Source organism: Acinetobacter brisouii, assembly GCF_008993995.1.
GTDB classification, from domain to species: Bacteria; Pseudomonadota; Gammaproteobacteria; order Pseudomonadales; family Moraxellaceae; genus Acinetobacter; species Acinetobacter brisouii_A.
Genome location: NZ_BKNN01000002.1, coordinates 1 through 115343, shown reverse-complemented (window position 1 = coordinate 115343; position 115343 = coordinate 1). Strand labels below are relative to the sequence as shown.

At 41.7% G+C, this 115343-nt stretch carries 106 protein-coding genes, 1 tRNA gene and 3 pseudogenes (1 of these 110 running past the window's edge); 51 read left to right on the top strand and 59 right to left on the bottom strand.

Annotated features, from left to right (window positions below):
• Positions 1 to 1912, bottom strand: the 5' portion of a protein-coding gene (gene ppsA / locus GBN19_RS01480; RefSeq protein WP_151709523.1) for a phosphoenolpyruvate synthase. 467 nt of this gene lie to the left of the window's left edge; only the first 1912 of its 2379 coding nucleotides appear in the window; it begins with the start codon at positions 1910 to 1912; its stop codon lies off the left edge, out of view.
• A 154-nt stretch (positions 1913 to 2066) separates the two neighbouring features.
• On the opposite strand from ppsA, the gene ppsR reads away from it, so the two are divergent.
• Positions 2067 to 2903, top strand: coding sequence for a posphoenolpyruvate synthetase regulatory kinase/phosphorylase PpsR (gene ppsR, locus GBN19_RS01475; protein ID WP_151776897.1), 837 nt, complete (start codon positions 2067 to 2069; stop codon positions 2901 to 2903).
• A gap of 72 nt (positions 2904 to 2975) precedes the next feature.
• Here ppsR and GBN19_RS01470 read toward each other — a convergent pair whose 3' ends face one another.
• Positions 2976 to 4229 (bottom strand): D-amino acid dehydrogenase, encoded by a 1254-nt coding sequence (locus tag GBN19_RS01470; RefSeq protein ID WP_151776896.1) that lies wholly within the window; start codon positions 4227 to 4229, stop codon positions 2976 to 2978.
• 142 nt (positions 4230 to 4371) lie between these two features.
• Here GBN19_RS01470 and GBN19_RS01465 point away from each other — a divergent pair, with 142 nt between their 5' ends.
• Positions 4372 to 4836: an Lrp/AsnC ligand binding domain-containing protein gene (locus tag GBN19_RS01465; protein WP_151776895.1), complete on the top strand. Its 465-nt coding sequence runs from the start codon at positions 4372 to 4374 to the stop codon at positions 4834 to 4836.
• A gap of 31 nt (positions 4837 to 4867) precedes the next feature.
• On the opposite strand, the pseudogene GBN19_RS01460 reads toward GBN19_RS01465, so the two are convergent.
• Positions 4868 to 5668 (bottom strand): annotated as a pseudogene (locus GBN19_RS01460) (GTP-binding protein); the annotation flags it as partial.
• A gap of 185 nt (positions 5669 to 5853) precedes the next feature.
• Here GBN19_RS01460 and cybC point away from each other — a divergent pair.
• A complete protein-coding gene (cybC, locus tag GBN19_RS01455) occupies positions 5854 to 6234 on the top strand; it encodes a cytochrome b562 (RefSeq protein WP_375707845.1) in 381 nt (126 codons plus the stop codon).
• A 34-nt stretch (positions 6235 to 6268) separates the two neighbouring features.
• Here the strand turns inward: cybC and GBN19_RS01450 are convergent, their stop codons facing one another.
• The 3 genes from GBN19_RS01450 to GBN19_RS01440 all read right to left on the bottom strand — a co-directional run bounded on the left by GBN19_RS01450 (position 6269) and on the right by GBN19_RS01440 (position 8587).
• The gene (locus GBN19_RS01450; RefSeq protein ID WP_151776893.1) at positions 6269 to 6979 is read right to left on the bottom strand and encodes a D-Ala-D-Ala carboxypeptidase family metallohydrolase; all 711 of its coding nucleotides are present in this window, start codon (positions 6977 to 6979) and stop codon (positions 6269 to 6271) included.
• Positions 6980 to 7077: 98 nt separating this feature from the next.
• Positions 7078 to 8082, bottom strand: a complete 1005-nt coding sequence (locus GBN19_RS01445; protein WP_151709516.1) for an LLM class flavin-dependent oxidoreductase — start codon at positions 8080 to 8082, stop codon at positions 7078 to 7080.
• Positions 8083 to 8146: 64 nt separating this feature from the next.
• Positions 8147 to 8587 carry a glycine zipper domain-containing protein gene (locus GBN19_RS01440; protein WP_151709515.1) on the bottom strand — a complete coding sequence of 147 codons (441 nt, stop codon included), beginning with the start codon at positions 8585 to 8587 and terminating at the stop codon, positions 8147 to 8149.
• Between the two features lie 379 nt (positions 8588 to 8966).
• Here GBN19_RS01440 and prfA point away from each other — a divergent pair, with 379 nt between their 5' ends.
• The 4 genes from prfA (at position 8967) to GBN19_RS01420 (ending at position 13528) form a co-directional block, all read left to right on the top strand.
• Entirely contained in the window at positions 8967 to 10055 is a 1089-nt protein-coding gene (gene prfA, locus GBN19_RS01435; protein ID WP_151776892.1) for a peptide chain release factor 1, read from the top strand.
• Positions 10055 to 10876 (top strand): peptide chain release factor N(5)-glutamine methyltransferase, encoded by an 822-nt coding sequence (gene prmC, locus GBN19_RS01430; RefSeq protein WP_151776891.1) that lies wholly within the window; start codon positions 10055 to 10057, stop codon positions 10874 to 10876. The genes prfA and prmC overlap by 1 nt, the downstream gene beginning before the upstream one ends.
• Before the next feature lie 271 nt (positions 10877 to 11147).
• Complete coding sequence (locus GBN19_RS01425; RefSeq protein ID WP_151776890.1) at positions 11148 to 12467, top strand: NCS2 family permease; 1320 nt, start codon at positions 11148 to 11150, stop codon at positions 12465 to 12467.
• Positions 12468 to 12529: 62 nt separating this feature from the next.
• The gene (locus tag GBN19_RS01420) at positions 12530 to 13528 is read left to right on the top strand and encodes an adenosine deaminase (protein ID WP_151709511.1); all 999 of its coding nucleotides are present in this window, start codon (positions 12530 to 12532) and stop codon (positions 13526 to 13528) included.
• Between the two features lie 63 nt (positions 13529 to 13591).
• Here the strand turns inward: GBN19_RS01420 and GBN19_RS01415 are convergent, their stop codons facing one another.
• On the bottom strand, positions 13592 to 14146 hold the full coding sequence (locus tag GBN19_RS01415) for a cytochrome b (RefSeq protein ID WP_151776889.1): 555 nt from the start codon (positions 14144 to 14146) through the stop codon (positions 13592 to 13594).
• 219 nt (positions 14147 to 14365) lie between these two features.
• Between GBN19_RS01415 and GBN19_RS01410 the strand changes: the two genes are divergently transcribed.
• Both GBN19_RS01410 and rnhB read left to right on the top strand, forming a co-directional pair.
• Positions 14366 to 14755, top strand: coding sequence for a hypothetical protein (locus tag GBN19_RS01410; RefSeq protein WP_151776888.1), 390 nt, complete (start codon positions 14366 to 14368; stop codon positions 14753 to 14755).
• A 12-nt stretch (positions 14756 to 14767) separates the two neighbouring features.
• Entirely contained in the window at positions 14768 to 15337 is a 570-nt protein-coding gene (gene rnhB, locus GBN19_RS01405; protein WP_151776887.1) for a ribonuclease HII, read from the top strand.
• Between the two features lie 78 nt (positions 15338 to 15415).
• Here the strand turns inward: rnhB and csrA are convergent, their stop codons facing one another.
• From csrA to alaS, 3 genes are all read right to left on the bottom strand, one after another.
• The gene (csrA, locus tag GBN19_RS01400; protein ID WP_004753025.1) at positions 15416 to 15670 is read right to left on the bottom strand and encodes a carbon storage regulator CsrA; all 255 of its coding nucleotides are present in this window, start codon (positions 15668 to 15670) and stop codon (positions 15416 to 15418) included.
• 238 nt (positions 15671 to 15908) lie between these two features.
• The gene (locus GBN19_RS01395; protein WP_151776886.1) at positions 15909 to 17189 is read right to left on the bottom strand and encodes an aspartate kinase; all 1281 of its coding nucleotides are present in this window, start codon (positions 17187 to 17189) and stop codon (positions 15909 to 15911) included.
• A gap of 60 nt (positions 17190 to 17249) precedes the next feature.
• Positions 17250 to 19886, bottom strand: coding sequence for an alanine--tRNA ligase (gene alaS / locus GBN19_RS01390; protein ID WP_151776906.1), 2637 nt, complete (start codon positions 19884 to 19886; stop codon positions 17250 to 17252).
• Positions 19887 to 20300: 414 nt separating this feature from the next.
• On the opposite strand from alaS, the gene GBN19_RS01385 reads away from it, so the two are divergent.
• Together GBN19_RS01385 and GBN19_RS01380 are read left to right on the top strand one after the other, a co-directional pair.
• Positions 20301 to 21329, top strand: a complete 1029-nt coding sequence (locus GBN19_RS01385; protein WP_151776885.1) for a type I glyceraldehyde-3-phosphate dehydrogenase — start codon at positions 20301 to 20303, stop codon at positions 21327 to 21329.
• Between the two features lie 15 nt (positions 21330 to 21344).
• On the top strand, positions 21345 to 21650 hold the full coding sequence (locus GBN19_RS01380) for a hypothetical protein (protein ID WP_151776905.1): 306 nt from the start codon (positions 21345 to 21347) through the stop codon (positions 21648 to 21650).
• 24 nt (positions 21651 to 21674) lie between these two features.
• Here the strand turns inward: GBN19_RS01380 and GBN19_RS01375 are convergent, their stop codons facing one another.
• Positions 21675 to 21974 (bottom strand): AzlD family protein, encoded by a 300-nt coding sequence (locus GBN19_RS01375; RefSeq protein ID WP_151776884.1) that lies wholly within the window; start codon positions 21972 to 21974, stop codon positions 21675 to 21677.
• Positions 21971 to 22717 (bottom strand): AzlC family ABC transporter permease, encoded by a 747-nt coding sequence (locus tag GBN19_RS01370; RefSeq protein ID WP_151776883.1) that lies wholly within the window; start codon positions 22715 to 22717, stop codon positions 21971 to 21973. The genes GBN19_RS01375 and GBN19_RS01370 overlap by 4 nt, the downstream gene beginning before the upstream one ends.
• A 154-nt stretch (positions 22718 to 22871) precedes the next feature.
• Between GBN19_RS01370 and GBN19_RS01365 the strand changes: the two genes are divergently transcribed.
• Positions 22872 to 23327 carry an Lrp/AsnC family transcriptional regulator gene (locus GBN19_RS01365; RefSeq protein WP_151776882.1) on the top strand — a complete coding sequence of 152 codons (456 nt, stop codon included), beginning with the start codon at positions 22872 to 22874 and terminating at the stop codon, positions 23325 to 23327.
• A 2-nt stretch (positions 23328 to 23329) separates the two neighbouring features.
• Here GBN19_RS01365 and GBN19_RS01360 read toward each other — a convergent pair whose 3' ends face one another.
• On the bottom strand, positions 23330 to 23728 hold the full coding sequence (locus GBN19_RS01360; RefSeq protein WP_151776881.1) for an Lrp/AsnC family transcriptional regulator: 399 nt from the start codon (positions 23726 to 23728) through the stop codon (positions 23330 to 23332).
• Positions 23729 to 23843: 115 nt separating this feature from the next.
• Here GBN19_RS01360 and GBN19_RS01355 point away from each other — a divergent pair, with 115 nt between their 5' ends.
• From GBN19_RS01355 to GBN19_RS01335, 5 genes are all read left to right on the top strand, one after another.
• The gene (locus GBN19_RS01355; RefSeq protein WP_215903475.1) at positions 23844 to 24401 is read left to right on the top strand and encodes a cysteine hydrolase family protein; all 558 of its coding nucleotides are present in this window, start codon (positions 23844 to 23846) and stop codon (positions 24399 to 24401) included.
• 129 nt (positions 24402 to 24530) lie between these two features.
• A complete protein-coding gene (locus GBN19_RS01350; RefSeq protein ID WP_151710712.1) occupies positions 24531 to 25697 on the top strand; it encodes an ATP phosphoribosyltransferase regulatory subunit in 1167 nt (388 codons plus the stop codon).
• A gap of 70 nt (positions 25698 to 25767) precedes the next feature.
• Positions 25768 to 27087, top strand: a complete 1320-nt coding sequence (locus GBN19_RS01345; RefSeq protein ID WP_151710713.1) for an adenylosuccinate synthase — start codon at positions 25768 to 25770, stop codon at positions 27085 to 27087.
• 129 nt (positions 27088 to 27216) lie between these two features.
• Positions 27217 to 27534, top strand: coding sequence for a hypothetical protein (locus GBN19_RS01340; protein WP_151710717.1), 318 nt, complete (start codon positions 27217 to 27219; stop codon positions 27532 to 27534).
• A gap of 214 nt (positions 27535 to 27748) precedes the next feature.
• On the top strand, positions 27749 to 28528 hold the full coding sequence (locus GBN19_RS01335; RefSeq protein ID WP_151776879.1) for a M48 family metallopeptidase: 780 nt from the start codon (positions 27749 to 27751) through the stop codon (positions 28526 to 28528).
• A gap of 40 nt (positions 28529 to 28568) precedes the next feature.
• Here GBN19_RS01335 and GBN19_RS01330 read toward each other — a convergent pair whose 3' ends face one another.
• Positions 28569 to 29621, bottom strand: coding sequence for an NADP(H)-dependent aldo-keto reductase (locus GBN19_RS01330; RefSeq protein ID WP_151776878.1), 1053 nt, complete (start codon positions 29619 to 29621; stop codon positions 28569 to 28571).
• 80 nt (positions 29622 to 29701) lie between these two features.
• Complete coding sequence (crp, locus tag GBN19_RS01325) at positions 29702 to 30397, bottom strand: cAMP-activated global transcriptional regulator CRP (protein WP_151776877.1); 696 nt, start codon at positions 30395 to 30397, stop codon at positions 29702 to 29704.
• Between the two features lie 138 nt (positions 30398 to 30535).
• Between crp and GBN19_RS01320 the strand changes: the two genes are divergently transcribed.
• The 3 genes from GBN19_RS01320 (at position 30536) to GBN19_RS01310 (ending at position 35226) form a co-directional block, all read left to right on the top strand.
• Positions 30536 to 30958 carry an OsmC family protein gene (locus GBN19_RS01320; RefSeq protein ID WP_151776876.1) on the top strand — a complete coding sequence of 141 codons (423 nt, stop codon included), beginning with the start codon at positions 30536 to 30538 and terminating at the stop codon, positions 30956 to 30958.
• Between the two features lie 229 nt (positions 30959 to 31187).
• Positions 31188 to 33770, top strand: a complete 2583-nt coding sequence (gene clpB, locus GBN19_RS01315) for an ATP-dependent chaperone ClpB (protein ID WP_151776875.1) — start codon at positions 31188 to 31190, stop codon at positions 33768 to 33770.
• A gap of 160 nt (positions 33771 to 33930) precedes the next feature.
• Positions 33931 to 35226, top strand: a complete 1296-nt coding sequence (locus GBN19_RS01310) for a DUF945 family protein (RefSeq protein WP_151776874.1) — start codon at positions 33931 to 33933, stop codon at positions 35224 to 35226.
• Between the two features lie 62 nt (positions 35227 to 35288).
• Here GBN19_RS01310 and rlmKL read toward each other — a convergent pair whose 3' ends face one another.
• Positions 35289 to 37490 carry a bifunctional 23S rRNA (guanine(2069)-N(7))-methyltransferase RlmK/23S rRNA (guanine(2445)-N(2))-methyltransferase RlmL gene (gene rlmKL, locus GBN19_RS01305; protein WP_151776873.1) on the bottom strand — a complete coding sequence of 734 codons (2202 nt, stop codon included), beginning with the start codon at positions 37488 to 37490 and terminating at the stop codon, positions 35289 to 35291.
• 318 nt (positions 37491 to 37808) lie between these two features.
• Between rlmKL and GBN19_RS01300 the strand changes: the two genes are divergently transcribed.
• Positions 37809 to 38825: an aspartate carbamoyltransferase catalytic subunit gene (locus GBN19_RS01300; RefSeq protein ID WP_151709866.1), complete on the top strand. Its 1017-nt coding sequence runs from the start codon at positions 37809 to 37811 to the stop codon at positions 38823 to 38825.
• A gap of 11 nt (positions 38826 to 38836) precedes the next feature.
• Positions 38837 to 40075, top strand: coding sequence for a dihydroorotase (locus GBN19_RS01295; protein WP_151776872.1), 1239 nt, complete (start codon positions 38837 to 38839; stop codon positions 40073 to 40075).
• 96 nt (positions 40076 to 40171) lie between these two features.
• Here the strand turns inward: GBN19_RS01295 and GBN19_RS01290 are convergent, their stop codons facing one another.
• Together GBN19_RS01290 and GBN19_RS01285 are read right to left on the bottom strand one after the other, a co-directional pair.
• Positions 40172 to 41704 carry a hypothetical protein gene (locus tag GBN19_RS01290; protein ID WP_151776871.1) on the bottom strand — a complete coding sequence of 511 codons (1533 nt, stop codon included), beginning with the start codon at positions 41702 to 41704 and terminating at the stop codon, positions 40172 to 40174.
• A 104-nt stretch (positions 41705 to 41808) separates the two neighbouring features.
• On the bottom strand, positions 41809 to 42429 hold the full coding sequence (locus GBN19_RS01285; RefSeq protein ID WP_151776870.1) for a rhomboid family intramembrane serine protease: 621 nt from the start codon (positions 42427 to 42429) through the stop codon (positions 41809 to 41811).
• Between the two features lie 138 nt (positions 42430 to 42567).
• Here GBN19_RS01285 and nfuA point away from each other — a divergent pair, with 138 nt between their 5' ends.
• Entirely contained in the window at positions 42568 to 43212 is a 645-nt protein-coding gene (gene nfuA, locus GBN19_RS01280; protein ID WP_151776869.1) for a Fe-S biogenesis protein NfuA, read from the top strand.
• A 92-nt stretch (positions 43213 to 43304) separates the two neighbouring features.
• On the opposite strand, the gene GBN19_RS01275 is transcribed toward nfuA, so the two are convergent.
• On the bottom strand, positions 43305 to 44324 hold the full coding sequence (locus GBN19_RS01275; protein WP_151776868.1) for a hypothetical protein: 1020 nt from the start codon (positions 44322 to 44324) through the stop codon (positions 43305 to 43307).
• A gap of 225 nt (positions 44325 to 44549) precedes the next feature.
• Here GBN19_RS01275 and GBN19_RS01270 point away from each other — a divergent pair, with 225 nt between their 5' ends.
• Positions 44550 to 45164, top strand: a complete 615-nt coding sequence (locus GBN19_RS01270; RefSeq protein WP_151776867.1) for a carbonic anhydrase — start codon at positions 44550 to 44552, stop codon at positions 45162 to 45164.
• Positions 45165 to 45206: 42 nt separating this feature from the next.
• Here the strand turns inward: GBN19_RS01270 and GBN19_RS01265 are convergent, their stop codons facing one another.
• Positions 45207 to 45806, bottom strand: coding sequence for an arylesterase (locus GBN19_RS01265; protein WP_228271185.1), 600 nt, complete (start codon positions 45804 to 45806; stop codon positions 45207 to 45209).
• Positions 45807 to 45877: 71 nt separating this feature from the next.
• Here GBN19_RS01265 and GBN19_RS01260 point away from each other — a divergent pair, with 71 nt between their 5' ends.
• Both GBN19_RS01260 and GBN19_RS01255 read left to right on the top strand, forming a co-directional pair.
• The gene (locus GBN19_RS01260) at positions 45878 to 46567 is read left to right on the top strand and encodes an ABC transporter ATP-binding protein (protein WP_151776865.1); all 690 of its coding nucleotides are present in this window, start codon (positions 45878 to 45880) and stop codon (positions 46565 to 46567) included.
• Positions 46568 to 46569: 2 nt separating this feature from the next.
• The gene (locus GBN19_RS01255; protein WP_151776904.1) at positions 46570 to 49044 is read left to right on the top strand and encodes an ABC transporter permease; all 2475 of its coding nucleotides are present in this window, start codon (positions 46570 to 46572) and stop codon (positions 49042 to 49044) included.
• A 5-nt stretch (positions 49045 to 49049) separates the two neighbouring features.
• Here the strand turns inward: GBN19_RS01255 and GBN19_RS01250 are convergent, their stop codons facing one another.
• Positions 49050 to 49850, bottom strand: a complete 801-nt coding sequence (locus tag GBN19_RS01250) for a rhomboid family intramembrane serine protease (RefSeq protein ID WP_151776864.1) — start codon at positions 49848 to 49850, stop codon at positions 49050 to 49052.
• A gap of 67 nt (positions 49851 to 49917) precedes the next feature.
• On the opposite strand from GBN19_RS01250, the gene mtgA reads away from it, so the two are divergent.
• The 4 genes from mtgA (at position 49918) to serC (ending at position 54313) form a co-directional block, all read left to right on the top strand.
• Positions 49918 to 50595 carry a monofunctional biosynthetic peptidoglycan transglycosylase gene (gene mtgA / locus GBN19_RS01245; RefSeq protein ID WP_151776863.1) on the top strand — a complete coding sequence of 226 codons (678 nt, stop codon included), beginning with the start codon at positions 49918 to 49920 and terminating at the stop codon, positions 50593 to 50595.
• Between the two features lie 100 nt (positions 50596 to 50695).
• Entirely contained in the window at positions 50696 to 52804 is a 2109-nt protein-coding gene (ppk1, locus tag GBN19_RS01240; RefSeq protein ID WP_151709878.1) for a polyphosphate kinase 1, read from the top strand.
• 143 nt (positions 52805 to 52947) lie between these two features.
• Positions 52948 to 53023 (top strand) — tRNA-Asn (locus tag GBN19_RS01235).
• Positions 53024 to 53233: 210 nt separating this feature from the next.
• Positions 53234 to 54313, top strand: a complete 1080-nt coding sequence (gene serC / locus GBN19_RS01230; protein WP_151776862.1) for a 3-phosphoserine/phosphohydroxythreonine transaminase — start codon at positions 53234 to 53236, stop codon at positions 54311 to 54313.
• A 69-nt stretch (positions 54314 to 54382) separates the two neighbouring features.
• Here serC and GBN19_RS15710 read toward each other — a convergent pair whose 3' ends face one another.
• Both GBN19_RS15710 and GBN19_RS01225 read right to left on the bottom strand, forming a co-directional pair.
• Complete coding sequence (locus tag GBN19_RS15710; RefSeq protein ID WP_171494409.1) at positions 54383 to 54520, bottom strand: hypothetical protein; 138 nt, start codon at positions 54518 to 54520, stop codon at positions 54383 to 54385.
• A gap of 40 nt (positions 54521 to 54560) precedes the next feature.
• Entirely contained in the window at positions 54561 to 55493 is a 933-nt protein-coding gene (locus GBN19_RS01225) for a hypothetical protein (protein ID WP_151709888.1), read from the bottom strand.
• A 212-nt stretch (positions 55494 to 55705) separates the two neighbouring features.
• On the opposite strand from GBN19_RS01225, the gene GBN19_RS01220 reads away from it, so the two are divergent.
• Both GBN19_RS01220 and GBN19_RS01215 read left to right on the top strand, forming a co-directional pair.
• On the top strand, positions 55706 to 56179 hold the full coding sequence (locus tag GBN19_RS01220) for a YaiI/YqxD family protein (RefSeq protein WP_151776861.1): 474 nt from the start codon (positions 55706 to 55708) through the stop codon (positions 56177 to 56179).
• A 2-nt stretch (positions 56180 to 56181) separates the two neighbouring features.
• Positions 56182 to 57093, top strand: a complete 912-nt coding sequence (locus GBN19_RS01215; RefSeq protein WP_151776860.1) for a DMT family transporter — start codon at positions 56182 to 56184, stop codon at positions 57091 to 57093.
• Positions 57094 to 57097: 4 nt separating this feature from the next.
• Here the strand turns inward: GBN19_RS01215 and GBN19_RS01210 are convergent, their stop codons facing one another.
• Positions 57098 to 57661: a PilZ domain-containing protein gene (locus GBN19_RS01210; RefSeq protein WP_151776859.1), complete on the bottom strand. Its 564-nt coding sequence runs from the start codon at positions 57659 to 57661 to the stop codon at positions 57098 to 57100.
• Between the two features lie 23 nt (positions 57662 to 57684).
• Between GBN19_RS01210 and GBN19_RS01205 the strand changes: the two genes are divergently transcribed.
• The 3 genes from GBN19_RS01205 to GBN19_RS01195 all read left to right on the top strand — a co-directional run bounded on the left by GBN19_RS01205 (position 57685) and on the right by GBN19_RS01195 (position 62097).
• A complete protein-coding gene (locus GBN19_RS01205; RefSeq protein WP_151709883.1) occupies positions 57685 to 58920 on the top strand; it encodes a lipoprotein-releasing ABC transporter permease subunit in 1236 nt (411 codons plus the stop codon).
• Positions 58913 to 59596, top strand: coding sequence for a lipoprotein-releasing ABC transporter ATP-binding protein LolD (lolD, locus tag GBN19_RS01200; protein WP_151709884.1), 684 nt, complete (start codon positions 58913 to 58915; stop codon positions 59594 to 59596). Before GBN19_RS01205 ends, lolD begins: the two co-directional genes overlap by 8 nt.
• An 83-nt stretch (positions 59597 to 59679) precedes the next feature.
• Positions 59680 to 62097 carry a DNA internalization-related competence protein ComEC/Rec2 gene (locus GBN19_RS01195; protein WP_228271183.1) on the top strand — a complete coding sequence of 806 codons (2418 nt, stop codon included), beginning with the start codon at positions 59680 to 59682 and terminating at the stop codon, positions 62095 to 62097.
• Here the strand turns inward: GBN19_RS01195 and GBN19_RS01190 are convergent.
• On the bottom strand, positions 62030 to 63040 hold the full coding sequence (locus GBN19_RS01190) for a lysophospholipid acyltransferase family protein (protein ID WP_151776858.1): 1011 nt from the start codon (positions 63038 to 63040) through the stop codon (positions 62030 to 62032). The genes GBN19_RS01195 and GBN19_RS01190 overlap by 68 nt on opposite strands.
• Before the next feature lie 129 nt (positions 63041 to 63169).
• On the opposite strand from GBN19_RS01190, the gene sppA reads away from it, so the two are divergent.
• Both sppA and GBN19_RS01180 read left to right on the top strand, forming a co-directional pair.
• On the top strand, positions 63170 to 64204 hold the full coding sequence (gene sppA / locus GBN19_RS01185; protein ID WP_151776857.1) for a signal peptide peptidase SppA: 1035 nt from the start codon (positions 63170 to 63172) through the stop codon (positions 64202 to 64204).
• Between the two features lie 28 nt (positions 64205 to 64232).
• Entirely contained in the window at positions 64233 to 65045 is an 813-nt protein-coding gene (locus GBN19_RS01180) for an alpha/beta fold hydrolase (protein ID WP_151776856.1), read from the top strand.
• 18 nt (positions 65046 to 65063) lie between these two features.
• Here the strand turns inward: GBN19_RS01180 and purN are convergent, their stop codons facing one another.
• On the bottom strand, positions 65064 to 65696 hold the full coding sequence (purN, locus tag GBN19_RS01175) for a phosphoribosylglycinamide formyltransferase (protein WP_151709744.1): 633 nt from the start codon (positions 65694 to 65696) through the stop codon (positions 65064 to 65066).
• 9 nt (positions 65697 to 65705) lie between these two features.
• Entirely contained in the window at positions 65706 to 66776 is a 1071-nt protein-coding gene (purM, locus tag GBN19_RS01170; RefSeq protein ID WP_151776855.1) for a phosphoribosylformylglycinamidine cyclo-ligase, read from the bottom strand.
• Positions 66777 to 66909: 133 nt separating this feature from the next.
• Between purM and cxpE the strand changes: the two genes are divergently transcribed.
• Together cxpE and hda are read left to right on the top strand one after the other, a co-directional pair.
• Entirely contained in the window at positions 66910 to 68103 is a 1194-nt protein-coding gene (gene cxpE, locus GBN19_RS01165; RefSeq protein ID WP_151776854.1) for a chloramphenicol efflux transporter CxpE, read from the top strand.
• A gap of 21 nt (positions 68104 to 68124) precedes the next feature.
• Positions 68125 to 68847 carry a DnaA regulatory inactivator Hda gene (gene hda, locus GBN19_RS01160; RefSeq protein ID WP_151709741.1) on the top strand — a complete coding sequence of 241 codons (723 nt, stop codon included), beginning with the start codon at positions 68125 to 68127 and terminating at the stop codon, positions 68845 to 68847.
• Here the strand turns inward: hda and GBN19_RS01155 are convergent.
• The 5 genes from GBN19_RS01155 to GBN19_RS01135 all read right to left on the bottom strand — a co-directional run bounded on the left by GBN19_RS01155 (position 68844) and on the right by GBN19_RS01135 (position 72165).
• Positions 68844 to 69269, bottom strand: a complete 426-nt coding sequence (locus GBN19_RS01155) for a DUF3106 domain-containing protein (protein WP_151709740.1) — start codon at positions 69267 to 69269, stop codon at positions 68844 to 68846. The genes hda and GBN19_RS01155 overlap by 4 nt on opposite strands.
• Complete coding sequence (locus GBN19_RS01150; RefSeq protein ID WP_151709739.1) at positions 69259 to 69591, bottom strand: hypothetical protein; 333 nt, start codon at positions 69589 to 69591, stop codon at positions 69259 to 69261. Before GBN19_RS01150 ends, GBN19_RS01155 begins: the two co-directional genes overlap by 11 nt.
• The gene (locus GBN19_RS01145; RefSeq protein ID WP_151709748.1) at positions 69581 to 70195 is read right to left on the bottom strand and encodes an RNA polymerase sigma factor; all 615 of its coding nucleotides are present in this window, start codon (positions 70193 to 70195) and stop codon (positions 69581 to 69583) included. The genes GBN19_RS01150 and GBN19_RS01145 overlap by 11 nt, the downstream gene beginning before the upstream one ends.
• 159 nt (positions 70196 to 70354) lie before the next feature.
• The gene (locus GBN19_RS01140; protein WP_151709738.1) at positions 70355 to 71131 is read right to left on the bottom strand and encodes a TrmH family RNA methyltransferase; all 777 of its coding nucleotides are present in this window, start codon (positions 71129 to 71131) and stop codon (positions 70355 to 70357) included.
• A 62-nt stretch (positions 71132 to 71193) separates the two neighbouring features.
• The gene (locus GBN19_RS01135; protein WP_151776853.1) at positions 71194 to 72165 is read right to left on the bottom strand and encodes a class 1 fructose-bisphosphatase; all 972 of its coding nucleotides are present in this window, start codon (positions 72163 to 72165) and stop codon (positions 71194 to 71196) included.
• Between the two features lie 178 nt (positions 72166 to 72343).
• Between GBN19_RS01135 and GBN19_RS01130 the strand changes: the two genes are divergently transcribed.
• Positions 72344 to 72544 carry an NF038105 family protein gene (locus GBN19_RS01130; protein WP_151776852.1) on the top strand — a complete coding sequence of 67 codons (201 nt, stop codon included), beginning with the start codon at positions 72344 to 72346 and terminating at the stop codon, positions 72542 to 72544.
• Between the two features lie 40 nt (positions 72545 to 72584).
• On the opposite strand, the gene pal is transcribed toward GBN19_RS01130, so the two are convergent.
• The 10 genes and pseudogenes from pal to GBN19_RS01080 form a co-directional block, all read right to left on the bottom strand.
• The gene (gene pal, locus GBN19_RS01125) at positions 72585 to 73154 is read right to left on the bottom strand and encodes a peptidoglycan-associated lipoprotein Pal (protein ID WP_151776851.1); all 570 of its coding nucleotides are present in this window, start codon (positions 73152 to 73154) and stop codon (positions 72585 to 72587) included.
• Positions 73155 to 73193: 39 nt separating this feature from the next.
• Positions 73194 to 74477, bottom strand: coding sequence for a Tol-Pal system beta propeller repeat protein TolB (tolB, locus tag GBN19_RS01120; RefSeq protein ID WP_151776903.1), 1284 nt, complete (start codon positions 74475 to 74477; stop codon positions 73194 to 73196).
• A gap of 66 nt (positions 74478 to 74543) precedes the next feature.
• A pseudogene (locus tag GBN19_RS16330) lies at positions 74544 to 74705 on the bottom strand (TonB C-terminal domain-containing protein); the annotation flags it as partial.
• A gap of 362 nt (positions 74706 to 75067) precedes the next feature.
• Entirely contained in the window at positions 75068 to 76615 is a 1548-nt protein-coding gene (tolA, locus tag GBN19_RS01110) for a cell envelope integrity protein TolA (RefSeq protein ID WP_151776850.1), read from the bottom strand.
• A 3-nt stretch (positions 76616 to 76618) separates the two neighbouring features.
• On the bottom strand, positions 76619 to 77074 hold the full coding sequence (gene tolR / locus GBN19_RS01105; RefSeq protein ID WP_151776849.1) for a protein TolR: 456 nt from the start codon (positions 77072 to 77074) through the stop codon (positions 76619 to 76621).
• Positions 77074 to 77772, bottom strand: a complete 699-nt coding sequence (gene tolQ, locus GBN19_RS01100; protein ID WP_151709732.1) for a protein TolQ — start codon at positions 77770 to 77772, stop codon at positions 77074 to 77076. Before tolQ ends, tolR begins: the two co-directional genes overlap by 1 nt.
• 15 nt (positions 77773 to 77787) lie before the next feature.
• Entirely contained in the window at positions 77788 to 78201 is a 414-nt protein-coding gene (gene ybgC, locus GBN19_RS01095) for a tol-pal system-associated acyl-CoA thioesterase (protein WP_151709731.1), read from the bottom strand.
• A gap of 15 nt (positions 78202 to 78216) precedes the next feature.
• The gene (ruvB, locus tag GBN19_RS01090; protein WP_151776848.1) at positions 78217 to 79215 is read right to left on the bottom strand and encodes a Holliday junction branch migration DNA helicase RuvB; all 999 of its coding nucleotides are present in this window, start codon (positions 79213 to 79215) and stop codon (positions 78217 to 78219) included.
• A gap of 8 nt (positions 79216 to 79223) precedes the next feature.
• Positions 79224 to 79826: a Holliday junction branch migration protein RuvA gene (gene ruvA, locus GBN19_RS01085; RefSeq protein ID WP_151709729.1), complete on the bottom strand. Its 603-nt coding sequence runs from the start codon at positions 79824 to 79826 to the stop codon at positions 79224 to 79226.
• A 17-nt stretch (positions 79827 to 79843) separates the two neighbouring features.
• Positions 79844 to 81187, bottom strand: coding sequence for a deoxyguanosinetriphosphate triphosphohydrolase (locus GBN19_RS01080; protein WP_151776847.1), 1344 nt, complete (start codon positions 81185 to 81187; stop codon positions 79844 to 79846).
• 187 nt (positions 81188 to 81374) lie between these two features.
• Between GBN19_RS01080 and GBN19_RS01075 the strand changes: the two genes are divergently transcribed.
• From GBN19_RS01075 to GBN19_RS01035, 9 genes and pseudogenes are all read left to right on the top strand, one after another.
• Positions 81375 to 82079: a VIT1/CCC1 transporter family protein gene (locus GBN19_RS01075; protein ID WP_151776846.1), complete on the top strand. Its 705-nt coding sequence runs from the start codon at positions 81375 to 81377 to the stop codon at positions 82077 to 82079.
• Between the two features lie 143 nt (positions 82080 to 82222).
• The gene (locus tag GBN19_RS01070; protein WP_171494408.1) at positions 82223 to 85990 is read left to right on the top strand and encodes a DUF4132 domain-containing protein; all 3768 of its coding nucleotides are present in this window, start codon (positions 82223 to 82225) and stop codon (positions 85988 to 85990) included.
• 377 nt (positions 85991 to 86367) lie between these two features.
• Positions 86368 to 87462 carry an ATP-binding protein gene (locus GBN19_RS01065; RefSeq protein ID WP_151776844.1) on the top strand — a complete coding sequence of 365 codons (1095 nt, stop codon included), beginning with the start codon at positions 86368 to 86370 and terminating at the stop codon, positions 87460 to 87462.
• Positions 87463 to 87594: 132 nt separating this feature from the next.
• Positions 87595 to 90117 (top strand): annotated as a pseudogene (locus GBN19_RS01060) (DUF5682 family protein).
• Positions 90114 to 91244 carry a VWA domain-containing protein gene (locus GBN19_RS01055; RefSeq protein WP_151776843.1) on the top strand — a complete coding sequence of 377 codons (1131 nt, stop codon included), beginning with the start codon at positions 90114 to 90116 and terminating at the stop codon, positions 91242 to 91244. The pseudogene GBN19_RS01060 and the gene GBN19_RS01055 overlap by 4 nt, the downstream one beginning before the upstream one ends.
• Positions 91241 to 93349, top strand: coding sequence for a hypothetical protein (locus tag GBN19_RS01050; RefSeq protein ID WP_151776842.1), 2109 nt, complete (start codon positions 91241 to 91243; stop codon positions 93347 to 93349). Before GBN19_RS01055 ends, GBN19_RS01050 begins: the two co-directional genes overlap by 4 nt.
• Positions 93350 to 93607: 258 nt before the next feature.
• The gene (purL, locus tag GBN19_RS01045) at positions 93608 to 97444 is read left to right on the top strand and encodes a phosphoribosylformylglycinamidine synthase (protein WP_151776841.1); all 3837 of its coding nucleotides are present in this window, start codon (positions 93608 to 93610) and stop codon (positions 97442 to 97444) included.
• A 103-nt stretch (positions 97445 to 97547) separates the two neighbouring features.
• Entirely contained in the window at positions 97548 to 98138 is a 591-nt protein-coding gene (locus GBN19_RS01040; RefSeq protein ID WP_151776840.1) for a hypothetical protein, read from the top strand.
• Positions 98139 to 98140: 2 nt separating this feature from the next.
• Positions 98141 to 98452, top strand: a complete 312-nt coding sequence (locus GBN19_RS01035; protein ID WP_151709719.1) for an NGG1p interacting factor NIF3 — start codon at positions 98141 to 98143, stop codon at positions 98450 to 98452.
• Positions 98453 to 98694: 242 nt separating this feature from the next.
• On the opposite strand, the gene GBN19_RS01030 is transcribed toward GBN19_RS01035, so the two are convergent.
• Entirely contained in the window at positions 98695 to 99450 is a 756-nt protein-coding gene (locus tag GBN19_RS01030) for a nitroreductase family protein (RefSeq protein ID WP_151776839.1), read from the bottom strand.
• Positions 99451 to 99565: 115 nt separating this feature from the next.
• A complete protein-coding gene (locus tag GBN19_RS01025) occupies positions 99566 to 100417 on the bottom strand; it encodes an enoyl-CoA hydratase-related protein (protein ID WP_151776838.1) in 852 nt (283 codons plus the stop codon).
• Between the two features lie 117 nt (positions 100418 to 100534).
• Here GBN19_RS01025 and GBN19_RS01020 point away from each other — a divergent pair, with 117 nt between their 5' ends.
• Positions 100535 to 101098, top strand: a complete 564-nt coding sequence (locus GBN19_RS01020) for a nicotinate-nicotinamide nucleotide adenylyltransferase (RefSeq protein WP_171494410.1) — start codon at positions 100535 to 100537, stop codon at positions 101096 to 101098.
• Positions 101099 to 101131: 33 nt separating this feature from the next.
• Here GBN19_RS01020 and GBN19_RS01015 read toward each other — a convergent pair whose 3' ends face one another.
• The 6 genes from GBN19_RS01015 to dapD form a co-directional block, all read right to left on the bottom strand.
• Positions 101132 to 101593, bottom strand: coding sequence for a peroxiredoxin (locus tag GBN19_RS01015; RefSeq protein ID WP_151776837.1), 462 nt, complete (start codon positions 101591 to 101593; stop codon positions 101132 to 101134).
• A 9-nt stretch (positions 101594 to 101602) separates the two neighbouring features.
• A complete protein-coding gene (locus tag GBN19_RS01010; protein ID WP_375707844.1) occupies positions 101603 to 102322 on the bottom strand; it encodes a Dph6-related ATP pyrophosphatase in 720 nt (239 codons plus the stop codon).
• 65 nt (positions 102323 to 102387) lie between these two features.
• Positions 102388 to 102792 (bottom strand): hypothetical protein, encoded by a 405-nt coding sequence (locus GBN19_RS01005; protein WP_151709714.1) that lies wholly within the window; start codon positions 102790 to 102792, stop codon positions 102388 to 102390.
• Between the two features lie 12 nt (positions 102793 to 102804).
• On the bottom strand, positions 102805 to 103476 hold the full coding sequence (queC, locus tag GBN19_RS01000) for a 7-cyano-7-deazaguanine synthase QueC (protein WP_151776836.1): 672 nt from the start codon (positions 103474 to 103476) through the stop codon (positions 102805 to 102807).
• A gap of 22 nt (positions 103477 to 103498) precedes the next feature.
• Positions 103499 to 104209 carry a 7-carboxy-7-deazaguanine synthase QueE gene (queE, locus tag GBN19_RS00995; protein ID WP_151709712.1) on the bottom strand — a complete coding sequence of 237 codons (711 nt, stop codon included), beginning with the start codon at positions 104207 to 104209 and terminating at the stop codon, positions 103499 to 103501.
• 114 nt (positions 104210 to 104323) lie between these two features.
• Entirely contained in the window at positions 104324 to 105145 is an 822-nt protein-coding gene (gene dapD, locus GBN19_RS00990) for a 2,3,4,5-tetrahydropyridine-2,6-dicarboxylate N-succinyltransferase (RefSeq protein WP_111892061.1), read from the bottom strand.
• A 357-nt stretch (positions 105146 to 105502) separates the two neighbouring features.
• On the opposite strand from dapD, the gene carO reads away from it, so the two are divergent.
• Positions 105503 to 106237 carry an ornithine uptake porin CarO gene (carO, locus tag GBN19_RS00985; protein WP_151776835.1) on the top strand — a complete coding sequence of 245 codons (735 nt, stop codon included), beginning with the start codon at positions 105503 to 105505 and terminating at the stop codon, positions 106235 to 106237.
• A gap of 56 nt (positions 106238 to 106293) precedes the next feature.
• Here carO and GBN19_RS00980 read toward each other — a convergent pair whose 3' ends face one another.
• From GBN19_RS00980 to GBN19_RS00940, 9 genes are all read right to left on the bottom strand, one after another.
• Entirely contained in the window at positions 106294 to 106989 is a 696-nt protein-coding gene (locus GBN19_RS00980) for a methionine ABC transporter permease (protein ID WP_151776834.1), read from the bottom strand.
• Complete coding sequence (locus GBN19_RS00975) at positions 106986 to 108011, bottom strand: methionine ABC transporter ATP-binding protein (protein WP_151776833.1); 1026 nt, start codon at positions 108009 to 108011, stop codon at positions 106986 to 106988. Before GBN19_RS00975 ends, GBN19_RS00980 begins: the two co-directional genes overlap by 4 nt.
• A gap of 70 nt (positions 108012 to 108081) precedes the next feature.
• Entirely contained in the window at positions 108082 to 108960 is an 879-nt protein-coding gene (locus tag GBN19_RS00970) for a MetQ/NlpA family ABC transporter substrate-binding protein (RefSeq protein ID WP_151776832.1), read from the bottom strand.
• 444 nt (positions 108961 to 109404) lie between these two features.
• Positions 109405 to 110688 (bottom strand): phosphoribosylamine--glycine ligase, encoded by a 1284-nt coding sequence (gene purD / locus GBN19_RS00965; RefSeq protein ID WP_151776831.1) that lies wholly within the window; start codon positions 110686 to 110688, stop codon positions 109405 to 109407.
• A 92-nt stretch (positions 110689 to 110780) separates the two neighbouring features.
• Complete coding sequence (gene purH, locus GBN19_RS00960) at positions 110781 to 112355, bottom strand: bifunctional phosphoribosylaminoimidazolecarboxamide formyltransferase/IMP cyclohydrolase (protein WP_151776830.1); 1575 nt, start codon at positions 112353 to 112355, stop codon at positions 110781 to 110783.
• Positions 112356 to 112424: 69 nt separating this feature from the next.
• Positions 112425 to 112694, bottom strand: a complete 270-nt coding sequence (fis, locus tag GBN19_RS00955) for a DNA-binding transcriptional regulator Fis (RefSeq protein ID WP_004751481.1) — start codon at positions 112692 to 112694, stop codon at positions 112425 to 112427.
• A 511-nt stretch (positions 112695 to 113205) separates the two neighbouring features.
• Positions 113206 to 114033, bottom strand: coding sequence for an MJ0042-type zinc finger domain-containing protein (locus tag GBN19_RS00950; protein WP_151776829.1), 828 nt, complete (start codon positions 114031 to 114033; stop codon positions 113206 to 113208).
• A gap of 19 nt (positions 114034 to 114052) precedes the next feature.
• Positions 114053 to 114952 (bottom strand): 50S ribosomal protein L11 methyltransferase, encoded by a 900-nt coding sequence (gene prmA / locus GBN19_RS00945; RefSeq protein WP_151776828.1) that lies wholly within the window; start codon positions 114950 to 114952, stop codon positions 114053 to 114055.
• 131 nt (positions 114953 to 115083) lie between these two features.
• On the bottom strand, positions 115084 to 115308 hold the full coding sequence (locus GBN19_RS00940; protein WP_151710543.1) for a hypothetical protein: 225 nt from the start codon (positions 115306 to 115308) through the stop codon (positions 115084 to 115086).
• Positions 115309 to 115343 lie beyond the last annotated feature (35 nt).

Sequence of the window (115343 nt, the reverse complement as noted above, 5' to 3'; positions counted from 1 at the left end):
TGTTGGTCAGACCCATTTCATCACGTGCCTTTTTCAGTGCACGGCATTCAAGCTCAAAACAGTCGCGGAAGTTTTCTGAAACGTAACGGCTTGCACCACGGAAGCCCAACATTGGGTTTTCTTCTTCAGGTTCGTAAAGTTTACCGCCGATCAGGTTTGCATATTCATTTGATTTAAAGTCTGACATACGCACGATGACAGGCTTTGTTGCAAATGCGGCAGCAAGTGTTGAAATACCTTCAACCAGTTTTTCAACATAAAACTCTACAGGAGATGCATAGCCTGCAGTACGTGTCATGACTGCTGCACGTGTTTCGCGTGGTAAGCTGTCAATGTTGAGTAATGCTTTTGGATGCACACCAATCATACGGTTAATGATGAATTCAAGACGTGCTAAACCAATGCCTTCATTTGGAATTTGAGCAAAGTCAAATGCGCGGTCTGGGTTACCCACGTTCATCATGATTTTAAACGGAAGTTTTGGCATAGACTCAATTGAGTTACGCTGTACTTCAAAGTCTAAAGCACCTTCATAGATGAAACCTGTGTCACCTTCAGCACAAGAAACAGTTACATCTTGTCCATCAGTGAGGACTTCAGTTGCATTGCCACAACCAACGATTGCAGGAACACCAAGTTCACGGGCAATAATTGCTGCGTGACAAGTACGACCACCACGGTTAGTCACAATTGCGGCAGCACGTTTCATTACAGGTTCCCAGTCAGGGTCTGTCATGTCTGAAACTAATACATCACCATCCTGAACTTTATCCATTTCTTTAATTGAAGAAACGATGCGTACTTTACCAGAGCCGATACGTTGACCAATTGAGCGGCCTTCAGCAAGAACAGTACCTTTTTGTTTAAGCAGGTAACGTTCCATCGTGCCCACGTTTTGACGGCTTTTTACGGTTTCAGGACGTGCCTGAACGATGTAAAGTAAACCATCATCCCCATCTTTAGCCCACTCGATGTCCATTGGTGCACCGTAGTGTTGTTCGATGATGAGTGCTTGTTTTGCAAGTTCATGTAATTCATGATCATTTAATGCAAATTGTTGACGGTCTTGCTTTTCAACATCAACCACAACAACAGATTTACCTGCCGCACCTTCTTCGCCATAAATCATTTTTTGGTGTTTTGCGCCCAAGTTGCGGCGGATAACAGCATGTTTACCATCATTTAGTAATGGTTTAGATAAATAGAATTCGTCAGGGTTAACTGCACCTTGTACCACCATTTCACCTAAGCCATAAGATGCTGTCACAAAAACAACATCACGGAAGCCAGATTCAGTGTCAAGGGTAAACATTACACCCGCTGCACCCGTTTCTGAGCGTACCATACGTTGGATACCCGCAGAAAGTGCAACCAATTTATGATCAAAACCTTGGTGTACACGATAAGCAATTGCACGGTCATTAAATAATGATGCAAAAACTTCTTTGATTGCGATCAGAACGTTATCAATACCACGGATATTGAGGAAAGTTTCCTGTTGACCTGCAAAAGATGCATCTGGAAGGTCTTCAGCAGTCGCAGAAGAACGAACGGCAACCGCAATATCAGGGTTGCCGTTTGAAAGTTCTGCAAATGCTTCACGCACTTCTTTTTCTAATTCTTTAGTGAGTGGAGTTTCCACAATCCATTGGCGAATTTTTGCGCCTGTGATGGCTAAGGTATTTACATCATCAACATTTAAATGTTCAAGTTCAGCTTGGATTTTTGCATTTAAACCACTTTGCTCAAGAAATTCACGATAAGCAGCGGCTGTGGTTGCAAAACCACCTGGAACAGATACTCCTGCATTAGAAAGGTGGCTGATCATCTCGCCTAAAGATGAGTTTTTGCCGCCAACGAGTTCAACATCATGTTTCCCTAATTTTTCTAGACCTATTACGCGCGCTTCCAAAGTAGTTTCTCCACTTTTGCAATATGTGATTTATTCGATCATGTCAAAAACACTAAACACTTAGTTTTTTGGTATTAACTAAGCGACAGTTCTGTAAGATGGGGTTACTATAAAGAATATACGCCACGAAGACAAACATTTGAGGAGATTTTTAATGCCTGAAGGCAAACAAATTAAAAGAACGGTATTTTTCATTTCTGATGGAACAGCAATTACTGCGGAAACCTTGGGGCATTCACTATTGGCGCAGTTTCCGAATGTCAATTTTGATATTCATATTATCCCGTATATCACGACAGAAGAAGCAGCCATGAAGGTGGTTGAAGAGATCAATAATTGCCAGCATGAAGAGGGTAAATTACCTCTAGTGTTTGATACTTTGGTCGATCCAAATGTGCGTGAAATTATTAATACAGCCAATGCAGTCAATCTGGATGTATTTGAAGGTTTGATTAGTAAACTTGAACAAGAGTTGGGAACCCCACCAACGACTTTGATTGGTCAGACCCATGCGGTAACTGACTCTGAGTATTATAAAGCCCGTATTGATGCGGTACATTTTGCTTTAGACAATGATGATGGTGCGCGTACCCGTCATTATGACAAAGCCGATATTATTCTGATTGGTGTGTCGCGCTCAGGAAAAACCCCAACGTCGATTTATCTTTCTTTGCAATTTGGTATTCGTGTTGCGAACTATCCGCTCACTGAAGAAGACTTAGATGATAACCGCTTGCCAGCAGTACTCAAGCAGCATAAAAGTAAGCTGTTTGGTTTAATGATTGATGCTGAGCGTCTTGTGGCGATTCGTACAGAACGTAAAGCAGGTAGTCGCTATGCCAGCTTTAACCAATGCCAAATGGAACTGCGTGCAGTAGAAGGCATTTATATTTCTGAAGGCATTCCGTATTTGAATGTTTCTGAGATGTCGATTGAAGAAATTTCTACACGTATTTTGCAAATGACAGGTCTTAAACGTCGTATCGGTTAAAATGTTTTGGATAAAAAAAGAGCTGACCGAGGTCAGCTCTTTTAGTTGGGAGAGAGTGGGAGAGCAGGAAACTTAATGTCCGTAACGGCTAATTGCCAAGCCTTCAGTACTAATTTCTGTTTTGTTATTAAAAATAATGTCGCTGAGTAATTTCCCTGAACCACAAGACATTGTCCAACCCAGTGTACCGTGACCTGTGTTCATGAATAAGTTTTTGTATTTTGTTGCACCAATGATCGGTGTGCTGTCTGGCGTCATTGGACGTAAGCCTGTCCAGAAAGTTGCTTGAGACACGTCACCACCTGGGAACAAGTCATTTACAACCATTTCCAAAGTTGCACGACGATTTGGGTTGAGACGTAAATCAAAGCCACCAAGCTCAGCCATACCGCCAACACGAATACGGTTGTCAAAACGGGTGACAGCAATCTTATAAGTTTCATCTAGTACCGTTGATTGCGGAGCAAGGTCAGCATTCACAATAGGTACTGTAATGGAGTAGCCTTTTACTGGGTAAACTGGAACATCTAAGCCAAGTGGTGCAATAAAATCACGACTATAGCTACCAAAAGCTAAAACGAATTGATCAGCTTTTAAGACTTCATTGCCAACTTTAACACCTGTAATTTTGTCACCTTCCCAAAGCAAAGATTCAACATTTTGGTTAAAGCGGAACTCAACGCCCATGTCTTCTGCAATTTTGGCAAGACGATTGGTAAATAAGTAACAGTCGCCAGTCTCATCGTTTGGTAAACGTAGACCACCCGTCAAACGATCTTTAGCACCTGCTAAAGCAGGTTCAACACTCGATAATTGATCAGGTGTAAGCAATTCATGAGGTACGCCACACTCTTCAAGCACTTTAATGTCACGTTGTACTGCTTCGATTTGAGCTTGATTACGGAAGAGTTGTAATGTGCCGCCTGAACGGTGTTCATAGCGAATACCCGTATCTTTACGAAGATCACGTAAACAGTCACGGCTATATTCAGCAACACGGGTCATACGTTCTTTGTTGATGGCATAGCGCTCAGCATTACAGTTACCTAGCATTTGTGACATCCATTTGAGTTGCCACAAAGAACCATCTAAACGAATTGCCAATGGTGCATGACGTTGGAACATCCATTTAATGGCTTTTAATGGAATGCCTGGCGCAGCCCAAGGTGTTGAATAGCCAGGAGAAATCTGTCCCGCATTGCCGAAACTTGTTTCTTCAGCAGGGTTTGGCTGGCGGTCAAGCACAGTCACTTTAGCCCCTTGTTTTGCGAGATAATAAGCACTGGTTACCCCAATAACGCCACTGCCTAGAATGATGACATGCATCACAAACCCTCTGTGTAAATCCTTAGTTGATTTTGCTAGTATAGAGATAGATAATCAGTTTTTTTCACTATTTTTAAGGCTAAAATATAGTGAATTCTATGAGTTTTCGCTGACAAATGACTTCTAGGGAAGGAAAAAATCTATGCGACCATTAGACCGTACAGATCGCCTCATTTTGGATATTTTGCAAAGAGATGGGCGTATTGCCATCAGTGAACTTGCGACTCGGGTAAACTTATCCACTACGCCCTGTTCTGAGCGTGTGAAACGCTTGGAGCGAGACGGGATCATTACAGGTTATTATGCGCGTATTAACCCTGCATTAGTAGATAAAAATTTGTTGGTTTTCCTTGAGATTAAGCTTTCGGCAAAATCTGGAGATGTCTTCGATCGGGTCGCGCATGATCTAGCACAAATTCCTGAAGTTTTGGAATGTCATCTCATTTCAGGCGAGTTTGATTATTTGGTGAAAGCTCGCCTGAAAGAGATGAGTGCATACCGTCGTTTGCTTGGGGATTTACTGAAAAAATTACCCGCTTCAGCGTCTTCACACAGCTATGTAGTCATGGAAGAAGTGAAAGAAACTTTATATTTAGATGTTAGTTAACTGATCCTAGCCAAAATAATGTCTAGGATCAGCGAGCGCGATAGACAAAACTGTGAATGCCATATTCTTCAGTTTCGGGCGTATGTTCACCACGTAACTCTTTTAACCAACCTGGTGCCTGCGCAGCTTGTTCGAAGTCAAACAAGTGTGTATTTAAAATGCTGTCTAGGGGTACTTTGGAAAACTCAGCAATTTGAATTTTTGCGCGTGGATTTAGACGGTGCAGAATCGCTAATAGTTGTTGCTGTTCTTCGGCATTAATTAAGTCTATCTTATTAATAATCAGGACATCACAAAATTCAATTTGGTCAATCAGAAGATCAACCACGCAACGTTCATCTTCTTCACCGAGTGATTCTCCACGTTCATACAGCATATCCATAGATGCATAATCTTTGAGGAAATTAAATGCATCAATGACTGTAACCATCGTATCGAGTTGTGCAAACTGATTGAGAGAAACGCCGTGTTCATCTTCAAAAGTAAAAGTTTCAGCAACAGGCAAAGGCTCGGAAATACCTGTAGATTCAATCACAATCTGATCAAATTTATTTTCTAAGGCTAAGCGTTTTACTTCAACTAATAAATCTTCTCGCAAAGTACAGCAAATACAGCCATTGCTCATCTCGACCAGTTGTTCATCTGTACGGGAGAGTTCGGCTCCTCCTTGCTTGACCAATGCTGCGTCGATATTCACTTCAGACATGTCATTGACAATCACAGCGATTCGACGGCCTTCTCGGTTATTTAAAATATGATTAAGTAAAGTGGTTTTGCCTGCACCTAAAAAACCTGAGAGAACAGTCACAGGAAGTTTTTTTGGGGTCAGCATAGCGAATGTCCTAAACACAATGAATGCATTAATGTTATGTTATAATGTAACATTAATGCAAGTACTTAACATCAGTTTACTTAAATTCAACATGATCATGGACTTTCTACTTCTCTTCTATTTCAAAGGTATGGCATGCTTGCCAAGTCAAGACAACTTACCCAATAACCAATAGGGACGTGATGATGAAAAAAAGGGTATTAAGTGGTGTACTCGCAGTATCAAGCTTACTTGTGAGCCAGTGGAGTGTTGCAGCAACTTTAGAAGATGATATGCATACGCTTGCAATTGGTTATAAAAATTTTAATGGAAGTAGCAATCCACAACAAGCAAGCGCTGCACTCAATCAGATGCGTACAGCTGCATTGGATTCTAAGAAACTAGCACCAACCAAAGTGAAAAAAGACCCACAGCAGCTTAAAGCGTATGAAGCAGGCTTTGATCAGTTGGTTGTAGAAATTGATAAAACCAATGCTTTGGTGAAAGCAGGGCAGTTAGCACAGGCTAAGCAAGAAGGTAAAAAACTGCTAGATATTCGGGATGTCAATCATAAAAAATTTCGTTAATTGAGATTTTATCCGCCAATTGGCGGATATTTTTTTAATCGGGAATAATTTCCCCACATAATGAACTTCGCCAAGAGTGATCAGGTCCCCATGTCCGATAACCTTGAGTATCAATATGAATTTGCCCTGTATTGTAGATGCCTAAGCCCATATTGAGTGCTTGACCACGTTGCTGCCAAAATTTACACAATTTTAGTTTTTGTGTATGAATTTTTAGCTGTTCTTGCTCATCTGGTTGAATCGAACCAATACGAAAATCAATCGCTGAATTACGTAAGTGGCTTGAGGATTTTGCACCGCCCGCACAGTGGTTGAGATACGGTGAACAGTAGCTTGATGTGACTTCAATATCATGAACTAACCCTTCATCCACGAGTTGTTTGAGTAAGCGTAAAGTGGGTACAGCATTTTGCCAAACGGATGGATCAGGAACATCGTATTCATCATAATTGCATTGTTGCCAGTCACGGGCTGAACGAAACATTTCAAAATCTGGTACTACGAATTGAACGTGTTGTTGTGCTAAAAAGTTTTTATAGGCTTGTACTTTATATTGATGATCCCCTTGTAGTCGCCAGATTTGATAAGAATTTGGTGGTAGCATATAGTCATAATGTTGAAATGACGCTGAGGAAGTCGGTGTTATTGGAAGTTGAAAGGTTGTAGGTGTTTGTCGGGGAGCTTGACTACAACCAATCAAACTATAAGAAATTGTGAGTAATACAGCTATCCGCTTTAACAGCATAAAAACAACTCAATATTTTTTTATGTTATATCATAACAGCGGTGTGTGCAAACAATGTAGCTTTAGAGATAAAAAAACGTAGAAATCTGTTATACACATTAAACACTTTGTTTGATTTGCATCAAATATTTAAAGTTGTTTAAGTTTTTCTGTACATCATAAATATCACAGGTAAAAATAAATTCATTAATAGGGTATCGTTCAGCTAACTCAATTAAACCTTGTTGTACACTATTGATTGAGCCGATTTGGGCAATACCATAAAAATTTTTAACAGCTTGCTCTTCGCCAGCAGACCATAAACCCTGCATGGATGAAATAGGCGGTTTGAGCTTTAGACTATGCCCTCGCAGTAAAGCCAAAATACGCTGATAGGCTGTTGTTGCCAAATACTCAGCTTCTTCATCGGTTTCTGCAACCACAGTTGGAACCCCAATCGAGATGTAAGGCTGATCTAGATATTCTGAAGGTTGGAAATTTTCTCGATAAATTTTAATGGCTTCTTCTAAAAAACGCGGTGCAAAGTGTGAGGCAAAAGCATAAGGTAAGCCCAATTGGGCCGCTAATTGCGCGCTAAATAAACTTGAACCTAGTAGCAGAACAGGAACATGGGTATTTTGTCCGGGTGTGGCAATAATTTGCTGATTGGGACGTGGTTTTTTGAAATATTGCAAGATTTCTAAAACATCTTGAGGAAATTGATCTTCAGAACCTTGATTACCACGACGTAATGCACGCATCGTCATGGGGTCAGTACCGGGAGCACGCCCTAGACCTAGCACTACTCGATTTGGAAATAAAGTGGCAAGAGTACCAAATTGTTCTGCAACCACTAGGGGGGAATGGTTTGGCAGCATAATACCGCCTGAGCCCAAAACAAGATTTGAAGTATTTGAAAGTAAATAAGAAAGTAGAACGGAAGTTGCAGAACTCGCAATTCCATTCATATTGTGATGCTCAGCCAGTAGCATACGAGAGTAGCCTAGCTCCTCAGCATATTGTGCCAGTTGCAGGCTGTGATGTAGCGTGGCTTGTATGCTTTGTCCTTCACGTACTGCTGCAAGCTCTAAAATAGAAAATGCAGTATTGGCGAAATTAGTCATAGTAAAATGAAGTTATTGGAATGAACATTCAATCATACTCCATTTTTACCTGATTGAAAGCGGATTAGCGGTAGTAATGGTGGCGATGTTTATGATGGCGCTGCTTGCTAGAGTAGTAGTTACGGTCAGCACGTTTATCGTTGGCAATTTTATTACCGAGTACAGAACCACCTGCCGCACCTAAGCCTGCGCCAACCAGTCCACCACGAGAGCCACCGACATTTTTACCGACAGAATAGCCTGCTGCACCACCGACTGCGCCACCAATTGCGGCAGAGGTACGGTTATGTCGGTTACTTGAAACAGCAGCACCAGCACCACCACCAATCGCAGAGCCAACAAGTGCGCCACTGTTACCACCAATATGACGACCGACTGATGTGCCGACAACACTACCAAGCGCACTGGTGAGCGCTACATTGGTTGAGTTTCCTGCATGTGCTACACCAGTCAATGCTGACGTTGCCAAAGTGGCACTCATTAAGATCATTGCAAATTTTTTCATTGTTGATACTCCATGTCTGACGACATTCTTCATTGCTGACAAAGGTAACAAGATAATTCAGAGTAATCATGAAGAATTCACACAGCCTTACGATGTTTTAGTTAATGTTTGTATGTTTTATATTAAAATAATTCATTAAATGATCAGTTGTGCGACTTGAGCGGTGAAAGTGCAGCCTTATCGCAATTTTCCGTAGCACTCACCATGAAACCGAGTATTTATTCTCGATTCTAGGTTGAAGCAGGCATTCAACACATCTAATGCTTCATCGATTTTACATATAAAAAGGCTGAGGTTTATTTCTGATAAGAATGCGTTAAACTATGTGCAGTTCAAATTCTGCTAGTTTTAGCACTGTTATTATTGAGATATTTTTACAATGAAAGAATCGTTGCGTTTACGATTAGACCAACTCTCTGACCGTCATGAAGAGTTAACCGCATTATTGGCGGATGCAGAAGTGATTTCTGATAATAAGCGATTCCGCAAATTATCCCGTGAACACAGTGATTTGTCTGAAATTACTGAAGTATGGCAAAAATATCGCCAAGCTGAAGAAGATATTGCAACCGCAGAAAGTATGCTCAGTGATCCTGATTTTAAGGATATGGCTCAAGAAGAAATCAAAGAAAATAAAGCCTTAATTGAGCAACTTGAAGCTGATCTAAACATTCTCATGATTCCGAAAGATCCAAATGATGCCAACTCGGCATATTTGGAAATTCGAGCAGGAACAGGGGGCGATGAAGCCGCGATTTTCTCAGGTGACTTATTCCGTATGTATAGCAAATACGCTGAAACGCAAGGTTGGCGTATTGAAATCCTGTCTGAAAATGAAGGTGAGCATGGCGGTTATAAAGAAGTCATTTGTTTGGTGAATGGTGATGGCGTTTATGGCCGCTTAAAATTTGAAAGTGGTGCACACCGTGTACAACGCGTACCTGCAACCGAATCGCAAGGTCGTGTACATACGTCGGCATGTACGGTTGCGATTTTACCTGAGGTTGATGTGGATACGACGGTTGAAATTAACCCTGCTGATTTACGTATCGATACCTATCGTGCATCGGGTGCGGGTGGTCAGCATATTAACAAAACCGATTCAGCTGTGCGTATTACTCATATTCCAACAGGTGTAGTTGTAGAATGTCAGGACGAGCGTTCACAGCATAAAAACAAAGCCAAAGCGATGGCGCTCTTGGTGTCGCGTTTGGAAAATGCAAAACGTGCAGCGCAAGAAACAGCAACCTCTGAAATGCGCCGTGATTTGGTCGGTTCTGGTGACCGTTCGGAACGTATTCGTACCTATAACTATCCGCAAGGTCGTATGACTGATCACCGTATTAACCTGACTTTATATAAGTTGGATGCGATTATGGAAGGTGATTTGACTGAATTGTTAGATAGCTTGCATCGTGAATATCAGGCAGATCAGTTAGCCATGCTTGCACAGGAAAATGGCGGCTAATGAAGATTGCAGAAGCTTTAAATCTGCGAGGTGACGCCGATAGTTACGAGCGTCAGGAAGCCATCTGGCTGCTTGAGTATATTGTCGGCATGAGCGCCTTAGAGCTTAAATATCGTGGTGAACAAGATCTGACCGAAGATCAACTTCAGCAATATAGGTCAGGGTTACAGCGTTTAGAGCAAGGTGAACCTTTGGCATACGTGATAGGTTCGCAGCCATTTTGGACGCTAGATTTGAAAGTGACTGCGGATACCTTAGTGCCACGACCTGATACCGAAATTTTGGTTGAAACTGTACTCAATCTAACTTTGCCCGAACAGTGTTCAATGGTGGATTTGGGAACGGGGACAGGTGCAATTGCTTTGGCTCTCGCCAGTGAACGTCCGCATTGGCAAGTTTTGGCCACCGATATTTATTTGCCGACTTTGCAAGTGGCGCAGGAAAATGCGCAGCGCCATCATTTACAGCAAGTGAAGTTTGCCTGCGGCGCATGGTTTGACGCAATTCCAGTGCAAAAGTTTGATTTGATTGTGTCAAATCCACCTTATATTGATCCTGAAGATGAGCATATGGCACAACTGGGTGCAGAGCCTTTACGTGCATTGGTTGCCGATGAACATGGATTGGCAGATTTGCAGATCATCGTGCGGCACTCGGTAGACTGGTTGAATCCCAAAGCGTGGGTAGTTCTAGAACATGGCTATGATCAGAGCACTGCAGTGTGCGAAATTTTTGCAAAAGCAGGTTTTGATCAGATTCGTACTGTACAAGACTATGGGCAAAATGATCGTGTGACACTCGCTCAGTGGTTGGGTGAATGATAGAACTGACAAGATCATCACAAAATGCAACATTTTGCAGACTTATGTTATACTAAAGCATGGTTTTTTGGGCTGAACGTTAACTGAGTCGGCTACATTTAAAAAAGCTGCATCAAGAAATGCAGCTTTTTTAATTCGCTTTGGAACAGTTAAGGTGATTTACATAGATTGAGCATTGAGTTTTGCGCTGCTCAATCTATGTTGGTTTACGAATTTTTGTGAATGTTGATGTCTATCTGCACACCATCGACATTTTTTTCAAGGGCTGTATATGGCGACTCCTCAATCTTCATCAGGTGTACTTGAGCGTTTATTTAAGTTAAGTGAAAACAAGACAACGTTTAGAACAGAAGTGCTTGCTGGTGTAACGACATTTATCACCATGTGTTACATCATTATTGTTAACCCCATGATTCTTTCAACGACTGGAATGGATCATGGGGCAGTATTCGTTGCGACCTGTCTGGCTGCTGCCATTGGTTGCTTGGTGATGGGATTAATTGCAAATTATCCGATTGCACTTGCACCCGGTATGGGGCTCAATGCATATTTTACCTATTCAGTGTGCTTAGGTATGCATGTGCATTGGCAAACTGCTTTGGCTGCGGTGTTTGTTTCAGGTTTTATCTTTGTTTTAATTAGCTTTTTAAAAGTCCGTGAAGCGATTGTCAATGCAATTCCAATGTCACTTAAATTTGCGATTGGTGGGGGGATTGGTCTGTTCTTGGCACTGATTGCATTAAAAAATGCGGGCATTATTGTTCATAATGACGCAACTTTAGTGGGTCTAGGTGATATTAAGCAACCCACTGTTTTGCTGACTTTACTAGGCTTTTTAATGATTGTGATTCTGCATCACTTCCGTGTACGTGGCGCAATTATTATTAGTATTTTGGCAATTACTGCGATTTCAACCCTAATGGGCTTAAACAAATTCCAAGGTGTTGTCGGTGAAGTACCATCATTGGCACCAACATTGTTGCAAATGGACTTTAAAGGTCTGTTCACTGCCAGTATGGTTGGGGTTATTTTTGTCTTCTTCTTAGTGGATTTATTTGATTCGACCGGAACTTTGGTGGGTGTTGCACACCGCGCTGGTTTGTTACAAGACGGTAAGTTGCCCCGTTTGAAAAAAGCCTTGTTTGCAGACTCAAGTGCCATTATTGCAGGTGCTGCACTGGGTACATCTTCAACAACACCGTATATTGAGTCGGCATCGGGCGTTGCAGCAGGTGGGCGTACAGGTTTAACGGCAGTTGTGGTTGCGATCCTATTTTTAGGATGTCTGTTCTTTGCTCCATTGGCGCAATCAGTTCCTGGTTTTGCAACAGCACCAGCATTGTTGTTTATCGGTGTATTGATGATTCAGGGGATCACCCATATTGAATGGGATGATATTACTGAAGCTGTTCCAGCCTTTTTGACTTTGGTGTTCATGCCATTTGCCTATTCAATTGCCGATGGTATTGCAATGGGCTTTATCAGCTACGCATTAATCAAACTGTTCACAGGAAAAGCACGCAGTGTGCCTTATATGGTGTGGATTGTGGCAGTGCTTTGGGTGATTAAGTTTATTGCCTTTGGCGGTTAATTTTTCATTAAAATTTGGGGTGTAAACTCGGTTTGCACCCTTTTTTGTTTTTAGGAGATAACATGAGTCAACTTGATCTCATTCGTGCTTTGCCAAAGGCAGAGCTGCATGTACATATTGAAGGTACGTTTGAGCCTGAGCTCATGTTTGCGATTGCGAAACGCAATCAAGTTGCGATCCCTTATCAAACGATTGAGGAAGTGAAGCAAGCCTATAATTTTCATAATCTGCAATCATTTTTAGATATTTATTATGCAGGTGCCAATGTCCTGATTCATGAGCAAGATTTTTATGATCTAGCTTGGGCATATTTTGAAAAATGCCAACAGGACAATGTCGTCCATACGGAAATGTTCTTTGATCCGCAAACCCACACGGTACGTGGAATTGCATTTGAAACAGTATTGAATGGTTTAGTGCGTGCATGTGATGATGCGAAAACCAAATTGGGCATTAGTTCAGAACTGATTATGTGCTTCCTGCGTCATTTAAGCGAAGAAGATGCCATTGAAACACTTCAGCAAGCTTTGCCATTTAAAGACAAAATTATTGGTGTAGGACTCGACTCAAGTGAAGTGGGACACCCACCAGAAAAATTTGAACGTGTTTTTGCACAGGCACGTGAAGCAGGTTTCTTAATTGTTGCGCATGCGGGTGAAGAAGGCCCAGCAGAATACGTGTGGCAAGCATTGGATTTGCTCAAAGTCAACCGTATTGACCACGGAGTTCGCTCAGAAGAAGATCCTGTTTTAATGCAACGTTTGGCAAAAGAACGTATGCCATTGACTGTATGTCCGCTCAGTAACTTAAAACTGTGTGTGGTTGATGATATGCGTGATCACAATATTAAACGCCTGCTTGAGCAGGGTTTATGCGTGACAGTCAATTCAGATGATCCAGCTTATTTTGGTGGCTATATGAATGACAACTTTGTTGCGATTGCAGATGCATTGAATCTGACGGAAGATGAATTGAAAAAATTGGCGATTCATTCATTTGAAGCATCTTTCTTGAATGATGCTGAAAAAGAAAAATGGATAAATCAAATCCATGCATTGTAAATTTTAGATGATTTAAATTCTGAAAAAAGGAACGTCAATGCGTTCCTTTTTTATTTGAAATCATTACTTTGGTTGGCGAGTCATACTGAGTAGAACAGTGTCTTTATCAACAAAATGATGTTTAAGTGCTGCCAAAATGTGCCCGACCAGCAATAAACCTGCCGCCCAAGACAAATAGATATGAACAGGTTTCACAATCGCCATAATATCTGGATTTTCATTAATCAGCTGCGGAATATTGAATAGATATAAAACAGGTGCAGGATGTCCCGCACTCCAGCTAAATAAACAGCCCGTAATGGGTAATGCCAGCAATATGAAATACAAAGCTAAATGCCCTAAATGTGCTAAGGTTTTCATACCTGCAGACATGGTATCTGGAAGCTGCGGTGCAGGGTGGGTGTAGCGCCAAAAAATACGAATCACCACTAAAAATAAAATCGTGGTTGCGATGTTCTTATGCAGAGTGATAATAGTGCCTTTGAATTCGCCATCGATTTCATAGCTAAGGAAGTTGCCACTATAAAAACCGATGACCCATGCACTAATAAAAATAATTGCCATCAGCCAATGTAAGAACTGGGCTGTACGCGTGTAATAAGTTGATTGTCTATTCATAGAGCTTTCTCAATGGGAAGCTGTTTAAAGATTTTTGTATTATAAAAAGTGAAGATGTTAGCTTAAAATGCAATATGCTTAACAGTGTTGTATGAAATATAGAACAATCTCAATCAATTCGATGTAATTTTGTACAGGTACTCGTATTGATGGTAAAAAATTCCTCATTTACAGAAGACTTAAGGCAAAATATTCTGATCAATCTAAGGTGAAATAATCATGAAAAAACAACTGGGCATACTTACTGTGATTTCATTACTGTGTAGTGCTTGTGCTACCGATGGAACATTGGCAACTGGGGGGAATACTCAAGCTACGACTGCGCAACAGCTTGGTGTGACTGCAATCAAAATTGCAATTAATGCCAAATGTACGACAGAAATTAATAATCAACCAGCTTGGCAAATCGTAAGCCGTACCATGACCGCAGAACAGCAGCAGACGGTGCAAAGTAATGTCTGTGGTTGTGTGAGTGATAAAGCACTTGAAAATATTACGGCAGTTGATTTGGCAACTGCTGCAATTGATCCTACTGCACGCGCAACAATTGTTAGTCATGCTGTGACACGTACCTTAAATCAGTGTGTTGCTGAAACATTAAAACGATAATAGGTTAAATACATGAACATTGCTGGAGTAGATGAGGCAGGACGTGGGCCACTAGTGGGTTCAGTCGTCGCTGCTGCTGTAATTTTGGATCCAAATCATCCGATTGAAGGTTTAAATGATTCAAAAAAACTGACCGAAAAGAAGCGTGAGAAATTATTTGCTGAAATTCAGGAAAAGGCTTTGGCATGGTCAATTGCTGAAGCAAGCCATGAAGAAATTGATCAGTTGAATATTTTACAGGCGACTTTTTTGGCAATGCGACGCGCGGTAGAGGGCTTATCTGTCCAACCTGAAAAGGTGTTGGTCGATGGTAATCAGGTTCCGAAAGGTTTGACTATAGATTGCGAAGCAATCGTTGGGGGAGATGCAACGCACGCTGAAATTAGTGCGGCCAGTATTTTAGCGAAAGTAACACGCGATCGGCAAATGCTGGAACTTGACCAACACTATCCGCAATATGCTTTTGCAAAACATAAAGGTTATCCAACCAAAGCACACTTTGAGGCTATAGCCAAATTTGGTGTCATTGAACAACATCGCCGTAGCTATAAGCCTGTGAGAAAGGCTTTAGGCTTGGAATAATCATTTAAAATATTAAAAGCGACCAACAGATCGCTTTTAATATTTTTACAGACCACATAGCAATACGCCATCTGTAAATTAACGGTTAAACTTATTTTGATTAAACTCATCATCGTAGAATGATGGTTGATAGTCTTGATCAATGTTTTGAAGATGTTCGTGCATAGCGCGTTCATGTTGAATGCGTTGATAAATTTCTTCACGATGCACTGATACTTCTTTGGGAGCGTTCACACCAATGCGAACTTGGTTGCCTTTAACACCAAGTACTGTCACACTGACTTGATCCCCAATCATTAAAGTTTCTCCGACACGACGAGTCAGAATCAGCATGTTTGTCTCCTTGCTAAGCGCTAAACCTGCATTGCTGTTATGCAAAAATTAAACCACAACCTCAGAAAAAATATTTTAACAGCACGTAGTAACTACTAAGAAACAGTATGATACCGTGATTGTTAAATATTTTCTAAATATTCTTTGCTAATATAGCAGAGCCGCTCTAGTTTCCATAGAGCGGCTCTGATTTTTTTCTCACTCATCTTCTTAAAAACTTGAAGATGGTGAATAGGCTTTAAGCACGCGCGCTACTTTCACCATGTTCACGGTCTAAACCGAAAGCAGTGTGTAAGCTACGAACAGCAAGCTCTAAGTAGTTCTCTTCAATTAACACAGAGATTTTGATTTCAGATGTTGAAATCATCAAAATGTTAATGTTTTCTTCAGCAAGTGCGGTAAACATTTTGCTTGCAACGCCTGCATGAGAGCGCATACCTACACCCACGATAGACACTTTCACGATATCATCGCGCGCAGTCACTTCACGGGCATTAATTTCTTTTGCAATTGTATCCAAAATTGCTTTTGTTTTTGCAAAATCAGTGCGGTTGACAGTGAATGTGAAGTCAGTCGTACCATCTTCTTCAATGTTTTGTACAATCATATCCACTTCAATGTTTGCAGCACTGATCGGAGATAAGATTTTTGAAGCGATACCTGGTTCATCAGGCACACCTAAAATAGTCAATTTAGCTTCATCGCGGTTGAATGCGATACCAGAGATAATAGGCTGTTCCATAGTGTCTTCCGCTTCAGTTGTAATGAGTGTACCTACGTTTTGTTTGAATTCATCATCAAATACGCCATCGTTGTCGTTGTCAAAACTTGACAAGACACGAAGCGGAACCTGATATTTTCCTGCGAATTCAACTGAACGAATTTGTAAAACTTTTGAGCCTAAAGATGCCATTTCAAGCATTTCTTCAAAAGAGATACGATCAATTTTCTTCGCTTTTGGTGCAACACGTGGATCGGTGGTATATACACCATCAACGTCTGTGTAAATTTGGCATTCATCTGCACGTAGCGCAGCAGCAAGTGCAACACCTGTCGTATCTGAACCACCACGACCAAGCGTTGTGGTATTGCCAAGTGCATCTACACCTTGGAAGCCAGCAACCACAATTACACGACCTTCATCTAGATCGGCAGTCATGACATCGGTATCGATTGCTTCAATACGGGCTTTGGTAAAGGCGCTGTCGGTCTTAATACCCACTTGACGACCTGTGTAAGATTTAGCTTCAACACCAATTGAATTGAGTGCCATCGCTAACATGGAAATAGTAACCTGTTCACCCGTCGATACCATTTGGTCAAGTTCACGAGGATCAGGTGTCTCGGTAATGGCTTTCGCGAGAGACAACAAGCGGTTGGTTTCACCACTCATTGCAGACACCACCACAACCACCTTGTGACCATGATCATGCCAGCGCTTCACGCGACGAGCTACATTTAAAATGCGCTCGGGTGTTCCCATTGAGGTACCACCATATTTTTGTACGATTAATGCCATAGTTTTTCCATACAAGCCGTGACCCTGCTTGAAACAGGGTCAGTTACACAAAAAGTGAGATTATTTTTGCTCAAGCCAAGCAGGGAGTGCTGCCATAACCTGATCAAACTTGTCATTGAGTGGTGCCCCGCCTTGTGCTAGATCTGGTTTCCCACCGCCTTTGCCACCAAGCTCTTGGCTTAAGTGCTTGATGATATCACCCGCTTTCAAGGTTGCTGTGAATTCTTTTGCAACTGATGCCAATAAGCTCACTTTGTCAGCTTCAACACCCGCTAAAACAATCACAGCATTGTCGAATTTGGACTTGATACTGTCGTGTAAGTGACGTAATGCTTTCGCATCGACGTTTTGAACGCTGCTAATCAAAGTAGTTCGACCAGCAATCGTTTGCATTTGGTTGATCAATTCACTTGCTTGGAAATTTGCAAGTTTTTGATTCAACTGTTCAATCTGTTTTTGCAAGCTAGATGCATGCTCAACAGTTGCCTGAACTTTTTCTAGGGTTTGGTCTTTTTGAGCTTTCAATAGACCGTTGATGTGTTGAATGGTTGCATCGGTTTTTTGTACAACTTCAAGTGCTTTAGTGCCTGTAACCGCTTCAATACGACGAACACCTGCGGCAACACCACCTTCAGAGGTGATTTTGAACAGACCAATGTCACCTGTACGCTGAACGTGAATACCGCCACAAAGCTCGATAGAGAAGTTTTTCTCATCAATGATTGAACCCATTGATAATACGCGAACTTCATCACCATACTTTTCACCAAATAGCATCATTGCGCCTTTGGCTTTTGCAGATTCGATGTCTAGTACTTCAGTTGTTACCGCAGTGTTGGCAATTACTTCACGATTGACCAAACGTTCAACTTGTTGAAGTTGCTCGAAGCTCACAGGTTGGTCATTGGCAAAGTCAAAACGTAAAATGTCAGAAGCGACCAAAGAACCTTTTTGTTGAACGTGAGCACCTAAAACTTGACGCAGTGCAGCATGTAACAAGTGAGTTGCAGAGTGGTTGCGTGCAGTTGCTTCACGCAAGTCAGCTTTGACCGTTGCTTCCACATTTTGAGCAGCTTTTAGGCTACCCATGGTGACGATACCTTGGTGAACAAATGCCGCACCTGATTTTTTGGTGTCTTGAACTTCAAAAATACCTGTTTCATTTTTGAAGATACCCGTATCACCAATCTGACCACCGCTTTCTGCATAGAAAGGTGTTTGGTTTAGTACGATGAGGGCTTCATCACCTTCAACCACTTCGTCAACCTGTTCGCCATCTTTATAGATTGCAACGATTTGACCTTGACCTTGAGTCGCTGTGTAGCCTTCAAATTGAGTTTCACTGTCCACTTTGACAATGCTGTTATAGTCAACATTGAATTTGCCTGCATCGCGCGCGCGTTGACGTTGAGCAGCCATTTCAGTTTCAAAACCAGCTTCATCAATGGTCAGTTCGCGTTCACGAGCAATATCCGCAGTCAAGTCAGCAGGGAAGCCGTAAGTGTCATACAGTTTGAACACGACTTCACCAGGAATGACATTGCCTTTTAACTGGCTGAGTTCGCCTTCAAGAACTTTCAAACCTTGTTCAAGGGTTTTGGCAAACTGTTCTTCTTCTTTAATCAATGCTGCTTCGATGCGTTCACGGTTTTCGATCAATTGTGGATAAGCTTCGCCCATCACGTCAATTAAAGGTTGCAACATTTTGTAGAAGAAAGTGCCCGTTGCGCCAAGTTTGTTACCGTGACGAATCGCACGACGGATAATACGGCGTAACACATAACCACGACCTTCATTTGATGGGTTAACACCATCAGCAATCAGGAAGCAGCAAGAACGTGCATGGTCAGCAACGACGCGTAAAGACGGTTGTCCTTGATCTTCTGTTCCAATAATTTCAGCCGCCGCTTTAATGAGGTGTTGGAATAAGTCGATGTCGTAGTTCGAGTTTACGTGTTGTAAAACGGCAGAAATACGCTCTAAGCCCATACCTGTATCAACAGAAGGGGCAGGCAGTGCATGTAATACGCCATCAGCAGTACGGTTAAACTGCATGAAGACGTTGTTCCAAATTTCGATATAGCGGTCGCCATCTTCTTCGGCAGAACCTGGTAAACCGCCCCAGATATGATCGCCATGATCGTAGAAAATTTCAGAACAAGGACCGCAAGGGCCTGTATCGCCCATTGCCCAGAAGTTGTCTGATGCGTATTTTTCGCCTTTATTGTCACCAATACGGATAATGCGTTCAGCAGCTAGACCAACTTCTTTGTTCCAGATGTCATAAGCTTCATCGTCAGTATGATAAACAGTGACATAAAGTTTGCTTTTGTCTAAACCGAGCCATTGCTCTGAGGTTAAGAATTCCCATGCATAGGTAATCGCATCACGTTTGAAGTAATCACCAAACGAGAAGTTACCCAACATTTCAAAGAAAGTATGGTGACGTGCAGTATAACCCACGTTATCTAAGTCGTTGTGTTTTCCGCCTGCACGAACACATTTTTGTGAAGTTGTCGCACGGACATAATCACGTTTTTCTAAACCCAAGAAGCAGTCTTTGAACTGGTTCATACCCGCATTGGTAAATAGTAATGTTGGGTCATTCGCGGGAACGAGAGAACTCGATGCGACACGTGTATGACCTTTTGTTTCAAAGAAATGCAAAAAGGCTTCACGAATTTCAGCGGACGTCATAAAACGTGTACTCACAACAAGTCACTCCATCTAATCATTTTGGCTAAACGCATTAAATCAAATCTTTTAGAATAGTAAAACTGATTAATACGAGGCTGATAATTTAAAAACGCCAAATTATAACGAAAAATCAGGGTATGACCAACGATTTTAGCTATAAATCACGACAAATCTATGAAAATAAGTCTATGTTTGTTATATGCTTTCGGTGAGTAAATTGTAAGAATTTTCTTTAGTTTACAAAGTGGTGTAAAGCCTTGGATAGAATAGAAATTTCGGATCATCATTATTTTTATCGGCATGTAGCTAATTGTTTTTGAATTATATTTGAAAAATAGGTTGTTCAGCTATCATCACCATCTTGAATGTTTTAAGATAACGGACTCAATTTGGGGTTATTAGGAAATCAAGATCATGCAACGAATCGCAATTAACGGATTTGGGCGAATAGGACGCAATGTTATTCGGGCATGGTTTGAAAATCCAAAACAATTTCATTTCGATATTGTTGCCATCAATGATATTGCCGATATTGAAACCTTGCTGCATTTGTTCAAATACGATTCAACACACGGGCGTTTTAAAGGCAAAGCGGAAATTATCACTGAGCAGGGTGATCATTTTTTAGCAGTACAGAGCGCAGGGCAATCCTTAAAAATTCAGGTCTTCCGTGGTTCACAGCCAGAACAATTACCATGGGATCAACTCAATATTGATGTTGTACTGGAATGTACAGGTTTGTTCCGTTCCCGTGAGGCAGCAACTCGACATTTAAACGCAGGTGCAAAGCGCGTGATTATTGGCGCTGCACCGTTTGATAGTGTTGATATTGCGGTGGTGTATGGTGTGAACCATTTAGATGTCAAAGCCAGTGATCAGATTATTTCGAGTGTGTCGTGTACCACACAGGCTTTAGTGCCATTAGTCAAAATTCTGGATGATCATTTTGGGATTGAAACTGCGTTGATGACCGAAATTCATGCAGTGACAGCCGATCAGTCGGTACTGGATCACGCTCACCGCGATTTGCGCCGTGCACGCGCAGCAGGACACAATATTATTCCAACCACATCGAGTGCTTTGGGTGCTTTAAAACGGGTGATGCCAAAAATGGCTGATCGAATTGATGGTTATTCAATTCGTGTACCGACCATTAATGTGGCTGCGATTGATTTAAGTTTTGTCGCTCAAAAAGCGGTGAGCATTGAGCAGCTTCACCATGTTTTAAAACATGCTGCCGATACCTATTATGCTGAGATTATGTCGGTTACTGATGAAGTCTTGGTGTCGAGCGATTTTAATCATTCACCTGAGTCATTAATTGTTGATTTTAATCAAACTATGGTGGTTGGACGTCAGGCAAAAGTCTTTGCATGGTATGATAATGAATGGGGTTATGCAAATCGCTTACTGGATTTGTGTGAGTCATTTACTGAACAATAAATAGGATATTGAATGATGATGTGGCTTTGGGGATTAACCATTCTATTAATGGTTGTGGTCATGGTGCTGGTTTGGTTGCAAGTCAAAAATCAGCGTCAGGATTTAAGTGATTTGAGTGAAAATCATCAGTTACAACAGCAAGTGGCACATTTGGAAGATCATTTGAAAAAGACGTTGGAGATTATGCAGGATCTTGCCAAGAAAATGCATGTACAGCAAGAAGCGCTCGATCATACCAATGCTAAGCTTCAGAAATTAGAGAAACAGCAAGTTGAAATGGTGAATATTTTAAGCAAAATGGTACAGCCTACTCAAAAATGAGTAGGTGTTTTTTGATTCTCATCGCTATAACAAAACCATACGCAATGCTGCAGCAGAAAGCATGCTCACAATAACGGTGGGCAGTAGTGAGAAACGCGATGCTGCCAATAGCGTAATCGCCATCGCAATCACATCCACAATATTGTCTCGAACAAAATAAGGGGCGATGACCGAAATCAGTACGCAGCCCGGAACAACTTCTAAAATTCGTTTTTGACGGGCGCTTAGCGTTTTGTTTTTAAGTAAGATGTAGCCAAGCACACGTGTGGAATAAGTGGTTAATGCGACACAAATAATGGCTAATAACGTCATACCGTGAATCATTCTGCATCATCTCCTACAAAAAAGAATGCTGAAGCAATCCCGAAAATTGCGCCAATTGGCACATACCAGCCTTCTGGCAAATACAGATAAGCAATGACGGCTGCAATTAAACTGACTAACCATGGTCGAGCTGCTGCAACGCCTTGCCACATGCCACGAATGAGCACTAAAAACACCGCAGGAAATGCCATATCAAAGCCCCAGCGCGTAATATCTCCAATGACAGGGCCAACTGCGCCACCAAGTGCTGTACAGGAAATCCACATCGCATATAAGGCAAAACAGATTCCTGAGTAAAAAGCCATATTGAATCGTTGGCCGAGTGGGTATTGTGAGTTTTGCTGAGCATTGGCCATGCCCATCGCCCAACTTTCATCGCACATGAAAAATAAAGCAGGTAAGACTTTTTTATTAGGTAAATGCTTTAGGTAAGGAACAAGGCTCGCCCCCATCAGTAGATGACGGCTGTTCACTAAAAAGGTGACAAACATCAGCATGAGAATTTGCGGTGGATTGGTCCACATTTCCAAAATAGTGAACTCTGAACCTCCCGCGAAATTCAAGCCTGTGAGTAATGGAATTTCGAGCAGGCTCAGACCTTTCTGAGTGGCTTGTGTACCGAGAACCATGGCAAAGGGAACCATGCCAATTAGAATGGGAATTGATGCTTTTAAGCCACGTTTAAAGTCAACAAACTCACTCGAATCATTCAAGCTTTGCGCGGTATTTTTAAGCGTCAACATGTCCATATACCTAATTGGGTGATCATAAAATCAGAAAAATAGTTTATGGCAATGCTGGCAGCATTTGGAGCTAAATTTAGCGTTGATTTTATCTAATTTAGTAGATTATGCTAATAAAATAATAAATTTTGGTATTAAAATGCTGAGGATTGTGATGGATCAAATTGATAGACGAATTTTGCAAGCACTACAACATGATGGAAAACTCCAAAATAACGAATTGGCTCAGCGGGTCGGTTTGTCCGCATCACCATGTTTGAGACGTGTGAAACAACTTGAAGATGATGGTGTGATTGAAAAATATGTGGCGTTGATTGATCCAGCCAAAGTCAATTTGGGCTTAACTGTATTTGCACGTATTTGGTTAAAAGAACAGTCGGCCTATACAGTCAATCATTTTGTTGAATCTATTAAGGATTTACCTGAGGTGGTGGAATGTCAGCTCATGGCGGGAGATTGTGATTTTTTCTTGAGAATTGTGGTATCTGATTTGGAAGCTTACCGTCAATTTCAGATTCAACAGCTCAATAAAATTACAGGCATTCAAAATGTGAAAACCGAGATTCCATTACAAAAAGTGAAATTAACGACTGAGTTGCCGATTTACTAAAGTTACTCGATTTGACGAACCACACTATCCACAGAATACTGCCCCCAGTCTGAAAGCTGTTCAATAAAATGATTGAGTGCTGAATGCTCGAAATGTGCAACTAGCATATAACATGCTGAGCCTGAAACTTTAAAACAGCTTTCAATCTGTTCAAATTGCTGAGTAAAAGCTTCAAATTCAGCAAATCGATTATTTTGCATCATCACACGGATAAACTGGGTTGCATGGTGTTGAATCACAATACTGTATTTTTGAATCAAACCTTCATCTTGCATTTTGGCTATGCGTTGCCCAACGGCTTGTCCTGTGCGGTGCACCATTTCTCCAATCTCTTTATGTGACAGGCGAGAGTCATTTTTTAAAATGGTCAAGATTTTTGCATCAATTGGATCTAAAGACATGTGAAAGCCTGATAATTTTCAAGATGAAAGAAATGAATCATACATTCTTTCATGCGGATCTGCGTTTCGCTAGCGCATTTCCTTAATCTACAGGTAGATTCAACAGATTGAGGAAATGAATGTGAAAAAGACTGCATTATTGGTGATTGATGTTCAAAATGATTATTTCCCAGCAGGTAAAATGGCACTTTTTGCGCCTGAACACGCCTTGGAAAATATTCAGCATTTAGAAAAAGTATTTCATCAGGCACAAGCGCCGATTATTTATATTCAACATATTGCGGCTTCTCCTGAAGCTCCATTTTTTGTTGCAGGAACTCATGGTGTCAAATTGCATGCAGATTTAGCAATCAACTCAGCATCTATCATTGTTGAAAAGCAGTTTCCAAATAGCTTTTTTCAGACGGATTTAAAAGAAATCTTGGATCAATTAGGCGTTGAACAGGTGATCATTACAGGTATGATGACGCATATGTGTGTTGATGCGACCTCGCGTGCTGCGGCTGAATATGGTTATCAGCCGATTGTAATTGCCGATGCAACGGCGACAAAAGATTTGCAATATGCAGGGCGAACGGTGATTGCCGATGATGTGCAAACTGCATATTTGTCATCTTTTCAAATGTTTGCAAAAATTGAAACGACACAGAAATATTTGAGTCACACAGTGTGATTAAAATAATCAAAAGATAAAAATCTCAGTGCATGTGTGTATCTTACGTGCTAGACTAGGAGAAATCGGGTGTGTTCCCGATTTTTTTATGTGGATCATTTCCGCGCAGACAAAATTTAGGTTTACAACATGCCCATTTCAGAGACATGGTTATTACCTGATGGTGTAGCTGATGTATTACCGGAACAAGCGCAAGTCGTAGAAGCTTTGCGTCGTAAAGCATTAGATTTCCTCGCATCGCGTGGTTATCAGCTGGTGTACACGCCATTTATCGAATACATCGAATCTTTATCTTCCCTTTCCGAATCGAATCAAGATTTAGACTTAGCCACATTTAAAGTGATTGATCAGCTTTCTGGTCGATTACTGGGTGTTCGTGCCGATATGACACCACAAGTGGCACGTATCGATGCGCATGTGCGTCCAGTTCAAGGTGTAGCGCGCTATTGCTACGCAGGTACGGTATTACATACAAAACCACAAGGGTTTAATACCTCCCGCGCACCTTTACAGCTAGGTGCAGAATTGTTTGGACATGACAGTATCGATGCCGATGTAGAAATGGTTGATGTCATGTTGAGTTTGATCGAAACTGCTGGACTGATTGAAAGCGTGCATCTAGATTTAGGGCATGTTGGATTATTCCGTAGTTTGGTGAAACTTGCTGGATTGAATAAAGAAACAGAACGACATTTGTCTGATCTTTATCAGCGTAAAGCACTGCCTGAGTTGGCAGAATTTACCCAGTCAATCAGCTTTGGCTCAGATTTTTATGCACTTGGACGTTATTCAAGTGATTTAGATGCATTGCAAGCGAATTTAAGCCCTGCAATCTTGGCTGATGCAGCGTTTAAACAGGCGCTAGAAGCTGTCATTACCACGCATGCACAAATTCGTGCACGCTGGAAAAACCTGAATATTGGTATCGATGTCGTTGAGTTACGTTCGTATCATTATCATACAGGTTTAATGTATGCAGTTTATGCACCAAACCGTGCTGCACCACTGGCTCAAGGTGGACGTTATGACGGGATTGGTGAGCACTTCGGTCGTGCGCGTCCTGCAACTGGTTTTAGTTGTGACTTGTATGCACTATGTGCAGGTCAGTTTCAGCAGGTGACCACTGTGGTTGCGCCGAAAGGAATTGATGCAGATTTGGTAGAAGCAATTGGACAGGCTCGAGCACAAGGCTTAAGTGTAATTCAATTGTTGGGTAATGATGATTTAAACTCGGTGCCATACGCAACTCACCAGTTGGTGCAGGTTGCAGGTCAGTGGACCATCGAGAAAATTTAATCGCTCAATCAGGTGTTCATGTCACTTGATTCAGTTTTCAATTTTAACAGCATGATGTAATGAGGCTATTATGGGCAAGAATGTTGTGGTACTCGGTACCCAATGGGGCGACGAAGGTAAAGGTAAAATCGTTGACCTGCTCACAGATCAAGCGGCTGCGGTCGTTCGTTATCAAGGCGGACACAATGCAGGACATACACTTGTCGTTGGTGGTAAAAAAACTGTATTGCATCTCATTCCATCAGGTATTTTACGTGAAAACGTATTGTGCTTAATTGGCAACGGTGTTGTGCTTTCGCCTGCTGCATTGATTGAAGAAATGAGCATTTTGGAAAAAGAAGGCGTGCCTGTTAAAGAACGTCTACGTATTTCTCCAAACTGCCCACTGATTCTTCCAAACCATATTGCATTAGACCAAGCACGTGAGAAAAAACGTGGTAATGCGAAAATCGGTACAACAGGTCGTGGTATCGGCCCTGCATACGAAGATAAAGTTGCTCGTCGTGCTGTCCGTGTTGCTGACTTGGTTCGTGGTGGTGAGCATCTTACTGCACAATTAACTGAGTTGCTTGAATACCATAACTTCCAGTTAACCCAATTCTACGGCGTAGAAGCAGTTAAACTTGAAGATGTGCTTGCACTTTGCGATCAATGGCGTGAAGTGGTTGCTCCATTAGTTATGGATGTAACAACTGAACTGCATAACTACCGTAAAAATGGTCAAAACATCATGTTTGAAGGTGCTCAAGGCTCACTTCTTGATGTTGACCACGGTACATATCCGTATGTAACGTCTTCAAATACCACTGCTGGCGGCGTAAGCTCAGGTTCAGGTCTTGGTCCATTACATTTAGACTATGTTTTGGGTATTACCAAAGCTTACACAACACGTGTGGGTGCAGGTCCATTCCCAACAGAACTTGTTTACAATGCAGCTGCAGATGAAGGCGATGCAATCGGTAAACATTTGGGTACTGTCGGTCATGAATTTGGTGCTTCAACTGGTCGTCAACGTCGTTGTGGCTGGTTCGATGCTGAAATCCTACGCCGTTCGGTAGACGTAAACTCGCTTTCTGGTATTTGCTTGACGAAGCTTGACGTTCTAGATGGCTTGGAAGAAGTAAAAATCTGTGTAGGCTATGAAGCAGCAGATTCTGGTTGTGTTGGTTCTTCTGATGCGCTTGCATACGAAACTTTAAAACCAATCTATGAAACACTTCCAGGTTGGTCTGAGTCAACTGTAGGCGCTACAAGCTTTGAACAGCTTCCTGAAAATGCAGTTGCTTATATCAAACGTATCGAGCAGTTAATTGAATGTCCAATTGACATTATTTCAACTGGTCCAGACCGTGCAGAAACAATTGTTTTACGTCATCCATTTTCTGCATAATGCATAGATGTTGACTAAAAACCGCGATCTTGAGTCGCGGTTTTTTTTGGCTCGACCAAAGTTCACTTTATCTAGTGATCATTCTGTATAACACTCCAATAAAACCGTATCAATTGGATAGGGATGCCAATGCAATTACAGCCGAATATTTCTAAAACAATTTTCTATTCTTTTTTATTTGCTTTGGGCGGTGCGCCAACGCTTGCGATGTTGATTGCATCACAACAGACCCGTGATCCACATCTATTAATGTCTGCCTTTGTTGGCTTGAGCGTAGTGTTAGTCTGTATTTTTGTACCCATTGTATTGATACAAAATACATTTTTATTGGCTAAGCGTCGTAATTTGAAGTTGGAAGATCGGCTTAAAGGTTTATCTAATATTTATTTTGCTTTAAATATTGGTTGTCTGATTTTCTGGATTTTATTTATGTTTAAAATGATTTAAGTTTACATAAATATAATATTTTATATAAGAAGCTAATATTTTGATGATTTAGCATCTTATATAATAAACCTCTTTCATGATTGCTTAGATCAGAGCAAAGCTGAAATATATTTCAATACAGCCTATAAAGCTGCACAGGAATTATGAAATAAATTTAATGTTTGAATATTCAGCTATTTGAGTATAAAAAATTTAAAATTGGAGTGTTCTTAACATGAACAATAAACTCATTTTGAGCTTAGGGTTGGTCACAATCGTCAGTTTTTCTGGATGTACGACTATTGCAGATATGAGTGGTGCAGATTCAGCAACGTTAAATGCAAATGCTGCAACCACCTTCTCAAAAATGAGAACCGAAGCACAGCAAAAAGGTCAGCTAGATACCTCTTCAAATACTTATCGACGTATTAATGCCGTACTGTTAAGAATGGAACCATACGCCAATCAGGCGAACCAAACAGGGCAAGCATTCCAGTGGCAACTTGCAGTTTTAAAATCCGATGAGATTAATGCCTATGTTGCACCGGGTGGCAAAGTGGTGTTTTATACAGGCATCGTCAATAAGCTTAATCTGACTGATGCAGAAATTGCCGCAGTGATGGGGCATGAAATGACCCATGCTTTGGAAGAACATTCTAAAAATAAATTGGGTGCACAGGTATTGACCAGTTTAGCTGTGAATGTAGGTAAATCTTATGTGGGGGATGCCGCAGGTGGTCTAGGTGCTACAGCTTTAGATCTAGGAAGTCAGGTGGGTGTAGGTTTACCTTATTCTCGAAGCCTAGAAAGTCGTGCTGATTATGGCGGTTTAATGTTGATGGCGAAAGCAGGTTATAACCCACAAGCCGCGATTACTTTGTGGGAAAAAATGAATAAGCTAGAAGGTGCAGGTGGTCCAGCATTTATGTCGACGCACCCTTCAAATTCACAACGTATTGATGCAATGCGTAAGAACTTGCCTGCTGCAATGGCTGTATATAATAGCCGTCGATAACAGTACTAAAATTAAAAAAGGATACAAAAGCATCCTTTTTTTATGGTGCAGGGTTCGGTTGCTGTTTATGAATGGCTTCAATTTCTAACAAAATTTCTTCATTGAGTTCGAGATCAAATGCAGCAATATTTTCTTTGAGTTGTGACATAGAGGTCGTACCAATAATGGTACTGGTCACAAAAAACTGTTGTTTGATAAATGCAAGTGCGAGTTGAGTGAGTGTTAAACCATGTTTTTCAGCAACTTGTGCATATTGTTCAGTCGCCCATTCACATTCAGGGTTGGTGTAACGGCTAAAGCGTGAGAATAAGGTAATACGACCATTTTCAGGTTTTGCACCATGACGGTATTTTCCTGTGAGCATACCAAAAGCCAGTGGCGAATAGGCAAGTAAGCCGACACCTTCATATTTGGCAATTTCAGACATGCCCACTTCATAGGTTCGGTTCAATAAGCTATATGGGTTTTGTACAGTCACAAATTTGCTGAGATTCATTTTTTCTGCCAAGTGCAGAAACTTCATCGTCCCCCAAGGTGTTTCATTCGACAAACCAATAAAACGAATACGCCCTTTTTGGATTTCCTGATGCAGTGCATCAAGTGTTTCTTCTAAAGCAGTCTGGTCATGTTCATGTTTGGCGGCGAGCTGATTGCCAAAACCAAGATGCCCAAAAAAATTAGTATGACGTTCTGGCCAGTGTAACTGATATAGGTCAATATAATCGGTTTGTAAGCGCTTGAGTGAGCCATCTAAAGCTTGTTGAATATCTTTGTGGTTAAAGTGGGTTAGACCTTGGCGAATGGAGCTGCCACCAAAACTTGGTCCAGCAATTTTTGAAGCGAGAAAAAGTTGCTCACGCTTGCCATGTTGTCCAATCCAGTTGCCAATAATCTGTTCTGTTGCACCTTGTGTTTCAGCTTTTGGTGGTACAGGATACATTTCTGCGGTATCCCAAAAATACAAGCCCTGATCAAGCGCATAATTAAGCTGTTCAAAAGCTTCGGCTTGAGTATTTTGCTCACCAAAGGTCATGGTGCCTAAGCAAATCTCGGGAAGTTGGATACCTGTATGGGCAAGTGGATTGAATTTCATGAAGGTACCTCTGTCTAATTGTGATGATTAGGCTTAAATAAAAAAGCAAATCCGAAGATTTGCTTGAGCTGATCAACTAATTATGCAGAATGATCGGAGTTTTCAGAATTTTCTAGTGCGCTATCGTAAATCAGAATCGCTTTACCTTCAGTTTCAATCATTCCTTGATCTTCAAGAGATTTAAGGACACGCCCAACCATTTCACGAGAACAGCCGACAATACGCCCAATTTCTTGGCGGGTAATACGGATTTGACGACCATTTGGCAAAAGCATTGCTTCAGGTTGATTGGCAAGTTCAATTAAGCAACGTGCAATACGACCTGTCACATCAATAAATGCCAAGTCGGTCATTTTACGTGTGGTGTTTTTCAGGCGGCGTGCCAATTGAGCAAAAACAGCATAGCTTAGGTCAGGATACTGTTTGCTTAACTCTAAAAAATTTTCATACGAAATTTCTGCAATTTCACAGACTTCACGAGTACGGACTTCAGCGGTACGTAGCGGTTCAGCTTCAAATAATCCCATCTCGCCAAAAAAATCACCTGCATTGAGGTAAGCAACCACGATTTCACGATCGTCGTCTTCTTTAAGTAAAATAGAAACAGAACCTTTTAATATTAGATAAAGCGATTTTGACTCGTTGCCCACCTCAACGATGCTCATGCGCTTTGGGTAACGGTTAATATATGCGCGTTTTAATAAAGCTTTAACCGATTCTGGCAAATGGTTGGGAGAAAGTGCATCGTTTGCGAATGGAAAGAGATTAGCCGACATGATTCTTTGTTCCAAAAAAATAAAAAAGCAAAAGGTAACTTTTGGTCTTTGTTAATATATGTAGGAAAATTCCTTCTCTAAATAAATTGTGTTAGTGTACTAGCACACAGTAATCTATATTTTTTTTAGGTAGTTGCAATGCGATCAACAGTTCAATGGCTCGAGAATGTTGCATTTGAAGCAAAGTCTGAGAGTGGTCATAGCGTAATCATGGATGGGGCACCTGCTTATGGCGGTGAAAATCGTGGCGCACGCCCTATGGAATTGATTCTAATGGGACTCGGTGGCTGCGCATCGTTTGATATTGTAACCATTCTAAAAAAAGCCCGTCAGGACATTGATGGTGTTGAATGTCAGCTACAAGCGGAACGTGCTGACGAAGTTCCTGCGGTCTTTACCAAGATTCATTTACACTTTGTCGTCTCAGGCAAGGCCTTGAAAGAAAAGCAGGTCGCAAAAGCGGTTGAATTATCGGCAGAAAAATATTGTTCTGCAAGCAAGATGCTTTCAAGTGGTGGTGTAGAAATTACCCATGACTTTGAAATTGTCGAAGTAGCATAAAATATGCCGTGTAAAGGAAGTCAGTTTATATAACTGGCTTTTTTTTGTTTTTGTGCAGAAATTTTGGTTTTTTGACTTGAAAAAAATTTAAATGAGCCACATATTAATACTGAATTATATATAATGATTTTTTATAAATATTTGAAAAATCATAGAAAAATATTTGAAATTTAAATAAGTGTTCCCATATATTAGTTAAGTAGCAAATTGATGATGAGGTATAACAATAATGCGTTTTGAAAAATTTACCAATCGATTGCAGCAAGCTTTATCCGATGCGCAGTCTTTGGCGATGGGGAAAGATCATACTGCAATTGACAATATCCATATTTTGGTCACATTGCTTGAAGAAGCTTCAAATCTTAGCTTGTTACAGCAAGCAGGCGCGCGCATACCAGAACTGAAACAGAAACTGGAGCAAGCTTTAAGCAATGCTGCAATCATCTCGAACCCAACAGGAGATATTCATCTCAATCCCGATGCGGTCAAAATGCTGAATTTGGCAGACCGCTATGCACAAAAAGCAGGGGATGAGTTTATTTCAACAGATTGGGTGATGTTGGCTTTGGCTGAAGTCGGTTCGACCAAAACCATTTTAACCAGTGTAGGCGTAACCGTTGAAGGATTACGCAAAGTAATCGAATCCATTCGAGGCAAAGACAAAGTCATGAGTAATAATCACGAAGATCAACGTGACTCTTTAAATAAATACACCATTGACCTGACCGAACGTGCAGCATCGGGCAAGCTTGACCCTGTGATTGGTCGTGATGATGAAATTCGCCGTACTATTCAAGTCTTATCACGCCGTACCAAAAACAATCCAGTGCTGATTGGTGAACCAGGTGTCGGTAAAACTGCGATTGTTGAGGGTTTGGCACAGCGCATTATTAATGGTGAAGTCCCTGAAAGTTTGAAAGGTAAACGTGTTTTATCTTTAGACTTAGGTTCACTATTGGCAGGTGCGAAATATCGTGGTGAATTTGAAGAGCGTTTAAAAGCGGTTTTAACTGATTTAGCCAAACAAGAAGGGCAAGTCATTCTGTTTATTGATGAATTGCATACTTTGGTTGGTGCAGGTAAAACCGATGGTGCGATGGATGCAGGAAATATGTTGAAACCTGCGTTGGCACGGGGTGAATTACGTTGTGTCGGTGCAACGACCTTAGATGAATATCGCCAATATATTGAAAAAGATGCAGCCCTTGAGCGTCGTTTCCAAAAAGTTTTGGTCGATGAACCGAGCGTTGAAGATACCATTGCGATTTTACGTGGTTTAAAAGAACGCTATGAAGTGCATCACGGGGTGAAAATTCTTGACTCTGCGATTATTGCAGCAGCGAAAATGTCGCATCGTTATATCACTGACCGTCAACTGCCAGATAAAGCAATTGACTTAATTGATGAGGCAGCATCACGGATTAAAATGGAACTCGATTCTAAGCCTGAAGCTTTAGATAAACTCGATCGCCGTTTGATTCAGCTTAAAATGCAGCTTGAAGCGGTGAAAAAAGATGAGGACTCAGGCAGTAAAGCTGAAGTTGCTCATCTAGAGAAACAGATCATTGAAGTTCAAAATGAATACAATGATTTGGAAGAAATCTGGAAGGCTGAGAAAATCTTGGTTGAAGGCACTAAAGATGCACAAATTAAATTAGATCAAGCACGTATCGCTTTTGAGAAAGCGCAGCGTGAAGGTGATTTGGCAGAAGCAAGCCGTTTACAGTATGGCGTGATTCCAGAGTTACAAAAACAGTTGGCACAAGACGAAGCGGTTGAAGAGGAAGCTGAAGAGCCAAAACTGTTGCGTAATAAAGTCACTGAAAATGAAATTGCGGAAGTGGTCAGTGCTGCAACGGGTATTCCTGTGTCTAAAATGCTACAGGGTGAACGTGAAAAACTCCTACATATGGAAGAGTTTTTACATCAACGTGTGGTTGGACAAGATGAAGCTGTGGTCGCAGTATCGAATGCGGTACGTCGTTCACGTGCTGGATTGTCCGATCCAAACCGACCAAGTGGTTCGTTCTTGTTCTTAGGACCAACAGGGGTCGGTAAAACAGAATTAACCAAAGCATTGGCAAACTTCTTGTTTGATAGTGACGATGCCATGATTCGTATTGATATGAGTGAGTTCATGGAGAAACACTCTGTGAGCCGTTTAGTCGGTGCACCTCCGGGCTATGTTGGTTATGAAGAGGGTGGTGTGTTAACCGAAGCTGTGCGTCGTAAACCATATAGCGTGGTGCTGTTTGATGAAGTTGAAAAAGCCCATCCAGATGTTTTCAATATTTTATTGCAAGTTCTGGATGATGGTCGCTTAACTGATTCACAAGGTCGTGTGGTGGACTTTAAAAATACCGTGATTGTAATGACTTCAAACTTAGGCTCGCAAGATGTGCGTGAGTTAGGTGAACATGCGAAAGATGATGAAATTCGTACTGTGGTTATGAATGCGGTGAGTGAGCATTTCCGTCCTGAATTTATTAACCGTATTGATGAGTTGGTGATCTTCCATTCACTCAAAAAAGCGCAAATTCGTGGTATTGCGGATATTCAGCTTAGTCGCTTACGTAGTCGCTTGGCGGATAAAGACATGAGCTTAACCGTTGAAGACAGTGCATTTGATGCATTGATTGATGCTGGTTTTGATCCAGTCTATGGTGCACGTCCACTGAAACGCGCCATTCAGCAACAGGTTGAAAACAGCTTGGCGCAAAAGATCTTGTCAGGTGAATTTTTGCCAGGTGACAATATTGTAATTAGCTCCGAAAATGGACATTTACAATTTAGCAAGCTGAAACTGAGCTAATATGCCTTGCTGAGAAATATAGAGTCCATACCCAAAAATTGGGTATGGACTTTTTATCATGGAGGAAATAAGTACAAAAGTTGTATTTTTGTAAGAATATCGTATGCTATAGCCATAAACATAATCAAACAAAGCATATTATTTTTAGAGAATCTTGACTATGCAGAAAAAAGGAATGATTGTTGCACTAGGTGCAATTTTGGTCAGTGGTGCAGTAGGTGCAAATTTTTATGCAGATCACCGTCTAAAAACGTATTATACTGAACTTAATAAAAATAATGGCGTATTTCAAAAACAAGATGCTCAGCTCAATATGGGGCTATTCTCAGGCGATGCACATTGGTCTTATAAAATTGTTCCCAATCCATGCCAGCCAAATAATTCAGTTGTGATTAAAGGGGTTGATCATATTCAGCGTTCTTGGAATGGTTATCATATTCAGTCTGATATTAATGCGGAATTACAGGGCAAGAAAAGTGCAGATATTTATCGCTGGGTATTAAAAAATCAGGCACTACTTAAGTTAGATACTCAACTGAATTGGTTGGGTACAGTGAATATGAAAATCAGCAGTCCTCCAATTGATGAACAACGTGATGACTTCCAGTTCGTTTGGAATGGGGTTAATGGCACGGCAAAATTAAAAAAAGAAAATGGTCAGTATGCGATGACCGAAGCTGATCTGAATATGCCTGGTTTTACTGTACGCAATGGTAACGATTATTTTAGTTTACAAAGTATGCAGTTGAAGACCGATCATGGTTTGCTCACAGATAAGCTGCAGTCTGGAAAAACAGAATTCTCTATTCAAAAAATGGTTGTGTTAGATCAAGGAGCAGGAAAGCGCCTGAATCTCGACATAGACAAATTTAAATTAAATACAGATCTTGATGTCCAAGAAAAAGAAACCATGCTCAAGATGGTGATGTCGATTGATAATATATCTGCCGATACGAAAAAACTGACCAATATGCGCGTTAATATCAATTATATGGGAATTGATACACCCGCATTAGCAGAATTTGTGCGCTTAGCAAATCAAGAGTCTGCAGTCTGTAATGCAAATCAGAACAGTCAACAACAGGTCTTAGAGAATCAGTTATTAAAAATCTTGGCACATGGGTTTAGTTTTGAATCAAAAGGCAACCAAATTGAATTTGGTAATGGCAAAATGACCGCAGATCTTAATGGTAAGTTTCTACCAAATAGTTATGCCAACTTAGATGAATTACGTGTCAAAGTGCCGCAAGTTTTCCAATTAGATGCAAAAGCCAGTGTCGATAAGCAACTATTACGCAGTATGATGATGGCATCAGGAAAAATGCCTTCAGGAATGTCTGAGCAAGATTATGACCGTGCAGTGACTCAGGCAGCACAGGCGATGCACGCTAAAGTAAATGCAAACAGTATTGATTTTGCAGTGAAATATGAAAATGGTCAGACGACCTATCCTTAAATTTTGCAGATAAAATAAAAAATGCCAAGCAATTGCTTGGCATTTTTTTTGATACGGCTCGTTTAATTAACTAAATGCTGGATTTTCCACGCACGGTGGATTTTCTGATTACGCTTGAAGTCAGGGCCAATAGTTTCATTGCTGATTTCTTGGATATCAAACATGGCTTCAATTTCTTCATCTAGCTCAAAGCCACGATAGTTGTTCGAGAAGTACAGTGTTCCATCTGAGCTTAAACGGTTCATGGCACGTTTAATCAAAGAAACATGGTCACGTTGTACATCGAATGTGCCATAGAATTTCTTTGAGTTTGAGAAAGTTGGTGGGTCAATAAAGATTAGGTCATATTGCTCATGACCTTCTTTGAGCCACTCGAAACAGTCACTGATAAAGAACGCATGTTGTTCATCAGCATGATCTACAGTAAGACCATTTAAAACAAAGTTTTCTTTTGACCAGTTGATGTAAGTGTTCGATAAGTCGACGCTGGTTGTACTTGCTGCACCGCCAAGCGCTGCATGCAGGCTTGCTGTAGAGGTGTAGCTGTACAAGTTCAAGAAATGTTTGCCTTTGGCTTCTTGAGCAATGCGTAGACGAATTTGACGGTGATCAAGGAACAGACCTGTATCCAAATAGTCAGTCATGTTGACTAAAATCTTGGCTTTGCCTTCTTTGACAATAAAGCGTTTAGACGCAGTACTTTGTTTAGTGTACTGCGTCTTGCCTTCTTGGCGGGCGCGGGTTTTAATAAAAATTGCATCACGACCAAGACCTGTCACTGCACGAATGGCAGTTAACGCAAGGTTAAAGCGTTTTTTGGCTTTTTCAGGGTCAATTTTTTTCGGTGGAGCATATTCCTGAACATGTAAGCGGTCGCCATAAACATCAATTGCCACGTTAAAATCTGGCAAATCTGCATCGTACAGACGTAAGCAATAGACATTTTCGCTGGTTGCCCATTTTTTCAAGGCTTGCATATTTTTTTGCAGACGATTGGCAAAATCTTGTGCGCCCTCAATTTCTTCAAATTGCTGTGGCTGCCACGTTGCAAGGAAAGGTTGCGTGTGAACTTGTGGTTTGATTTGACCCAAACGAATGTAAATTGGAAGTTTACCATTCATTAAACGCAAGGTTTCAGGCTGGCTAAATGCCAATACATCGGCTTGTTCAACCTGAGAAGCAATCACGGCTGCGTATTGATTCGGGAAAGTTTCCTGTAATTTTGCAGACAACCCCAAATATAAAGCACGGTTAGACGCTTTATCCCCCAAACGCTCACCATAGGGTGGGTTAGTGACAATCATCGCAGATTTGCTGCTGTCAAACTCTGGCCAGTCTGCAAGTGTACGTTCTTCAATTTGAATCGCATCAAGCAGTTTGTCAAAACCTGCCGCCATGATGTTTTGACGCGTTGCTTTCACGGCTTCCCAGTCTGCATCATACGCATAGAACTGAGGTAAAGGCTGTTCGAGTGCAGCTTCATGGCGCTCTGCTGCTTCAGCTTTAATGCCCATCCACAATTCATGGTCGTGACCATGCCAACCGTTGAAACCAAAACGACGAACCAAACCCGGTGCACGATCGGTTAAAATCATCAATGCTTCAATAATAAATGTGCCTGAACCACACATTGGATCAAGGAAAATTTCAGGGCGACGCTGTGCCAGTTTGGCTTTATTTAAAATTGCTGCTGCCAAGTTTTCTTTAATTGGGGCATCGGTCATATAACGACGGTAGCCACGTCTGTGCAGTGAATCACCCGACAAATCTAGGCAATAAGTATGTTCCGTTTTACCTGCCAAAACATACAAGGTAATTTCTGGCTGTTTGGTATCAATACTTGGACGACGACCGACTGCTTCCATGAAGCTGTCAACGACACCATCTTTTACGCGCAAAGTCGCAAACTGCGTGTTGACCTTAATTTCACGTTCAGCGTGTAAACGAATGGCAAACGTGCTTTGTGGTGCAAAAATTAAAGACCAGTCAAAGCTGATCGCACCTTCATAGAGTTCTTCTGCAACATCACGGGCATCGTGAGTATGTTCAAGTTCATAGGTATGAATAGGCAAGAGGACACGAGAAGCCAAACGTGACCACATGCAAATGCGATAGGCGTGTTCCAATGTGCCTTTGAAAATTAAACGTCCAGCTAGGCGCTCAATATTTTGAATCCCCAACTCTTGTAATTCTTCTTGGAGTAAGGTTTCAAGTCCATCTGCACAGGTAACCCAATATGTAGAAAGACGAGGTTTCGAAGTCATGTAAATTTCCAAAAGCAGCAAAGCAAACGGCTATTTTAACGTATTTTTTACAGGAAAACTTGTGGATTAAAATGACAGAACCGATTTTTTAAAAATGAGGTGAATCTTGGTGGAATAATTCGGCTTTAAAGCTGTATTTTCTCAAAAATTAGTCATCAAAAATGCGCCTTTAAAAGCATCATTTTATTGATGTGAATGAGAATTCAGCATTAGAAGCCCTTGATCTTGGTGATAAAAATTTAATTGTTGAAAACTTCAACTGCCCGCGAGATAAAATTATCTGTATAATGCGTTAACTTAATGTACAAGGAATCTCTCATGCATTTGGCTGCATTGCATAGTCCGAGTCAGATTCAACTCAATGAACATGGCAATCTTAAGCATTTCTTGACCATCGAAGGTCTTTCCAAACAGACCCTCACCAAAATTCTTGATACAGCACAGACCTTTATCAACGAAAATAATCAATTGATTACCTCGCCACTTTTAGAAGGGCGCACGGTCATGAATCTTTTCTTCGAGAACTCAACGCGTACCCGTACTACTTTTGAAGCGGCAGCAAAACGTCTTTCTGCCAACGTGTTGAATATTGATATTGCACGTTCAAGTACTTCAAAAGGTGAAACGCTGCGCGATACGCTGTGGAATCTTGAAGCCATGGCAGCCGATATTTTTGTGGTTCGTCATTCATCTTCAGGTGCAGCACATTTTATTGCCAAAGATGTTTGTCCACATGTTGCGATTATTAATGCGGGTGATGGTCGTCATGCCCATCCAACCCAAGCCATGCTCGACATGCTCACCATTCGCCGTGAAACCAAAAAGCCATTTGAAGCTTTAAGTGTGGCGATCATTGGTGACATTAAACACTCTCGTGTGGCGCGTTCTGACGTTGCTGCTTTGCAGACTTTAGGCTGTAAAGATATTCGTGTGATTGGGCCAAACACGTTGCTGCCAGTGGGTTTTGAAGAATACGGTAGCGAAGTTCGCCTATTCAATAATATGGATGAAGGCATTAAAGACTGTGATGTGATCATTACTTTGCGTATTCAAAATGAACGTATTGATTCGCCTGCTTTGGCATCACAATCTGAATTTCACAAAATGTATGGCTTGAATGAAACTCGCCTTGCGATGGCAAAACCTGATTGTATCGTCATGCATCCAGGCCCAATGAACCGTGGTGTTGAAATTGCATCAAGCATTGCCGATGGTCCACAGTCGGTGATTTTGCATCAGGTGACCAACGGGATTGCCGTACGTATGGCTGTACTGGCACTGGCGATGCAAGGTCAGTTGCAAGACAAGGGTTTAATTGAAGCAATTTCGGCATAAGGGCGAGACACATGAGTCGTGTAAAAATTGAAAATGTACGTGTGTTAGATCCAGTTCAACAAACAGACCACGTCGAAACAATTTATTTAGATCAGGGTAAACGTGTTGCCGACTTGGCAGAAGTCGATCAGGTGATTGACGGTCAAGGCAAATGGCTCATGCCAAGTATGGTGGATTTGTGTGCACGTTTGCGTGAACCAGGTCAGCAGCAGCACGGGACATTAAAATCTGAAGGTCAGGCTGCGCGTGAAAATGGGATTTTGCATGTGATTACCCCGCCAGATTCAAAACCGATTGTGCAAGACAATGGTGCTTTGATTCAGGGCTTGGTGGAAAAAGCATGGCAAGATGGCAAAATTCATTTGCATATCATTGGCGCGCAAACCCAAGGTCTCAATGGTAAACAGCCTGCGAACATGGCAGCCTTGAAAAAAGGTGGCTGTACTGCGGTGACTAATGCCAATGCCGCTTTCCAAGACGATGATGTCGTGATTCGTACCTTGGAATATGCAGCGGGTTTAGGTTTAACCGTGGTGTTCTATCCTGAAGAACCACAATTGGCAAAAGATGGTTGTGTGCATGAAGGTTTTGTGGCATCACGTCAAGGTTTGCCAATGATTCCGACGATTGCGGAAACGGTTGCGATTGCTAAATACTTGTTGATGATTGAAGTGACAGGCGTACGTGCTCACTTTAGTTTGCTTTCAAGTGGCGCTTCAGTTGAATTGATCGCTGCTGCAAAAGCTAAAGGTTTACCCGTGACAGCAGATGTTGCCATGCACCAGTTGCATTTAACCGATGCTTTGATTGATGGCTTTAACTCGCTTGCTCATGTTCGTCCACCACTTCGTGCAGAACAAGACAAAGCGCAGCTTCGTGAAGCGGTAAAATCGGGTGTGATTGATGCAATTTGTACCCATCATGAACCATTGAGCAGTTCAGCGAAAATGATGCCATTTGCAGAAACTGAACCAGGCATCACGGCTTTCGATACTTATGTGGCTTTAGGTACGCAGTTGGTTCGTGAAGGTGTATTTACTCCACTTGAGTGGGTTGAAAAAGTCACGACTGCACCTGCGCGTGTTGCAAAAATGCTGGAACGTTGGCAAGCAGAAGCGGGCTGGGTACTGGTTGATCCTGAGCTAGAATGGCAAGTGTCTAAAGACACGATTCTTTCTCAAGGTAAAAATACCCCACTGATTGGGCAAACTTTACAAGGCAAAGTGCTTAAAACTTTCTATGTAAAATAATTAAGCCTGTCTTGATTCAGAAAACAATAAAGCCAGTCATGTGACTGGCTTTATTGTTTTCTGAAGTTAAATATGAATTCAGAATAGATCACGTTATTATTTTTTATTCCGTGGTAATTTGTCTGCAACCAAGCCATAAATTGCAGCGAAAGGTAAGGCACTACGAACCAGATAGGCTGCATTCCACATGCCACCATGATTAGCACCTTGCATAATCAACTCTAGAGGATGATCAAGCTGATTGCTCGGATTGGCTAGCGCTTTAGGATTGCGTAAATCGTGAATCCACATTGCAGCCATGAGCGCATTTGTTGTTTCAGGTTCAAAGGCTTCAACATTAAATAAGTGTGCACCATTAAACGCAGCTTTGAGTAACGGGTTTTTGGTCACCGAATGTGTAGTTGTTGACGGTGCAATATTAATGCAAACATGTTGTCCGTGTTCCTGTGCTGTAATGGCTCGCCATTGTTGTATCCGTTTTGCAAGTGCATAGTTTGGACCTTGTTCAATCACCAGACAGTCAGCAATTGCATAGTCTTTACCATTATTTGAATGGATGAGTTGACGAGAATGCGGTTTAAGGAAATGACGGATACTTAAACTAGAAACACCTTTTGCTAAGAGCTTTTCAATGGTTGAACGTTCACGCGATTTTTGTTTGCAATGATCAACCACCTGTTTAGGAACAGCATATACATCAGTAGGGGTACACATAAACATTAAGCTGGTATTGGGCTTTTGCTCGCTGATATATTGCATAATCGCATCCATTGCCATAGCAACACGGACATGTTTTTCACCATCCAGATAAGCAATTGCTGCAAGATTTAAGCGTTCAGGCATTTGAGCTAGCCAAGCGGCAATTTCTGGGGTTTGAGTGAGTAAATTTGCGCCTAACTTACTGCTTAAAACATCAAGAGGTGTATCTTCCACAATTGCTTCTTGGCAAGGTGCAATGAGCTTGGCATTGCCATGTTGAATTGTATTTAAGATGCGTGACCAAACTTTTTCATTGGGTAAATCTACAGCCACAATATTGGCTTTCCACTTGCTCAGCCATGTCAGCGGGCCTGCTTCAGAGCCAGCCCCAAACAGCACCATGGTCGAGTCAGATAAATCAAACCATTCAGGATGTGCTTGTACTGCGCGCAATGCTTCAGCATGGCTACTTTCAATAATCCCTTGCTGTTCCCATCGGGCAATCTGATCGAGTAATGCTTGCCCGTTTAGTTTTTGACCTTGATAAGGCACAAACCACTCGGGTGCTTGTTGAGATTGACCTTGAACCACAACACTGTGTAAATTTTGAATGTGAGGCACACGCATAAAGTCTTTGAGAGAAAATCGTTGATGATCACGATAAAATTCAAATAATTGATGAGCCTTATGTAGACCTTGACTGGCAATTTTTACAGGGTTGTCCTGATATAAGATTCCATGATGAACTAACGCTTTAAAATAGATAGGATAGCGCTTACGCCAGTTTTTTTCTTTGAGCACTTGTTGTGACAGTTTGTTGTCAACCAAAGCCAGCGCTTCAGAAAGAATTTGTTTGCCTGTACAAGATGTACTTGCACGTTGGCTTGCTGGATCAAGAGGAAACTGTAATCCTTCGGGAGCATTAGACATTGATTTATCCTTATTTTCAGTCATGGTGGTCATCATTCATTATGTATGCCAAGGCAGAAACTGACTTAGCATAAATCATCAAATTTGCTAAAAAATGTAGCATGTTAGAATGCAGGAATATTTTGAATTTGCTGGAAGAAAAAAACAATCACGGCGGGATTGATGATGATTGTCACGACCACACCATAGAGCGCACCCCAAAGATGAGCACTGTGGTTGACATGGCTACCTTGCTGTTTACTTGACCAGATACTATAAACCACATATAAAACTGCAAATAAAATCGCAGGCATAGGAATAAAGAAAACTAAAATCCGACTCCACGGTTGGAATAAAATATAGGCAAATAATACCGCAGAAACAGCTCCCGAAGCGCCTAAACTTGCCCATTGATAGTCATTTTTATGTTTCAGGTAGCTAGGTAAAATACTAAAAATCAGGGCACCAAAATAAAACAGCACAAAGCCCATGTTGTCGAGGTACTGACGATAAAATTGCTCCATATAATTGCCAAAAAAATACAGGGTAATCATATTAAAGAGCAAATGCATACCATCAGCATGTACAAAGCCATAAGCAAAAAAACGATCATACTGACCTTTTTGGATGGCAGGTGGCCAAAAAATCAGGCGATTCATCACATCTTGTTTGGAGAAACCTAGTAAGGAAATCCCGACAGTAATGATAATTAGGGTAAGCGTATGGCTAAAAGGTAAATTCAACATAAGATTTTTTCGCTATTTCAATGGGGTTTCGCATCGGGACTCTGAGCGATAAAAAGAATTCCGACAATTTTAGTTGATTTTTCTCAATTGCCCCATATCTTCAGTTAAAATAGAGCCTTCATATTGAGGAAAAACGTTATGTCGACTGAGAACATCAGCACTAAAGTGACAGACGCAGAGGAAATTCCAAATTTATTGATCACTCCTTCTGCTCAAGAGTATTTACGTGATTTATTGGAAAAACAAAATACTCCAGGCATTGGTGTTCGTGTTTTTGTAGAAAACGCAGGAACGCCACGTGCAGAATGTTGTATGGCATATAGCGCGCCAGATGAAGTAAATCCAGCTGACTATAAACAAGATTACCCAGATTTTCCTGCATTTGTAGATAGCCCATCGATTCCGTATTTGCGTGATGCCGTAATCGACTATAACAAAGATCGCTTTGGTGGTCAGTTGACTTTCCGTGCACCAAATTCAAAAGTACCTCGTGTTGGCCCAGATGCTTCGATTGAAGAGCGTATTATTTACGTCTTGCAATCAGAAATTAATCCAGGATTGTCAGGACATGGTGGCAATTGTTCGTTGGTTGAAGTGCAAGAAGATGCTGAGCATGGCTTAACTGCTGTCTTGAAATTTGGGGGGGGGTGCCAAGGTTGTTCAGCAATTGATGTGACCTTAAAACAAGGTGTTGAAACAACATTACGCCAGCATATTCCAGAATTGCAACGTGTGGTTGACCAAACTGACCATACACAAGCTGAAGGTGCTTATTTTAAATAAGTTCTTTCTCTCCATAAAAAAACCTCCATATTTGATGGAGGTTTTTTTATTTCAATAGATTGCTTTGGGATCTTGCATTATTGGTCAGATTTTTATTGAGAATTATCCAACGCCAAGATTTGACGTGTTGATTCAGCATAATAAAAACGCTCCAAGAAAGCACGGGCACGTTGTCTTAAATAACCTGTCTGAATCGCTTGCTGCATGATGGCAGTAAACAATGGCTGTAGTTGCTGCATCAATAATGTTTCATCAATATTTAAGTCGCGCAGTAATTGACTAAAATTACGTTCCTGATTGCGGATATACCATGTATATAAACCATCATGTAATTGCTGTTTTAAATAATCAGTTTGGCGTAAATGATTCCAGACGTCATGAGCCAGCCCAACGGTTTGTGGTAAGTCCTCAAGCACAACATAATTTTTAAAGACACTCAAAGGTGAGGCTTTGACTTTGTGCCAGAGATTGGCTTGAAAGTGATAAAGTTTGTCATTGTCAAAATGTTGATTGAGCACCTGCTCACTCAGTTGACTCAATTTGACGATATTCTTTTGTAAATAATAGGCAACTGTTTGTTCAAAGCGTGAGTCAGTTACACTTTCAAAAACCGATTTCCCCATTTTCATGAAGCGACCCACAGTCGGTACACGTTTACCCATGCTGTGCTCAAAATAATCTTCTAAAGCTTGTTGAATGAGCTGGGAAATCATGGCAGAAAATGCAGGATGATGAACGACACTATGAATTAACTTGTGACGATGTTCATTTTTACTCGCAACATATTGAGCAATTTTGTCAATGGTCATCACATCGAAGATATCTGCAATTTTGGTGTGTTCATTGAGGTCATGAACCAGTGCAAAGCGGATATGTTCGACACACTGTTCTATGAAAAATGTGCTTAACTGGTTTTTTAAAAGCTGTTGTTCAAGCAAGTTAAACAGACTTTGGAAGTCCCATAAATCTTGTAAATTTTGTGCTGTAAACCAATGAAAAAACGCCTGAACTTCACTTGGCAGATTGTCTGGCGAGGAAAGCTCTCGTTCTAAAAAATCAAGGTGAGCCTCGATTAATTGTTCGATACGAGGATGTGCAGCAGTGGCGGTCATAGACAGTCAAAATCAACATGGAAAGCCCTCAGTATACCTTGTCTAAAAAAACAGATGCTAGCAATAGCGTTGTGAAATTCTGAAAAATTGAATTGAATAGAGATTAAAAATTGAATTGAAATTGGAAAAACTTGTCATAAAGAGGATGATTTTAGTCAGTGACAACGAGCCACTACAGTCTTAAAATGTCTTTGATTTTTCAATTTAAAGCGAATGGGAAATAACATGTTAACGGCACAAGAAGCCCTAGAGCGTTTAAAACAAGGTAACGAGCGTTTTGTAAACGGGAAATCCTCAATTCCTGACCTCGTTTCACAAGAGCATCGTGAACAATTGACCGCAGATCAAAATCCGTTTGCGATTATTTTGGGTTGTTCTGATTCACGTGTCCCTGCTGAAATCGTATTCGATCAAGGCTTGGGTGATTTATTTGTGATTCGTGTTGCTGGCAATATCGTTGCACCATCTCAGGTGGGTAGCGTTGAGTTTGCAGCAGAACGCTATGACTGCGCTGTTGTGGTGGTCTTGGGGCATAGTCACTGTGGTGCAGTTCAAGCGACGATTGATACGTTAATGAATCCAGAGAACCCGCCATCAAACAATTTGATGTCAATTGTTAACCGTGTTCGCCCATCCGTTGAAATTTTGATGCAGACTGAGCTTAAACACGATCTTTGCAAACTTTCAGAACATGCTGTACGTTCAAATGTCTTTGCATCGGTCAATCAATTACGTCATGGTTCTGCTGTACTCGAAACTTTGATTGCAAAAGGCAAAATGATCGTAGTGGGTGCTGAATACTCGCTTGAAACAGGTAAAGTCAATTTTCTTGATTTCTAAGCTGTATCTGGTTTCAAATAAAAAGGCGCAAAATGCGCCTTTTTATTTGAGTGCTTGTTGGATCAGTGGATAAGCATTATTTAATAAAATACGTTGTGCTTGAGCATTTGGATGTACTAGGTCTTTTTGCATGAGTTGATTATTGCCTGCAATACCTTGCATAAAAAATGGCAGTAATGGCACTTTGTACTGTTGGCTAATCACACGGTAACTTTGCTCAAAGGCTTTGCTATAGGCAGTGCCGTAGTTAGGTGGAATTTTGATTCCCAGTAAAATCACTTTAGCATGGGTTTGCTGAGTTAATTGAATCATTTTTGCTAAATTTTGCTGCAACATTTGTGGTGGTTGACCACGCAAACCATCATTGCCTCCAAGTTCTAAAACGACAATATCAGGGCGATGTGTTTTTAAAGCTAAAGGTAAGCGAGCCAAGCCGCCTGAAGAGGTTTCTCCACTGACACTGGCATTGACCACTTTATGTTTTTTCGGGTACTGTTGTTCAAGACGTTTTTGTAATAAATAAACCCAACCTTGTTGTGGGTTTAAACCATAACCAGCACTAATACTGTCGCCATACACCATCACTGTTTTTGCCATGGCGGTCTCTGTAGCCAATATGCCTATGCCACTTAATACAAGCATTGCAACATAAACTGAGTGTTTGTTGTTTTGCATCTGGCTTGTCCTATGATTTTTTATGGATGTTTTGCATCATGCCACAACCTATTCTTTGCGCCCAGCATTTAAGTCAGCACATTCATTTTCAAAACAAAATGATACCTATTTTACAAGATATTCAGCTTGAAATTTTTGCAGGGGAGCAAGTCGCAATTACGGGACGTTCAGGTTCAGGCAAATCGACATTACTCGGCTTGTTAGCCACATTGGATCAGGCGAGTTCTGGGCAGCTTTGGTTATGTGGTGCAGCTGTACACCAACAAAATGAAGAGCAGCGAGCCAAGTTGCGCTTACAGCATACAGGTTTTGTTTTTCAGTCTTTCCAGTTGCTCAATCATTTATCTGCTTTAGAGAATGTTTTACTCCCTTTACGCTTACAGCCTCACTTTAATTATGCTCAGGCAGTCATTAAAGCCAAAAAATTATTACAACAAGTGGGTTTGGAGCGGCAAATTGAACAAACGCCACAAGTTTTATCGGGTGGAGAGCAGCAGCGTGTGGCGATTGCACGCGCCTTGATCACTGAACCTAAAATCATTTTTGCAGATGAACCTACAGGCAATCTGGATGAACAAACAGCACATGAGATTGAACAGTTGTTGTTTCGGCTCAATCGAGAGATGCAAGTCACATTGGTATTGGTCACACATGATCTGGAGTTGGCTGCACAATGTCAGCGCCATTTTATTTTGCATGATGGTCAACTGTGTGAACAACAGGGGTGATGATGAAGCATTTAGTTCAACCGCTGTTACAGCAAAGTTTTCGTAGTCATGGTGTGTGGCTGCTGATTGTGGCATTGAGTCTAGCAATTTGTGCCACCACTGCACTTAAATTTAGTAATGGGCAAATTCAGCAAGCGATTTTATTGCAAGCAGCGCAATTGCTTGGAGGAGATTTGGTGGTGACAGATACCAAGCCTCTTGCCAATGACTATGCACAGAAAGCTCAACAACTTAAGTTACAACAATCACAAGTCACCGCTTTTAGTAGTATGGCTCATACCAATGATCAGTTTGTGATGGTCACAGTCAAGGCGATTGATCAGGCATTTCCTTTGCGTGGCAATTTACAGATTCGCCCAACCGCCCAACAGCTTAAATTGGGTGAGGTTTGGCTGAGTCAGCGCGCACAAGATCTGTTGCATGTGAAATTGGGGGATTCAGTTTTTATTGCGGATGCTGAGTTCAAATTTACAGGACTGATTACGCAAGACAGTAATCAGGAAACGGGGTTTTCAGGTTTTTCTCCCTCAGTGATGATTGATCAGCGTGATGTTGCACGAACGCATGCCATTCAGGCAGGCAGTCGAATTGAATATCGTTTGTTGCTGGCAGGGCAAACTCAGGCTGTAGCAGACTATCAGCATTGGTTTAATCTGAAAAATCCTAAAGCCAAAGATTCACAATCAGATGCAAGCAATGCCGACACTAATCTGCAATTAAGAACAGCCAAACAGGGCAATACCCGACTGTTAAAACCGATTGAAAATCTAGACACCTTTTTGCAGCTGACCAATTTATTGACGATTTTGTTGTGTGGAGTCGCGATTGCGTTATCGAGTCGCCGTTATGTGCAACAAACGCAAGATCAGATTGCCTTGTTGCGCTGTTTGGGCGCAAGTCAGCGACAGATTTTAGGTGCAATTGCAGTTTTACTGTTGATGGTCATGGTGATTGCTTCAGGCATCGGGAGTGTCTTGGGTGGGCTGTTGGGTATGGGGTTGTTGCAGCTCATGCTGCAATTTGTACCGAGCCTGAATATTCAAGTTGAACTGCTGAGCAGTATTTTACAACCTCTACCCATTGGCTTTTTGACCAGTGCAATTGTTCTACTTGGTTTTATTTTTCCTAATATTTATCAGTTGTTACGAACACCACCGATTCGGGTGATTCGTCAAGTACCGACATTTGGACGTGTCTATATTTGGACGTTTTTTACAGGTTTAGCCAGCCTGATCATATTTAGTCTATTGTTGACGCATGCGGTAAAATTGACTTTGCTAGTACTGCTGAGTGTCTGTGCTGTTGCTATCTTGATGTATGGGATTTTGTGGCTGATTTTAAATGCAATTAAACGCAGTCATAGCAATCTAGCCATATATGTCCGTGTGCCATCACAAACAGCGCTACAAATGACGGCTTTGGCATTGGGGGTGAGTTTAATTTCGGTCTTAATTGTACTGCGCACAGATTTGCTGACACGTTGGCAACAGCAGTTACCTGAAAATACCCCCAATCAGTTTATTTATGGCTTGCCACCGATGGATAAAGCAAACTTTGAGCAACAGCTTGCCCACTATGGTTGGCAAAGTACGCCACTCTATCCCAACATTCGTGGGCGTTTAGTTGCCCATAACGGGAAGGCATTTACTCCCGAACAAATCTCTCAAAATAACAGCTTACGCCGTGAGCTTAATCTGACACAGTCCAACACTTATCCGACCGATAATGTGATTACTCAAGGGGCAAAGTTGTTGCAACAAGCAGGAGATGTGTCTGTTGAAGAAAAAACCGCACAGAGTTTAGGCATTAAAGTTGGAGATCATTTAACTTTTGCATTACCTGAAGGTGAGTTACAAGCCAAAGTGATCAATCTGCGCCAAGTTGAGTGGCAAAGTTTTAGTCCCAACTTTTTCTTTATTTTTTCGCCAAAAACACTCGATGAAAATGCAGGGAGTTACTTGTCGAGTTTCTATGTGCCACCTCAAGATAAGGGTAAATTATTGGCTTTGATTCAGCAGCATAGTACGACTGTTTTTATTGATGTTGGAATGATACTGGATCAGATTAAAAATTTATTGAAGGTTATGGTGCAAATTGTCACGTTACTGGCAATTTTAGTGGCTGTATCGGGCGTTTTGGTGTTATTGGCTTGCCTGAATTTGTTGATGGATGAGCGTAAAAAAGAAGTCGCCTTGATGCGGGCATTTGGCAGTTCACAAGCGCAGATCAAAACATTACTCACCCGTGAATTTGCCATGATGGGCGTATTGTCAGGTGGAGTAGCCTGTTTGTTTGCAGAAGTGATCAGTGCGATCGCCAGTCATCAATTACAACTGAGCATACAACTCCACTTAAGTTTATGGTTAATATTGCCGATGGTGATGGCATTGTTGTGTGCATTGGTTGGGCGTTATCGTTTGGTCTATTTGACACGAATTTCACCTTTAAAAAGCTTACGTGATCAGAGTGACCATTAACCTCGTTAGAATTGTTTAAGAATCGTGTCCCAGAGCGGTAAGAGACCTGCGTGAATCAAATTTTGACAATAGAAATAGCTGAAAATCAGCAGTGTAACCCCTACGCAGAGTCCCAATAAACTGCCAAGGAGGTTGCGCTGATGGAGGGCACAACGATACCAAATTAAACTTTGAATCATTCCCATGAGTGCGCCACCTAAATGGGCTGCATTATTAATATTGGGAATCATCATGCCTAAGGTCAGGTTGAGTCCCATGATAATGAGCAGGCTACGTTTGACTAAAATAAATGATTGATGAGGAAGTGTTGGAAAGAATGACAAAATCGTCAAGGCACTGCCTAAACCCATAATTGCCCCAGATGCACCTGCATTGATGCTTGGTAATAAATTGGTTTGACCTGTTTGTAGATATAAGAAACTGTAATGAATACTCAGCCAACCACTGAGTAAGCTACCTGCTAGACCACAGCAAAGATACATACCCAAAACATAAAAACGCCCAAAAATTTGCTCAGCAAGACTGCCAAACATATACAGCGCCCACATATTCAGTGCCAAGTGTAAAAAACCAAAGTGAAAGAACATACTGGTAAATAGGCGGGCAGGTTCTTGCAAAAAAGTTAAAGGTGCAAAGTCAGCACCCCAAGCCAAGGCAGCATCAATACTGGGCTGGCTTGGATCAACTCCCGTTGCAATTTGCCACAAATACAGTCCCACATTAATCGCAATCAGGGTCGCAGTGACCCACCAGCGTTGAACATTGAGTTTACTGTGATAAAACGTGGGTTGTTGCATCTCAGACATGGTATGCTGTGTCGGTTTTAAAAACTCAGCTTAACATATTGGGTGAGATTGGGAGTAATTGCACATCATGAAAACATTGTTCATGCGTATTTTTTTGATTTTAATGACTTTGTTTTTAATGATACAGCTTTGGATTTTCGCAAGTTTACTTTGGTGGCGAACGCATCCTGTTGAGCGAAGTATGTTTATGCGTATCGATGCCATCCAATATCCCGATGAAACCTTACAGCATAAATGGCGTAGTTACGACCAAATCAGCAATCAATTTAAACATGCAGTGGTTGCTGCTGAAGACGGTAAATTTTTACATCATCATGGTTTTGATTTTGAAGGCATGCAGGTTGCTTTGCAGCGAAATGCCAAAGCCGATGGTATTGTGGCAGGTGGCTCTACGATTTCTCAACAACTGGCTAAAAATCTATTCTTGTTTAATCAGCGTTCTTTTTTGCGTAAGGGGCAAGAAGCAATTGCCACTTTTATGATGGAACGTTTGTGGTCTAAACAGCGGATTTTAGAGGTCTATATGAACTCGGTTGAGCTTGGTGCCAATATTTATGGCGTCGAGGCAGCTTCTCGGCATTATTTTCATAAAAGCAGTAAAAATCTGACCCGAGAACAGGCAATTTTCTTGGCAGCGTTATTGCCGAATCCACGCTATTATCAAGAACATCCTCAGGATGAAAAATTCAGATCCCGTAAGCGCTTCATTGCTAAATATATTCGTTATAGTCAAATTCCTACATAGATATATTCATTTGCATAGTTTGTGTACAAAATTTATGAAATTGTCATAAATATGCAGCATACTGTTTAAATAACATGAAAAAACACGTATGGAACGACATATGAACACCGAAGTATCTCCTGCGACGACCTCTACAGCATCTAAGACTGTGACAGCCGCAGATTATGCTTATAATGACCGATATATTAATCGTGAATTATCAATTTTAGATTTTCATTTGCGGGTGCTTGAACAGGCTGTAGACCCATTGCACCCTTTATTAGAACGTTTAAACTTCTTACTCATTTTTTCGCGTAACCTCGATGAGTTTTTTGAAATTCGTGTTGCAGGGGTCATGGAACAATTAACCACACTGGGTAATGAAAGTCATAGTCCAGATGGTTTGACGCCTAAGCAAGTTTTAGATCAGATTTCAAAAACGGCGCATGCTGCAATTGAACGTCAGTACCGTATTTTAAATGATGAAATTTTGCCGCGACTCCGTGAGGAAGATATCTGCTTTTTGCGCCGTGGTGAGTTAACACCTGCACAAACGGCTTGGGTAAAAAAATATTTCCAAGAACAAGTTGCACCAGTCCTGACACCCATTAGCCTTGATCCTGCACATCCATTCCCGCGTTTGGTCAACAAAAGTCTTAACTTTATTGTGACGCTAGAAGGTAAAGATGCCTTTGGTCGTCAGATTGATTTAGCAGTTGTTCCTGCGCCACGTTCCTTACCGCGCGTTGTTCGTTTACCTGATGAGTTGACCGATGGGAAAGAACATCATGTCATGTTATCAGCCATTATTCATGAGCATGTGTCTGATTTGTTCCCAGGGATGACCGCAACAGGTTGCTATCAGTTCCGTGTAACACGTAATGCTGATTTGGCGTTGAATGAAGATGTTGATGATTTAGCCAAAGCCCTCAAAGGTGAATTAAGCTCACGCCGTTTTGGTCGTGCAGTACGTTTAGAAGTGACAGAAAATTGTCCAAAACAGATTTACGAATATTTGCTCAACGAATTTGAACTGGATGAAGACCAACTTTATAAAGTTGAAGGGCCTGTCAATCTGGCGCGATTATTGTCAAATTTTAAACGCCCACATTTAAAATACGATGCGTTTACGCCCGTGATTCCAAAAGTATTGACTAAGTCGGAAAATGTTTTTGCAGCGATGCGTAAGCAAGATATTTTACTTCATCATCCATTTGAATCATTCGCACCTGTCATTTCATTCTTGCGTGAAGCAGCACGCGATCCGCAGGTGTTGGCGATTAAACAAACCCTATACCGTAGTGGTGCAGATTCTGAGATTGTTCAGGTTTTAGCTGAAGCTGCACGTAATGGTAAAGAAGTCACAGCAGTGATTGAGCTCCGTGCGCGTTTCGATGAGGAGTCAAACATTGAGGTGGCCAATGTCTTACAAGAAGCAGGTGCAGTGGTTGTCTATGGTATTGTTGGCTATAAGACGCATGCCAAAATGATTTTGGTGGTTCGCCGTGAAAACAATAAACTTGTGCGTTATGCACACTTGGGCACGGGGAACTATCATGCAGGCAATGCCCGTATCTATACCGATTACGGTTTGCTCACCACAGAAAAAGAGCTGTGTGAAGATGTTCATCGTATTTTTCAAGAATTGACAGGTATGGGGAAAATGGCGAAGCTGAAAAAGCTGTTACATGCGCCATTTACTTTGCATAGTCATTTGGTGAATTGTATTGATGATGAAATTGCCGCAGCCAAAGCAGGTAAAGAAGCACGCATCATTATTAAAGTGAATGCCTTAACTGAAGTACAGTTGATTAATAAGCTGTACGAAGCTTCTCAAGCAGGTGTGCAAATTGATCTGATCATTCGTTCAATTTGCTGTTTACGTCCAGGCTTAACGGGTTTATCAGAAAATATTCGTGTTCGTTCAATCGTTGGTCGTTTCCTTGAACATACCCGCGTTTATTATTTTGCAAATCAGGGCAATGCGCGCATTTACTGTTCAAGTGCCGACTGGATGAACCGAAACTTGTTTAACCGTGTAGAAGCCTGTTTCCCAATTGAAGATCCTGCATTGCGTAAACGCATTTACCAGTTAGGATTATTGAATTACTTAAAAGATAACCAACAGGCATGGGCATTACAGGGTGATGGTACTTGGGTTCGGGTTCAACCCCAACAAAATGAACCTGTACATAATGCACAACAGCTTTTATTGGAAACCTTTCGCTAAATCAATCCGTGCCTCGTAAGAGGCACTTTTTTGTCTAAAAGTCGTAAATTGCTTATTTTTTAAATCATTAAATTGATTTTTCTATATTTTTGAATAGATTTTCTTGACCGATGCCCATGAGATATTTACAATGCGCATCAGATTCTCCAATAGCTCAGTCGGTAGAGCGACGGACTGTTAATCCGCAGGTCCCTGGTTCGAGCCCAGGTTGGAGAGCCAAGATTCTAAAAAGCCATGCATTTTTGCATGGCTTTTTTTATGCTTAAAAGATTGAAAAATTGCCTAGATTCAAATGATCAAGCATCGAAAAATTAAAGCGAATTTTTGCTTTAAATAGAAATATTAACTGACGAAATTACTGCATCGTTGAGTATTCTGTGGTTAAATGCCATCACATTTTATTGTATTTACTTCATGAAGGAAGAAATCATGCGCGCGTACAATTTCTGTGCTGGTCCTGCAGCATTACCAACCGCTGTTTTAGAAAAAGCTCAAAGTGAGTTACTAGATTGGCGTGGTAAGGGCGTTTCCATCATGGAAATGAGCCACCGTAGTCAAGATTATGTCGCGGTTGCGGAAAAAGCGGAAGCTGACTTACGCAAACTCATGAATATTCCTGAAAATTATAAAGTCTTGTTTTTACAAGGCGGTGCAACATTACAGTTTTCAGCAATTCCATTGAACTTGTTGGGTAAAAACAGCCAAGCGGATTATATCCATACAGGTATCTGGTCTGAAAAAGCCATTAAAGAAGCTCAGCGTTACGGCAATGTCAATGTGATTGAAGCGGGCACACAAATTGATGGTAAAACAGCCATTACCGATGCTCAAACTTGGCAGTTCTCTGACCATGCAGCATATGTGCATTACTGTGAAAATGAAACGATTGGCGGTTTACAGTTTGACCATATTCCAGAAACTAAAGCGCCTTTAGTTGCGGACTTGTCTTCAAGCATTTTGTCTGCACCGATTGATGTGACCAAGTTTGGTCTAATCTATGCAGGCGCACAGAAAAATATTGGACCTGCGGGTTTAACTTTGGTCATTATTCGTGATGACTTGTTGGATCAAGCAAAACCAGAAATTCCAAGTTTGTTGAAGTACGCTGCACAAGCCAAGAATGATTCAATGGTGAATACGCCTGCAACGTATGCATGGTATTTGTCTGGTTTGGTATTTGAGTGGTTGCTTGAGCATGGCGGTGTTCCTGCAATGCATCAAACTAATTTGAAAAAAGCTGAATTGTTATATGGTTATATCGACTCAAGCGAGTTCTACAATAACCCGATTGCAATCGCGAATCGCTCATTGATGAACGTACCATTTACTTTGGTCGACAGTAATCTCGATAAATTATTCTTGCAAGAAGCTGAAGCAAATCATTTGTTAAACTTGGCAGGTCACCGTTCTGTGGGTGGTATGCGTGCAAGTATCTACAATGCTGTGCCACTTGAAGGCGTACAAGCATTGGTTAACTTCATGGATGACTTTGCTAAACGTCATGGTTAATTGAAAATAAATGTAAATAAAAAAAGCCTCATCAGATGATGAGGCTTTTTTATATGCTGAAAATATCATTTAAGAAATTTGATGTAAACCAAAACCCAGCAGGAACATGCCCAATACAAAAAAACAGGCTGAACCAAAATCAATTTTCAATTTTGCTTGGCTATATTGTTGTAGCATGTCAGAAGTCTGTTGTTGTGTAGTTTTCATAAGACAAGGAGCCTAGTGATAGACCTGAGCAGGTAGGGTATTATTTGCCATTTTTAGCATAAATATTCGCCTGAATCCATATATTCCCTCGAATATATTGCCCGATCTCAAAATTCATATAAGCAGAATTACGACTCGCAATACGAATTAAAGTTGCTTCTTCATTATCTTCAAGTAATAAAGTCACATCATATAAGACGTACTGTTCTTGCATACATTGGGTATGCGTCTTACCTACGATCTTGCCTTGGAACCAAGCTTCATCTTCTTGCCCTACAGTTTCACCATAAAGATATGCCACCATATGCGAGAAATCAACGGTGAGAGGCGCACGATCTTCTTCAGTTTGTGGTTGCCATGCTTCGATTTGCTGTTGTAGGTCATTGGGTGCTACGCCATTATTTGCCGCCAAAATCGCATTCAGTGCACGGTGATGTTTAATGGATGCAGGGTCATCTACAATAATTTGTTCATGTTCATTGACCTGCTCAAGTTCATAGGCCCACGCATTGAGATGAACACAGTAACTTTGATCTTTTTGGTACTGACTTTGATTGACACTGTACAAATTATCAAAAGCATAAACTGTAGCATTTCCACCTAAATTTAAACGTAACACTGCTTGAGTGTTAGATTGGCAAGAAATGATACGTTCGATTTTTGCAGATGTTTTATAAGGGCTTTCAAAAATTGGGAAAGCGGTTTTAACGCATTTAGGCTTATTGTTTTCAACTGCAACCACTTGGGAAAACTGAATGGTCGCTTGACTAGGCCCTTGAATTAGCCAAGTATTGGCATCCATATCATCTTCATTGGTACAAAGCCCCATCGGCATAACAGGTGCATCAAGTGCTTGACCTAACCATCGTGGAACGATTTGAGTCGGGTTATCTGTCAACAGACTCCAATGTTCAATATGACTTCCAAAGTTTTTGTCATCGACAGTAATCATGTCAGGTTTATTATTTGGCATATTCATCGGTACACTTGCAGTTGATCTATTCCTATTTATCGAGGGTAACTACTTATTTTTCAAGTCATCTACCGTAAATTTTATGCAATATGTTCAATTTATCAGTTGTTTTCTCTGACAAAAACAGGACTTGACCAAAAGGTCAAAGCATCACAGCAGTGTCATGCAGAATTTGTTAAACTAGTGATCAATGAGTGAAATGATGGATAACTGTGGCAAATTTTAAACTTTGGGTCGATGCCGATGCATTGCCTAAAATTTTGCGTGAAATTATTTTTAGAGCTTCAGATCGCTATTTGTTAGATGTGATATTTGTGGCAAATCAGCCTTTGGGTATCGCACCTTCTGTACGAATCAAGTCATTACAGGTGATGAGTGGCGCTGATCAGGCCGATCAGGAAATTGTCAGGCAGATGATGGCTCATGATGTTGTGATTACCCAAGATATTCCTTTGGCAGCACAGGTGATTGATAAGGGGGGAGTCGCAATTCACCCACGTGGTGAGATTTTTACCACAACCAATATTAAAGCACGCTTACATTTACGTGATTATATGGATACCTTGCGTGGAGCAGGCGTACAAACATGTGGGCCTAAGCCATTAAATGATCGAGATAAACGTGAGTTTTCAAGTGCTTTAGATCAAACCATTCAGCGTCAAATCCGAGCAACAAAGCAGAGTTGATTATGCCCAAAATACAATCACATTTGGCAGTGACCTATGCTTTGCTGGTTCTGATTTGGGCAACAACGCCGTTGGCGATTGTATGGAGTGTAAAAGACTTAAATCCATTTTGGGCATTGGCATTTCGTTTCTTTTTAGCATTGCCATTGGCTTTAAGCTTGTTGCTGATTTTTAAGATTCGCCTACCATTCAATGCGCAGTCGCTACATAGTTATCTTGCAGGTTCATTTAGTTTTATCGGTTCACAGATTTTTACCTATATGGCGACCCAATATTTGAGCTCAGGTATTATTGCTTTAATGTTTGGATTAACACCGATTATGGCGGGATTAATGGGCTGGGCGTGGTTTAAACAGTATTTACATGTTCTACAGTGGTGTGGCATGTTGATTGCGCTGTCGGGGCTTGGCATCATTTGTTTTTCAGGACAGCAGCATATTCAGCCAATGGGTATTGTTCTGATGCTAATTAGTGTCTTTAATTATGCCTTGTCTATTTTTTGGGTAAAGAAAATTCGTGCTCCGCTCGAGCCGATGGCGCAGGCAACAGGTTCAATTCTCATTTCGAGTCTTGTTGCGCTATGTATGTTGCCATTCATCTGGTCAAAATTTCCGACCCATCTGCCACAGATACAATCCTTGATCGCACTCGGATATACCGTCGTGGTGGCATCATTATTGGCGATGTTTTGCTACTTTAAGTTAGTGCAAAATATTCAACCGACTACCTTGTCACTCACCAATGTCATGACGCCTCTGTTGGCATTATTGATTGGGGCGCTGTTGAATCATGAAGCACTAACCTTAAAAATTGTTTTGGGGGCAGCCATTTTGATTATTGGTCTATTGGTCTATTTTTCCCGTGATTTGCAGCTCCAACAGAAGTGGCAACAACGCTTTAAGAAAATGTCCTAGTTGCTTAGGTTTTATCTTGCTCCAGACATTGAGCAATTTTTTCACGATCATGTGGATGTAATGAAATAAAATAGCAACCAATTCTGTAACCATGATCAGTATCAAACTTTTCATAGACCACTTGAGCAATTGCAGCGATATGAAAGAAGTTATCAGGATGACTCAAGGTAACATGCACATAACTGTCTTTGGCAATCGGTTGTTCTGTAAAAAAGCTTAATCCGATTGCAGAAAGATTGATTTGTTCTGTACTTGGTAACATGGTTTGTACAATAGAGTCGTACATTGTGCCTGTTATCAGGTTTAATTTCTGGTTGAATAAGGATAAGATTTTGGCAATTTGTTGATCTTTTTCATTTAATTGTTTTAATTCGTTGTGAATAACCTGATCAAATTGATCTAGTTCCGTAAGTAGTAGAAAATAACGCGGTAAAACAAAGTGAGGATCATACGGGTCTTTTAAAGCCATTTCTTCAGAAATGACCTGATAGTTAAACCTTAATGCAGCGTCCATACGAGACATGACCCGCCGTTCGGTTTGTTCGTGTTGAGGCTGTAATTGTTCCATAAAATACCCCGGATTTAGGTCGTATGTTTAAACCAATCTCGCTGTACATCGGTCTGAGATATACTCGCGCACGTCGCAGTAATCATTTTATTTCTTTTATTGCACTGGTCTCCATGATCGGGCTAACGCTCGGCGTTGCTGTACTGATTACTGTGTTGTCAGTGATGAATGGTTTTGATCGTGAATTAAAAAATCGCGTCTTGGGTATGATACCTCAGGCGAGTGTATCTTCAACTGAAATCATTACAAATTGGCCAGATTTAGCTAAAAAAATTTCTAAACATGAGCATGTTAAGGGTGTTGCTCCATTTACCCAACTGCAAGGGATGCTGACTGCTCAGGGGCAGGTCTCTGGTCTGATGGTCAATGGTATTGATCCTCAGTATGAAAAAAATGTGTCCATTATTCAGGATCATATGGTTGCAGGCAGTATTGATAATCTGAAAAAAGGCAGCTTTGGCATTGTGCTAGGTAAGCAAATGACCGATGCCTTAGGTTTGGGATTAAACGATAGTGTTACGTTAGTTTTACCTGAAGCGACACCATCTCCAGCAGGCGTCGTTCCTCGTTTTAAACGCTTCAAAATTGTCGGGATTTTTAGCATAGGCGCAGAAGTCGATTCGATGATGGGCTATATCGCTCTGAATGATGCTGCAACGTTGCTTCGTTTACCTGATGGCGCACAAGGGATTCGTATGAAGCTTGACAATATTTTCCTTGCACCGCAAGTTGCACAAGATATTGTTAAGCAGCTACCAAGCGGCTACTACAGCTCTGACTGGACGTATACACATGGTAACTTGTTTAGCGCTATTCAGATGGAAAAGTCGATGGTGAGCTTACTATTGTTCCTGATCGTACTAGTTGCAGCATTTAATATCGTGTCTTCCTTGGTCATGGTCGTGACCGATAAAAAAGCGGATATTGCCATTTTACGGACATTAGGTGCATCACCTGCCACAATCACCCGTATTTTTATGGTACAGGGTACAATTATTGGGGTGATTGGAACTTTCACAGGTGCAGTGCTTGGTATTATTTTGGCATCGAGTATCAGTACAGTAATTGACTGGTTAAATACCCGTTTAGGTTGGCATTTGTTTGATGCTTACTTTATTAACTATTTACCATCTTATTTAAGATGGCAAGATGTGGTTGTCATTGTTGTGGTTTCTTTGATTTTGAGTTTCTTGGCAACGATTTACCCTGCATTGCGTGCTGCAAAAATTCAACCTGCGGAGGCATTGCGCTATGAGTAATGTAGTTTTAGAAGCAAAGAATATCACCAAGACCTTTACTGACGGGAAGACTGATGTTGCGGTACTAAAAGGCTTGTCACTGCAAGTCGAAGCGGGTCAGTTTATTTCGATTGTGGGTTCAAGTGGCTCAGGTAAAAGTACCTTATTGCATGTTTTGGGCGGTTTGGATCGCCCAAGCAATGGTGAAGTTTTATTGAATGGCAATCGTTTTGATACCTTGAGTGAAACAGTGCGTGGTGATTTACGTAATCAGTATTTAGGTTTTGTCTATCAGTTTCACCACTTACTACCTGAGTTTAGTGCGCTTGAAAATGTGGCAATGCCTCTCATGCTGCGGAAAAGTAGTCAATATGCGGAGGTAAAGCAAAAGGCAGAATATTTGCTTGAGCGTGTAGGGTTGTCCCACCGTCTGACGCATAAACCCGGTGAGTTGTCTGGTGGTGAACGTCAGCGTGTGGCTTTGGCACGGGCTTTGGTTACCAATCCAAAAGTGATGCTTGCCGATGAACCAACAGGCAACTTGGATCGTCATACTGCCATGTCTATTTTTGAATTGCTCAATGATTTACGCCAAGAGTTCAACATGGCAATGTTGATTGTGACGCATGATGAGCAATTGGCTCAGTCAGCAGATAAAATTTTGCATATGCAAGATGGTTTATGGCAAATGCCATAAGATGAAATAAAATTTCTTGTTAAAGCTCACAATGTGGGCTTTAATGCATTTTAGACAAAACAAAAATAGTTTATTAAACAACAATGAAGTGGAATTTTATTTTTTTAGCATGGATTGTCGGTGTCAGTAGTCTTACTGTCAGTTTCATACAGCCCTTATCGACGCATTTCTCTATCTATTGGATGATTAGCCTGATTCTTACGATAGGTTTATTCATTGCTCAGCGCTTTTTCGCCAATTTAGCTATTTTGAAAGTGACACAGTTATTGATGTTGTTTGTCATGGTGAGCTTGTCAGCCTCATACTATGCTCAATCGCAATTAGAGCAACGTCTAGCACTCAGGCAAACTGTTGTCGAAACTAAAGATGTGATTGTTTATGTGTGTAAGATGAGCGAATTGAAGGCTGAGAAACGCCAACAAGTCATTCAGGTATGGGACACCTCGCATCAGCACACTGTGAATTGGTTAGCACGATTGTCGAGTAAACAGCCTGAGCTAGAGATAGGTCATTACTACCGTTTGAGCGGGCAGGTTCGTCCAGTACATGGTTATGCTATAGAAGGTGCATTTGATCAAGAAAAATGGTTTTTGCAGCAAAATCTCATGGCAACAGTACAGGTGAAAAACGTTCAGCCATTGAGTCAATCTGAAGCCTTAGTTGCAAGCTCTACAAAATTTGTAAATGCACAGCAAGGGCTGCTGCTGAAATTTCGAAATACCATTGAAAAACAGCGTCTAGCAATCCGAACGTGGTTCATGCATGCACCTTTACAACATCGTGGTTTATTGCTCGCCTTGCTGACTGGCGATGAAAGTTTATTGGATGAGCAAACACAGCAACAGTTTCAAAATCTTGGAATACAACATCTCTTGGCAATTTCTGGACCACATGTATTGGTTTTTGCGAGTTTATTGTGTTTGCTCATTCATCGAATCATCGCACGCTTCTGTCCTAGCTTTTATTTAAAGTTGCCAAAACAATATGTTTTAAGTGTCCCTTTTTTGAGCGGTATTTTACTGTATTGTGCATTTGTTGGATTTGAAATTCCTGCGCTACGTACCTTGTTGATGAGTAGCCTGATTGTTCTTAGTTTATGGACTCGGCAACGTTTTTCTGCATTGCGTCTTTTATTGGCAAGTGCTGCATTATTATTGTTATTTGATCCATTGAGCGTCCTTTCTGTCAGTTTTTGGCTGTCTTATGGCGCATGTTTTATTCTGCTCAGAATATATCAGACGATACAGCAGCATCCGCAACAAGTTTTTAGCTATCGTTGGCAATACGTACGTTGGTATCTGAGATTATTGATTGAATCTCAGTGGAAGATTTTTCTGGCACTCTTGCCATTCGTCATGCTTTTTTTCCAACAACTGTCGTGGTTGGCACCTTTGGCAAATTTAATCGCCATTCCATTGATTGGGGCAATCATTGTTCCGCTGAATATTATTGCAACCTGCATTTGGTTGTGTTTACCAAGTTTTGCTTTACTGTTTTTTCATATTGCTGATTTCATGACTACGATCTTATTGGCGGGATTAGGCATTTTGGAAAATGCAATTCCAGTCAATTTACAGATTTTACATTTCACCTTTTTGCAAATTATTGCTGTGAGCATCGCGATTTTTTTACTGTTTTTACCTCGTGGTGTAATGCCCAAAGCATGGGTTGTTTTGGCATGCTGTCCTGCAATTTTACCTGTTTACGATGCAGAGCCTTTTGCATTTACTGTGTTAGATGTTGGGCAGGGTCAGGCGATTCATATTCGTGATGGAAAAAAACAAATTTTGATAGATACGGGTGGATCATATGACGAACAAAAATTTAGTTTAGCTGATCGATTTTTATTGCCTTATTTTTCAAGGCAAGGAATAAGCAAACTTGATCAGGTGATTTTGAGCCATCTTGATCAAGACCATAGTGGTGCTTTTCCACGATTGGCTGAAAAAATGACAATACAACAAGTATTGAGTAATGAACGACCTCAAAGTGTGATTCCAAATTTTGATTATTGTCATGTTGGGCAGCACTGGCAAGGACAGCATATAGAAATGCGTGTTTTGTCTCCTAAGGCAGAAGATTTGGTGCATGCACCTGAACAGCAAAATGAACTTTCTTGTGTGGTTTATATTCGTTATTTCACAGCGTCTGGACGTCATGTGAATTTTTTGGTGATGGGGGATGCTGGTGCTCAAGCTGAGCAAATGATGATGCAGCAATACCCTGATTTAGCAGTAGATGTGCTGGTGCTGGGTCATCATGGAAGCAGATTCAGTTCATCTTCGGCATTTTTAGCTCAGTTCAAGCCTAAGTTGGCAGTCGCTTCGGCAGGTTTCCATAATCGCTATGGACACCCGAGTCATGAAGTCAAACAGCGTTTGCAAACGCTGAATATTCCATTATTGAATACTGCTGAACAAGGCGCTTTATATTTTACGGTGAAGAATGAGCAACTTCACTATGTTGCGGCTCGGCAAGAACGGCGTTGGTGGCATCCTTAGTCAATTGGCACTCAGCACGCACCCTTGCAACTTGAGTGAGCGCCTCATCTTCAGGCAAGTTGTAAACGTTATGCAGTGCAGGATTGGCTTTAAAGCGCTTATAGCTCCAATGATAGTGCTGGGGATACTTACGAATCAGGCTTTCAATCATCTCGTGAATCAGTTTGGTTCCTTCATCATCTGAACCTGTATAAATTTGTTCAGATACAGGTTCAATAAACATGTCATAGCCTGCATTATCATTACGAATAGCATACAAAAATAAAGCGCGGGCTTTGGTTTTTTGAATCAATTTTGCAGATAAGTTGCTTGATGCAAGTGGAATTCCAAAGTAATCAACCATCGCTCCCCCTATATGAGGGGTATGATCCGGTAAAATCACGGTTGTCCCACCGCGTTTTAAATCTTTAAAAATCTGGCGTACCCCAGATTCATCAGTTGGAACTAAGTTCGCATTTTCTCGGCTACGTGCTTCACGTACAAAACGGTCAGCATCGGCATTTTTTATCGGCTTATACATAATGGTCATGGCAGTATGCTGAGCAAACCATGCGTTCATCACTTCCCAAGTGCCAAAATGGGGCACAATCAATACAATGCCTTTTTGTTGTGCTAAAGCTTCATGAAAATAATGCTCGCCTTGAATATGTTGAATTCTTGAAATATTTTTGGCATTGCTTGCACCCCAAACATTAAAAAATTCAAAATAAGAGGTCATTTCATTTTTGATGGCTTCTTTGACAATATATTGACGTGTTTGAGTATTTAACTCAGGCAATGCAATCTGAATATTTAAATCCGCAGCTTTGGCAGTTTTAGCAAGCTTGCTTGCATTTGCAATAGATGCCAACACGCGAGCAAAGGCACGCGAGAAGTGTAAAGGCAGTTTACTTAAAAACTTTAAAGCACGGTAGGTAAAAGAATTTGAACTAGAATTCGGCATTAGAGAAGATTCGTACACACAATTTATCGTCATTCACAAAAATATTATAAGTGAAAACATCTCTTTTAGACAGTGACTCGGCTTTAGGTGTATATAATGGGACAATTTTTTATCGCTAGGATGTGATTTATGTCCGATTGGCCACCAAAACCATTCAATCAAAATACAAATCCACAAAACTCAACACAGCCCCCTTCAGGTCAAGAATGGCAACTTCTTGAAAAAGTGGTGATGGCATCGGTAAATGAACAGCGCCGTGCTCGTCGTTGGGGCATTTTTTTTAAGGCTTTAACCTTCTTATATTTATTTATCGTTATTTTTATGATGTTACGTGCATGCAATGGCAGTGACAATGATGGTGCAAGTGCATCATCAAGTCGCAGTCATCTTGCTGTTGTCGATATTGTGGGTACGATTGAGTCAGGCGGCTCAAAATCGGTGAATAGTGAAGATACCATTAAAGCATTGCGTCAGGCATTTGCATCAAGTGGCAGTAAAGCAATTGCTTTAAATATTAACTCACCGGGTGGATCACCTGTTCAATCAGATGAAATATGGCAAGAAATTCGTTACTTAGAGAAGCAACATCCAGACAAAAAGGTTTATGCAGTCATTGGTGATATGGGAGCTTCAGGGGCTTATTATATCGCTTCTGCTGCCAACGAGATTTGGGTAAATCCATCAAGTCTTGTGGGTTCAATTGGTGTGATTATGCCGAATTATGGTGTGGCAGGGTTAGCACAAAAATTGGGTGTAGAAGATCGTACTATGACTTCTGGTGAGAATAAGGATATTTTGAGTATGACGAAACCTATCAATCCAGTACAGCGTGCACATGTACAGTCAGTATTGGATGACGTCCATCAGCATTTTATTGATGCTGTTAAAGAAGGACGTGGTAATCGTTTGAAAAGTCATGATCCTGCAATTTTTTCTGGGTTGTTCTGGAGTGGTGCACAGGCTGTAAAAATTGGTATTGCTGACCGCACAGGTAGCATTGAGAGCTTACAACGAGAGCTAAAACTTGATAAAACAGTCAACTATACCGTTCAACATAGTCCTTTTGAGTCAGTTCTTGGCAAAATGGGTGCTGAGTTTGGACAGGGTTTTAGCGAAACTGTAACACAACAATTGCAGAGTCAAAAGCAGGTGAGTTTGCAATAAATGTGAATAAAAAAATAGATAGGGTATTATGACACCTAAACCGATTATTCATTTTGCGCATGCCAATGGTGTTCCATCATTGGTATATAAAAAACTTTTTGATTTGCTTTCAGAGCATTATCAAGTCATTTTTGTACCGCTATTAGGCCCTGATAAGCGATATCCTATTGATAATCATTGGGATGGTCTAGTTGATCAGGTTATTGATAGTGTCGTGCAGCAGGCAAAAGGGCAGGCAGTTATCGGTTTGGGGCACTCTTTAGGTGCATTGCTGACGTATATGGCAAGTCGTAAACGTCCTGAATTATTTAAACAGGTTGTGATGCTTGATCCACCTTTAATTATGGGGACGGCATCTTTCGCCTTTGATATGGCAAAAATGTTTTATTCTAAAATGGTGGATGAGCTTAGTCCAGCAGGTTTATCAAAGCGCCGCCGTGATCAGTGGGATTCTCGTGAGCAAGCAGCGCAGATTTTTCGACCAAAACCGTTTTATCATGATTTTGATCCTGAGTGCTTCCGTGACTATATTCAGTATGCTTTAACTGAGGATGTGATCACAGGAGGCTATACTTTAACGATTCCCAAAGTAGATGAGTTGGCAATTTTTCGAACCAATCCATCAAACTGGTGGCGTGTATGGCCTGAAAAACCTCCTGTTACGACACGTATGATCGTTGGTGAAAAAAGCCTATTTTATGAACGTAAGTTTACTGAAAAGGCCGAAAAGCGTTTGGGAATTCCATTTACAGTCACCTCAGGTGGGCATATGTTCCCACTTGAGCATCCTGTGGAAACCATTCAGTTGGTTCAGCAATTGATAAAAAAAAGCGCATCATAACGATGCGCTTTTTTATGTTTAGAGCTGGCAAAATTGTATCGGCTTTAATAAAGGTTTGCCTCGAAAATCCACTTGTTGTGAAGAGACATAATTTAATTGACCTGAACAAATCCACTCTACAACTTGAGGGTAAATGAGATGCTCTAAGACATGGACACGATCAGCAAGCTGCTCGGCATTGTCATGTCGTGGAACAGTCAATACGCCTTGAGCAAGAGATTGACCTGCATCAAGCTCAGCCGTAACAAAATGCACTGTGCAACCATGCAAACGATCACCCGTATTCAGTACGCGTTGATGCGTATGCATTCCTTTGTAAGCAGGTAATAAGGAAGGATGAATGTTCAGCATTTTCCCTTCCCACGCCTCTACAAATGCGGGTGTCAAAATACGCATGAAACCTGCAAGAATGACTAAATCAACATCCCAATCTTGAAGTTGCTGATGCATGGCTGCATCGAAAGCTTCACGGCTCGGGAAAGTTTTATGTTCAATCACACAGGTTGCAATATTGGCTTGTTGAGCACGTTGCAGCGCGTAGGCATTGGGTCGGTTTGACAAAACGCCTACGATTTTTCCTGATAAATTTGCATCAATCAGTGCTTGTAAGTTGCTTCCGCTACCAGAAACGAGAACCGCAATTTTGGTCATGCGAGTTTCTTACGCAAATAACACGCGAATTTTTTCGTCTGCGCCTTCAACAGATTCAGCATTTTCTTGGATATGACCAATTTTCCATGCTTTCTCGCCTTGGGCATTTAAGATTTCAACTGTTTTGTCTGCTTCGCTTGGATCAACAGCAATCACCATACCGACGCCACAGTTAAATGTACGGTACATTTCAAAGCGTTCAACATTACCTTCACGTTGTAATAGTTGGAACAACTCTGACCATTCCCAAGAGTTTTCATTGATCACTGCTTGAGCGCCGTTTGGCAATACGCGTGGAAGGTTGCCAGGTAAACCGCCGCCAGTAATATGAGCCATGGCATGCACATCTACTTGTTTGCAAAGTTCAAGCACTGGTTTTACATAAATGCGTGTTGGTTCCATTGCTGTGTCAGCAAGCGGACGACCATCTACGATTTGAGTCAGGTCAACATTTTTAACGTCTAAAATTTTACGTAGTAATGAGTAACCATTTGAGTGTGCGCCACTAGAAGCCACGCCGATGAGTACATCGCCAGCTTTAACTTTAGTGCCATCAATGATTTTACTTTGCTCAACCACGCCCACAGCGAAACCAGCCAAGTCGTAATCTTCACCTTCATACATGCCCGGCATTTCAGCAGTTTCACCACCAACCAATGCACAGCCAGCAAGTTCACACCCTTGACCAATACCTGTTACGACATTGGCAGCAACATCGACATTCAAATGACCAGTTGCATAATAGTCAAGGAAAAATAGAGGTTCAGCACCACATACAAGAAGATCGTTCACGCACATCGCAACCAAATCTTGACCAATCGTGTCATGACGATTTAAGTTAAGTGCTAGGCGCAGTTTTGTACCTACACCGTCAGTGCCTGAAACCAAAACAGGCTCTTCATAGCCTTTTGGAATTTTGCATAATGCGCCAAAGCCGCCTAGTCCGCCCATTACTTCAGGACGAGTGGTGCGTTTTGCGACAGATTTGATGCGATCAACAAGTGCATCACCTGCTTCGATGTCTACGCCTGCATCTTTGTAGCTTAAGCCAGTATTTGGATTAGAAGTCGAGTTGCTCATATGAAGAAGTCTCCGCTTTGGCCGCAGATTATAACCTAATATACGAAATTCTTACGTTATTTATGCACGAAAATGTTATCTTTGCTTCAATTATCCTTAATAAATAATCTTATAAGTTGAAGTAGGCAAACACATGACTGATCGTCCCCTACGTCGGATCTTCATTTTGGTAAGTATTGGGCTGTTGCTATGGCTGATTTATTTACTTAAACCTGTGGTTATTCCTTTTGTTGGCGCATTTTTTATCGCTTATTTATTTAGTCCACTGGTTGCCCGCTTGTCCCTTATTGGTCTACCACGTTGGTTATCTACCTGTATTGTGTTTTTTGGCATCAGTATTGCGGTTAGTTTTGCACTTTGGTATGTGGTTCCTCTGGTTTGGAAACAGGTGATTTATGCACGAGACAGTATTCCCGCAGGTGTGCATTGGGTGAATCATCGTTTATTGCCGTGGGCAGAACATACATTTAATTTAGAGCCGATGCGTGTTGATACAGATCAGATGTCAAATGCCATCATGCAATATATTCAGACCAATTATAGTGTTGATAGTATTCAGACTTTAATACTGCGACTCGCTCAATCTGGCTTGAATTTTATCCAGATTGGTGGAACGGTTGTCCTTGTTCCAATTATTGCATTTTATTTTTTATTGGATTGGGAGCGTATGCTGACGCAGATGCATCGTCTCATTCCACGCCCTTATGAAAAAAATACCATGCGTATTGTTCGAGAATGTCATGTGGTATTAGGGGCATTTGTGAAAGGTCAGTTCCTTGTGATGTTTTTACTGGGAGTCGTGTATGCTGTTGGGCTGCAACTGATTGGTTTGGAAGTGGGTTTAATCATTGGAATGGTTGCAGGACTAGCCAGTATTATTCCGTATTTAGGTTTTGCGGTTGGCATCATTTCTGCGGTAGTTGCAACTTTATTTCAGTTTGGAATTGATTGGATGCAATTATTCTTGGTCGGAATCGTGTTTATGGTTGGGCAAGTGATTGAGGGCTATGTGTTACAACCATTTTTATTGGGAGATAAAATTGGCTTATCGCCTGTAGCCGTGGTTTTTGCTGTCTTGGCGGGGGCACATTTAGGTGGTATTTTAGGCATGCTGATTGCGTTGCCTGTTGCTGCAGTGATTGTGGTATTGCTCAAACATGCGCGTGAATTTTATGAAAGTACGACATGGTATGCTCAGCCGCCCCAAGTACAACTTAATCCTGAGGATTCAGATTGTATGCATGTTGAAGCTGAAAATATTAATCTTGATATAACAATAAAAAATCAGCAAGATAGCCAAAAATCAAGTAAGATTGATCCAGAATAAACTCTAGGTACATGTGCATTTATGCGTCAATTACAACTCGACATAGAACCTCAACTTGATGCCCGAATTAGTGATTTTTCAGGGCCGAGTTGGGGGCATGTCATTGATGCAATTCGCCAGTTACATGCGGGTCTAGTCAACCGTTTTTATGTGTATGGTGGAGCAGGTTCTGGTAAAAGTCATCTTTTGTCAGCGATTTGTGATTCGTACTGTGAAACAGGAAAAACTGCTATACAGGTATCATTATTACAACTGCTTGATGCACCTATTGAGGCAATTACATCGTTAGAACAATATGATCTCGTTGCTTTAGATGATATTGAAGCAATTAGTGGTGTGAAACACTGGCAAAAAGCGGTCTTTCATTTAATTAATAATAGTGATCAGGAGGGGCGACAATTGGTGTTTTCTTCACGCTATGCACCAATTGAATTAAAGCTTGAATTGCCTGATCTTCAATCACGTTTGACTCAAGCAGTCAGTGTCAAGTTGCCCAATGGTAGTTTATTCGCAGATCGGCAGGCATTGGTACTTTCAGTGTTGGCACGGCGAGGTGTGCACCTTGATCAGCAGATTATTGATTATCTATTACTAAATGGCCCGCATCAGGCTTCTTTATTGCTGCAAGCAGTTGAACGTCTAGAAAAACTACTTAAAGGTGAAAAAACGAAGTTATCAAATGCGACTCTGCGCCAAATTTATGCCCTGATTGATGAGTATCAGCAAACACCATCGGCTCATTAAGTCGATGGTGCTGACGCACTGTGATTATTTTGAGGATATTTCTGCATATATTGCTGGCGAATCGCGTTACGTTCTTGTGCTGTTTTTGCTTTTTGCATACGTAAACGCATTTCCTGACGTTGCTGTGAACTCATTTGTTGCCAAACATCGCGCATGCGCTGCTGCTCTTGCTCAGGCAGTTGCGTAAACCAATCCATACGTTGCTGAATCGTACTACTTTGTTGTGCCGAAATATCTTTAAGATTTTGATAACGCTGAATCAGTTGTTTTTGCTGTTCAGGACTTAGGTCATTCCAATTGTCATCGACCTGAGCAGTTGTTGTGCTTTTGGTTGAAAAAGGCCAAAAGCGTTCAAAGCCAGCAAAACTGGTTTGTAAAAATGCCAACGCACAAAATGCCAGTGTCACTTTTTTAACTGCCATGGGTATTTTGATCCTCTCCAAATACCATGACCATTTCTAAATCCTCTACCATTTGTGGAGAGAGTTTATTGGCATTGTTATTGACAATTGCATGCTGAGGTTGACTTTTATTGGGCATATTGAGTGCATTTGGCAGCACAATAAAGCCTGTTAGCGTTGCAGCAAGTGCAAAGCCAGTCATTTTCCAGACAGAATGACGGCGGGATTTTTCAGCATGGATCTTTTCAATCACTTGGTACATAACAACATGTTTATCTTCATGATTTTTTGCACGGTGATTAAGTTGGTCTGTAATTTTTTTTGCAAAATCATCATTCTTCATGTGATGATCCTCCAACATGTGGATTAAGGTGTGCTAATGCTGTTCTTAAACCTTGTATAGCGCGGTGATAGTGGGTTTTTACACTTCCTTCGCTACAATTCATAATCTGAGCAGTGGTTTGGGTATCAAAGCCTTCCCATGCGCGTAACATAAAAGCTTGTTGCTGGCGAACAGGAAGTTGGCGGATCGCTGCCTGAATTTCGTCAATCGTGACTTCTTGATCAAGAACATCGAAAGGGTTTAGTTGTTGTTCATCGGCAATCTCAAGAACTTCTTCATTGTCATCATCAAGATTAATTTTTTTGAAGAAAGAGAAAGGCTGTGCTTTTCGGGCTTCTTTACGACGCCAGTCTTGCAGTTTGTGGTTTAGGATCGTGTAAAACAGTGGATACCATTCATTTATTGGCTTGTCCGCATAAGACTTGTGCAGTGCAATAAACGCTTCTTGTACTAAGTCCATTGCAATCCCATGTTGACCTTGAGTTGCATTTTCCATCATCACCAAGGCACGACCTGTCACGTCCTGCATAAAAATCTTCAGACGTTGTTCAGTCGTTTGGGCTTGACTCAGCTCAGACTTGGTCTCTTTTGGTGTTAGATCCATAGAGATGGAAAATCCTGTCATGGGATACCCACCATAATGCTTCAACAATTTATTTCTATAACGTTAAAACACTATGGAAGGTTGACAATATTACGTAATTTTTTTCAGTTTAAAATAATTTTCACTCAAAAGGGCGATAATTAAAATAAATTAAACGATTTACTGGCGTTGACGAACCATTTCAAATAAGCAAATTGAACCTGCAATTGCAACATTAAGTGATTCTTGTCCACCTGGTTGAGGAATCGTGACTGCTTTGGCGTGCGACAGTGCATATTCAGAAGCACCTTGTCCTTCATTGCCTAAAATCCAAACACTTGCTTTGGTCAAGTCTTGTGTATAAAGGCTTTCAGGACGATGTGAACTGGTGACATAGACAGGGATTTGGAATTCAGATAATAAAAGGCGAAGATCGGCATTTTCAAAGCAGACTAATGAAAATTGTGCGCCCATACCTGCACGCAAAACGCGAGGCGACCATAATGCTGCAACGCCTTTGGTACAAATCACTTGTTTTACATTGGCTGCTGCTGCTGAGCGTAATAATGTTCCAACATTACCTGGGTCTTGTACATCATCCAAAATTAAAGTATCTGCTTTAAAATCTACAGTTTGCGAATGCTTTGGGATGTCGATAATAGCAAGACAAGCGAGTGATGTACCCAGTGTACTTAAATCTTTATATAAGCTTTCACTGATAATAAAAATTTGTCCTTGGTATTGCGCTTGGATTTTTTCCAGATCGGGATGTTCTAATGCAGACTCTGTTGTAAAGAGAGAAACCAGATTTTTATGCGCTTGCAACCATGCGAGGCATAAATGTGTCCCTTCAAGAACTGTTTGCTGATGTTTTTTACGATATTGATTTTGCTCAATGAGTGAACGCAAATGTTTGATTTTTGCATTATCTTTTGAAGCAAGGAAAGTCATAGACATGGAAATAACCGCTTAGATGTAAGGCTTAGCTTACATCTAAGTTTAAAACAATAAAAGATGAATTAGTGATAGCTGGTTACAAGTTCGACTTCATCCTTACTGCCCAAAATCACAGGAACACGTTGGTGAAGCTCAGTCGGTTGAATGTCTAAGATACGGACACGTCCCGTTGTTGCTGCACCACCGGCTTGTTCGATCAGCATACTCATAGGATTTGCTTCGTACATGAGACGTAAACGACCTGCTTTTTTCGGATTTTTTAAGTCATACGGATACATGAAAATACCACTACGGCATAAAATACGGTGAATGTCAGCAACCATACAGGCAACCCAGCGCATATTGAAGTCTTTGCCTCGAACGCCTGTTTTACCTTCAAGTAACTCATTGATATAGCGTTGTACAGGTGCTTCCCAGTGACGTTGATTAGATGCATTAATGGCATATTCTTGAGTTGCTGGATTAATGCTAATATCAGTTTTAGTGAGGATAAATTCTTGAGTGTCGATGTCATAAGTAAAGAAAACTGTGCCAGCACCGACAGTTAAAGCAAGCATGGTTGATGGACCATACATGACATAGCCCGCAGCAACTTGTTCAGTACCTGCTTGCATAAAGTCTTCCGCCTGAGTTACGGCATTTTTTGCAGGAAGAATTGAGAAAATTGTCCCTACACACATATTGATATCAATGTTACTAGAGCCATCAAGTGGATCAAATAAAACCAAAAACTGACCATTTTCTTGAGCAGAAGTAAATGTATCAAGTTCTTCTGACGCTAAACCGCCGACGTTTGGATGAGATTGTAATGCATCAATCAAAATTTGATTTGAAATAACGTCCAGTTTTTTCTGAGTTTCTCCCTGAACATTTTCATGTTCTGCACTGCCTAAAATACCTGCAATTGCACCTTTTTGTAATGCTTGGTCAATGGTTTTGCAGCTATCAATAATCGCTTCAATAACATTGGCTAATTCTGGTGTAAGATTTCCCGTTTGTTGTTTTAAATATTGGGATAATGTGGCTGTTGACATAATGAAGTTGCTCCAAATTTTGCGCAAAGTGTTCTTGGCTAGAACGGCTGTGCATATTTTAGATGAGAACCACAGAAAATAAAAATTTTCTTGACACAATTGACCGTATTTTTCATATTGCAAGTCTTACAGAACATGCTATGTTTAAGCCATAACAAAATGAAAAGAGGATATTGCCATGACAACGAAAATGTTTGATGCCATGCCAACACCAAATGAAGCAATTGATTTTGCTGAAATTACTGACGAAAATGTGAAGTCAGCTTGGGCAGATTATTCAGCAAAACCTGAATATAAAGAATTTAATAAACATGACATGATTGAGTCGATGCAATCTGTCACGATTGATGAAACTATGAAGTCATCTCTTGATCATTAAAAAAAGCGCTCCAAATTTGAGCGCTTTTTTGTTGGTGAACTTATTTTAATAGTGGAGGCACTGCTTCATAGTTGAGTTCAACGCGACGGTTTTCTTTCCATGCACTTTCATCATGTCCTGGATTAATTGGCATTTCTTTACCATAGCTTATAGTTTCAAGCTGAGTTGGGTTAACGCCATACGAAACGAGATAGTTAAATACAGATTTCGCACGACGTTCACCCAATGCCATATTATATTCACGTGTACCGCGTTCATCGGTATGACCTGTCAATGCGATTTTAGAATTTAAGTTGGCTTTTAAGAAGTCGGCATGGGCTTGTAATGTCTGATAATCAGTTGGCGATAGGTCACTGCTATCATAACCAAAATGGACAACACGTTGTGCAAGGAATGAACGGTTTGCATCTGTCACGCCTTTTGCAGATGCGCCTGCTAAGTTGCGTGCATCGATTGCAGCATCATCACTTAAACCACTGGTATCTACACTGGTTGTTCCCGATGGATTGGTTGTCACAGGTGTAACTTGTGCAGGTTTACGACTTGCACAACCTGTAAAAATAACTGTAGATGCCAGTACAGGCAGAATCAAAAGTTTTAAGGTGTTCATAATCATTACTCCATAATTACAATCGTGTAATACTCAAAATTATTTAGGTGCCCATGCAGGTTCACGTACTTCACCTTGCTCACTTGGCAAGTTCATACGGAATTGTCCATTGGTTGAAATAATGGATAACAAGCCTCTGTTGCCTTCATGTGTGGCATATACCACCATTTGCCCGTTTGGAGAAAAACTTGGTGACTCATCAAGATTGGTTGGTGTTAGTACATTTAATACACCTGAGTTGAGATCTTGAATTGCAACTTTAAAGCTACTGCCAACAGGGCGATGTACCATTGCAAGTTTTTGACCGTCTGCATTTAATGTACCGCGTGCATTAAATGTGCCACGGAAGGTAATGCGTTTGGTTGAACCATCAGCAAAGGTATAGCGATAAATTTGTGGTGAACCGCCACGATCAGATGTGAAAATAAATGACTTTCCATCTGGGGCATAGCGCGCTTCTGTATCAATCGCTGAGTCATTGGTGATACGTTCGTATTGGCGTGTTGCTATGTCCATCCGATAAATATCAGGATTTCCATCCATTGATGATGTAAATAACATCGACTTGCCATCTGGAGAGAAACTTGGAGCGCCATTTAGACCTTTAAAGTTGGTTAAAACTTGACGTTGTCCTGTTGATAAGTCTTGCAAATAAATAGCAGGGCGCTTGGTTTCAAAAGAAACATAGGCAATCTGTTTGCCATCAGGCGTCCAAGCAGGCGAAAGAATTGGATAATGAGAAGACAATACAGTAAATGGTCGTTCACCATCGGTATCTGCAATTTGTAGCGTGTAGCGTTTATCTGAATTTGTCGGGTCACGAAGCACGTAGGCAATCCGACCGCTAAAATCGCCTTGAATGCCTGTGAGTGCTTGATAAATCGCATCACTCATCATATGCGCTGCTTGGCGTATACGTGAATTTGGCACAGTCAAAACTTCATTCAGCAGGTATTTTTGTTTGTCTACATCGTAAAGCTGATAGTGAACTTGGGCGCTATTGGCATCGATCGCTGTGATTTTACCCACCACAACATATGGAATGCCTGCTGCTTTCCAGTTGTCTGCACTGACTTGATCAATTGCTGCACTGGTTGGTAAGTTTTGCGATGCGCTACTAAAACGCCCAGAACGGTTTAAATCCGTTTCAACAATTGGGTAAATACTCTGATCATTGCTAAAAGGAACGATTGCAATCTTTGGTGCTTGATCGGGTGCCTTTGCAATTTCAAGATGTAATTGAGCTGAGGTGGTTGTGGATAGGCTTGAGCCAAATGCCGCAACAAATGCGAATGCAAGGAGATGTTGACGTTTCATTTCCATCATTATGTGCAGTTCTTAGGATGACAAGGTTTTACACAATCTAAACTATGCAGGTCAAATAAACTATTACTTTGCTGTAAAAGTTATATAAATAATTTTGAGTTCACTTGGAGTTGGGTAAGGCGCAGATTTTAAAATGGCTTGACGAATACTGTCTTGCATTTCTTGTGAGTTGCTTTGAATGTCTATACTGAATACGTTGCCATCTGAATCAAGTTGGATTTTTACTTTTGCAGTTTGCCTGAGCTATGTGGAGGAACATCCCAAGCTGCATGAATTTTACATGTATACAGTAGCGAGCTGAGAGGTAGATAATTCCTCATCTGTTTCGAGTGTATTTGTAAGATGGAGTGTGTGACGACATGTTGCATCAATATTTGCTTGTTTTTTTGCTTCTTGTGTTGCTTCTATTTTGGTTGGTTTGAGTTGATTCGGTATAGATGCTATCTGTTGTGCGGATACAGAATAACAGGCGCTTAGACTTAAGCATGTAATGAAACCAATTAAAAGATAGTGATGTACTGATTTAAAATGAAACATGGTTTTAGATTAAGTATGATTTTCTTGTGAAAATCATACTTAATCTTGAATTATTTTGCAGTGAATGATGCACTAAAACTTTGTGCTTCACGACGTGCATCAGGATCAGTTGGCATTGGATAAGGTGCAGCACGGCGAACAGCAGCTTCAACACTGGCCTTAACATCGGGATCATTTGAGCTGACCAATACCGAAGCAACACCTCCTGAAGCAGTCAGGGTTACACGTACGCTAGCAGTTTTACCTGTAGAGCCAGATGGAACATCCCACACACTTTTAATTTTATTCTGGAAGTCACGTTTTGCCGTTGAGGCAATCCGTTTGGCTTCTGCTTTTTTATTGGCAGTATCTTTGGCTGCTTGTGCTTTGGCATCAGACTCTGCTTTGGCTTTTGCATCTGCCGCAGCTTTTGCATCTGCCTGTTTTTTTGCTTCTAGGTCTGCTTTATGCTTGGCATCTGCTGCTTTATCTGCTGCCTTTTTCGCTTCTGCATCGGCTTTACGTTTAGCATCTGCAGCCGCCTGTTTTTTTGCTTCCGCATTTGCTTTGGCACGTGCCTCAGCCGCAGCCTGTTTTTGAGCTTCTAAAGCGGCTTGTTTCTTGGCATCAGCCTCGGCTTGCTTTTTGGTTTGTAGCGCTGCTTGACGTTTTGCTTCGGCATTTGCTTTAGTACGTGCCTCAGCCGCAGCCTGTTTTTGAGCTTCTAAAGTCGCTTGTTTTTTGGCATCAGCCTCGGCTTGCTTTTTGGCTTGTAGCGCTGCTTGACGTTCTGCTTCAGCATTTGCTTTAGCACGTGCCTCAGCCGCAGCCTGCTTTTGAGCTTCTAAAGTCGCTTGTTTCTTAGCATCAGCCTCGGCTTGCTTTTTGGCTTGTAGCGCTGCTTGACGTTCTACTTCAGCATTTGCTTTAGCACGTGCCTCAGCCGCAGCCTGCTTTTGAGCTTCTAAAGTCGCTTGTTTCTTAGCATCAGCCTCGGCTTGCTTTTTGGCTTGTAGCGCTGCTTGACGTTTTGCTTCAGCATTTGCTTTAGCACGTGCCTCAGCCTCGGCTTGCTTTTGAGCTTCTAAAGCGGCTTGTTTCTTGGCATCAGCCTCGGCTTGCTTTTTGGCTTGTAGCGCTGCTTGATGTTTTGCTTCTGCATTTGCTTTAGTACGTGCCTCAGCCTCAGCTTGCTTTTGAGCTTCTAAAGCGGCTTGTTTCTTGGCATCAGCCTCGGCTTGCTGTTGAGCTTGTAATGCTGCTTGTTTCTTGGCATCAGCCTCGGCTTGCTGTTGAGCTTGTAATGCTGCTTGATGTTTTGCTGCGGTAGCAGCAGCTAAAGCAGCAAGCTGCTGCGTATCTGGTGTTGTTTTTTTGGGTTGCTCTGTGGGTTCAGCCGTTTGTGCAGTATCTTGCTCTGGTGCAGTTGCTGTTTCAGCTTGTTCTGTTTGCGTGAGAGTTTTCGGATCAACCAAATAGGTTTTGAGCTTTTTGGGTGGTTCAGGTGGTTTACTTAAACCCAAATACAATAATCCCACAATCGCAATCGCATGTACGCCAATGGTAAATCCAATCGCAATGGCTTTTTGCGTGAAAGGAGGTTTTTGAATCTGTTTCATAAATTATTTCACAGGCTCAGTGAGTAAGCCAACTTGTTCTAACCCTGCTTGCTGCAAGTTTGCCATGAGTGTTACAACATCGCCATAAGGTCGAGATTTATCACCATTTACTAATACATTCAACTTGGTATGATTTTGTGTAGCCTGTTGCTGCGCTTGGCTTAAAATCTCTTTAATCTGATCTAGCGACATCGCTTGATCATCATGATATTTTTTTTGATCATTTAAATAATATTGCCCATCTGCCTTTAAAGAAACAATCGCAGGTGTATCTTTTGACTCAAATGGTGTGCTATTGGCTTGAGGTAAGTCAACCTTGATACTGCTAGTGATCATCGGGGCAGTGACCATGAAAATCACCAGAAGCACCAACATGACATCAATATAAGGGACAACATTCATGTCACTTTTTAGCGGTTTTTTAATACGCTCGAAGCGTCCTGAACGCTGAATGGCCATTATTCAGCATCCTGTGTGGTGCTAAAAGACTGGCGCTGTAGTAATGCCACCATTTCTTCTGCAAAGAGTGCACGATCTGAGTAAACAGCTTCACTTTTCGCAGTAAAATGGTTAAATGACAAGACTGCGGGAATTGCAGCAAATAGACCAATTGCAGTTGCAACTAGCGCTTCAGCAATACCGGGAGCAACAGTTGCAAGCGTAACTTGTTCGACAGCAGCAAGTCCAATAAAGGCATTCATGATGCCCCAAACAGTGCCGAATAAACCAATATACGGTGCAACTGAACCAATACTGGCCAATGCACTTAAACCAGATTCTAAATAACTTTGATCACGACTCAGACCAACACGCAAGATACGCTCAGTCCCTTCAAGATTTTGAACCAAAGGAACATGGCGTTTTTTGAGTTTTAAAAACTCTCCAAAACCTTGGTAAAAAATATCTTCTAAACCATAACGTTTTGAGTTGAGCTGAGCATTGTTATAGAGCGTGCTTAGTTCAGCACCTGACCAAAAAATCTTTTGAAAGTGCTCGTCTTGTTGTTGTGCTTTTTTGAAACCTAAATGTAATCTGGCAATCAAGTACCAACTATATAGCGAAGCCAAAAACAGCAGCAGCATCACTGCTTGAACAACGGGGCTTGCTTGCAAAACTAAATCGGAAATATGCAGGGTAGCGGTTACTTGATTTGCCATAATACAACAGGTCACTTATGCTTTTTCTTGATCCAACTGTTCTAGGATCAACTGACGGAGATAATCGGGAAGTCGGCGTGGGCGCATGTCTTTACTTAAGCATGCCAGCTCAACTTCACCAGAAGCTAGCAAGATTTCATCACGATAAATTTCTTGTTGCAATACAAATGACGCAGTTTTACAAGAAATAACACGTGCAGTTACTGTAATCAGGTTATCCATCAGAATTGGGCGATGGTATTTAATGTCAATTTTATGGACAACAAAGTTGTAATCGGTTTGGTGCCAATAATGATCGATACCAGAAGCACGTAGCCACTCAGTACGGGTGCGTTCCATAAAACGAATGTGGTTAGCATGATAAACAATGCCACCCGCATCGGTGTCTTCAATGTAAACACGTATTTTGAACTCAAAACGATTAGCCATAAATGTTTTCCATAATTAGGTTTCAGGAGGAACCAATCCAAATTGTAGATAGGATTGATTAGTCGCAATTCGGCCACGCGCAGTACGCATGACAAAACCTTGTTGAATTAAATAGGGTTCGATGACATCTTCAAGTGTGCCACTGTCTTCTGCCATGGCTGCTGCAAGGGCTTCAATTCCTGCTGGCCCACCATCAAAGCGTTCAAGTAACATGCTTAAGTAACGGCGGTCTAAAGTGTCTAAGCCAGCTTTATCGACATTGAGCATATCGAGGGCACGTTGAGCCATGTCTTGAGTCACTTCACCAGTGCCTTTGACTTGAGCATAGTCGCGAACACGGCGTAGCAAACGGTTGGCAATACGTGGTGTACCTCGTGAGCGGCGCGCAATTTCAGATGCCCCTTCACTGGTCATCGGGACATCCATTAACAGCGCCGAACGACTGACAATCGAGGTCAAGTCTTCGACAGAGTAAAACTCAAGGCGTTGTACAATGCCGAAGCGGTCACGTAGTGGTGAGGTCAATAAACCTGCACGGGTGGTGGCAGCAACTAACGTAAATGGAGGTAAATCCAGTTTAATTGAGCGTGCAGCAGGGCCTTCACCAATCATGATGTCGAGCTGATAATCTTCCATCGCAGGGTAAAGGATTTCCTCAATCACTGGAGAAAGTCGATGGATTTCATCGATAAATAGCACATCACCTTCTTCAAGATTGGTGAGCAATGCAGCTAAATCACCAGCGCGTTCAAGTACAGGGCCTGAAGTCGACTTTAAATTGCCACCCATTTCACGGGCAATAATATTGGCAAGTGTGGTTTTGCCCAAACCTGGTGGGCCAAAAATCAAAGTATGATCGAGTGCTTCACTACGACCACGGGCAGCTCCAATGAAGATTTCCATTTGCTCACGCACAACGGGTTGCCCAACATAGTCTGATAGCGTGGCTGGGCGAATGGCACGATCTATATGATCTTCAGTTTTTTCTACACTACTAATTAATCGATCTTGCATGGTGCTTATCATTTCATCATAGATTTAAGCGCCGCACGAATCAGGTCTGCGACATCGGTAAATTGATCTTTGACTAAAGCAATTGCTTTTTGTGCTTCGGCAGGTTTATAGCCCAATGACTGTAATGCTGCTTCGGCTTCTGCAATTGCAGAATTGCCAGAAAGTTTTAATGTGCTATTGGGGTGATTTTGGGGTAGATTCCCAGATAGCCCTTTAATACGATCTCTTAATTCAATTAATAAACGTTCGGCGGTTTTTTTGCCTACCCCTGGCACTTTGACCAAAGTGTTGACGTCATCATGTTCAATCGTTTGAATGAGTAATTCGACACTGAGTGTAGATAAAATCCCCAGCGCCATTTTTGGACCTACACCATTGACTTTGAGTAATGTTCTAAAAATGCTTTTTTCTTGGGCATCCAAGAAACCATACAATTGTTGCGCATCTTCACGCACAACCAAGTGTGTCCATAGTGTCACTTTTTGCCCCTTTTGTAATTGGCAAAAAGTTGAAAGTGGCGTGTCTATTTCATAGCCGACACCATTGACGTTTAATAAAACGCAGGGTGCCGTTTCGATGGAAATAATTTCGCCGATTAAGCAGCCAATCATGTGAGTTTTTCCTGAAATTAAATCAAAGAGGTCGGACGACCTTGTAAAACTTGCGCGAGATCATAAGCTTCATGATCTGAAAACTTACTGATAATATCGAGTACCTGCATGATGTTTTGGTAGTGATTTTCTGCAAAATGTGCGCCATATTGCTGCAAAATTGACATCATACGCTGATCTTTAAAGCTGAGTTGCTTGTTTGGAACAGTCAAAGGAATGAAAGCATCGAGAATAGTTTGTAAACTCATGTGTGCAACAATTTCTAAGTCGAGCTTTTCTCGATGCCCAAAGATTTTTTCACGAGCCAGATTTTTTGCACGTTCAATTCCTTCGGAAATATCTGGGGCGCAGTACTGTAACAGGTTTCCATTGAGTTGACCTGTCAAAATTTGGTGCTGATACTTGGCAAAAGCTGTCGTGACTTCATCGACTAGGCGTTTCATGACACGTCCACGCAAAGCTGCAATTTTTTGCTGCCATGTACTCCACGGAACGGACAATTCACTTGGAATACCATAATCTGCAATCAGATTGAGAAAGATCGGTTCAACTTCTTGATATGTCAAAATATTGAGACTAATTCCATCTTCAAGGTCAATGAGGGCATAGCACATATCATCGGCTGCTTCGAGCAAATAGGTCAGTGGGTGACGACAATAGTGATATTCACCAAGTTGAATCAGTCCCAGCTGTTCGGCAATATCTTTTAAAATGTCTTTTTCTGTTTGGTAACAGCCGAATTTTGCGCGTTGATGTGAAGGGCTGTCACCTTGGGATTCAATGGTTTTAGACAGCCAAGGGTATTTAAGATAAGCACCTAAAGTGGCACAAGTTAAACGCATCCCCCCGTCATTGGGGTGATAGTCGATTCGAGTTAATAGTCTTAAACCTTGAGCATTGCCTTCAAACTGGCGCACATCGGCTTGTTCCTCAGGGCTAAGTTCAGTGAGAAAATTGGTATGAGCAGCATCGTCAAACCATTCACGAATCGCATATTCGCCTGCATGTCCAAAAGGTGGATTGCCAATATCATGAGCAAGACATGCTGCCTGAATAATTGCACCCACATCGGCAGGCGTCACCCACATGGGTAAATCATCTTTGATTTTTTCGGCAGCCATCATGCCAAGGGAGCGCCCAATACAGGACACTTCTAGGGAATGTGTCAGGCGTGTATGTACACCATCATGTTGAGTCAGGGGGTGAACCTGAGTTTTACGGTTGAGTTGCCGAAAGCTTTGAGAAAAAATGATACGGTCATAGTCTTTATGAAATGGACTGCGCCCAAGTTGTTCATTTCCTGTTTTTTTTGTACCTAAACGAATTGCAGAGAGCAATTCTAACCAACGCATTTGTCTCATAAATTGTATTGTTATTCCTTGTAAAAAGACATCATGCCAAAAAAGTGGGTGAGACTCTAGCGTATAACGTCAGAAGTTGTCGTAATGACTTGTCGTGCGCAGTTTAGATGCAACAGATGTCGAAGTGATGAACAGATTCATGTTATATACACCCTAAAGATCAAAATAAGAGAAAGCGTAAAAGATCATGACACGACACTCTTCACATATTGAAAAACATTATACCGAGCGTTCGGGTTGGCTACGTGCCGCAGTGTTGGGGGCAAATGACGGGATTATTTCTGTGACCAGTTTGGTGATTGGGATTGCCGCAAGTGGTGCATCTACACACACGGTTTTGGTCAGTTGTATTGCGGGGTTAATTTCGGGCGCTGTATCTATGGCGGCAGGCGAATATATTTCGGTCAAATCACAGCAGGATATTGAACATGCAGACTTGAAAATGGAAGCGCATGAGTTGCGCCATAATCCAGAACAAGAACTTAAAGAATTAACTAAAATTTATACACAGCGTGGGTTGGAAGCAAGCTTGGCTGCTGAGGTCGCCAAACAGTTGACAGCACATAATGCTTTACAAGCACATGCCCGTGATGAAATTGGGATTGTTGAACAAACTTTGGCACAGCCATTACAGGCGGCATGTTCTTCTGCATTATCTTTTGCTTTAGGGGCATTGTGCCCATTGTTAGCTATTTGGGTTGTTCCTGAAACGTGGTTACAAGTTGGAATCGGTCTTGTTGGGGTATTGTCTCTGGCAATTTTAGGAGCGATTGCCAGTTATGCAGGAGGCAGTTCAATGTTGAAAGGCGCAAGCCGTGTGGTTATTTGGGGGATTTTGGCGATGCTATTTAGTTTTTGGATCGGTTCTCTGTTTGATGTCGGCATGCATTAATCTCACGAAAGCAGTGAGAAATATGAACGACAAATAATGTCGCACAACGTATAAAACATACAATACTTTTTATAAAATTTGATTATACTTTTTACAGATGAGAATAAATCTCTCCTAAAAGAGATAAAATAAAAGGTTAAATGATGCTAGAAAATGTATTCAGTCAGTTAGGTGTTGAATCAGAAGACAATAAACAACAAAAAGTCGCAGCAGAGTTGCTGTATAAAGTGATTGCACCACTGCAAGCATTAAATTCACAATATCCTACCCAAATTTTTGACTATATTTGGTCAGGGCAACATCCCGAAATTTTAATGACCTTGCAGTCCCGTCAAGATGACGATGTTGCAATTTTATTGGACAAACCTGCAACGCTGAATTGGTGGCACGTTTCACCCAGTTCACAGTTTCTTGTACAAAACCAAAAGAAGTTAATCAATCAATCTAAAAATGCCCGAGTGAATTTTTATAACCATATTGGAATAGGCTTAAGCTTTGGGCAAACCGTCCGTTTTGGCAAATTTTTAGTTGCTGCGACTCGTGAACAAAATATTACCCGTTTAAATGCTGAAGTTCCGAGCTGGTTGATCTATTTGATGATTGATGGATTGCATAGCAGTTTGGGCGATCACACCATCAATAAAAATATGCAGTTTCGCAAGAACTGGTCTGTGCAAATGCTGCATGAACTCCTAGAGCAAGAGCAGCTTGAAGGTACATTAATCCTGAATGCACTATTTGACCGCGATAATATGTCTGAGTATTACTGGCGTAATTTGGATTTATTCTATCGTTTGCCCGATCTAAAAGATTATATTCAACAGCATTCAGACGCTTTTTCAACACTCTATCAACGACTTTCTGCCAATGGTCAGTTAAACCTGTTTAATTATTTGGAGTTATATCCAAAGGTTGCCAAGCAATTTCCATCGTTGATTGTGAGTTGTGCAGTGTCTAGCAGTAAAAAGGTGCGCAGCGCTGCTCAGTCAATGCTGGCAGGTTTGGAAGAACAAGATGTACAGCAATATTTGGCAGAGCGTTTAGCCAATGCAGCACCGAAAGAACGAGGTTATGCAGCCGATTTGTTGGCGCGTTTGGGGACAGTCAGTCAGGCAACTCTGGAACATGCCTTGACTCAAGAAAAAAGTAAAACCGTAATTCAGACGATTGAGCAGGCACTAGCACGTTTGGCATCACTTGATCGTGCTGAGCAGCAAGATCAATACGATATTCCAAGTTATGAACCGATACAGTTTGTCCGTTTACCTGAGCAAACTAAAGATATTCTGCTGCAAAATTATCGTGATGTACTGGCAAAAGCCAAACAAGATGCCGAAGCTGAAATTGAACAGAACAAGCAGGAAAAATGGAAAAGCAAATGGCGTCAGCAGCGTTGTGCGAGTTTAGAAAAACTCAATGAAGCCACCATTTTTAGCTATTTTGATGTGTTAAATGCTGAAGTATCTGCCAAGAAAAAAGATTTAGATCAAGAGATTATTTTCTATAAACAGCGTTTGAGTCAGTTACCTGAATATAACTTGATTCATTTTTTAATTGCGATGGGGCATCGTTATATACGGGAAGGGCGAATGCATCTTAGTACTTATGCACTCAATGATTGCTTAAAGGCTGAGGATTATGCCAAGCTGGATTTGCGTCAATTGCGTGATGCGATTCAAAAAGCAGGCATAGATCAGGCTGATCAATCCGTTGCTTATTTCTTATTGCAGTCCAACTATGATGATGCTTTGGATCGTTTAGCCCCTGAGCATGTTTGGCCATTTTTTGCGGAGCAACCTGATTTTTTGGCTGAAGCTTTGGGCTTATTGCCTTCGCAGTTACATGGCTACTATGAAAGTTATAATGTGGCTGCTGCCTTGCAAATTTTGGGTTGTTTCCCGCAGTTACCTACCCAATTTATTCCGCGTTTACTCGAACTGGCTTTGGGCGAAAGCAAAAGCTACCGTTTACAGGCACAGCAATTGTTGCAACGACTACCTGACATTCGCTTACGTGCAGAAGAGGGTTTAGCATCGAGTAAGCAGGAAATTCGTATCGTTGCCGCAGAGTGGCTCGTCCGTCTCAACGATGTGGCTGCGATTGCTGCATTACAAACTGCATTGAAAAAAGAAAAACGTGAAGTGGTGATTGCAGCATTATTGACTGCACTGGAAAAATTGGGTGAAGATATTTCTGCGCATTTGTCGCCTCAACACTTACTCAAAGATGCGGAAAAAGGCTTAAAAGCCAAACTGCCAACCAGTCTGAAATGGTTGCTAGATCAGTCTTTTCCTGCATTGACGTGGCAAGATGGCTCAGCCGTCAGCGAAACCATTTTACGCTGGTGGGTGGTGTTGGCACATAAACTCAAAGACCCTGTTGGGAATGCGTTATTTCAGCGTTATTTGAGTTTGTTGTCACTCGACAGCCAGCAGCAATTGGGTGAGTTTCTATTTGCAGGTTTTGCCCATCAGGATGTACGTTCACCGAGTCAAGAAGAGGCACTGGCTGAAGCTGAGCAACACGCACCTGCACGTTTGCAAAGTTATCATGATGCATTTAAGCGCTATGGTCACAAATACCCTGAATACTATGCACATTATGAGCATTTCACCCTTGAGCAAGTCATTGAGGAAATTAAGCGTGAAGTGCTGTCACGTTATTTAGGTTCAGCCATTTCTGATAAAGGGATTTTGGCACTGAGTAGCGGGATTCAGGGGCATAAAGCTGTGCGTCTGTTGCAGCAATATATGAAAGATCATTACCAGCGCCGTGCGCAAATTGAAGCTATGCTCGCCGCAATTTCCAACAGCAATGATCCGTTAATTATCCAATTTTTACTGTCGATTGCGCGTCGTTATCGAACTGCTTCGGTACAGGAAAAAGCACGTCAGTATATTGAGGTGATTGCAGAACGTAATGGCTGGAGCAATGATGAACTGGCAGATCGAACCATTCCAACCGCAGGGTTTGATGAGCAAGGTGTTTTAAGTTTGAGGTTTGGCGAGCGCGAGTTTACAGCAGTTCTTGATGATCAGCTCAAAATGGTTCTGAAAAATGAAGATGGTAAAGTGATTAAGGCATTGCCTGCACCACGCCAAACCGATGATGCCGATCTGGTCAAAGAAACCAAAAAACAGTTCAGTAGCAGCAAAAAAGAACTGAAACAAATCATTGATTTGCAAACCGCCCGTTTATATGAAGCGATGTGTGCTAACCGTCATTGGACAGTCAATGACTGGCAGCAGTATTTGGCTGAACATCCTGTGATGCGTTTGTTGATTCAGCGTTTGGTCTGGCAGGAAATGGCACAAGGTGAAGTGTTAAATACCTTCCGTCCCACCGAAGATGGCAGTTTGATCAATGCTGACGATGATGAAGTGGAACTCAGCCAAGACAGTGAGATTCGTTTGGCGCATGCTGCACTGATGGATGCTGATGAGATTGCAGCATGGCAGCAGCATTATAAAGATTATAAAGTCAAAGGTTTATTCAAACAGCTTGATCATGTATTGCCTGAACTGGAACTGGCGAATAAAGATCAGATTGATGACCATTTGGGCTGGATGACCGATACCTTTACCTTACGTGGCACAGTCACCAAACTCGACTATCAGCGTGGGCAAGCGGAAGATGGTGGCGTATTTGAGTATTACTACAAAACCTTTAACAGTCTGGGGATTTCGGCATTTATTTATTTTAGTGGCAGTTATTTCCCTGAAGAAAATATGCCTGCGGTGCTGTACCGTTTGAGTTTTAGCAAAGTCAAAGGGCGTTCTTGGAACAGTAGTGACATGCAACTCAAAGATGTCCCACCGATTTTATTTGCAGAGTGCTATGCCGACTATTTGGCTGTGGCGGCTGCATGCCGAGGTTTTGATCCTGAATGGCAAAAGAAAACCCCTTGGTAATCATCACTCGAACTCAATACGGAATTTGGTTTTTAGATCAATTGGATACGTGGAAATGTCATCTGCAACTGTCCGAGCCAAACTGTAGTTTGTAAAATTCTGTTTTTGCGAATTATTTTTTAGATGAAAAATTATTGCGAGTTTTGCAGTGAGGAGTGTTACTCCGCAAGATGGTTTCCTTGCGAAGCTTTGCTTCTCATTTTGCCGAAACAAAAGTAGATCGAACCGAAGGTTATGCTGATATTTGACCAAAGCCTTTAAGATTCCGAGTAGAAACCATCTTAAGTTAGAAAATTCATATTAATCATCATAGTGCTGACTTGATTTATTTGGGTCGGCATACAAAGCAATAGATCACAATAGAATTGGTTAAGTACATGACACAGCAACAGATTATTAAACAGAGTGCCGAGCAGCGTTTTCAGGAAGAACTGGACATTTTGACCCAAAATGATGGTGGTGCTGCCAAGCCATTGGGCTGGGTACGCTCACCTAAGGCTGTCCGTCAGTTTATTTTAGGCAATGAACAACTCAAGATCAGCCGTAAGTTTTTTGGGGATGATGCACTGGTCGATCGAGCCATTGTGACTTTACTGGGTAAACAGGGCTTGATGTTAGTAGGTGAACCAGGAACCGCCAAATCCATGCTCTCAGAATTACTGGCAGCCGCGATTAGTGATGATTCTGGTTTAACCATTCAGGGCACGGCAGGCACAACGGAAGATCATCTGAAATATTCATGGAACTATGCCTTGCTGCTTGCTGAAGGGCCGAATGAAAAGTCGCTGGTGCCATCGCCTGTGTATCAAGCCATGCAGCAAGGGAAGATTATACGTTTTGAAGAAATTACCCGCTGCCCGCCTGAAATTCAGGATGTACTGGTGTCGTTAATGTCTGAAAAAACCATGATGATTCCTGAGCTTGGGCAGCAAGGGCGAGTTTATGCCAAGGCAGGGTTTAATATCATTGCCACAGCCAACTTACGTGATCGTGGTGTGCATGAAATGTCTTCGGCACTCAAACGCCGTTTTAACTTTGAAACCGTTAAGCCCATTGCCGATGCTGTGTTTGAACGTGAACTGGTCTTTACTCAGTTGCAACGTGAATTGGGCGATTTGTCAGCACAGGTCAGTATTTCTGAATCGGTGATTGATCTGCTTGTGACGATCTTTCAGGAATTGCGTCAGGGAACCACCAAAGATGGTACCACCCTGAAAACTCCAGATGCGGTGATGTCAACCGCTGAAGCGGTGAATATTGCCTATGCTGCGGCATTGGAAGGTTATTACTTGGGAGATCAAAGTTTAAATGCTGCGGCGATTGCCAAACAGTTGATTGGCGTGGTGCTGAAAGATAACCCTGATGATGCCAAGCGCATGCGTTTTTATATGGACAATGTGGCGCGTGAACGTGCCAAGCAAGATGCAACATGGAAAGCCTTTTTTGATGCAGGTAAAACCTTCTGGCAATAAGCCTTGTGCGCTTTCTTCATCAAGTTCGTGTGATGCCTGTTGATGCAGGCAATCGCACGACCCAGTTTGCATCGGGTCTGTCATGGTTTGAGTTGACAGACCTTGCGACCCTGCCTTGGATATAGATCACACATGACTGACACCACTTTGCCTTCCCGTTTACAGCAAGCCCAACACTGGCAAAATCAGCTTGCTGAACGTGGCATTCATTTTCTTGCTGTTCGCCATCATAGCCCTGCCTGTGCCTATGCAACTTTACAGGCATTACAACAATTACAACCTGCCCATGTGCTGATTGAAGCCCCTAAATCATTCAATCCATTACTGAATGATTTGCAGCATCCTGACAGTCAGCCACCACTGGCAATTTTATGTCAGACTGAACTGAGTACGCCGAATCTAGTGCCAGAATCAGGCGCAGAGACGCCACAGAAATACTATCGCAGTGCTTATTTTCCATTTTGTGACTATTCGCCTGAATGGGTGGCGTTACGAACCGCTAAACAGATCAATGCACAGGTGGAGTTTATTGATTTGGCGTGGTCAAGTCAGGTCGCGCATGAACAGCAAGTCAGTCACACGCAATCATGGCAGGCGCAAAGTTTGCAGCAGGAGCGCTACTTGGCACATAGCCAGTATATTCAAGCACTGGCGAGCCGCCTGAATTGCCGTAACCATGATGAACTGTGGGATCATTTATTTGAACTGAAATCCAAGGCTGAACTGAGCCACTGGCAGCAATTTTTTGCTGAAGTGCAGCTCTGGTGCAGCATGTCACGACTGGACTATGAGCCGAGTGTGCTTGAGGCAGAAGCCTCACTGATCCGTGAACGCTGCATGTTGCAATCGATTTTAGACTGCCATACACAGGCGCAGGGAGATATTTGCATTATTACAGGTGGTTTTCATACCTTGGCACTGATTGAGGAGTTGGCAGGGCAGTTATTGCAAGACTCACCGAAGCCCCTGAAAAAGTTTAAATCTGCCGATCAGGAGGATCAGGCATGGCTGATCCGTTATAGTTTTGACCGTTTGGACGCCTTGAATGGTTATGCCTCAGGCATGCCATCCCCTGCATTTTATCAACGCTGTTGGCAGCAATTGAATACGCTGTCTGAACGGAGTGATGCCGAGCAACGTCAGCGTTTATGTATTGATGTCATTTCCGATTTGTCACAACAATTGCGTCAGCAGCAAGTTTTGGACAGCAGTTTTATTACCGTAAAGACCGCCAGTGAGCAGGCAGTGGGTTTGGCTGCCTTGCGTGAACATGCACTGATCAGCCGTTATGACCTGATTGATGCCTGCCAAAGCAGTTTTGTTAAAGGCAGTCTGGATGATGGGCAGCAGGCATTTCAACAGACGCTGATGCAGCTTTTGAGTGGGGCGAAGCTTGGACAAGTGGTTAGCTCGACCCAAACGCCACCGCTACTGGCGCAAGTGGAGGAACTTGCCAAAGCGCATCGTTTTAAACTGGATGATACCACCAGCAAACGCGCTAAACTCGATGTACTGCGTAATCCTAAACATCGTTTACGCAGTCGTTTTTTACACTTACTCAGTTTCTTGCAAGTAGGTTTTGCCCGACATCAGACAGGTCCTGATTTTCTGACAGGCGGGCAGTTACATTTACTGTTTGAAGAATGGGAATATGCGTGGACACCGCAAGTTGAAGCACGGCTGATTGAACTGTCTGCGGAAGCGGGGGATGTGCAGAGCTTAGCCATTCAACAATTGCTTCAATTGAAACAGCGTTTTTATGAGGCAGGTCAAGGACGTTCATCGCATCAGGCGGTGCAGTTGCTGCTGCGTGCTGCGGTGATGGGACTGCATCAGCAGATTCCTGCCTTGTTTGCCGAAGTGCAGCAATATTTACCCAATGACCCTGAGCTGTCTTCGGTGATTCAGTGCGGACAAAAGCTATTGAACTTATGGACAGGTAAAGATTTCCTCGGTTTTCGGCAACAGCCTGAACTCAAAGCCTTACTGCAATAGGTTTTGCTGAGTGCCTTATTTTTACTGGAACAACACAGCACACCTGCGCCTGAGCAACAGCAAGCTGTACTGCAACAGGTGTTGCAATTACGCGAATTGGCACAGCAGATTGAACGGATTCTAGATTGCCCTCAACAATTATTGAGTCAGCTTTATCAAAGTTTGCAGCGTTTGGATGTTGCATGGCAGAAAATTGATTTGTTGGCGGGTGGTCGAGATGCATTGGCATTTTTAGATGGGAAATATGCCGAGCAGGATTTACAGCAATCGCTGTTACAGCGTTTTGGCATCGGGGCAACTCCTGAACATGCGGTGCAATATTTGTCAGGCATTTTACAGGCTGCGCCCGAGTTGTTGCTGCATTATCGGGAATTGGGCGATTTGCTCAACCAACTGCTGAGCTCTTGGGATGAACAGACGTTTATTGCATTATTGCCCGATTTACGTTTTGCCTTTACCTATTTAAAGCCCAAAGAAACGGCACATTTTGCTGAACATATGGCACAGCTCAATCAAATGTCGAGCTTGAGTCTAACCGTGGTCAGCAGCGAAATTTCACAAACCGAAATGTTGCAAGGTGTGCAGCTCAATCAACAATTAGTGCAACTCCTTCAACAGCAACAATTAGAAATGTGGTTCACGCAGGAGGAGCAGGCATGAAGCAAGAATACGATACGGCTGCTCGTTGGCGCTTGGTGCTTGGGCGTTATAGCGACCGTGCCTTAAATCAGGTTCAGCTCGATGCTGAACAACTGCGGTTGGAACGCACATTGGATTATTTGTATAACCGTGAATATGACGGGCGTGGGCAAGTTGCAGGGCAGTCCCGTCATGGCTCACTGGACAATTCACAACTGACGGCGGTGAATTGGTTAAATAGCGCCCGCAAGCTCTTTCCACAAAGTACTTTTGAACGGGTGCAGACCCAAGCAATTGAGCGTTATCAGCTCGATGGTTTACTCAAAGATGCCAATACTTTGCAGCACCTTGAGCCGACTCCGCAGCTTGCCAAAGCTTTACTGAGTATGCGCGGGCGAATGAATAGCGAAACCCGTGACGCTGTGCGCGAGATTATTCGTCGTGTGGTCGAGCAAATTGTTGCCCGTTTGAAGGCAAATTTTGTCAATAGTATGCATGGACGCAAGCACCGTTTTCGCCGTTCATTGGTGGCGAATAGTCAAAACTTTGACTGGCGGCGTACCATTCAGGCCAATCTGAAACATTACAATGTAGATTTACAAAAACTGGTGATTCAGCAGCCATTTTTTAATGCGCGGGTACAACGACATTTGTCGTGGACGGTAATTTTATGTGTTGACCAAAGTGCCTCAATGCTAAGTTCGGTGATGTATAGCGCGGTCTGTGCCAGTATTTTAGCCAGTTTGCCTGCGGTGAAAGTACATCTGGTTTTATTTGATACCAATGTGGTCGATGTTTCACATCTTGCCAGTGATCCTGTGGAAGTTTTGCTGACTGCACAGCTTGGCGGGGGAACAGATATTGCCAAAGCGGTGAACTATTGTGAGCGTTTGGTGACTCAGCCGAATCGCACCATTTTTACCCTGATCAGTGACTTTGAAGAAGGCGGTTCGGTGGCGCATTTACTGGGGGGAATTAGCCGTCTGAGTAGTCAGCAGGTGAAGCTGCTTGGACTGGCGGCGCTGGATGAACAGGCACAGCCTGTGTATGACATGCAAATGGCCCAAAAACTCAGTGAACGTGGCATGTCTGTGGCTGCGCTGACCCCTGAACATTTTGCTGAATGGATGGCAGCGGTGATGCAATGAGCTGGAAAATTCAATATTTATCTTATGATCAGGACAGTCTGTCCACCTTTGCTAATGCGGGATTGGTGCGCCGTGCGTTAAAAGATATCGATGCCAATAAAGTCAGTTTGCAAGAAGAACAACCTGATCAGGTGTTGATTCAAAGTGATGGTCAGCAGGTCTGTTTGAGTGCAACAGGCTTACATCAGGCACAATGCTCTTGCCCTGCAACAGGTGCGTGTAAGCATATTGTCGCAGCGGTGCTGTGGCTACAGCAAAATCACAACAGTGTTATGACCACAGGCGAAAGTTTTTCAACCGAGGAAACAACCCATTCAGTGATTGAGGAAGCATCGCCTACGGTTGATGTCTTGGCGGAAATGTTGGCGCTTGATTTGGATCAGATTGCCAAGAAAATTGGGAAAGCTGCTGCGAAAAAAGCCATTCAGTGGGCACGACAATGGCAAAAGCACAGTATCAAGATCAGCATCGAAGCCTATCGGATTCGAGTACAGTTGCCTGAGTTAGATGAGCAAGTCAGTTGTCTGGCTGGGGCAGGTTTTGCAGGCATGCTGTCCGATGTGGAAAAAGATCAGCCAGCTTTGCACTTGGCGGCACTGAGCTTGGTGCAGTTTCAACATGGAAAAATCTGGCAACAACTGGAGTTGAGCGATCAGGAAAATCCCGCCTTGCTCAGTGACAGTGAGCGCCAGTTTATTCAGGAGCTACAGCAAGATCTGATTCAGTTATTACAACAGGGCTTGGCACATATTAGCAGCATGACTGCACGGCAGTTGCATTTACTTAATGTTTCTGCACGCAGTGAAGGTTTGCCCCGTTTGGCAGGTATGTTGCGTCAACTCAGTGGTCAGGTGAGTGCGTTAGTGCGCCGTGATGAACATGCCAATGAACGAGAAAGCCTGTGCTATATCGTACAAATGCTGAGTTATCTGCATCAGTTGCAGCACAGTCATGCTGAGCATTTGATTCAGTTACGTGGACAGTCAAGGCAGAGCTATCCACATGATCGCGAACAGGCAGATTTAGATTTATTACCGCTCGGGGCAAGATGGTGGCATACCCAAGGTGGTGCGCGCGGTTTAAGTTTGTATTTTTGGGAAATGCAGCAGCAGCGCCCAATTGATGTGACCATCGCCCGTGCTCAAGGGCAAGATTCTACCTTTGACCGTTATCGGGCTTGGGGGCAGCACAGTATTTGGCAACATACTGCCGAAAGTTTGATGCAGCGACATGTGCGCTTGTTGCAGCCACGGTTTTCTGAGCAGGGTCGTCTGTCTAGTTCAGGTTCAAGTCAGGCACAGACTCAGCTTGCCCAGTTAAGCTTGGAACATTATCAGCCGATTTTTGAGCAAGCCGCCTTTCAAGACTGGCAACAATTACAGCAACACTGGCAAAGCCAAATGCAATCTGTGGAAGGTTTAGCACAACAGGTGTTATTGAAGATTGCCCGTTGTGACTCGCCTCAGGTCGATGAAATTGAACAGTGTTTGTGGTGGTCAGTTTACGATACTGCGGAGAATGTTTTGCAGCTACGTTTGGACTGGAACACGCAAAGTCTGGAACGTATCCGTAAACTGGAACGCTTGTGTCTTGAACCTGAAAAAATTGTTGCGGTGTTTGCATCATTATCAGTTCAGTCACACCAGTTGCGTTTAACGCCGATCAGCTTGTTTTTAGATGTGGTTCAGCCTAGACAAGTGTTATTTCAACTTGATTTTGATGCTGTACCGCATCAGAAAAAAACGCTGAAAGACAGTATAGTTGGGCGAATTGAGCAATTGCTCGCCAAGAAAAAGCAACATCAACAGCACGGTCAACTACAGCAAACTTTGGCTCAGCGTTTATGCGAACCTGTGCTTGATGTACTGTGCAGTTTAAGCAGTTCAGGGAGTTTATGGTTGACCGACTCGCAGCGCCAAATTTTGCAAGATCAGCAACAACTGGCACAACAAGCGGGCATGTCATTGCTACAACAGCAATTGGCACAGACACTTGCCAGACCTAAGTTGACCATCGATCACCTAATTCGTCTGGTCTATCTCTGTGACATGGCGATGCGGATGCAGGTGAGTTTACCGATTTATATTGCAGATGAAGCGGCATAAAAGGATGAATCGGCAGCTGAAATACAGCTTTCAGTCGCCGATTTGTTATACAGTCAGATCAATTCGAAAAAAAAATTGTGTTTTAAATAAGCAGCGTAAAAAAAATATATCGAAAAAATAAAGACTTCATGAAAATTCGTTTACATAATCCTGATTCTTGATCTAGCTGATTTGGGCTTTTCACAGTAGAATATGCGCTCTCTCTAAGTCACATTGCGGTAACGTCATTAACGACAAGCCCGTGGAGCCAAAATCAACATGTTTATCGTGGCCGGTGCCTCAGCGCATTCTTCTTTTAAGAAAACTCAACTATTATCACGTTTGACGTCAATTAGTTCTGTTCAGTCTTTTGATAGCCAGTGGGTTTATCTGTTTGATCAAGCGCTCAACGAGCAGCAATATCAGTCAGCTTTACAACTTTTAAATGATGGTCAGTCTTTCGAGTTACGCCAAGCGGCAGCCGATGAAATTCAAATCTTGGTGACTCCACGTGTTGGGACAATTTCACCATGGTCGTCTAAAGCAACCGATATTTTCCAAAACTGTAATACCCCTGTACACCGTTTAGAGCGTGGTCTTTTATTTACGCTAAAAGGTGTCAGCGACGTTTCTCCTGCGGTGAAACAAGTATTGCATGACCGCATGACTGAGACTGTATTTGCACATTTAGATGATGCTCAAGCACTTTTCTCAGAAACTGCACCAAAGCCATTGAACTCAATTGATATTTTGGGGCAAGGCAAAGAAGCACTGGTTAAAGCGAACCAAGAGTTTGGTTTTGCATTGTCAGAGCAAGAAATTGATTATCTGACTGCGGCTTTCACAAAATTGGGTCGTAACCCGAACGACATCGAATTGATGATGTTTGCTCAAGCCAACTCTGAGCACTGCCGTCATAAAATCTTTGGTTCAGAATGGACAATCGATGGTGAAAAACAACCATTGTCTTTGTTCCAAATGATTAAAAATACCTATAAAGAATCACCGAATGACGTGTTGTCGGCATATAAAGACAATGCTTCGGTGATTGTCGGTTATGACACCATGCGTTTTTATCCAAAACAAGACGCAGAAACAGGTCATTACATCTATAAATACAAGAGCCAAGCGGCTCATATTTTGATGAAAGTGGAAACCCACAACCACCCAACTGCCATTTCTCCATTTGCAGGTGCGGCAACAGGTTCGGGCGGTGAAATCCGTGATGAAGGCGCGACAGGTCGTGGTGGTAAGCCAAAAGCAGGCTTAACAGGCTTTACCGTATCTAACCTGAACATTCCTGGTTTTGAACAACCTTGGGAAGAGAACTACGGTAAACCTTCACGTATGGCATCGCCATTACAAATCATGATCGAAGGCCCTTTGGGCGGTGCAGCGTTTAACAACGAATTTGGTCGTCCAAACCTAAACGGTTATTTCCGTACATTTGAACAAAACGTGAATGGTGAAGTGAAAGGCTTCCATAAGCCAATCATGATTGCAGGTGGTTACGGTAATATTCGTCCTGACCATGTCGAGAAAGATGCGATTCAACCAGGTGATTTACTGATTGTACTTGGTGGTCCAGCCATGTTGATCGGTCTTGGCGGTGGTGCTGCATCTTCTGTAGATAGCGGTACCATGGGTGAAAGCCTTGATTTTGCTTCGGTACAACGTGAAAACCCAGAAATGGAACGCCGTTGCCAAGAAGTGATCGATACCTGCTGGCGCTTGGAAGATGCTAACCCAATCGTGTCTGTACATGACGTGGGTGCGGGTGGTTTATCCAATGCTATGCCTGAACTGGTGAATGATCACGAGTTAGGTGCAGTGTTGAACTTACGTAAGATTCCATCGCTTGAACCTGGGATGTCTCCAATGGAGATCTGGTCAAACGAAGCGCAAGAGCGTTATGTTTTGGCGATTCGCCCAGAATCTTTGGCACAGTTTGAATCGATTTGTGCGCGTGAACGCTGTCCGTTTGCTGTACTAGGTGAAGCGACAGAAGCACGTCACTTAACTGTTGAAGATCCATTATTTGAGAACAAGGCAGTCGACATTCCAATGCAAGTGATGTTGGGTGGTACGCCACGTATGCAACGTTCTTACGAAACTATCGAACGTCAAGGCGACGATTTCGATGCTGCTCAAGTCGACTTAAAAGATGCGATTTTCCGTGTCTTGAAAAACCCGACCGTTGCATCTAAATCATTCTTGATCACCATCGGTGACCGCTCAATTACAGGAATGGTTGCGCGTGATCAAATGGTTGGTCGCTGGCAGGTTCCTGTTGCTGATGCAGCAGTCACCACCACAAGCCTTGAAGGTTACACAGGTGAAGCAATGGCAATGGGCGAACGTCCACCTGTTGCATTGCTTAACCCAGCAGCATCTGCACGTTTGGCTGTTGCTGAAGCCATTTCAAACATCATGTGTGCCAACATTGAACAGATTAGCGACATTAAATTGTCTGCGAACTGGATGGCAGCAGCAGGTCAGCAAGGTGAAGACCAAGCTTTGTTTGAAGGTGTAAAAGCGATTGGTATGAAAATGTGCCCAGCGTTAGGCATTGCAATTCCAGTCGGTAAAGACTCGCTTTCAATGCGTACTACTTGGAATGATGATGGTGTCGATAAAGCCGTCACTTCACCAATGACAGGGGTCATTACTGCATTTGCACCTGTTTTAGATGTTCGCAAAACATTGACTCCAGAATTGAAACAACTGGATGATTCAGTACTTGTGCGTATTGATTTGTCAAAAGGTCAGTTCCGTTTAGGCGGTTCGATCCTTGCACAAGTGTATAAAGCAATCGGTTCGGTTACTCCAGATGTCGATAGCTTCGATGACTTCAAAGCATTCTTTGCATTGATTCAGGACTGGAACAATCGTGGTCTGATTCAGGCTTACCATGACATCGGTGATGGTGGTTTGTTGGCAACTGTTGCTGAAATGATGTTCACTTCACGCCTCGGTGTGGCTTTGGAAAACCAAAGCACTGAAAGCTTGTTTGCTGAAGAAATTGGTGCAGTGGTACAAATCAAAGCAGCAGATTGGGCTGCACTTGAAGCTGAAGTTGCGGCATCAAGTTTGAAAGATGCAATTGCGGTTGTCGGTCAAGTCAACAACAGCGATCAGTTAAATGTGAATGGTTTGACTTTAGAACGTGTTGAATTACAACAGGCATGGACAGAAGTTTCACATCAAATCCAGCGTTTACGTGATAACTCTGAAACTGCGGATCAAGAGTTTGCGTTGATTGCTGACAAAAACCACAAAGGTTTGATTGCACAACCAACGTATGACTTGAATGAACCTGTTGAAGCACCATTCTTGAACCTTCGCCGTCCAAGCATGGCAATCTTGCGTGAACAAGGTGTCAATGGTCAGATTGAAATGGCAGCTGCATTTGACAAAGTTGGCTTTAACACCGTCGATGTTCACATGAGTGATTTACTTGCAGGTCGTGTTGATCTAAATGACTTTGAAGGCTTGGTGGCTTGTGGTGGCTTCTCTTACGGTGACGTGCTAGGCGCTGGTGGTGGTTGGGCAAAATCAGTATTGTTCAATGCAAAACTGCGTGATCAATTTGAGAAATTCTTTAACCGTCAAGATACATTCACTTTAGGTGTGTGTAACGGCTGTCAAATGATTTCACAACTTGCACCGCTTATTCCAGGTGCAGAAGCTTGGCCTCGTTTCCACCGTAACACATCAGAAGTGTTTGAAGCACGTGCAGTGAACGTCCGTGTCGAAAAATCAGCGTCTGTGTTGTTGCAAGATATGGAAGGTTCGATTTTGCCAATCGCTGTTGCACATGGTGAAGGTCTTGTTGTTGCAAGTGCTGAGAACTTGGCAAGCTTGCAAGCAGGCAACCAAGTGACGTTACGTTATGTCGACAGTCATGGTCAGCCAACGCAGCATTATCCGTTGAACCCGAACGGTTCACCAGATGCGATTACAGGTGTAACCTCTAAAGATGGTCGTGCAACGATTATGATGCCGCACCCTGAGCGTAACTTCCGTGCGATTCAACATTCTTGGTCGCCTGAGGGTTGGACTGAAGATGGTGCATGGTTACGTATGTTCCGTAATGCACGTAAATTTATTGGTTAATCATTGATTTAGCTAAGTTAAGAAGCCACCGCAAGGGTGGCTTTTTTGTTGCCTTAAAATCTGTTTATACTGAGTATTCAATCAAATAGATAAAATTGCATTTATGCATATTTATAAATTTAGTTATGACTCTAGACAGGATGCTTTAAATAGTTTGGCAAATTATTATCAAATATCAGTCGACATTCTAAGGTCAAAACTTAGTGATATTTTTAATTATATGAATAATTTGGATACGCAAGGTTTTTATCAGGAATATATGGATAATGGAATGATGTTGGTAGAGATCATGTATTTATTGAATCCAAATTTAAGAATAACTGATGATTTAAAAATTCGAATTAGTTTTTATCACCGTTGTATAACAAATGGGCAGCAATCTTGGTTTGAAGATGGATTGCTCAACAGTGTAGATGGTATAGCAAGTTTTATGCATAAAGTCACTGCTCTAGTGCCAGAGATCAAGAATATGAACATTCGTATTGAGTCCTTACAAAACATTATTCGAGAAAAAGGTTTCAACGAGGAAAAATCTGAAATTGATGGTATCAATGGCTTTTATCGACTTAAAGATGCAAAATCTTCTATAGTTTTAGATGATAAAGCAATAACAAAGAGCGGGGCTAATGCTGGAAGAGGGAAAACCATCCCATCTTCACAGATTGAAAAGATTATTTATCTAAATAGAGAGTAATAATGCTCAAACTCATCTATTACGTTCCTGAAAGCCATCTTGAATCAACCAAACAAGCCATTTTTGCTGCAGGTGCAGGTGGCATCGGCAACTATGAACAATGTGCGTGGCAAGTGAAGGGCATTGGACAGTTTAAACCTGTGAAAGGTGCAGACCCATTTTTAGGGCAACTTGATCAGCTCGAACAACTTGAAGAGTGGCGTGTAGAAACCATTGTTCCTGAAGCACAAGCCAAGCAGGTTGCTCAAGCGTTGCAAGCCAGTCATCCGTATGAAGAGCCTGCTTTTGAATTTATTCAAATGGTTGATGTTTAGTATTAAAGTGATCAAGATGCCATCTTGTAATTTATTTTTGATCTAGGGCTGAATGTTTGCTGAATCCTACTTTTGTTTTGGCAAAAGTAGGCAAAACCATTGTCATCAGCAAAACTCGGCAGAGTTCATCATTTCATTAAACTGATCGCAGAAACTTTACGCTGCGATATTCAGTCTGCCTCGAACAGTTGCTGATGACTTTGGCGCGTATCAAATTGCTGCGAGTAGCTAAAAGCGTTGGATTAAACCTTTTGCACAAATAGCTCACGCTCAAAACGATACTGCGGGAAAAACACCCCATCTTCAGCACGTTCACCTGCACCGATCACCATCACAGGGTATTCCTCATCACTGAGCTGTAAAATTTTACGCACACGTGGCTCATCAAAACCTTCCATCATGCAACTGTCAAAACCATAAGCACGAAGTGCAAGAACTAAGTTTTCACAGGCAAGGGCAGTGCTTTTCACAGCCCAAAGTTGACGATCCGCAGGACTAAACGCAGTGACAGGCAGCGGTGTAAATTGACGAACAACGCTAAATGCCAGTTTCTTGGCATTGCCAAGAGTATTCAAAAATCCTGTGCGGTAGTTATATCCAATAAAACGATAATACTGTTGCACCGCTTTTGGCGTTTTAGGCATCGGGAAATGACTGAGATTTTTCTTTGCCATTTCATCAATACGATCCGTACGTGCTACGCAAACAATCAGTTCAGATGCAGTTCGAGCAGCCAATTGTCCCATACAGGCTTTGACCAGTTGTGCTTTCTTCTGGCTCGATTGAACGACATAAAACATCCACGGTTGTAGGTTGGATGAACTAGGAGCAAGCATTGCCCAGTCGAGGCATTGATCTAAAACTTCAGCAGGAATCGGGGTGTCGGTAAATTTACGTACCGAACGGCGGCTTTCAACCACTTTTTTAAATTGATTGACATCAATATCAGTCGGTGCAGCTTCGTGGTAACGCGTTTTTGTAAGATCTGAGGTGCTCATATTTGATTATCGCTCAACAAGATCACAGCATTATCGGCAATTTAGAAAAAACTTGCATGTGATATTTTGTTGTAAAAACAGCAGATCTCAGGATTAGACCTGCTGTAGAAATATTTTAGTTAAATCTTGAAAAGTCGGTTGTGCGCTTTTCTAAGAACGCATTGACTGCTTCATGGAGTTCAGGGGATTTAACCCGTTGCATGAAAATTTCAGCTTCTTCATCAATCCACTTCAAGATTTCAGGTAGATTCTGCTTCATCAGTGCTTTGGTTTGTTTGAGTGAAGCAATCGGAAGTTTTGCCATGGTTTTTGCAGTTTGATCAGCAAAATCATAAACATCTCGGTGTTCTTTCAATGCCATTAAATGATAAGGCGCATGCATATGTTCACTCGAGAATACCTGATTAATCAAGCCAAATTTTTCTGCGGCATGTGCATCAAATTTTTGTGCAGTAAAGAGCAGTGCTGCTGCATGATGATAGCCGACCTGTTGTACCAGTAATTTACTTGCGCCGCCCTCAGGAGAAAGCCCTAGACTGACAAATGGTAATTGGAACACCGCAGATTCATCTGCAAAAGCCAAATCTGCATGTAGTAATAAAGTTACCCCAATCCCAATCGCCACACCTTTCACTGCAACAATTAAAGGTTTAGAAAATTTAGCGGCTGATTTAAGTAAAACAAATGGGGGCTGTTCTGCTGCGGGTGTTGCATCGGGTTGCTGCATGGATTCGAGAAAGTCCTGCATGTCATTGCCTGCAGTAAAGTCATCGCCAGCACCACGCAGAATGACAACACGGACTTCATCACTGTTATCGGCTTGATCGAGTGCCTGAGCAATCCATAAATACAACCCACTATAAATCGCATTTTTGGCAATGGCACGGTCAATGGCTAAAGTCAGCACACCATCTTCGAGGACTGCCTGTAAATGCTGATGAGTTTGAGTTAAACAAGTGAGCGTCATTTTTCATGTCCTTTATTTCAGTATTTCGTGATTTTCACATGGTAAATTGTTATGCTTCACGATGATTCTTTATCATTACACTTCACCATCCCTTGGTTTAATTATTGCTATCCTATGATGTATCACTTTGATTATCTTGTTTTCATTGGGCGTTTTCAACCATTTCATCTGGCACACATGCAAACCATTGAGATTGCATTGCAACAAAGCCACAAAGTCATTATTGCTTTAGGTTCGGCTCAATCAGAACGCAGTATTAAAAACCCGTTTCTGGCGCAAGAACGTGAACAGATGATTTTGTCGAACTTTTCTGAGGAAGATCAACAACGTATTGTTTTTGTGCATGTTGTCGATGTTTATGATGATCAGAAATGGGTGAAGCTGGTCAAAGATTTGGTTGCTGAAAAAACGCCTGCACAAGCCAAGATTGGACTGATTGGTCACTTTAAAGATGAGTCGTCTTATTATTTAGAATTATTTCCAAACTGGACGTTGGTTGAACTGGAAAGTTTGAAAGATTCGATTTCTGCGACACCGATGCGGGAAGCGTATTATCGTGGTGAAATTCAGACGCAATATTTCCCACAAGGCACGATTGAGTTTCTAGAGAAATTTCAAACCACGCCAGTTTATGCAGAGTTACAGCGACGCTTTGCAACTCAGGATAGTCATCATTTTTAAGAAATAGCTAGCGCACAGGCTAGCTATAATTTGTTAGGCTGCTTTCAAGGCTTTTAAATCAGCAAGAACTTGTTCTGCATGCCCCGCAGCTTTAACTTTACGATATTCTTTAACGAGCTTGCCGTTATGGAAAATAAAGGTTGAGCGTTCAATGCCCATCACCTTTTTGCCATACATATTTTTTTCTTTAATCACATCAAAATGCTGGCAGAGTACTTCTTCTTTATCGCTAATCAGTTCAATTTTTAATGCCTGTTTTTCAGTAAAGTTCTGATGTGATTTAACCGAATCACGAGAAATACCAAAAATTGTTGCACCTTGTTCTGTAAATTGATCTTGGATGCATGAAAAATCAACGGCTTGAGTGGTACAACCTGGGGTTGAGTCTTTTGGATAAAAATAAACAATCAACCATTCAGATTTCACTTCAGCTAAGTTGATATCCCCTGTTGTTGTTGGAAAGGTTTGATTTGGAAGTTGGATACTGTCTGTCATGTTCAATCCTTAAATGGCATGATGTTCTAATGTGAGTGGTAAAAATGCATAATTTTCGTGATAGAGAATATCACCTTTGCACATTGAAAGTGGTGTTTTGAAGATCGGTCCATCAATCACTGTGGTGTGAAATTCACCTGCTTCACCACAAGGATCAATACCACGCGCACAGAGTTCATCCACATATTCAGAGGTTAAGACTCGCCCGAGGTCTTCGGCTTTCATACCTAGATTGAGATTTACGGTAACAATCACACTGTGAAAACCCAAGTTAATCAATTCGTGAATAATCTCTAAACGTGGTTTTTGCCAGAGTGGCATGCACAGTTGAAGCTGGCTTTTATCGCAAACGGATTGGTTCCATTCGGCATGACCGAGTAAGTCAATATCACCCGTCACCAGAACTTCTGCACCCAGTGCTTTTTGCTGTTCAAGAAGCTGAATAAACTGTGCTTCATAACTTTGCCATGTTGCTGAAGCGGTTAAAATCGGCAGTCCAATCGCTTCAGCCTGCGCATGGATAATTTCAAGTGACATACCATGTGAGCGTGACTTTTGCCCATTTTCTTCAAGCATGACGATTAAACCAATCGCTTCGCCCATCTGCATAGCTTGATAGAGGGCGAGAGTACTGTCTTTACCGCCACTGTAAGAAGCGACAAATTTTTTATCTTGAGCATTGCTGTTCCAAGCGTGGTGTATATTCAAGTTTTCTGTTTCTAATGTCATGCGTTGTTCCATAAAAAAACTAGCCACATTGTGGCTAGTTTATTGAATCACTCAGTGGTGATGTCTTATTTCTTTTTCTCTGCTGCTTGAGCATTTTTCATTGCTTCTTCAGACAATGATTTTAGTTTTGAAGTCAGCTGAGGACCAAAGCAAGATTGGATTGCTTTGTTTTGCTGTTGAATGAAAGGAAGTGAGCTTGGGCTTTTCTTTTGATTCACAGTACTGATAATTTGCCATTCTTGTGCTTTAGTCAAACGACCTTCAGCATCGACTTGGCAAGTACAAAACTTATCTGCTTCCGCAGCAGTCAGTTTGCCACCTTTACCTGCACTTTCTTTACAGTTACCAATTAACGTACCACGCACGTTCGTACTTTTAGATGGGTCTTGTGCTGCATGAGAAACTGTTGCAGTGAATGCAAGTGCAGAAAAAAGAGTAGAAACAATCAGTTTTGAATTTAAAAATTTCATAAAACCTGCCTTTTATTGAGGTATATAACGTGTTGGATCTGCAACACCTGCCTGAACAAAGCCTTCTTTACGTAAGCGGCAGCTATCGCATTTACCACAAGCACGTCCTTGGTCGTCTGCTTGGTAGCAAGAGACTGTTTGACTGTAGTCTACACCATGTTCAAGACCGAGACGTATTATATTCCCTTTAGATAAATGTAACAGAGGTGTTTCAATTTTAAGTGGTTTTCCTTCAACGCCTGCTTTGGTTGCAAGGCTTGCAAGGTTGGCAAAAGCCTCAATAAATGCAGGTCGGCAGTCAGGATAACCTGAGTAATCTACAGCATTTACGCCAATCACAATGGCTTCAGCAGAGAAAACTTCGGCTGCCGCAAGGGCATAAGACAAGAAAATAGTGTTACGTGCTGGAACATAAGTTACAGGAATACCTTCTTGTGCTTGTTCAGGGACAGCAATGTTATGGTCAGTCAGTGCTGAGCCACCGAGATTGCCTAAATCAATATTGATAATGCGATGTTCTACACCCGAACGCTTAGCCAATGCTTTGGCTGCATCAAGTTCGGTGCTTGAGCGCTGACCATACTGAAAGCTGAGGGCAATACATTCATAGCGTGCTTGCGCCCAAGCTAAACAAGTAGTTGAGTCTAAGCCACCAGATAATAAAACTATGGCGCGTGGGCGCATATTCATTCTCCAAAAAAGTTAATTAACGACCTGTTTCATCTTGCCACAACAGTTTATGCAGTTGTAACTGAAAACGAACAGGGAGGTGATCATCTAAAATCCACTGAGCCAAGTCACGCGCAAAACGTGGCAATTTGGCATTACCTTTCTCGACAGCAAAAGCAGGGGAGAACCAAACGGTACTGACTTTTTGGTCGAGCTGATACTCTGCAACTTGTTGCTTTGACCATTCATAATCTTCGCGATTACAAATCACAAATTTGATCTGATCTTTGGCGGTCAGTAAGTCTAGATTGCTGAGTAAATTGCGGTGTGCTTCACCCGAAGTTGGGGTTTTTAGATCAAGAACCTTAGAAACGCGCGGATCAACTTTGCTGACGTCAAGCGCGCCACTGGTTTCTAAAGAAACTTCAAAACCCATCTCACATAAGCGATCGATAAGTGTGATGCAGTTAGGCTGAGCCAGTGGTTCGCCACCTGTCACGCAAATATACGGGGTTTGATAAGATTGAGCAGTTTCAATGATTTTATCTAAAGACCAGCGCTCACCACCCTCAAAGGAATAAGTCGTATCACAATAGGTACAGCGCAGAGGGCAACCTGTTAAACGGATAAAAACCGTTGGTAGTCCTGCGGTATTCGCTTCACCTTGTAGTGAATAGAAAATCTCGGTAATACGTAAACCTGCGGCAGGATCAGTCACAGGGATTTGAGAGGAGCGAAGCGGATTCATAGTAAAGTAACCATGGTATTTTAAAAAACAAAAATCTCTACGATTTTACAACCGTAGAGACGAGGAGCGATGGACGCTCCGAGGAACGGTTTAAGTTCCGCAACAGTGTCGAGATTACTCGTCGCGAAGCAAATCGTTCAAGCTAGTTTTTGCACGAGTTTGCGCATCCACTTTTTTCACGATGATTGCAGCGTATAGGCTGTAAGTACCGCATTTAGATGGAAGGCTACCCGCAACAACCACAGAACCTGCTGGTACGCGACCGTAATGGATTTCGCCAGTTGCGCGGTCATAAATCTTGGTTGATTGACCAATGAACACGCCCATTGAAATTACAGAACCTTCTTCAACGATCACGCCTTCAACGATTTCAGAACGTGCACCGATGAAACAGTTGTCTTCAATAATGGTTGGGTTTGCTTGAAGTGGTTCAAGAACACCACCAATACCAACACCGCCAGACAAGTGAACGTTTTTACCGATTTGTGCACATGAACCTACAGTTGCCCATGTATCAACCATTGTACCTTCATCAACATATGCACCGATGTTCACATAAGATGGCATAAGGACAACGTTTTTCGCTTGGAAGCTACCACGACGTGCAACTGCTGGTGGTACAACACGTACGCCAGCGGCTTTAAATTGTTCTTCAGTCCAACCTTTGAATTTAGTGTCAACTTTGTCGTAGAAACGAAGGTCGCAAGATTCGATTGGTTTGTTATCATTGAGTTTGAATGATAAAAGTACCGCTTTTTTCAACCATTGGTGAACAACCCACTCACCATCAATTTTTTCTGCAACACGAAGGCTACCGTTGTCTAAACCTTGAATCGCTTGCTCAACAGCATCACGAACTTCAGCAGGACAGTCTGCTGCAGTAAAGTTGGCACGGTTTTCAAAGGCTTGTTCAATAATTGTAGCAAGTTCAGACATATGCTAATCCCAAATTACGCTCAAAAAATTACAGCGATTTTACACTAAAAATAAAGTCATGCGATTGAAAAAATAGCAAAACAGTCAAGATTTCAGGAAAAGCAAGTTCGACAGTTAAATCCAACTCATGAAATGCTGCTATTGATTTGGTTATTTTATGTATATAAGCTAAAATTTAACTATTTGATTTTTAATATATTTCATTAAATATTTTGAAAAACTGTATCAAACAATAACATAAACCCTGCAAATTCAGCATAAAAAACGTATGAAAAAAAGCCACTTTTAACTCTAGTATGTCCAATCATAACTGCAAGACTGTCAGTGAAAATTCACGATTTGTTAGGAGACATCTCAATGAAAAAATTTCAAAAGATTTTGGTTGCCTCAACACTGTTTTCCATTGCAGGGGTTGCTTTGGCAGATGAACCTGTGATTACAGAACCCGGCAATACTTATAAAACCTACTTGCCGACTTCCGTACGTGCTGAAGTAGGTACAACAGGTTATGGCGGTGCATTGACTTGGGATGTAAACCCTTATGTTGGTGTAAGTTTGGGTTATAACGGTGGAGATATTAATTGGCGTAATGATATTAAAAGTCATGGAACCAAATACGATCTCGATCAGGACAATAACAATAACGTCTATTTAAACGCAGAAATGCACCCTTGGGGAGCAAGTCAGAATGCCTTTGCTAAGTCCGTTTATGTGGCGGCAGGGGCAGCATATTTGGACAATGACTATAAACTGACTTCACAGTCTAGCAATGGCAATGTCACCGTCAATGACACTAAATACAACATTGACGGCAATATTACAGGCAAAATGAAGTATAAAAATGATATTGCGCCGTATGTCGGAATTGGTGCTCGTCCAATGCTGAGTGAGCACTGGGGTGTATTTGGAGAAATTGGTGCTTACTACACAGATAATCCAACTGTAACACTGGCATCGGATGCAACTGTCAATTCTGGTGGCAGTAATGCCCAATTTCAAAGTGATTTAAAAGCACAGGAAAATAAAATTGCCAATGATGATAAATACAAGTGGTTGCCATCTGCCAAAGTGGGTGTGACCTACCGTTTCTAAGATGACCTGAAATAAAAATGCCATCATCTGATGGCATTTTTTGGAATAATCAAATCTTATCGTAATTTAGCGAGCCAATTTCCTAGTGTTTGAACAATCTGCACCAAAATCAGTAAAACAATCACGGTTAAAATAATGACGCTACTGTCAAAACGTTGATAGCCATAAGAAATAGCCAAATCACCGATACCACCCGCACCGACTGCACCTGCCATAGCGGTTGCACCAATCAAACTGATGGTGGCAGTCGTCATATTTAAAATGAGCGAACTACGCGCTTCAGGCAAAATAAACTTAAAAATGATTTGCCAAGGCGTTGCACCCATCGATTGTGCCGACTCAATAATACCTTCATTGACTTCAAGCAATGAGGTTTCAATAAGTCGCCCCATATATGGGCCAACATAAATAGTGAGGGGAACAATCGCCGCCCAAGTCCCAATTGAAGAGCCAACCAGCCACTGAGTAAATGGAATCACAGCAATCAGCAGAATAATAAATGGCAAAGAGCGTAAGGCATTCACAATCGGGTTAATAATATGATAAACCACAGCATTCGGGAGAATTCCCTCAGGGCGAGTCACCAATAATACAATCGCCTGAATAAGTCCCCAAATCCCACCAAAAATCAGTGCAAAGAACACCATTTGGAAAGTTTCTTGCAATGCTGTAACGAACTGATCAATGCTCAGAGAACTATGCCAAAATGGCTGAGTCACTTCAGTCAACCATTGTACAATCCAATCTCTCATGATTGTACTCCTTGTTGACGGACTTCAATCCCTTGTTGCTTTAAGTAATCAGTCGCTTGGGCAACAATCACCGCATCACCTAAGATTTGTACAAACATTTGACCAATCACCGTACCATCAATTTCAGTCATATTTGCAAATAGAATATTCAAACTAATATCAAACTGTTTGATCATGGCTTGAATGACAGGTTGCTGTGCCGACTGTCCCAAGAACTGCAAACAGTAAATGCTATGCTCATGTTGATGTTCAAGCTGTTTCAGAATATTACTTGGCAATTGTTGCTGTAACACAGTTTGAATAAAGTTCTTTGTAGTCGGTTGCTGTGGTCGACTGAATAGATCGACTGTTTTACCTGTTTCAATGACTTTACCCAACTCCATAACTGCAACATAATCACAGACGCTTTCAATTACGTCCATTTCATGTGTGACCATGACAATTGTAATATTTTGTTCTTTATTGATTTTCTTCAATAAGTCTAAAACAGACTGTGTGGTTTGTGGGTCAAGAGCAGAGGTTGCTTCATCGCATAGTAAAATTTTGGGATGATTTGCAAGCGCACGTGCAATCCCGACACGTTGTTTTTGACCGCCAGAAAGTTCGTCAGGGTAAGCTTTCTTTTTATGACTGAGGTCAATAAAAGAAAGCAGCTCATCTAAACGTGCTTGACGTTTTTCCTTACTGACGCCCAGTAATTTCATTGGCATTTCAATATTTTCTGCAACCGTCTTGGTTTCAAGCAAATTGAAATGCTGGAAAATCATACCAATATTGGCACGCTCTTGACGTAATGTACGCGCATCCAATGCAGTAAAGTCTTTCCCGTTAATAATGACCTGACCTTCGGTTGGGCGTTCCAACAGATTAATCAGGCGAATTAAGGTACTTTTACCTGCACCACTATAACCAATAATCCCGAAAATACTTCCTTCAGGAATATCGAGATTGATTTGGTCAAGCGCGCGCAGCGTTTGCCCTTTAAGCTGATAGTGCTTTGAAATGTTTTTAAATTGAATCATGGGGTCAAAAACTATACTAAAAAGAAAAACAGGCAAAGAAACATACTTTGCCTGTTCATTTACATCTATCTTACTGTTTGTTTTCAGTAAAGTAGCTGACTGGTTTGTTTACATCAATTTTTGTACCGCCAAATTTCTCATCAATGAATTTTTTCACTGCTGGCGTATGGTACAAGTCACCTAATTTTTTCAAAATAGGATCATTTTCACGACCTGCTGCAGTTGCAACAAGGTTGACATAAAGTTTTGTTGATTGGTCAGCTGGTTCGTAGAACAAAGCATCTTTAAGTACGTTTAAGCCACCTTCCATTGCCAAGGTATTACCAAGAACAATCGCATCAACGTCATTTTTCACACGTACTGCGGTTGCCATTGGAATTGGTTTAAGTTGTAGATGTTTTGGATTTTCTACAACATCATTGGTCGTACCTTGGATTGGGTTAAAGTCAGCTTTTAGCTTCACTAAACCCGCAGTTTGCAATAAAGATAAAGCACGTGCTTCATTTGCTGCATCATTTGGAATTGCAATAGTTGCATTGCTTGGGAATTGATCCACTTTTTTGTATTTGCTTGAGTAAATACCCATTGGTTCAATATAAGTTGTTGAAACTGCTGCAACTTTAGACTTGCTTTCAGCATTGTAAGCAACCATATAGTTATATGATTGGAATGCATTGGCATCGACTTCTTTATTTGCAGTTGCATTATTCATGGCTACATAGTCAGTGAAGTTTTTCACTTCAAGCTGAATACCTGCTTTTTTAGTTTCAGGTAATGTCGCGATAAATTGCCAAACATCAGTATCTGAACCTGTCGATGCAAGAACGATTTTTTGTGGTTGATTGGCATCGGCAGCTTTGGTTGTGCTGCTTTGTTCAGGTGCATTTTTACTGCAACCTGCGGCAAGAAGTACGCTTGTACCTAAAGCAATACTCAATAGTTTTTTCATGAGGTGTGTGTTCCTAATCAATAATAGTTAGTGATTTGGATAAAACCACTAAACGGCTGATCTAACAGTCGTTGATCTATCGCCATGTGCAGCAAACCGCTGAAGTCAACAGGGAGACTGGAAATAAAAACGATGTTGGTACTTGTCTGAACAAATATCTAAGGTCAGACACAGCATAGATCAGTTACATCGGTGTGAAATTGTGCTCATGATACCAAGAAAACAAAATGCACAATAGGGGAGCATATAGAATCTGTATGGTGCACGATTGATTTTCATTGAAATATTTTCACAAAAGTGTATCTGAGCAAGATTGCTGGCAGTATAAAGAGTTGTATTTACCGCGCAAAACAATAAAAAACACAAATCATATGAAAATTTATGGTAAAGGCTATAAAAATAAAACGCTCTCGAAAGAGCGTTTTTACTTAGAAAAATGAGAACTTATGCTTGTTCACGTGCAATTGCGCGGTAACCGATATCGCTACGGTATTGCATGCCGTTAAATGTGATTTGACCACACACTTCTAAAGCATTGACTTGAGCTTCAAGCACGCTATCACCTAATGCAGTGACGCAGAGTACACGACCACCTGAAGTGATGACCTGACCTTTGTCATTGCTTGCAGTGCCTGCATGGAACACTTTTATGCCTTCAGGAGATTGACCTAAACCAGAAATCACATCGCCTTTACGCACGCTTTCAGGGTAGCCTTCAGCCGCTAGAACGATACCAATTGATTTACGTTCATCCCACTGTGCTTCGGCAGGCAAATTGCCTTCAAGACCCGCTTCAACCAAGTCAACCAATGAAGATTGTAAACGCATCATGATTGGCTGAGTTTCAGGGTCACCAAAACGGCAGTTGAATTCGATTACACGCGGCTGACCTTGTTCGTCGATCATCAAGCCTGCGTACAAAAAACCTGTATAAACATGACCATCTGCTGCCATACCGTCTACGGTTGGACGCATAATTTCAGTCATTACACGTTCAAATACTTCAGCAGTCACCACTGGTGCAGGAGAATATGCACCCATACCGCCTGTGTTTGGCCCTTGGTCACCTTCAAAAATACGTTTGTGATCTTGTGAAGTTGCCATAGGTAAAATATTTTGACCATCAATCATACAAATGAATGAAGCTTCTTCGCCTGCAAGGAACTGTTCAATCACGACACGTGAGCCAGCATCGCCAAACTTGTTACCTGCCAACATGTCATCAATCGCAGCAAACGCTTCGTCTTTGCTCATGGCAACGATAACGCCTTTACCTGCTGCAAGACCATCTGCCTTAATCACGATTGGTGCGCCATGCTGTTCAACAAAGGCTTTCGCTGCGTCGACTTCTGTGAATACATCATAGAATGCAGTTGGAATGTTGTGGCGTTTTAAGAAGTGCTTGGCAAACGCTTTTGAACCTTCAAGTTGTGCCGCGTATTGAGTTGGACCCCAAATTTTTAGACCTGCTGCACGACCCGCATCAACCACACCATTCACAAGCGGTGCTTCTGGGCCAACAACAACTAAAGCGACATCATTATTTTTTGCGAATTCAATAATGGCTGGATTGTCGAGAATATCCAGTTGTACATTTTCGCATTTTTCTTCTGTTGCAGTACCTGCGTTACCTGGTGCTACAAAGACTTTGCTGACTTTTGCATCTTGCGCGATTTTCCATGCTAAGGCATGTTCACGACCACCGCTACCCAAAACTAAAATGTTCATTCTCAAAAATCCCTCAAAGAAAAGAATCCCTCCTGAGCTCCCTTTTTACAAAGAGGGATTTAGAGGGATTAATAAATATGATTTCTAATCAATTAGTGACGGAAATGACGCATACCTGTGAACACCATCGCAATGCCGTGTTCATCTGCTGCTGCAATCACTTCTTCATCGCGCATAGAACCACCCGGTTGGATGATGCATTTAATGCCTGCTTTCGCAGCATTGTCGATACCATCACGGAACGGGAAGAATGCGTCAGATGCCATCACTGCACCTTCAACCACGAGACCCGCATGTTCTGCTTTAATGGCAGCAATACGTGCTGAGTTTACACGGCTCATTTGACCTGCGCCAACACCAATAGTTTGACGACCTTTTGCATAAACAATTGCATTTGATTTAACGTATTTCGCAACTTTCCAAGCAAAGATTAAGTCATCAATTTCTTGTTCAGTCGGCGCAACTTTCGTCACAACTTTCAAGTCAGATGCTTTGATCATGCCTAAGTCTTGGTCTTGAACCAACAAGCCGCCATTGACGCGTTTGTAGTCAAGTTGTGGTGCACGTTCATCAATTGCAGGAAGATCGCCACAGACCAATACGCGAACATTTTTCTTCGCGCCAGTCACTTCAAGTACGCCTTCAGCGATGCTTGGTGCAATGATCACTTCAACAAATTGACGTTCCACAATCGCTTTCGCTGTATCAACATCTAACTCGCGGTTAAATGCAATGATGCCACCAAATGCAGATTCTGGGTCAGTTGCATAGGCAAGGTCATACGCAGCTTTGATACCGTCTAAAGAGACTGCAACGCCACAAGGGTTTGCGTGTTTTACAATCACGCATGCAGGTTTAGCAAAAGATTTCACACATTCAAGTGCTGCATCGGTATCTGCGATGTTGTTATAAGAGAGTTCTTTACCTTGTAACTGCGTAGATGTAGAAACTGATGCTTCTTTTGCAGCAGGATCAACATAGAAAGCAGCTGATTGATGCGGGTTTTCACCGTAACGAAGGTCTTGTGCTTTCACTAATTGAGTGTTGAAAGTACGAGCAAATTTGTCTGCTTGACCTTCTTCTTTACCTACGCGAGCGCCAAGGTAAGACGCAATCATACCGTCGTATTGAGCTGTGTGTTCAAATGCTTTAACAGCCAAGTCAAAACGAGTTTCGTAAGACAATCTACCGTTTGCTTTAAGTTCAGCGACAACAGTTGCATAGTCAGATGCGTTGACGATAATGCCTACAGATGCATGGTTTTTAGCCGCAGCACGAACCATTGTCGGGCCGCCGATGTCGATATTTTCAATCGCATCTGCAAGTGAACAGTTTGGTTTTGCAACCGTTGCTGCAAATGGATAAAGGTTCACGATCACAAGATCAATCGGGTCGATGTTGTGTTCTTGCATCACTGCTTCATCTAAGCCGCGACGAGCAAGGATACCACCGTGAATTTTTGGATGTAGGGTTTTAACACGACCATCCATCATTTCAGGGAAACCAGTATGTTCAGATACTTCAACAACAGCGATGTTACTGTCTTTGAGTAACTTGTATGTACCGCCAGTTGAAAGAATTTCAATACCCAAATTTGCAAGTTCTTGAGCAAATTCAACAATACCAGTCTTATCAGAAACTGAGATTAAAGCGCGCTTAATAGTCATGATTTTCAAGTCTTCAGATTAAACATTTAGGCAAAAAAAATGCCCACGACAACGTGAGCATTTTATCATTTATTCACTCATTAAACCGTGAGCTTTTAACTTTTTACGCAAAGTACCACGGTTTAGTCCTAGAATTTCAGCAGCGCGAGTTTGGTTGCCGCGAGTGTATTCTAAAACAACAGATAAAAGAGGTTTCTCCATTTCTGCTAGCACCATGTCATATACCTGAGCAGGTTGCTCGCCTTGCAGTTGTGCAAAATAATGACGAACTGCGCGATCCACGTGGATGCGAAGCGCTACATCAGATTGTGCAGTAAAAATAGGAGATTTGCTATTCATGCGTTTTAATCCGAATAATCTATAACCACTAGGGTGAAAGTGGTTGAGTTTATAAAAGGTTAAAAAATATTCAATTCAGCTTGTGAAGAGAATATTAAAAATAAGTAACTAGCTTGCCATACATTGTCTGTATTGACCAAAAAATAAGCGTAACAGTTGTTAAAAAATTGTTACAGTCAAATTTTAAAATAAAAAAACTGCTACATGCGCAATATTGGGATAATGCACATCTGGCAATTTATTTCATTATGGGAATTCTACGAGATGTTTGTGTGGTCAAGCTTTCGTGGCGCGTATCATACCACTGTCGCTGAAAAAGTGAGTAAAATTAATGCAGAATTTTACTAAATTTTATCGTTTTTTTTAATTGGTTTTATTTTTTTTATTTGTTTGGTAAATGATTGAGCATTGAATATCAGAAGATTGAATAAAAATAATCAGGAAGAGTGAAAACTTGTACAGGAGTATAGATTTGCTTGATGAACCACGCTTGAGTATTTTTTATCGTGATTTAATCTAAAGCCTTTTTGAGCTGTAGTTTAAATTGCTGATTGGCATCTTTTAGCGGGATATCAATACGAAAATACAGGCTTTGCTGAGGTTGCAAATGTTGTTTGCCTTGTTGTGCTAAAGGTAAATATTGCTTGGGCGTAAAGCTAAAAATACGTTGGGGAGTTACAACCTGTACTGTAGGTAAGGTACGTGAGCTGTGACTGTAATTGACAAATTTACCTGTGATCGTTGTAAATTCTGGGTAATCCTGATGGATCTTGGTTGCTTCGATTCTAAGTTCGGTATTCATTTTATTGTTACATTTTACAACACTGCATGCGTGATCTGAAAAGATGCCTAGTAGAGGAAATTGTTGCTTCAAATCACGATTGTTATTCGTGAACTGACTGAGAATAATCCCAAAGACCAAAAGATTGAGTACCAGTAAAAACAAATGAACCAATGTATTAATCAGGCGTGTTGCCGTATTTTTTTGTAGACTAAAAAATGAGGGATGACGCTTAAAATTTAAATTTTCTTCTTCTTTGACAATATGGGTATTTAGATAACTCAATAAGTCGAGGCTAGAAGTTTCAATTTTACGCTCAAAAATAGCCAAAGCATTTTCACTGCCTCGTTCATGCAGACGATGATGTGCTAGTGCGGTGACAGATTCGTAATTGGCTTCTAACTGTGCAATATAAGGTAAATGGCTGAGAAATTCGTAAGCATTGAAATGGTGTTCGCATTTCGGACAACAAACCGTACCCTTTGCAATCGACAACTGTGTTGGCGAAACTAAGTATTGTGTTTTGCAGTTTGGGCATTGGGTTTGTATGTCACACATAGGGAGGGCCTAAAACTAATTAGCTTTGGCGTTTACCTGAAATACGGCACCAGTTTTCTTCACGTTTTTCGATATTCAAAATATCAAAGAACTCTTGATACACTTCTGAAACATCTGCCACTTGTTCTTCAATCACACCTGCAAGTGCAAACTGACCATCAGCTTTCAGTAATTTTGCAAATTCAGGCGCAAGTGCCATCAGCGGCGCGGCTAAAATATTAGCAACTAAAACATCTGCTTGCTGGCTCTTAAATTCGGCATTGAACTCTTCTGGTAAACCAACATATAGACGGTCAAGAACACCATTCAATTCAGCATTTTGTTGAGTGGCAAGTACAGCTTGTGGGTCAATGTCAGTTGCATAAACTTTTTTAGCACCTAAAAGCAGTGCTGCAACGCCTAAAATGCCTGAACCACAACCATAGTCAACCACAACTTTATCTTTCAGGTCGACACTGCCTAACCATTGTAGGCAAAGGAAAGTACTTGCGTGGTTCCCTGTACCAAAGGCTAGACCTGGATCAAGTTTAATGTTGGTGGCTTCAGCATCGGGTGCTTCTAACCATTCAGGCACGATCCAGAATTTGTCTGCAATTTGGATGGGTTCATAGTAGTCCATCCATGCGCGTTCCCAAGCTTGATCTTCAAGCTCGTCAAAACGTACAGGCGCTTCAGGAAGCTGTTCTTGTACAAATTTCACCAAACTATCGACATCGATTTGTTCGCTGTCATCTTGCTGGTAGATCCCTGTCACAATCACTTTGTTCCAAAGTGGAGTTTCGCCTGGAAGTGGCTCAAGCAATGCCTGATCTTCAGCATCATCTAGCGTGACACTGACTGCGCCCAAAGAAAGTAACAATGTTTCAGTAAAATCAACTTGTGCTTGATCAACAGTAATATGGATTTGTAACCACTTCACGCAAATAACCTAAATGTTTAGAACAAAGCGGTATTGTAACGAAATCGGTTGCACTTGGGGAGTTTGTCAGTTGATCTCTACAAATAAAATAGCCACCGCATTCAGGGTGGCTATTTTTGATCAAGTCTGAATTATTGAATCGGACAGGTCAGTTGATTTAATTCTTTGCGGCTAAACCCACGTGAGAGCAGGATACGCTTGATTCCCTTAATGACATCCTCGTCCTGAGTTAAAGCCAAAGTTTGAAGTAGCTGATCATTGGTTTTACATGCACAGTCATTTTCAACCCATGCCACATGATTTTTGTGGTCATTATGCTGATCGTGTGCACCAAAAAATTTCTGCCAAAAACTCATAAAGCCTTCATACGCAACCTAAGATAATTTGGAAT

What these genes read in the sequence shown, in the direction of transcription:
- GBN19_RS00980 (WP_151776834.1), bottom strand. Translation starts at nt 106,989, where the DNA reads ATGAGAGATTGGATTGTACAATGGTTGACTGAAGTGACTCAGCCATTT.
- GBN19_RS01055 (WP_151776843.1), top strand. Translation starts at nt 90,114, where the DNA reads ATGAAGCAAGAATACGATACGGCTGCTCGTTGGCGCTTGGTGCTTGGG.
- GBN19_RS01335 (WP_151776879.1), top strand. Translation starts at nt 27,749, where the DNA reads ATGAACAATAAACTCATTTTGAGCTTAGGGTTGGTCACAATCGTCAGT.
- GBN19_RS01265 (WP_228271185.1), bottom strand. Translation starts at nt 45,806, where the DNA reads ATGCTTGTATTAAGTGGCATAGGCATATTGGCTACAGAGACCGCCATG.
- hda (WP_151709741.1), top strand. Translation starts at nt 68,125, where the DNA reads ATGCGTCAATTACAACTCGACATAGAACCTCAACTTGATGCCCGAATT.
- cxpE (WP_151776854.1), top strand. Translation starts at nt 66,910, where the DNA reads ATGACTGATCGTCCCCTACGTCGGATCTTCATTTTGGTAAGTATTGGG.
- GBN19_RS01340 (WP_151710717.1), top strand. Translation starts at nt 27,217, where the DNA reads ATGCAATTACAGCCGAATATTTCTAAAACAATTTTCTATTCTTTTTTA.
- GBN19_RS01385 (WP_151776885.1), top strand. Translation starts at nt 20,301, where the DNA reads ATGCAACGAATCGCAATTAACGGATTTGGGCGAATAGGACGCAATGTT.
- cybC (WP_375707845.1), top strand. Translation starts at nt 5,854, where the DNA reads ATGAAAAAAAGGGTATTAAGTGGTGTACTCGCAGTATCAAGCTTACTT.
- GBN19_RS01155 (WP_151709740.1), bottom strand. Translation starts at nt 69,269, where the DNA reads ATGGCAGTTAAAAAAGTGACACTGGCATTTTGTGCGTTGGCATTTTTA.
- ppk1 (WP_151709878.1), top strand. Translation starts at nt 50,696, where the DNA reads ATGAACACCGAAGTATCTCCTGCGACGACCTCTACAGCATCTAAGACT.
- rnhB (WP_151776887.1), top strand. Translation starts at nt 14,768, where the DNA reads ATGAACATTGCTGGAGTAGATGAGGCAGGACGTGGGCCACTAGTGGGT.
- GBN19_RS01130 (WP_151776852.1), top strand. Translation starts at nt 72,344, where the DNA reads ATGACAACGAAAATGTTTGATGCCATGCCAACACCAAATGAAGCAATT.
- GBN19_RS01450 (WP_151776893.1), bottom strand. Translation starts at nt 6,979, where the DNA reads ATGCTGTTAAAGCGGATAGCTGTATTACTCACAATTTCTTATAGTTTG.
- GBN19_RS00940 (WP_151710543.1), bottom strand. Translation starts at nt 115,308, where the DNA reads ATGAGTTTTTGGCAGAAATTTTTTGGTGCACACGATCAGCATAATGAC.
- GBN19_RS01425 (WP_151776890.1), top strand. Translation starts at nt 11,148, where the DNA reads ATGGCGACTCCTCAATCTTCATCAGGTGTACTTGAGCGTTTATTTAAG.
- clpB (WP_151776875.1), top strand. Translation starts at nt 31,188, where the DNA reads ATGCGTTTTGAAAAATTTACCAATCGATTGCAGCAAGCTTTATCCGAT.
- prfA (WP_151776892.1), top strand. Translation starts at nt 8,967, where the DNA reads ATGAAAGAATCGTTGCGTTTACGATTAGACCAACTCTCTGACCGTCAT.
- GBN19_RS01330 (WP_151776878.1), bottom strand. Translation starts at nt 29,621, where the DNA reads ATGAAATTCAATCCACTTGCCCATACAGGTATCCAACTTCCCGAGATT.
- GBN19_RS01210 (WP_151776859.1), bottom strand. Translation starts at nt 57,661, where the DNA reads ATGGAACAATTACAGCCTCAACACGAACAAACCGAACGGCGGGTCATG.
- GBN19_RS01195 (WP_228271183.1), top strand. Translation starts at nt 59,680, where the DNA reads ATGAAGTGGAATTTTATTTTTTTAGCATGGATTGTCGGTGTCAGTAGT.
- GBN19_RS01370 (WP_151776883.1), bottom strand. Translation starts at nt 22,717, where the DNA reads ATGTTGACGCTTAAAAATACCGCGCAAAGCTTGAATGATTCGAGTGAG.
- GBN19_RS01285 (WP_151776870.1), bottom strand. Translation starts at nt 42,429, where the DNA reads ATGTTGAATTTACCTTTTAGCCATACGCTTACCCTAATTATCATTACT.
- GBN19_RS01465 (WP_151776895.1), top strand. Translation starts at nt 4,372, where the DNA reads ATGCGACCATTAGACCGTACAGATCGCCTCATTTTGGATATTTTGCAA.
- GBN19_RS01065 (WP_151776844.1), top strand. Translation starts at nt 86,368, where the DNA reads ATGACACAGCAACAGATTATTAAACAGAGTGCCGAGCAGCGTTTTCAG.
- purL (WP_151776841.1), top strand. Translation starts at nt 93,608, where the DNA reads ATGTTTATCGTGGCCGGTGCCTCAGCGCATTCTTCTTTTAAGAAAACT.
- pal (WP_151776851.1), bottom strand. Translation starts at nt 73,154, where the DNA reads ATGAACACCTTAAAACTTTTGATTCTGCCTGTACTGGCATCTACAGTT.
- GBN19_RS01255 (WP_151776904.1), top strand. Translation starts at nt 46,570, where the DNA reads ATGAAGCATTTAGTTCAACCGCTGTTACAGCAAAGTTTTCGTAGTCAT.
- GBN19_RS01070 (WP_171494408.1), top strand. Translation starts at nt 82,223, where the DNA reads ATGCTAGAAAATGTATTCAGTCAGTTAGGTGTTGAATCAGAAGACAAT.
- GBN19_RS01320 (WP_151776876.1), top strand. Translation starts at nt 30,536, where the DNA reads ATGCGATCAACAGTTCAATGGCTCGAGAATGTTGCATTTGAAGCAAAG.
- serC (WP_151776862.1), top strand. Translation starts at nt 53,234, where the DNA reads ATGCGCGCGTACAATTTCTGTGCTGGTCCTGCAGCATTACCAACCGCT.
- dapD (WP_111892061.1), bottom strand. Translation starts at nt 105,145, where the DNA reads ATGTCTGAACTTGCTACAATTATTGAACAAGCCTTTGAAAACCGTGCC.
- GBN19_RS01215 (WP_151776860.1), top strand. Translation starts at nt 56,182, where the DNA reads ATGCCCAAAATACAATCACATTTGGCAGTGACCTATGCTTTGCTGGTT.
- GBN19_RS01355 (WP_215903475.1), top strand. Translation starts at nt 23,844, where the DNA reads ATGAATGTGAAAAAGACTGCATTATTGGTGATTGATGTTCAAAATGAT.
- tolR (WP_151776849.1), bottom strand. Translation starts at nt 77,074, where the DNA reads ATGGCCATTCAGCGTTCAGGACGCTTCGAGCGTATTAAAAAACCGCTA.
- GBN19_RS01250 (WP_151776864.1), bottom strand. Translation starts at nt 49,850, where the DNA reads ATGTCTGAGATGCAACAACCCACGTTTTATCACAGTAAACTCAATGTT.
- GBN19_RS01075 (WP_151776846.1), top strand. Translation starts at nt 81,375, where the DNA reads ATGACACGACACTCTTCACATATTGAAAAACATTATACCGAGCGTTCG.
- GBN19_RS01365 (WP_151776882.1), top strand. Translation starts at nt 22,872, where the DNA reads ATGGATCAAATTGATAGACGAATTTTGCAAGCACTACAACATGATGGA.
- purD (WP_151776831.1), bottom strand. Translation starts at nt 110,688, where the DNA reads ATGAACATTTTAGTTTTGGGTAGCGGTGGTCGTGAACATGCCTTAGCA.
- lolD (WP_151709884.1), top strand. Translation starts at nt 58,913, where the DNA reads ATGAGTAATGTAGTTTTAGAAGCAAAGAATATCACCAAGACCTTTACT.
- mtgA (WP_151776863.1), top strand. Translation starts at nt 49,918, where the DNA reads ATGAAAACATTGTTCATGCGTATTTTTTTGATTTTAATGACTTTGTTT.
- GBN19_RS01140 (WP_151709738.1), bottom strand. Translation starts at nt 71,131, where the DNA reads ATGTCTATGACTTTCCTTGCTTCAAAAGATAATGCAAAAATCAAACAT.
- GBN19_RS01360 (WP_151776881.1), bottom strand. Translation starts at nt 23,728, where the DNA reads ATGTCTTTAGATCCAATTGATGCAAAAATCTTGACCATTTTAAAAAAT.
- tolQ (WP_151709732.1), bottom strand. Translation starts at nt 77,772, where the DNA reads ATGGCAAATCAAGTAACCGCTACCCTGCATATTTCCGATTTAGTTTTG.
- carO (WP_151776835.1), top strand. Translation starts at nt 105,503, where the DNA reads ATGAAAAAATTTCAAAAGATTTTGGTTGCCTCAACACTGTTTTCCATT.
- GBN19_RS01180 (WP_151776856.1), top strand. Translation starts at nt 64,233, where the DNA reads ATGACACCTAAACCGATTATTCATTTTGCGCATGCCAATGGTGTTCCA.
- GBN19_RS01225 (WP_151709888.1), bottom strand. Translation starts at nt 55,493, where the DNA reads ATGCCAAATAATAAACCTGACATGATTACTGTCGATGACAAAAACTTT.
- GBN19_RS01345 (WP_151710713.1), top strand. Translation starts at nt 25,768, where the DNA reads ATGGGCAAGAATGTTGTGGTACTCGGTACCCAATGGGGCGACGAAGGT.
- sppA (WP_151776857.1), top strand. Translation starts at nt 63,170, where the DNA reads ATGTCCGATTGGCCACCAAAACCATTCAATCAAAATACAAATCCACAA.
- GBN19_RS01205 (WP_151709883.1), top strand. Translation starts at nt 57,685, where the DNA reads ATGTTTAAACCAATCTCGCTGTACATCGGTCTGAGATATACTCGCGCA.
- GBN19_RS01040 (WP_151776840.1), top strand. Translation starts at nt 97,548, where the DNA reads ATGCATATTTATAAATTTAGTTATGACTCTAGACAGGATGCTTTAAAT.
- GBN19_RS01050 (WP_151776842.1), top strand. Translation starts at nt 91,241, where the DNA reads ATGAGCTGGAAAATTCAATATTTATCTTATGATCAGGACAGTCTGTCC.
- GBN19_RS01150 (WP_151709739.1), bottom strand. Translation starts at nt 69,591, where the DNA reads ATGAAGAATGATGATTTTGCAAAAAAAATTACAGACCAACTTAATCAC.
- GBN19_RS01295 (WP_151776872.1), top strand. Translation starts at nt 38,837, where the DNA reads ATGAGTCGTGTAAAAATTGAAAATGTACGTGTGTTAGATCCAGTTCAA.
- GBN19_RS01275 (WP_151776868.1), bottom strand. Translation starts at nt 44,324, where the DNA reads ATGACCGCCACTGCTGCACATCCTCGTATCGAACAATTAATCGAGGCT.
- GBN19_RS01010 (WP_375707844.1), bottom strand. Translation starts at nt 102,322, where the DNA reads ATGACATTAGAAACAGAAAACTTGAATATACACCACGCTTGGAACAGC.
- GBN19_RS01270 (WP_151776867.1), top strand. Translation starts at nt 44,550, where the DNA reads ATGTTAACGGCACAAGAAGCCCTAGAGCGTTTAAAACAAGGTAACGAG.
- GBN19_RS01300 (WP_151709866.1), top strand. Translation starts at nt 37,809, where the DNA reads ATGCATTTGGCTGCATTGCATAGTCCGAGTCAGATTCAACTCAATGAA.
- GBN19_RS01350 (WP_151710712.1), top strand. Translation starts at nt 24,531, where the DNA reads ATGCCCATTTCAGAGACATGGTTATTACCTGATGGTGTAGCTGATGTA.
- fis (WP_004751481.1), bottom strand. Translation starts at nt 112,694, where the DNA reads ATGAATAGCAAATCTCCTATTTTTACTGCACAATCTGATGTAGCGCTT.
- ybgC (WP_151709731.1), bottom strand. Translation starts at nt 78,201, where the DNA reads ATGGCTAATCGTTTTGAGTTCAAAATACGTGTTTACATTGAAGACACC.
- csrA (WP_004753025.1), bottom strand. Translation starts at nt 15,670, where the DNA reads ATGCTGATTCTGACTCGTCGTGTCGGAGAAACTTTAATGATTGGGGAT.
- GBN19_RS01445 (WP_151709516.1), bottom strand. Translation starts at nt 8,082, where the DNA reads ATGACTAATTTCGCCAATACTGCATTTTCTATTTTAGAGCTTGCAGCA.
- GBN19_RS15710 (WP_171494409.1), bottom strand. Translation starts at nt 54,520, where the DNA reads ATGAAAACTACACAACAACAGACTTCTGACATGCTACAACAATATAGC.
- nfuA (WP_151776869.1), top strand. Translation starts at nt 42,568, where the DNA reads ATGTCGACTGAGAACATCAGCACTAAAGTGACAGACGCAGAGGAAATT.
- GBN19_RS01135 (WP_151776853.1), bottom strand. Translation starts at nt 72,165, where the DNA reads ATGTCAACAGCCACATTATCCCAATATTTAAAACAACAAACGGGAAAT.
- crp (WP_151776877.1), bottom strand. Translation starts at nt 30,397, where the DNA reads ATGTCGGCTAATCTCTTTCCATTCGCAAACGATGCACTTTCTCCCAAC.
- GBN19_RS01020 (WP_171494410.1), top strand. Translation starts at nt 100,535, where the DNA reads ATGTATCACTTTGATTATCTTGTTTTCATTGGGCGTTTTCAACCATTT.
- GBN19_RS01290 (WP_151776871.1), bottom strand. Translation starts at nt 41,704, where the DNA reads ATGTCTAATGCTCCCGAAGGATTACAGTTTCCTCTTGATCCAGCAAGC.
- GBN19_RS01470 (WP_151776896.1), bottom strand. Translation starts at nt 4,229, where the DNA reads ATGCATGTCATCATTCTAGGCAGTGGCGTTATTGGGGTAACCAGTGCT.
- GBN19_RS01440 (WP_151709515.1), bottom strand. Translation starts at nt 8,587, where the DNA reads ATGAAAAAATTTGCAATGATCTTAATGAGTGCCACTTTGGCAACGTCA.
- queC (WP_151776836.1), bottom strand. Translation starts at nt 103,476, where the DNA reads ATGCGCCCACGCGCCATAGTTTTATTATCTGGTGGCTTAGACTCAACT.
- GBN19_RS01015 (WP_151776837.1), bottom strand. Translation starts at nt 101,593, where the DNA reads ATGACAGACAGTATCCAACTTCCAAATCAAACCTTTCCAACAACAACA.
- queE (WP_151709712.1), bottom strand. Translation starts at nt 104,209, where the DNA reads ATGAATCCGCTTCGCTCCTCTCAAATCCCTGTGACTGATCCTGCCGCA.
- GBN19_RS01420 (WP_151709511.1), top strand. Translation starts at nt 12,530, where the DNA reads ATGAGTCAACTTGATCTCATTCGTGCTTTGCCAAAGGCAGAGCTGCAT.
- ruvB (WP_151776848.1), bottom strand. Translation starts at nt 79,215, where the DNA reads ATGCAAGATCGATTAATTAGTAGTGTAGAAAAAACTGAAGATCATATA.
- ppsR (WP_151776897.1), top strand. Translation starts at nt 2,067, where the DNA reads ATGCCTGAAGGCAAACAAATTAAAAGAACGGTATTTTTCATTTCTGAT.
- purM (WP_151776855.1), bottom strand. Translation starts at nt 66,776, where the DNA reads ATGAGCAACTCGACTTCTAATCCAAATACTGGCTTAAGCTACAAAGAT.
- GBN19_RS01260 (WP_151776865.1), top strand. Translation starts at nt 45,878, where the DNA reads ATGCCACAACCTATTCTTTGCGCCCAGCATTTAAGTCAGCACATTCAT.
- tolB (WP_151776903.1), bottom strand. Translation starts at nt 74,477, where the DNA reads ATGGAAATGAAACGTCAACATCTCCTTGCATTCGCATTTGTTGCGGCA.
- GBN19_RS01145 (WP_151709748.1), bottom strand. Translation starts at nt 70,195, where the DNA reads ATGGATCTAACACCAAAAGAGACCAAGTCTGAGCTGAGTCAAGCCCAA.
- GBN19_RS01030 (WP_151776839.1), bottom strand. Translation starts at nt 99,450, where the DNA reads ATGAGCACCTCAGATCTTACAAAAACGCGTTACCACGAAGCTGCACCG.
- tolA (WP_151776850.1), bottom strand. Translation starts at nt 76,615, where the DNA reads ATGAAACAGATTCAAAAACCTCCTTTCACGCAAAAAGCCATTGCGATT.
- GBN19_RS00975 (WP_151776833.1), bottom strand. Translation starts at nt 108,011, where the DNA reads ATGATTCAATTTAAAAACATTTCAAAGCACTATCAGCTTAAAGGGCAA.
- GBN19_RS01190 (WP_151776858.1), bottom strand. Translation starts at nt 63,040, where the DNA reads ATGCCGAATTCTAGTTCAAATTCTTTTACCTACCGTGCTTTAAAGTTT.
- ruvA (WP_151709729.1), bottom strand. Translation starts at nt 79,826, where the DNA reads ATGATTGGCTGCTTAATCGGCGAAATTATTTCCATCGAAACGGCACCC.
- GBN19_RS01375 (WP_151776884.1), bottom strand. Translation starts at nt 21,974, where the DNA reads ATGATTCACGGTATGACGTTATTAGCCATTATTTGTGTCGCATTAACC.
- prmC (WP_151776891.1), top strand. Translation starts at nt 10,055, where the DNA reads ATGAAGATTGCAGAAGCTTTAAATCTGCGAGGTGACGCCGATAGTTAC.
- GBN19_RS01310 (WP_151776874.1), top strand. Translation starts at nt 33,931, where the DNA reads ATGCAGAAAAAAGGAATGATTGTTGCACTAGGTGCAATTTTGGTCAGT.
- alaS (WP_151776906.1), bottom strand. Translation starts at nt 19,886, where the DNA reads ATGACGTCCGCTGAAATTCGTGAAGCCTTTTTGCATTTCTTTGAAACA.
- GBN19_RS01380 (WP_151776905.1), top strand. Translation starts at nt 21,345, where the DNA reads ATGATGTGGCTTTGGGGATTAACCATTCTATTAATGGTTGTGGTCATG.
- purN (WP_151709744.1), bottom strand. Translation starts at nt 65,696, where the DNA reads ATGACCAAAATTGCGGTTCTCGTTTCTGGTAGCGGAAGCAACTTACAA.
- GBN19_RS01410 (WP_151776888.1), top strand. Translation starts at nt 14,366, where the DNA reads ATGAAAAAACAACTGGGCATACTTACTGTGATTTCATTACTGTGTAGT.
- GBN19_RS01005 (WP_151709714.1), bottom strand. Translation starts at nt 102,792, where the DNA reads ATGAAATTTTTAAATTCAAAACTGATTGTTTCTACTCTTTTTTCTGCA.
- GBN19_RS01035 (WP_151709719.1), top strand. Translation starts at nt 98,141, where the DNA reads ATGCTCAAACTCATCTATTACGTTCCTGAAAGCCATCTTGAATCAACC.
- purH (WP_151776830.1), bottom strand. Translation starts at nt 112,355, where the DNA reads ATGACTATTAAGCGCGCTTTAATCTCAGTTTCTGATAAGACTGGTATT.
- GBN19_RS00950 (WP_151776829.1), bottom strand. Translation starts at nt 114,033, where the DNA reads ATGTGTGACATACAAACCCAATGCCCAAACTGCAAAACACAATACTTA.
- GBN19_RS00970 (WP_151776832.1), bottom strand. Translation starts at nt 108,960, where the DNA reads ATGAAAAAACTATTGAGTATTGCTTTAGGTACAAGCGTACTTCTTGCC.
- GBN19_RS01080 (WP_151776847.1), bottom strand. Translation starts at nt 81,187, where the DNA reads ATGAGACAAATGCGTTGGTTAGAATTGCTCTCTGCAATTCGTTTAGGT.
- GBN19_RS01025 (WP_151776838.1), bottom strand. Translation starts at nt 100,417, where the DNA reads ATGACGCTCACTTGTTTAACTCAAACTCATCAGCATTTACAGGCAGTC.
- GBN19_RS01415 (WP_151776889.1), bottom strand. Translation starts at nt 14,146, where the DNA reads ATGAATAGACAATCAACTTATTACACGCGTACAGCCCAGTTCTTACAT.
- GBN19_RS01395 (WP_151776886.1), bottom strand. Translation starts at nt 17,189, where the DNA reads ATGGCATTAATCGTACAAAAATATGGTGGTACCTCAATGGGAACACCC.
- rlmKL (WP_151776873.1), bottom strand. Translation starts at nt 37,490, where the DNA reads ATGACTTCGAAACCTCGTCTTTCTACATATTGGGTTACCTGTGCAGAT.